This window comes from Fluviispira vulneris, assembly GCF_014281055.1.
Lineage (GTDB): Bacteria > Bdellovibrionota_B > Oligoflexia > Silvanigrellales > Silvanigrellaceae > Silvanigrella > Silvanigrella vulneris.
On the sequence record NZ_JACRSE010000004.1, the window covers coordinates 115,343 to 230,685 of the forward strand.

The 115,343-nt window shown below is 32.2% G+C and carries 97 protein-coding genes, 1 tRNA gene and 2 pseudogenes (2 of these 100 running past the window's edge); 48 read left to right on the forward strand and 52 right to left on the reverse strand.

Features of this window, described 5'->3' with window-relative positions:
* Window positions 1-442, reverse strand: the 5' portion of a protein-coding gene (locus tag H7355_RS09800; protein ID WP_186646999.1) for a heterodisulfide reductase-related iron-sulfur binding cluster. 1,640 nt of this gene lie to the left of the window's left edge; 442 of the gene's 2,082 nt are visible here — the first part of the coding sequence; the start codon lies at window positions 440-442; its stop codon lies beyond the left edge, outside the window.
* 109 nt (window positions 443-551) lie between these two features.
* Complete coding sequence (rfaD, locus tag H7355_RS09805) at window positions 552-1,634, reverse strand: ADP-glyceromanno-heptose 6-epimerase (RefSeq protein ID WP_186647001.1); 1,083 nt, start codon at window positions 1,632-1,634, stop codon at window positions 552-554.
* A 170-nt stretch (window positions 1,635-1,804) separates the two neighbouring features.
* On the opposite strand from rfaD, the gene trmFO reads away from it, so the two are divergent.
* A complete protein-coding gene (gene trmFO, locus H7355_RS09810; protein WP_186647003.1) occupies window positions 1,805-3,271 on the forward strand; it encodes a methylenetetrahydrofolate--tRNA-(uracil(54)-C(5))-methyltransferase (FADH(2)-oxidizing) TrmFO in 1,467 nt (488 codons plus the stop codon).
* A gap of 69 nt (window positions 3,272-3,340) precedes the next feature.
* Here the strand turns inward: trmFO and H7355_RS09815 are convergent, their stop codons facing one another.
* On the reverse strand, window positions 3,341-4,084 hold the full coding sequence (locus H7355_RS09815) for a TerC family protein (protein WP_186647005.1): 744 nt from the start codon (window positions 4,082-4,084) through the stop codon (window positions 3,341-3,343).
* A 146-nt stretch (window positions 4,085-4,230) separates the two neighbouring features.
* Between H7355_RS09815 and H7355_RS09820 the strand changes: the two genes are divergently transcribed.
* Window positions 4,231-5,379, forward strand: coding sequence for a 3,4-dihydroxy-2-butanone-4-phosphate synthase (locus H7355_RS09820; protein WP_186647007.1), 1,149 nt, complete (start codon window positions 4,231-4,233; stop codon window positions 5,377-5,379).
* 9 nt (window positions 5,380-5,388) lie between these two features.
* Here H7355_RS09820 and H7355_RS09825 read toward each other — a convergent pair whose 3' ends face one another.
* The 7 genes from H7355_RS09825 to H7355_RS09855 all read right to left on the reverse strand — a co-directional run bounded on the left by H7355_RS09825 (window position 5,389) and on the right by H7355_RS09855 (window position 11,994).
* The gene (locus H7355_RS09825; RefSeq protein ID WP_186647008.1) at window positions 5,389-6,285 is read right to left on the reverse strand and encodes a transporter substrate-binding domain-containing protein; all 897 of its coding nucleotides are present in this window, start codon (window positions 6,283-6,285) and stop codon (window positions 5,389-5,391) included.
* 22 nt (window positions 6,286-6,307) lie between these two features.
* Window positions 6,308-8,059: a DUF2079 domain-containing protein gene (locus tag H7355_RS09830; RefSeq protein WP_186647010.1), complete on the reverse strand. Its 1,752-nt coding sequence runs from the start codon at window positions 8,057-8,059 to the stop codon at window positions 6,308-6,310.
* A gap of 173 nt (window positions 8,060-8,232) precedes the next feature.
* Window positions 8,233-9,438, reverse strand: a complete 1,206-nt coding sequence (gene ftsY / locus H7355_RS09835) for a signal recognition particle-docking protein FtsY (RefSeq protein ID WP_222435694.1) — start codon at window positions 9,436-9,438, stop codon at window positions 8,233-8,235.
* Entirely contained in the window at window positions 9,431-9,847 is a 417-nt protein-coding gene (locus tag H7355_RS09840) for a VOC family protein (RefSeq protein WP_186647012.1), read from the reverse strand. The genes ftsY and H7355_RS09840 overlap by 8 nt, the downstream gene beginning before the upstream one ends.
* Before the next feature lie 2 nt (window positions 9,848-9,849).
* Window positions 9,850-10,509, reverse strand: coding sequence for a hypothetical protein (locus tag H7355_RS09845; protein ID WP_186647014.1), 660 nt, complete (start codon window positions 10,507-10,509; stop codon window positions 9,850-9,852).
* Window positions 10,510-10,519: 10 nt separating this feature from the next.
* A complete protein-coding gene (locus H7355_RS09850; RefSeq protein ID WP_186647016.1) occupies window positions 10,520-10,657 on the reverse strand; it encodes a hypothetical protein in 138 nt (45 codons plus the stop codon).
* Window positions 10,654-11,994 carry a DUF1573 domain-containing protein gene (locus H7355_RS09855; RefSeq protein WP_186647018.1) on the reverse strand — a complete coding sequence of 447 codons (1,341 nt, stop codon included), beginning with the start codon at window positions 11,992-11,994 and terminating at the stop codon, window positions 10,654-10,656. Before H7355_RS09855 ends, H7355_RS09850 begins: the two co-directional genes overlap by 4 nt.
* Before the next feature lie 28 nt (window positions 11,995-12,022).
* Here H7355_RS09855 and lnt point away from each other — a divergent pair, with 28 nt between their 5' ends.
* Window positions 12,023-13,726, forward strand: coding sequence for an apolipoprotein N-acyltransferase (lnt, locus tag H7355_RS09860; protein WP_186647020.1), 1,704 nt, complete (start codon window positions 12,023-12,025; stop codon window positions 13,724-13,726).
* Window positions 13,713-14,996 carry an AAA family ATPase gene (locus H7355_RS09865; RefSeq protein WP_186647022.1) on the forward strand — a complete coding sequence of 428 codons (1,284 nt, stop codon included), beginning with the start codon at window positions 13,713-13,715 and terminating at the stop codon, window positions 14,994-14,996. The genes lnt and H7355_RS09865 overlap by 14 nt, the downstream gene beginning before the upstream one ends.
* A 45-nt stretch (window positions 14,997-15,041) precedes the next feature.
* Here the strand turns inward: H7355_RS09865 and H7355_RS09870 are convergent, their stop codons facing one another.
* From H7355_RS09870 to rpsF, 4 genes are all read right to left on the reverse strand, one after another.
* Window positions 15,042-15,833, reverse strand: a complete 792-nt coding sequence (locus H7355_RS09870; RefSeq protein ID WP_186647024.1) for a tetratricopeptide repeat protein — start codon at window positions 15,831-15,833, stop codon at window positions 15,042-15,044.
* Window positions 15,834-15,953: 120 nt separating this feature from the next.
* Window positions 15,954-16,400, reverse strand: a complete 447-nt coding sequence (gene rplI / locus H7355_RS09875) for a 50S ribosomal protein L9 (RefSeq protein ID WP_130610100.1) — start codon at window positions 16,398-16,400, stop codon at window positions 15,954-15,956.
* Window positions 16,401-16,458: 58 nt separating this feature from the next.
* Window positions 16,459-17,814, reverse strand: a complete 1,356-nt coding sequence (locus H7355_RS09880; RefSeq protein WP_186647026.1) for a hypothetical protein — start codon at window positions 17,812-17,814, stop codon at window positions 16,459-16,461.
* A 56-nt stretch (window positions 17,815-17,870) separates the two neighbouring features.
* Window positions 17,871-18,290: a 30S ribosomal protein S6 gene (gene rpsF / locus H7355_RS09885; protein WP_186647028.1), complete on the reverse strand. Its 420-nt coding sequence runs from the start codon at window positions 18,288-18,290 to the stop codon at window positions 17,871-17,873.
* Window positions 18,291-19,193: 903 nt separating this feature from the next.
* Here rpsF and H7355_RS09890 point away from each other — a divergent pair.
* Complete coding sequence (locus H7355_RS09890; protein WP_186647030.1) at window positions 19,194-19,658, forward strand: hypothetical protein; 465 nt, start codon at window positions 19,194-19,196, stop codon at window positions 19,656-19,658.
* Window positions 19,659-19,761: 103 nt separating this feature from the next.
* Here the strand turns inward: H7355_RS09890 and H7355_RS09895 are convergent, their stop codons facing one another.
* Genes H7355_RS09895 through nuoD form a run of 5 tightly spaced genes read right to left on the reverse strand, consistent with a single transcriptional unit; the run spans window position 19,762 to window position 25,386 of the window.
* A complete protein-coding gene (locus tag H7355_RS09895; RefSeq protein ID WP_186647032.1) occupies window positions 19,762-20,352 on the reverse strand; it encodes a NuoI/complex I 23 kDa subunit family protein in 591 nt (196 codons plus the stop codon).
* Between the two features lie 10 nt (window positions 20,353-20,362).
* Window positions 20,363-21,832, reverse strand: coding sequence for a 2Fe-2S iron-sulfur cluster-binding protein (locus H7355_RS09900; protein WP_186647034.1), 1,470 nt, complete (start codon window positions 21,830-21,832; stop codon window positions 20,363-20,365).
* Between the two features lie 5 nt (window positions 21,833-21,837).
* Entirely contained in the window at window positions 21,838-23,130 is a 1,293-nt protein-coding gene (gene nuoF, locus H7355_RS09905; protein WP_186647036.1) for an NADH-quinone oxidoreductase subunit NuoF, read from the reverse strand.
* A gap of 9 nt (window positions 23,131-23,139) precedes the next feature.
* Window positions 23,140-23,670: an NADH-quinone oxidoreductase subunit NuoE family protein gene (locus H7355_RS09910; protein ID WP_186647038.1), complete on the reverse strand. Its 531-nt coding sequence runs from the start codon at window positions 23,668-23,670 to the stop codon at window positions 23,140-23,142.
* A 12-nt stretch (window positions 23,671-23,682) separates the two neighbouring features.
* Window positions 23,683-25,386, reverse strand: a complete 1,704-nt coding sequence (gene nuoD, locus H7355_RS09915; protein ID WP_186647040.1) for an NADH dehydrogenase (quinone) subunit D — start codon at window positions 25,384-25,386, stop codon at window positions 23,683-23,685.
* A gap of 180 nt (window positions 25,387-25,566) precedes the next feature.
* On the opposite strand from nuoD, the gene H7355_RS09920 reads away from it, so the two are divergent.
* From H7355_RS09920 to H7355_RS09945, 6 genes are all read left to right on the forward strand, one after another.
* Window positions 25,567-26,241, forward strand: a complete 675-nt coding sequence (locus H7355_RS09920; protein WP_186647042.1) for an L-threonylcarbamoyladenylate synthase — start codon at window positions 25,567-25,569, stop codon at window positions 26,239-26,241.
* A 253-nt stretch (window positions 26,242-26,494) separates the two neighbouring features.
* On the forward strand, window positions 26,495-27,874 hold the full coding sequence (locus H7355_RS09925) for an ethanolamine ammonia-lyase subunit EutB (RefSeq protein WP_186647044.1): 1,380 nt from the start codon (window positions 26,495-26,497) through the stop codon (window positions 27,872-27,874).
* A gap of 10 nt (window positions 27,875-27,884) precedes the next feature.
* On the forward strand, window positions 27,885-28,646 hold the full coding sequence (eutC, locus tag H7355_RS09930; RefSeq protein ID WP_186647047.1) for an ethanolamine ammonia-lyase subunit EutC: 762 nt from the start codon (window positions 27,885-27,887) through the stop codon (window positions 28,644-28,646).
* Window positions 28,643-29,434: a serine hydrolase domain-containing protein gene (locus H7355_RS09935; RefSeq protein ID WP_186647050.1), complete on the forward strand. Its 792-nt coding sequence runs from the start codon at window positions 28,643-28,645 to the stop codon at window positions 29,432-29,434. Before eutC ends, H7355_RS09935 begins: the two co-directional genes overlap by 4 nt.
* On the forward strand, window positions 29,412-29,861 hold the full coding sequence (locus tag H7355_RS09940) for a hypothetical protein (protein ID WP_186647053.1): 450 nt from the start codon (window positions 29,412-29,414) through the stop codon (window positions 29,859-29,861). The genes H7355_RS09935 and H7355_RS09940 overlap by 23 nt, the downstream gene beginning before the upstream one ends.
* A gap of 158 nt (window positions 29,862-30,019) precedes the next feature.
* Window positions 30,020-31,285, forward strand: a complete 1,266-nt coding sequence (locus tag H7355_RS09945; protein WP_186647056.1) for a serine hydrolase domain-containing protein — start codon at window positions 30,020-30,022, stop codon at window positions 31,283-31,285.
* A 1-nt stretch (window position 31,286) separates the two neighbouring features.
* Here H7355_RS09945 and H7355_RS09950 read toward each other — a convergent pair whose 3' ends face one another.
* The 4 genes from H7355_RS09950 to icmF form a co-directional block, all read right to left on the reverse strand.
* Window positions 31,287-32,270 (reverse strand): hypothetical protein, encoded by a 984-nt coding sequence (locus tag H7355_RS09950; RefSeq protein WP_186647057.1) that lies wholly within the window; start codon window positions 32,268-32,270, stop codon window positions 31,287-31,289.
* Between the two features lie 140 nt (window positions 32,271-32,410).
* Window positions 32,411-33,754, reverse strand: a complete 1,344-nt coding sequence (locus tag H7355_RS09955) for a class-III pyridoxal-phosphate-dependent aminotransferase (protein ID WP_186647058.1) — start codon at window positions 33,752-33,754, stop codon at window positions 32,411-32,413.
* Window positions 33,723-35,009 (reverse strand): hypothetical protein, encoded by a 1,287-nt coding sequence (locus tag H7355_RS09960; RefSeq protein WP_186647059.1) that lies wholly within the window; start codon window positions 35,007-35,009, stop codon window positions 33,723-33,725. Before H7355_RS09960 ends, H7355_RS09955 begins: the two co-directional genes overlap by 32 nt.
* A 19-nt stretch (window positions 35,010-35,028) precedes the next feature.
* The gene (icmF, locus tag H7355_RS09965; RefSeq protein ID WP_186647060.1) at window positions 35,029-38,307 is read right to left on the reverse strand and encodes a fused isobutyryl-CoA mutase/GTPase IcmF; all 3,279 of its coding nucleotides are present in this window, start codon (window positions 38,305-38,307) and stop codon (window positions 35,029-35,031) included.
* A 108-nt stretch (window positions 38,308-38,415) separates the two neighbouring features.
* Between icmF and H7355_RS09970 the strand changes: the two genes are divergently transcribed.
* The 4 genes from H7355_RS09970 (at window position 38,416) to H7355_RS09985 (ending at window position 42,517) form a co-directional block, all read left to right on the forward strand.
* Window positions 38,416-39,978, forward strand: coding sequence for a Mur ligase family protein (locus H7355_RS09970; RefSeq protein ID WP_186647062.1), 1,563 nt, complete (start codon window positions 38,416-38,418; stop codon window positions 39,976-39,978).
* Between the two features lie 55 nt (window positions 39,979-40,033).
* The gene (locus H7355_RS09975; RefSeq protein ID WP_130610157.1) at window positions 40,034-40,318 is read left to right on the forward strand and encodes a hypothetical protein; all 285 of its coding nucleotides are present in this window, start codon (window positions 40,034-40,036) and stop codon (window positions 40,316-40,318) included.
* Between the two features lie 231 nt (window positions 40,319-40,549).
* On the forward strand, window positions 40,550-42,358 hold the full coding sequence (locus H7355_RS09980; RefSeq protein WP_186647064.1) for a peptidoglycan D,D-transpeptidase FtsI family protein: 1,809 nt from the start codon (window positions 40,550-40,552) through the stop codon (window positions 42,356-42,358).
* An 84-nt stretch (window positions 42,359-42,442) separates the two neighbouring features.
* Window positions 42,443-42,517: transfer RNA gene (locus H7355_RS09985), tRNA-Arg, on the forward strand.
* Window positions 42,518-42,790: 273 nt separating this feature from the next.
* On the opposite strand, the gene H7355_RS09990 is transcribed toward H7355_RS09985, so the two are convergent.
* The 3 genes from H7355_RS09990 to H7355_RS10000 form a co-directional block, all read right to left on the reverse strand.
* Window positions 42,791-43,084: a hypothetical protein gene (locus tag H7355_RS09990; protein ID WP_186647066.1), complete on the reverse strand. Its 294-nt coding sequence runs from the start codon at window positions 43,082-43,084 to the stop codon at window positions 42,791-42,793.
* 164 nt (window positions 43,085-43,248) lie between these two features.
* Window positions 43,249-43,917 carry a tyrosine-type recombinase/integrase gene (locus H7355_RS09995; protein WP_286190798.1) on the reverse strand — a complete coding sequence of 223 codons (669 nt, stop codon included), beginning with the start codon at window positions 43,915-43,917 and terminating at the stop codon, window positions 43,249-43,251.
* 240 nt (window positions 43,918-44,157) lie between these two features.
* Entirely contained in the window at window positions 44,158-44,406 is a 249-nt protein-coding gene (locus tag H7355_RS10000) for a hypothetical protein (RefSeq protein ID WP_186647070.1), read from the reverse strand.
* A 144-nt stretch (window positions 44,407-44,550) separates the two neighbouring features.
* On the opposite strand from H7355_RS10000, the gene H7355_RS10005 reads away from it, so the two are divergent.
* From H7355_RS10005 to H7355_RS10020, 4 genes are read left to right on the forward strand one after another with little or no spacing between them, the layout of a single operon-like run.
* Window positions 44,551-45,597, forward strand: a complete 1,047-nt coding sequence (locus H7355_RS10005; RefSeq protein WP_186647072.1) for an AlbA family DNA-binding domain-containing protein — start codon at window positions 44,551-44,553, stop codon at window positions 45,595-45,597.
* Between the two features lie 4 nt (window positions 45,598-45,601).
* Window positions 45,602-46,708 (forward strand): hypothetical protein, encoded by a 1,107-nt coding sequence (locus H7355_RS10010; protein WP_186647074.1) that lies wholly within the window; start codon window positions 45,602-45,604, stop codon window positions 46,706-46,708.
* Window positions 46,701-47,168, forward strand: coding sequence for a three component ABC system middle component (locus H7355_RS10015; RefSeq protein ID WP_186647076.1), 468 nt, complete (start codon window positions 46,701-46,703; stop codon window positions 47,166-47,168). Before H7355_RS10010 ends, H7355_RS10015 begins: the two co-directional genes overlap by 8 nt.
* Complete coding sequence (locus tag H7355_RS10020) at window positions 47,165-49,162, forward strand: DUF3732 domain-containing protein (protein WP_186647078.1); 1,998 nt, start codon at window positions 47,165-47,167, stop codon at window positions 49,160-49,162. Before H7355_RS10015 ends, H7355_RS10020 begins: the two co-directional genes overlap by 4 nt.
* Before the next feature lie 512 nt (window positions 49,163-49,674).
* Here H7355_RS10020 and H7355_RS10025 read toward each other — a convergent pair.
* Both H7355_RS10025 and H7355_RS10030 read right to left on the reverse strand, forming a co-directional pair.
* Complete coding sequence (locus H7355_RS10025; protein WP_186647080.1) at window positions 49,675-50,589, reverse strand: nucleotidyl transferase AbiEii/AbiGii toxin family protein; 915 nt, start codon at window positions 50,587-50,589, stop codon at window positions 49,675-49,677.
* Entirely contained in the window at window positions 50,582-51,388 is an 807-nt protein-coding gene (locus H7355_RS10030) for a type IV toxin-antitoxin system AbiEi family antitoxin (protein ID WP_186647082.1), read from the reverse strand. Before H7355_RS10030 ends, H7355_RS10025 begins: the two co-directional genes overlap by 8 nt.
* A 628-nt stretch (window positions 51,389-52,016) precedes the next feature.
* Here H7355_RS10030 and H7355_RS10035 point away from each other — a divergent pair.
* On the forward strand, window positions 52,017-52,496 hold the full coding sequence (locus H7355_RS10035) for a VOC family protein (RefSeq protein WP_186647084.1): 480 nt from the start codon (window positions 52,017-52,019) through the stop codon (window positions 52,494-52,496).
* A 363-nt stretch (window positions 52,497-52,859) separates the two neighbouring features.
* On the opposite strand, the pseudogene tnpA reads toward H7355_RS10035, so the two are convergent.
* A pseudogene (gene tnpA / locus H7355_RS10040) lies at window positions 52,860-53,336 on the reverse strand (IS200/IS605 family transposase).
* Window positions 53,337-53,356: 20 nt separating this feature from the next.
* Between tnpA and H7355_RS10045 the strand changes: the two are divergent.
* Window positions 53,357-54,748 carry an RNA-guided endonuclease InsQ/TnpB family protein gene (locus tag H7355_RS10045; protein ID WP_186647086.1) on the forward strand — a complete coding sequence of 464 codons (1,392 nt, stop codon included), beginning with the start codon at window positions 53,357-53,359 and terminating at the stop codon, window positions 54,746-54,748.
* 319 nt (window positions 54,749-55,067) lie between these two features.
* Window positions 55,068-55,862 (forward strand): substrate-binding periplasmic protein, encoded by a 795-nt coding sequence (locus H7355_RS10050; RefSeq protein WP_186647089.1) that lies wholly within the window; start codon window positions 55,068-55,070, stop codon window positions 55,860-55,862.
* Window positions 55,863-55,980: 118 nt separating this feature from the next.
* Here the strand turns inward: H7355_RS10050 and H7355_RS10055 are convergent, their stop codons facing one another.
* Both H7355_RS10055 and H7355_RS10060 read right to left on the reverse strand, forming a co-directional pair.
* On the reverse strand, window positions 55,981-56,910 hold the full coding sequence (locus tag H7355_RS10055; RefSeq protein WP_186647091.1) for a beta-propeller fold lactonase family protein: 930 nt from the start codon (window positions 56,908-56,910) through the stop codon (window positions 55,981-55,983).
* A gap of 245 nt (window positions 56,911-57,155) precedes the next feature.
* Window positions 57,156-57,449 (reverse strand): hypothetical protein, encoded by a 294-nt coding sequence (locus H7355_RS10060; RefSeq protein ID WP_186647092.1) that lies wholly within the window; start codon window positions 57,447-57,449, stop codon window positions 57,156-57,158.
* Window positions 57,450-57,958: 509 nt separating this feature from the next.
* Between H7355_RS10060 and H7355_RS10065 the strand changes: the two genes are divergently transcribed.
* Genes H7355_RS10065 through H7355_RS10080 form a run of 4 tightly spaced genes read left to right on the forward strand, consistent with a single transcriptional unit; the run spans window position 57,959 to window position 64,235 of the window.
* Window positions 57,959-62,326: an AAA domain-containing protein gene (locus H7355_RS10065; RefSeq protein ID WP_186647094.1), complete on the forward strand. Its 4,368-nt coding sequence runs from the start codon at window positions 57,959-57,961 to the stop codon at window positions 62,324-62,326.
* Window positions 62,326-63,045 (forward strand): hypothetical protein, encoded by a 720-nt coding sequence (locus H7355_RS10070; protein WP_186647096.1) that lies wholly within the window; start codon window positions 62,326-62,328, stop codon window positions 63,043-63,045. The genes H7355_RS10065 and H7355_RS10070 overlap by 1 nt, the downstream gene beginning before the upstream one ends.
* Window positions 63,046-63,048: 3 nt before the next feature.
* A complete protein-coding gene (locus H7355_RS10075; protein WP_186647098.1) occupies window positions 63,049-63,468 on the forward strand; it encodes a hypothetical protein in 420 nt (139 codons plus the stop codon).
* A gap of 8 nt (window positions 63,469-63,476) precedes the next feature.
* Window positions 63,477-64,235, forward strand: coding sequence for a DNA topoisomerase (locus H7355_RS10080; protein WP_186647100.1), 759 nt, complete (start codon window positions 63,477-63,479; stop codon window positions 64,233-64,235).
* Window positions 64,236-64,615: 380 nt separating this feature from the next.
* Here the strand turns inward: H7355_RS10080 and H7355_RS10085 are convergent, their stop codons facing one another.
* Window positions 64,616-64,918, reverse strand: coding sequence for a hypothetical protein (locus H7355_RS10085; RefSeq protein ID WP_186647102.1), 303 nt, complete (start codon window positions 64,916-64,918; stop codon window positions 64,616-64,618).
* 309 nt (window positions 64,919-65,227) lie between these two features.
* Here H7355_RS10085 and H7355_RS10090 point away from each other — a divergent pair, with 309 nt between their 5' ends.
* Window positions 65,228-65,488: a hypothetical protein gene (locus H7355_RS10090; protein WP_186647104.1), complete on the forward strand. Its 261-nt coding sequence runs from the start codon at window positions 65,228-65,230 to the stop codon at window positions 65,486-65,488.
* The gene (locus H7355_RS10095) at window positions 65,485-65,892 is read left to right on the forward strand and encodes a type II toxin-antitoxin system death-on-curing family toxin (RefSeq protein ID WP_186647106.1); all 408 of its coding nucleotides are present in this window, start codon (window positions 65,485-65,487) and stop codon (window positions 65,890-65,892) included. Before H7355_RS10090 ends, H7355_RS10095 begins: the two co-directional genes overlap by 4 nt.
* A gap of 48 nt (window positions 65,893-65,940) precedes the next feature.
* On the opposite strand, the gene H7355_RS10100 is transcribed toward H7355_RS10095, so the two are convergent.
* The 4 genes from H7355_RS10100 to H7355_RS10115 are packed head-to-tail and all read right to left on the reverse strand — an operon-like array spanning window position 65,941 to window position 73,055.
* Window positions 65,941-68,991 carry a type I restriction endonuclease subunit R gene (locus H7355_RS10100; protein ID WP_186647107.1) on the reverse strand — a complete coding sequence of 1,017 codons (3,051 nt, stop codon included), beginning with the start codon at window positions 68,989-68,991 and terminating at the stop codon, window positions 65,941-65,943.
* A 42-nt stretch (window positions 68,992-69,033) separates the two neighbouring features.
* Window positions 69,034-70,206, reverse strand: a complete 1,173-nt coding sequence (locus H7355_RS10105; protein ID WP_186647109.1) for an AbiJ-related protein — start codon at window positions 70,204-70,206, stop codon at window positions 69,034-69,036.
* Window positions 70,199-71,455 carry a restriction endonuclease subunit S gene (locus tag H7355_RS10110; protein ID WP_186647111.1) on the reverse strand — a complete coding sequence of 419 codons (1,257 nt, stop codon included), beginning with the start codon at window positions 71,453-71,455 and terminating at the stop codon, window positions 70,199-70,201. Before H7355_RS10110 ends, H7355_RS10105 begins: the two co-directional genes overlap by 8 nt.
* Window positions 71,445-73,055 carry a type I restriction-modification system subunit M gene (locus H7355_RS10115; protein ID WP_186647113.1) on the reverse strand — a complete coding sequence of 537 codons (1,611 nt, stop codon included), beginning with the start codon at window positions 73,053-73,055 and terminating at the stop codon, window positions 71,445-71,447. The genes H7355_RS10110 and H7355_RS10115 overlap by 11 nt, the downstream gene beginning before the upstream one ends.
* A gap of 404 nt (window positions 73,056-73,459) precedes the next feature.
* Here H7355_RS10115 and H7355_RS10120 point away from each other — a divergent pair, with 404 nt between their 5' ends.
* Window positions 73,460-73,984 (forward strand): peroxiredoxin, encoded by a 525-nt coding sequence (locus H7355_RS10120; RefSeq protein WP_186647115.1) that lies wholly within the window; start codon window positions 73,460-73,462, stop codon window positions 73,982-73,984.
* 560 nt (window positions 73,985-74,544) lie between these two features.
* Window positions 74,545-74,652: a type II toxin-antitoxin system Phd/YefM family antitoxin gene (locus tag H7355_RS10125; protein ID WP_186647117.1), complete on the forward strand. Its 108-nt coding sequence runs from the start codon at window positions 74,545-74,547 to the stop codon at window positions 74,650-74,652.
* A gap of 825 nt (window positions 74,653-75,477) precedes the next feature.
* Here the strand turns inward: H7355_RS10125 and H7355_RS10130 are convergent.
* Window positions 75,478-76,683, reverse strand: a complete 1,206-nt coding sequence (locus H7355_RS10130; RefSeq protein ID WP_186647119.1) for a Fic family protein — start codon at window positions 76,681-76,683, stop codon at window positions 75,478-75,480.
* Window positions 76,684-77,074: 391 nt separating this feature from the next.
* Window positions 77,075-77,509: an SRPBCC domain-containing protein gene (locus H7355_RS10135; protein WP_186647122.1), complete on the reverse strand. Its 435-nt coding sequence runs from the start codon at window positions 77,507-77,509 to the stop codon at window positions 77,075-77,077.
* A gap of 323 nt (window positions 77,510-77,832) precedes the next feature.
* On the opposite strand from H7355_RS10135, the gene H7355_RS10140 reads away from it, so the two are divergent.
* On the forward strand, window positions 77,833-78,936 hold the full coding sequence (locus H7355_RS10140) for an alkene reductase (RefSeq protein ID WP_186647124.1): 1,104 nt from the start codon (window positions 77,833-77,835) through the stop codon (window positions 78,934-78,936).
* A gap of 23 nt (window positions 78,937-78,959) precedes the next feature.
* On the opposite strand, the gene H7355_RS10145 is transcribed toward H7355_RS10140, so the two are convergent.
* The 3 genes from H7355_RS10145 to H7355_RS10155 all read right to left on the reverse strand — a co-directional run bounded on the left by H7355_RS10145 (window position 78,960) and on the right by H7355_RS10155 (window position 80,807).
* Window positions 78,960-79,511, reverse strand: coding sequence for a hypothetical protein (locus H7355_RS10145; RefSeq protein ID WP_186647126.1), 552 nt, complete (start codon window positions 79,509-79,511; stop codon window positions 78,960-78,962).
* Between the two features lie 414 nt (window positions 79,512-79,925).
* A complete protein-coding gene (locus tag H7355_RS10150) occupies window positions 79,926-80,258 on the reverse strand; it encodes a hypothetical protein (protein WP_186647128.1) in 333 nt (110 codons plus the stop codon).
* Between the two features lie 156 nt (window positions 80,259-80,414).
* The gene (locus H7355_RS10155; protein WP_186647129.1) at window positions 80,415-80,807 is read right to left on the reverse strand and encodes a DUF805 domain-containing protein; all 393 of its coding nucleotides are present in this window, start codon (window positions 80,805-80,807) and stop codon (window positions 80,415-80,417) included.
* 467 nt (window positions 80,808-81,274) lie between these two features.
* Here H7355_RS10155 and H7355_RS10160 point away from each other — a divergent pair, with 467 nt between their 5' ends.
* The 3 genes from H7355_RS10160 to H7355_RS10170 all read left to right on the forward strand — a co-directional run bounded on the left by H7355_RS10160 (window position 81,275) and on the right by H7355_RS10170 (window position 84,898).
* Window positions 81,275-81,721 carry a GNAT family N-acetyltransferase gene (locus tag H7355_RS10160; protein WP_186647131.1) on the forward strand — a complete coding sequence of 149 codons (447 nt, stop codon included), beginning with the start codon at window positions 81,275-81,277 and terminating at the stop codon, window positions 81,719-81,721.
* Window positions 81,722-82,146: 425 nt separating this feature from the next.
* On the forward strand, window positions 82,147-83,238 hold the full coding sequence (locus tag H7355_RS10165) for an alkene reductase (protein ID WP_186647133.1): 1,092 nt from the start codon (window positions 82,147-82,149) through the stop codon (window positions 83,236-83,238).
* Between the two features lie 259 nt (window positions 83,239-83,497).
* Window positions 83,498-84,898, forward strand: coding sequence for a hypothetical protein (locus H7355_RS10170; RefSeq protein ID WP_186647135.1), 1,401 nt, complete (start codon window positions 83,498-83,500; stop codon window positions 84,896-84,898).
* Window positions 84,899-84,968: 70 nt separating this feature from the next.
* Here the strand turns inward: H7355_RS10170 and H7355_RS10175 are convergent, their stop codons facing one another.
* Window positions 84,969-85,604: a glutathione S-transferase family protein gene (locus H7355_RS10175; RefSeq protein ID WP_186647137.1), complete on the reverse strand. Its 636-nt coding sequence runs from the start codon at window positions 85,602-85,604 to the stop codon at window positions 84,969-84,971.
* Between the two features lie 192 nt (window positions 85,605-85,796).
* Between H7355_RS10175 and H7355_RS10180 the strand changes: the two genes are divergently transcribed.
* Window positions 85,797-86,984: a serine hydrolase domain-containing protein gene (locus tag H7355_RS10180; RefSeq protein ID WP_186647139.1), complete on the forward strand. Its 1,188-nt coding sequence runs from the start codon at window positions 85,797-85,799 to the stop codon at window positions 86,982-86,984.
* 647 nt (window positions 86,985-87,631) lie between these two features.
* Here H7355_RS10180 and H7355_RS10185 read toward each other — a convergent pair.
* Window positions 87,632-89,077, reverse strand: a complete 1,446-nt coding sequence (locus H7355_RS10185) for a hypothetical protein (RefSeq protein WP_186647141.1) — start codon at window positions 89,075-89,077, stop codon at window positions 87,632-87,634.
* Between the two features lie 104 nt (window positions 89,078-89,181).
* A complete protein-coding gene (locus H7355_RS10190) occupies window positions 89,182-91,254 on the reverse strand; it encodes an extracellular solute-binding protein (RefSeq protein WP_186647151.1) in 2,073 nt (690 codons plus the stop codon).
* Window positions 91,255-91,564: 310 nt separating this feature from the next.
* Between H7355_RS10190 and H7355_RS10195 the strand changes: the two genes are divergently transcribed.
* From H7355_RS10195 to H7355_RS10210, 4 genes are all read left to right on the forward strand, one after another.
* Complete coding sequence (locus H7355_RS10195; RefSeq protein ID WP_186647153.1) at window positions 91,565-92,554, forward strand: ABC transporter substrate binding protein; 990 nt, start codon at window positions 91,565-91,567, stop codon at window positions 92,552-92,554.
* Window positions 92,555-92,675: 121 nt separating this feature from the next.
* Window positions 92,676-92,960 carry a GIY-YIG nuclease family protein gene (locus tag H7355_RS10200; protein WP_186647155.1) on the forward strand — a complete coding sequence of 95 codons (285 nt, stop codon included), beginning with the start codon at window positions 92,676-92,678 and terminating at the stop codon, window positions 92,958-92,960.
* Between the two features lie 59 nt (window positions 92,961-93,019).
* Window positions 93,020-94,054, forward strand: a complete 1,035-nt coding sequence (locus H7355_RS10205) for a hypothetical protein (RefSeq protein ID WP_186647157.1) — start codon at window positions 93,020-93,022, stop codon at window positions 94,052-94,054.
* Between the two features lie 232 nt (window positions 94,055-94,286).
* Complete coding sequence (locus H7355_RS10210; RefSeq protein WP_186647159.1) at window positions 94,287-94,832, forward strand: SRPBCC family protein; 546 nt, start codon at window positions 94,287-94,289, stop codon at window positions 94,830-94,832.
* Window positions 94,833-94,840: 8 nt separating this feature from the next.
* On the opposite strand, the gene H7355_RS10215 is transcribed toward H7355_RS10210, so the two are convergent.
* Window positions 94,841-95,476 (reverse strand): hypothetical protein, encoded by a 636-nt coding sequence (locus H7355_RS10215; protein WP_186647161.1) that lies wholly within the window; start codon window positions 95,474-95,476, stop codon window positions 94,841-94,843.
* A gap of 251 nt (window positions 95,477-95,727) precedes the next feature.
* Between H7355_RS10215 and H7355_RS10220 the strand changes: the two genes are divergently transcribed.
* Both H7355_RS10220 and H7355_RS10225 read left to right on the forward strand, forming a co-directional pair.
* On the forward strand, window positions 95,728-95,940 hold the full coding sequence (locus tag H7355_RS10220; RefSeq protein ID WP_186647163.1) for an alkylphosphonate utilization protein: 213 nt from the start codon (window positions 95,728-95,730) through the stop codon (window positions 95,938-95,940).
* A 139-nt stretch (window positions 95,941-96,079) separates the two neighbouring features.
* Window positions 96,080-96,937, forward strand: coding sequence for a glycosyl hydrolase family 18 protein (locus tag H7355_RS10225; RefSeq protein ID WP_186647165.1), 858 nt, complete (start codon window positions 96,080-96,082; stop codon window positions 96,935-96,937).
* 5 nt (window positions 96,938-96,942) lie between these two features.
* Here the strand turns inward: H7355_RS10225 and H7355_RS10230 are convergent, their stop codons facing one another.
* On the reverse strand, window positions 96,943-97,872 hold the full coding sequence (locus H7355_RS10230) for an FkbM family methyltransferase (RefSeq protein ID WP_186647167.1): 930 nt from the start codon (window positions 97,870-97,872) through the stop codon (window positions 96,943-96,945).
* A gap of 115 nt (window positions 97,873-97,987) precedes the next feature.
* On the reverse strand, window positions 97,988-98,557 hold the full coding sequence (locus H7355_RS10235) for a VOC family protein (RefSeq protein ID WP_186647169.1): 570 nt from the start codon (window positions 98,555-98,557) through the stop codon (window positions 97,988-97,990).
* A 144-nt stretch (window positions 98,558-98,701) separates the two neighbouring features.
* Between H7355_RS10235 and H7355_RS10240 the strand changes: the two genes are divergently transcribed.
* On the forward strand, window positions 98,702-99,259 hold the full coding sequence (locus H7355_RS10240) for a YceI family protein (RefSeq protein WP_186647171.1): 558 nt from the start codon (window positions 98,702-98,704) through the stop codon (window positions 99,257-99,259).
* 6 nt (window positions 99,260-99,265) lie between these two features.
* On the opposite strand, the gene H7355_RS10245 is transcribed toward H7355_RS10240, so the two are convergent.
* Both H7355_RS10245 and fliW read right to left on the reverse strand, forming a co-directional pair.
* A complete protein-coding gene (locus H7355_RS10245; RefSeq protein WP_186647173.1) occupies window positions 99,266-100,042 on the reverse strand; it encodes a substrate-binding periplasmic protein in 777 nt (258 codons plus the stop codon).
* A gap of 49 nt (window positions 100,043-100,091) precedes the next feature.
* Entirely contained in the window at window positions 100,092-100,616 is a 525-nt protein-coding gene (gene fliW / locus H7355_RS10250) for a flagellar assembly protein FliW (RefSeq protein ID WP_186647175.1), read from the reverse strand.
* Between the two features lie 680 nt (window positions 100,617-101,296).
* On the opposite strand from fliW, the gene H7355_RS10255 reads away from it, so the two are divergent.
* The 3 genes from H7355_RS10255 (at window position 101,297) to H7355_RS10265 (ending at window position 109,583) form a co-directional block, all read left to right on the forward strand.
* Window positions 101,297-101,710 (forward strand): hypothetical protein, encoded by a 414-nt coding sequence (locus H7355_RS10255; protein WP_186647177.1) that lies wholly within the window; start codon window positions 101,297-101,299, stop codon window positions 101,708-101,710.
* Window positions 101,711-102,089: 379 nt separating this feature from the next.
* Window positions 102,090-108,356 carry a calcium-binding protein gene (locus H7355_RS10260; RefSeq protein WP_186647179.1) on the forward strand — a complete coding sequence of 2,089 codons (6,267 nt, stop codon included), beginning with the start codon at window positions 102,090-102,092 and terminating at the stop codon, window positions 108,354-108,356.
* A 138-nt stretch (window positions 108,357-108,494) separates the two neighbouring features.
* Entirely contained in the window at window positions 108,495-109,583 is a 1,089-nt protein-coding gene (locus tag H7355_RS10265) for a S1 family peptidase (protein ID WP_186647181.1), read from the forward strand.
* Between the two features lie 8 nt (window positions 109,584-109,591).
* Here H7355_RS10265 and H7355_RS10270 read toward each other — a convergent pair whose 3' ends face one another.
* Complete coding sequence (locus H7355_RS10270) at window positions 109,592-110,179, reverse strand: substrate-binding periplasmic protein (RefSeq protein ID WP_186647182.1); 588 nt, start codon at window positions 110,177-110,179, stop codon at window positions 109,592-109,594.
* 451 nt (window positions 110,180-110,630) lie between these two features.
* The gene (locus tag H7355_RS10275; protein WP_186647184.1) at window positions 110,631-110,966 is read right to left on the reverse strand and encodes a hypothetical protein; all 336 of its coding nucleotides are present in this window, start codon (window positions 110,964-110,966) and stop codon (window positions 110,631-110,633) included.
* A 251-nt stretch (window positions 110,967-111,217) separates the two neighbouring features.
* Between H7355_RS10275 and H7355_RS16210 the strand changes: the two are divergent.
* A pseudogene (locus H7355_RS16210) lies at window positions 111,218-111,400 on the forward strand (Tn3 family transposase); the annotation flags it as partial.
* Window positions 111,401-111,550: 150 nt separating this feature from the next.
* A complete protein-coding gene (locus tag H7355_RS10285; RefSeq protein WP_186647555.1) occupies window positions 111,551-111,844 on the forward strand; it encodes a Tn3 family transposase in 294 nt (97 codons plus the stop codon).
* 951 nt (window positions 111,845-112,795) lie between these two features.
* Here H7355_RS10285 and H7355_RS10290 read toward each other — a convergent pair.
* Window positions 112,796-114,079 carry a serine hydrolase domain-containing protein gene (locus H7355_RS10290; protein WP_186647186.1) on the reverse strand — a complete coding sequence of 428 codons (1,284 nt, stop codon included), beginning with the start codon at window positions 114,077-114,079 and terminating at the stop codon, window positions 112,796-112,798.
* A gap of 666 nt (window positions 114,080-114,745) precedes the next feature.
* On the opposite strand from H7355_RS10290, the gene H7355_RS10295 reads away from it, so the two are divergent.
* Window positions 114,746-115,343: the 5' portion of a hypothetical protein gene (locus tag H7355_RS10295; protein ID WP_186647188.1), read on the forward strand. The gene runs 623 nt beyond the window's last position; the window shows 598 of its 1,221 coding nt (coding positions 1-598); its start codon is at window positions 114,746-114,748; the stop codon falls past the right edge of the window.

The window sequence follows — 115,343 nt, forward strand, 5'->3', positions numbered from 1 at the left end:
GTCCAATAGCCAAGCCTATACCTGCTACTTGACAGGAAACCTTTATGAATGCGTAAAACCAGCCATAATAAACATCAAGAATATGATAATCTTTTAATGCAACAATTGTTGTTGCAAATAATAATGTTAAAAATCCATAAAAAATAAGGCCATGCATCCATGCTGCATAAACAGATTTGGGTTTTGGATCTCTCTGCCTTCTTGCTCGCAGAACTTTAGCTTGGGCAATGACATTGCGAAATAATAAAAGGAAACGATCAAGTGGGCGATCAAATGCAACCTCTGCTTTGCCCATGCGCCAAAGCTTTATATGTTTCCATACTCCATAAACAAAAATAACCATTGCTATTAAAAGCCAAACATATGTCGTCATATGAAGAATTTCGTTTAATCCACCAGAAGGCGACCAATAAATCTGTCGTGTGAGTTGTTGAGCATCCATGCAAAAAAACCTTATATAAACAGAAAAAAACAATTCCAATATGAATTATTTATAATCTACATGCGCAGCAATGTAAACATTCTCAATTTTTATTTTGAGGAAGCTTGTTTTATTGACCTCGCATTAAATGCTTTTGTACGTATTTCGTTACACCTGTTTTTAAACTTCTAAACTCATGCTGAATTCCTAAAGACCGCAAAGTTGAAAGATCTGCGCAAGTGTAGTTCTGATACTGTCTTATGATATTATCAGGCATAGGAATATATTCAATGGATTCTTGAAGTGAAAGGGCTGAAAAAACTTCCCGTGCAAGATTGTTCCAACTTTCAGCAACGCCACGCCCGATATTTAAAAATAATCCATTCTCAGAAATGACATGCGATGATTTATTTTCTTTTCTAGCCATGCAAATACGAATAAGATCCATTGTGATATCTACTAAATCATCGATATAAACAAAATCTCTGAGTTGTTCTCCATGCGCATACTCTCGAGAATTGCTTTCAAATAATTTTATTTTTCCAGTTCTCACAGCTTGATTATAACCATGATAAACCATGCTTGCCTGACCCGCTTTGTGTGATTCAAATTGACCAAAGACGTTAAAGTAACGAAGTCCAAACCAAGTTTGTGGAGTTGTTTTTTGTTTTAATGCCCAAAGATCAAAATCAAGTTTTGACTTTCCATATAAATTTAAAGAAGCATATTTTTCGCAATCTTCTTTTTTGTCGGAAAAACCATATCTCCCATCGCCATAGGTTGCAGCGCTTGAGGCATAAATAAATGGAATGTCATTTTTAGCACAATATTCCCACAAAATTTGCGAGTAACCTAAGTTCAGTTTTTGAAATATATCTGGATTTGTTTCTGTGGTAGAAGAACAAGCACCATTATGAATAACCATATCTGGTTTGCGATCCAGTTTATTTAAATGGGAAATAAGATTTTCATAGTCAACATATTGATAGCGGACTGACCCTAAAAACCGACGTGCATTGAGCCTATTCATTGAATCTGACATATCGGTTGCGATCACAGAACAGCCTTTTTCTTGCACTTTATTATCAAAGTTTGAAAAGCGGACAGTGTGCTCTTTGGCAAAACCAAGTTCTTCGGGAGCTGCCGTCAGTAATCTTTCCACAACATTTGTTCCAATAAATCCATTTGCGCCCGTAACAACAAAAAGTGGCATATTTGCTCCAATAAGGGTAAAGAGAATTGGCAATTGAGCTTAACATATGCTCATTGAAAAAGCAGTCAAGCTTTTCCCTCTGCAGAGGGGTTTAGCATAAATAGGGTGCTTTTAGAAAATAAAAATCCTACTGAAAAAGAGTTAAAACTAAAAAGAAAAGGAATTTTTACATGAAAGTTGCTGTGATTGGAGCTGGTTTAGCTGGAAGCGAGTGCGCTTGGGTTCTGGCAGAGAAATATGGAATTCAAGTCACTTTATTCGAAATGAAAGCTAAAAAAACAACTCCTGCACAAATATCTCCGCATTTATTTGCAGAACTTGTCTGTTCTAATAGTTTAAAGTCAAAAAGTCGCTTGAACCCAGCTGGCACCTTAAAATGCGAAATCGAGCAATTGGGCAGCATTGTCATCCCATCAGCAAAAAATGCTGAGGTACCTGCTGGAGAAACTCTTGCCGTTGATAGAGAGCTTTTTTCTCAGACAATAACTGATAAACTCAAACAGCATAAAAATCTCAAGATTGTTGATTGCATTGTGGAAAAAGCGAGTGATGTTTTCGAACACTCCGATTTTGCAGCTGTTGTGATAGCAACTGGCCCTTTGACGGATGATAGTTTAGCAAATGATCTGCGAAACATGACAGGCACGGAGGAACTCTATTTTTACGATGCAATAGCACCCATCCTAGATGGCGATACCATCGATCACTCCATCGCCTTTCTCGCAAATAGACAAACACGGACGCATGCCTTTGAAAAGAAACAGGCGCAGGAAAAAGCTCTGACCGATGGTCTTCCTCCTATCGAAGATGAGGAAGAAGAAGGACATTATTTAAATATTCCGTTAAACAAAGAAGAGTATTATTCATTTGTTGAAAAAGTCTGTGCAGGCGCAAAGGTTCCACACAAAGAGTTTGAAGAACCAAAATACTTTAATGGCTGCCAACCCATTGAAGTTCTTGCAGAAAGAGGACCTCGTACGCTTGCCTTTGGCCCTATGAAACCTCGGGGTTTAGACGATCCTCGCACGGGTCGCATGCCTTATGCTGTGGTGCAATTGCGCAAAGAAAAAATGGGTGACTCCGCTTGGAATATGGTTGGTTTTCAAACGCGCTTGACCTGGGGCGCACAAAAAGAAATTTTGCGCACATTACCTGGTCTTGCAAACGTTGAATTCTTTCGCATGGGCAGCATGCACCGCAACACTTATTTGGTATCACCAAATATTTTAAACGAAGATTTTACCTTAAAAGCAGACAATCGATTCTACTTAGCAGGGCAAATAATGGGAGTCGAGGGCTATTTAGAAAGCTCAGCAATGGGTGTTTACATAGCACATGTGATTGGACAAAAATTAAAACACAACCGTGCTCTTACCTGCCCTCCCGCAAATACTTCGCTCGGCTGTCTTGCACGGTATTGCATATATGGTGAAACAAAAAGATTTTCCCCAATGAATATTCACTGGGGATTATATAATGACTTAAGCAAAGAAGACATAAACAAATATTCAACAAATCCACAAAATATTATAAAATTAAAGAAACTTGATAAATCTGTAAAAAGAGAATTAATGGCTTGCCGTTCAGAAGATCTTTTTAGCGCCTGGCTTAAAGAAACAGAATTAAACTGTTTGTAATAATCTATTTAAAATATTTAACTGTTTCCATTAAAATAAAACGAATTAACATACATAATAAAATGTAAGTTAATTCGTTTTATGAGAAAACTTTTTAGGAAATAATTTATTTAAAATCATTGCTCCTATAAGTATTCCTACCATCATTGATAAAAATATATTTTCAGGGATATGTTTATCTATAGTCAAATACATGAAACCTAAATTTAGATCTTTTAATTTAAGCAGTACATTGACTCCGGCAAAACCAACCAATACAAATGCTGTTTTTTCGAGGATTGGAAATTTATCGATGAGTTTAATAAAGAATTGAGCAGCAATACGCATCATCAAAACACCGAGCACGGCTCCGGTAATTAAGACCCATTTAACATCAGAAATAGCTAATGCAACGGCAATTGAGTCGATCGAAAACATCAAATCCATAAGTTCAACTTGAAGAATTGTCATAACGAAAACACGCGAAGAGGATTTGAGTGCAGTATTTTTAATATCACTTAAATCGGTTTCATGGGTTTCCACTCCTTTTTTATGAAAAAAGAGTTCATGAATCGCTAAATAAACAAGATAAATACCTGCTAAGGCTTTTACCCATTCATATTGCATAAGCCAAACACCTACAAAAATAATTCCCACACGCATTGTGTAGGCACCCCATAGTCCCCAAACAAGTGCTTTTTTTTGTAGTTTAACATCTTTCAACTTTTTCCTGACAAGAGCTGCGAGCGCTAAAGCGTTGTCAAAGCTTAAAAGTCCTTCTAATATTACTAGGTTAATAATTATTACGACTTGTGCCCAATTAAATTCAAACAAGGAAGCCTCCTCTTTCATAAAAAATATAGCATTTAATACACTCACATTTAACGAAATAGCTCTGATAAAGCAAGGCTTGACCAAAAACCTTTGAAATGCGATTACTATCACTCTTTTCAACTGATCTGTAAAGGGAGGGCTGAAAGATGCTTGTTGATAATCAATATTCATCGGAGCTAGTTGCAATAAAAAACAAATTAAAAAAAGCCTTACTCGCATTCCAAGAAGGCCAACTTATATTAGTGGGCGATGATGGTCTCCGTGAAAATGAAGCCGATCTCGTCTTTCATGCAAAGGGAGCAACACCCCAAAATGTTAACTTTGCAATAAAATATGCCCGTGGTTTATTGTGTGTTTCATTAGGACATGAATTGGCTGACAATTTGGGTTTTAGCACTTCACCCAAACTCCCTGGCGGAATTGCAAATACAAATTTCACTGTGTCTGTTGATGCCAAAGAGGGAATTACAAATGGAATTTCCGCAAAAGATAGAGCATTGACCATTTCACTTATGGCTAAGCCTAATAGCAAAATGTCTGACTTTATCTCACCTGGCCATGTTTTTCCTGTCCGTGCAATGTCGGGTGGGCTTTTAGCGCGCGCTGGACACACAGAGGCTCTGTATGAGCTTTGCCAAATGACAAAGCTTCCTTACGCGGCTGCAATGTGTGAAGTGCTTGGCGATGACGGCGACGCTATTGATCCACACACTCTTGCACACAAAGAAAATCGAGAATGCGTTTTTCACAATCTTCCCTTTATTTCAACAGTAGATATCCTTTGGAGTAAAATTTTATTTCACGAAAACGATGAAAGCAAATTCCTAAAAAGCGAGCAATTTGATTGCAAAGATAAAAATTTGAAACCAATATCAGTTTATATTTTACAAGCAGGTCTAGAAGAAAATATAACTCTGCCAACGACTTTAAGTATTTATAAAAAAGAATTATCCATAGAAAACATTAGAATATCGATCACAAACTCCGTTTATACTTGGGACAATGGAATTCCAAGAGAGTCTTGTTCAGCTGAAATTTCACTCTTTTCTCATGAAAATTGTTTAGAAATTGTTCCGCACTCTGTAAAAGAATTTTCTGATATGAGCGGTAAAGAAGGATTGAAAAAAACAAAATGTTCTGTTCGTCGCTCAGTAAGTATACTCAGATCTATGCAATTTTTAAATAAAAGCTTCAACTTAAATACTTTGGATGAGAAAAAATTAAGCAAATTAAAATATATTGTGCCTGAAGATTATATGTTTTTGAACGCTATTATTTCCTTGCAAAATATTTAAAAATTACATTTAATTTATAGATCTTATACCTTGCCAAATTAATGGATACCATAATTTCTCATTTTCAATCGGTGTTTTCTTTGGCAATAAAGGATTTTTTAAGAAAATCAACTTTCGATTGTTCAAGTTTGCTGTCTGCAAATATTGAGCGTTAAATTTATTAAAAATATTTTCAAATGAACCATCTTGCAAAATTTTCTCAAACCCATATTTTAATCTTTGTTGTAGTTTTTTATTCAGTTTACTAACAAAAAAATAATAGCCAGTGGGATATACCATAGCCCATTTTTTAATCACGGTTAACCCAAACTCTTTTGCATGACTCTCTGCAATTGGAAATACTTCGAGTGCTCCCAAAGGAAAAAGATCAAAACGACGAGATTTTAGCATAGGATAAAGCACTGGATATGAAGTTGCTTTAATTACATTCATATTATTCTTCAGAAGAATTTCTGTATCTGGCCAATCAAAAACCTGTCCTATTGAAACTTTTTGCAGTTCTTTTGCAGTTTTAATATTTTCAAATTTTTCATTATTTTCTGTTAATACCATTGGAATTCTAACCCCTAATAATCCTTTAAAAATGCAGATTCTAATAGGTTCAGCATCTTCTTCTCTTGATATTGACGTCATAGTTGCAATGACATCAATATTTTGTGAATTATTTTTCAACTCTAAAAAGGCTCTTGACTGCGAAGAAGCCTCGGCTTTTATAAGTTGAAAACTTCCATATTTATCTGTCGATTTTTCTAATAAAAGAGTTAGCAATGCCAGTTCATAACTTAAACTTGAATCATTTTGCGAAGCTGATAAATTATGATGAATAAGCATTTGTGCATTTGAATAATTATTCAAATAAAACATAAAAAAAATAACAGATATCTTATATAATAATCTTAAAAACATAAAAAATCCTTATATTTAATTATTATATTTTTTTCCAAATTGTATAGTAATATGTAGTCTTACGTGAAGAGTATAACAAATCAGCTTGCTTGTAATCTCCAACTTTTTCCCATCCAACTGTATTTGGTTCTTGAGTGATCAATGCTTTTATTATTTTTCCATTTTCCATTTCTTTAAAATGCTCTGAAAAAGATTCATAAGTACTTTTTAAGCTATCTTTATTTGCTACGACAACATCGAGAGGCATTTTTGTTAATACACTTTCTACTAAACCTTCGCATAACAACCACTTCCGTTCATTTGCCGCCAATGGGCAAAGCCACTCAGTGCCATTGAGCATAACTCCCTTTTCTCTTGGTATAGTTGTTAAGAAGTTCCGAACTTCTTTATTTACCTTTTCTCTTTCAATTAAGCCTCTAATTGGATAGAGCAAACTTTTTCTCCACTCAGATGTATTTAGAAAAAATAAAATCATAAAAAATGGAATAATTTTTTTATTGCTGAAAACAAAGTTTACGCTTTTATTTAGTAAAATATTTTTAGAGCTAAATTCAATGCTTAAATAATAAATTCCAAGCACAGTTAAGATCCACCACTGAGTTCCTAGACTTGAAATATAATGAGTATTTGTCGAAACCATCATTCCACCACTGAGTCCAGCTTGAATAAAATAAGCAAGACATCCAAATGAAACACAAATGGCAATAAGTCGATATTTTTTCGAAAAAACTGCTAGAAAAGCAAATGGCCCACAATAGAAAAAGATTTTTAAAAAAGTTTTTATTTTTTCAACAGAAAATAATTGTGAAATTACCAAGATTGGATCTCGAAAAAAAGTTTGCAATATACCTATTCCATCCCCTCCTACATTGGCAAATCTATCACCAAAGCGAAACGTCTCTCCTGTGAGCCATGGGCCAAAATATCTTTGAAATGAACCAATGAGAAGAAAGCCAGCTATGTATAAAAATACTGAAACTAATACTCGTATATTTGAAACTTTATCTTTTAAAATGTAGTAAATGAAATACACTGGTGCAATAGAAAAAAATATTTCGCTACACTGTAGAAGAAAAAATAGCAAAATAAAAGAAATATATTTGCTTTTATCCGATATAATACAATAAAAAATCCACGGTATAAAAAGAAGCGTACCAAACACTGGCGGATGCGCATCAAACTGGATTGGATTTACATTAATCCAGGAAACAATAAATAAAATTGTTGTTAAGTAACGCAAAACTGGTAATCGAGAATTCAAAAATAAAAACGAAGAAATTTTCCAAGCAGCCAATGCTCCAAGAAGTAAAGCAATGGCTTGCCATAAAACAATGGATACTGCTCCTGAAAAAACATAAGTCAAAGGCACGGCTGTGAATAAAATAGGTTCCCAATGTGTAAGCAAGTAATGATTACGAAGTTCAGAAGTCGTTCTTAATAACTCACCAAACTTAACATTCGATATGGCTTGCGCGAACCAAGAAAGATCGAATCCTGGCGAGTGCATTCTAGCATATGCATGCAAACAAGCGGCGATAGCAACAAGAGTTGCAAATCCAAAAAATGCAATTAAAAATCTTTTATCTCCAAATTCAGCGAATATGTTCCGTTCAGATTTCCTAAAGATCAACCATAACAAACTAAAAATTGCTCCTACAAGCGAAATAGCAAAAGAGTTTGGAACAATTGCAAAGATCACAAGAAGCGAAACAATGACAACTCCAATCAGGGAAAATCTTTCTTTATTCAGAAAAACACGGAACTCTATATTCATTTAAACCTTCTAAAAAATTTTGTAAATTTTTATACACTACAACTCTCATAATCTTTTTAAGATAATTAAATCTATAATAAGGCAAAAAAAAAATCAAATTTTGATTTTTTCATTTTTATTTAAATTATTTAAAATATATATTTTATAATTTTTATTAAAAAGTAGAGGATTTGTTACTCAGTAAACAATGCACTGACAAATTCATGGGCTTCAAATATTTCAAGATCCTCAACAGATTCACCAACACCAACATAGCGTATAGGCAATCCCAATTCAGCTGCAATTGCGATAGCAATCCCACCTTTGGCTGTGCCATCAAGTTTTGTCAGCACGAGACCTGTAATATTTACGACATCACGGAAGACTTTTGCTTGTTGCAAAGCATTTTGTCCGGTTGTGGCATCGAGAACGAGAAGAACTTCATGAGGAGCATCTGGATTTTCTTTTGCGACGACTCTACCTATTTTAGCAAGTTCTTGCATGAGATCCTGTCTATTTTGCAATCTGCCAGCTGTGTCAATTAGACATACATCGGCATTCGTTTCAGATGCCTTTTTAACCGTTTCAAATGCTACAGAAGCGGGATCTGCTCCTTCTTTTAAACGAATCATATGAGCCTTAGAACGCTCAGCCCAGACAGATAACTGTTCAATGGCAGCAGCACGAAATGTATCGGCAGCACCAATAACAACTTTTTGTCCTCTTAAATGTGCTTTATACGCAAGTTTTCCAGTTGTTGTCGTCTTTCCAACGCCATTCACCCCTACCATCAAAACAATATGTGGTAATTTATTTTCCGAAAGACTGAGCATAGGTTTTTCAATTTCACCTTTAGGATTAGCTTTCGTAGATGATAAAATATTAAATATTTCTTCCTTTAAAATACTTTTAAACTTACTTGGGTCAGAATAATCTTCTTTAGTTAATCTACTTTTAACTTTTTCAACTAAAAGATCGGAAGTTTTTACACCAATATCTGCCTGTATAAGAATTTCAAAAAGATGTTCAAGAGTTTGATCTCGTGTTACCTTATCACTTTTCGAAGTAAAAAATTCATCTAGACCATTTACAATTTGAGAATGAGTTTTTCTTAATCCACCCTTTAAACGATCAAACCATTTCTTTTCATCAACAACAACTTTAATAGGTTGTTCAGGCACGACTGCCTGAGTTTGTTCTTGAGATTTTTGGGCTAAGGGAACTTCTTGCTTTTTCCGTTCTGTTAGCTCAATTAGACTTTCCCGAATAGATTCTTTCGGAAGTGATTTTGGTGAAGATTTTTTACGATTTAAAATTAAATTTGTAATAAATAAAATAGCAAGTATAGTGACAACTACACTTGCAGCAATCATAAAATGATCGCCTGACATATCATTCATGTTCTTTTTTCCTATTATACCAAAAATACTCTACAAGATTCCCAAAAGGATCTCGGAAATAAAATGCACGACCATCAAAACGATCGTGTGGTTCTCGAACTATTTCCAATTGAAAACTTTGTATTCTCTGACAAAATGCATCGACTTGTAATGGTGAATCTGCTTGGAAACCATAGTGATCGAGAACTTGTTTTCCAAATTGCCCCACTTGTCTTGTCTTGTCTACCGCATCTTTTGCAAGTTTAGCAACGAAAACAGATGATCCCATTTCAACCATAATCTGTTCACCTTTATACATATAGAAGCTCGATTGCAAAACCTCACCAAAAAACCACTTACCTTTCTCAAGGTCATCTATAATGATAGCGAGATGACCAATTCCTTTTATCCACGGAGTATTAACTGACATATTTAAGACCACTTATGTGTTTGAATAATAGAGTTAACTACTCCAATAAATCTAGAATTTTCATCCGTAATGGCTTGATGAGATAAATTTAAAATTATTTCTTTTGCTTTTTCATTTTGTTTAGCTTGTTCCTCTAAACATTCAAGAGCCGCCATTTTTAAATTTTCATCCCGGCTATTTAAGAATTCAGTTACTTTATTAACGATTAATTCTTCTTTACCTTTTACTTCTTTAAGTGCAAGCATAATTTCTTCATTTCGTTCAAGAACAGATTCATCAAAAACCGCTATATCTGTTGCTAAATTTTTAATTAAAAGATCTACATATTCATCATGTGAGAAAATTTTCTCAGCAATTTTAATCGGCCATGAGATCCTTCTTTGAGTCTCTATAGTTTTTTTAACGAATTCCTTTGCTTTTTCTCCATGACTTACAATGATATTTAGACATTTTTCTTTTTCACGATTGTCTATAATGCCAGAATCAACAGAAAGTTCAAACCGCTTTAACAGTTGCGGAACGGATTGTTCAGGAGCAATATTTTCGAGAGCTTCTATTGCCTCTAAACGTTGCTCTTTTGTTGTCATTGCTTTTTTAAGGACATCACCATATTTATCATATGATTTTGGTTGTGAAGAAAAAAACTTGTCAAAAATACCCACTTTAAACCTCTTAATTTATCTTCTTGGAGCTATAGATTATAAACACCAAACCTAAAATAGTAAAAAATAAACCTGCAATAATTCCTCCATCAATATAAATAGATGGAATTTGTGCAGCATTATGTATCTTGATCATTTGCTCTGTCATGGCTCTTTCCTTAGCACGCCAAAAAACGGCACAGTAATCTCTTTGTAATCGGGATCATTGGTTTTGACAACAAAAAATCCAGAAACATTGACCCCAGGAGACCCATCGACTTCATTAAATTCATCGCGCTTTTTTGGATAATGAAGCTTAAATGAAACGACGAAAGACGAGTGATTGCTCCCATCACTCGCTGCACTTGTTGGTGAGAGTTTGTCTTTTCTTATTTCAAATAACTCTGAATCTTTTAAACTTTTCAATTCTGGGAGTTTTTTTAACTCCACCTTGACACCTGTGACTGTAAAGTTTTTATCTAAAGATTTAAAGGTAATAACACGCTCTGAGGGTCTCAATTCATTTACAACTCCAAATTCAACATATTTTGCTGAAACTTGTACATGGCCTACAGATTCGCCAATAACTGGAATTTCATAATCTTTATAATAGAACGAATTATTCCAAACTTTTATTTTTGCACTTATGGGGCCAATTGGGATTGATTTGTCATCAATTTGCACTGAAATTTGCGCAGTGTGTGCAGATGTTTGAGGCAGTAATTTAACCTTTATAAAAGGAGCACTGGATTCAACAGCAATGATTTTGAATGGTTCATTATCGGCTAAAATATTTTCTTTTACTTGACTCGAAAAAGATGTTGCTTCTACATCTGATTTTGCTGTGTCTATATAATTCATACCTTCTTTTGCAGTATAAGGTTTTCCACGTGATATTAAATTCATATTTAATAAAAATGATTTAGGAATATCTCCTTGAATTTTTCCGACATATAAAAGTGTTGGAACAGCGGTTAATTCTTGTAAAACATTTGCAGTAATGGTTAAAGTAACTGTGGGAGAAGATGATCCCATATTCGTTTCCAGAGTTATCGTTCTCACTATATTACCTGAAAAATCTCTTGAGTTAAATTCAGCATTAACGTAACCGCTCTCACCAGATTTAAAAACATTTTTTATTGTGCTTCCATCTTTTGAATATATTTTAGTATTTATACAACCGCATGCTGCATGTACACTGCTAAAAACAAGCGTTCCATTTCCTGTGTTTTGAAAACGATACATATGACTCACTTTTTGCCCTCGATAAATTTCACCGAAGTCAAAGCGTGTCGAGTCGAACTCAACGCGAGGAACTTGTCCTTGTAAGTTGAGGTCGATCGTTGGTTCTATTGCATTTGCAGAAAAGGAAACTTGATAAAAAATAAAGACACAAAAAATTCTCAATAAGAAAAATCTGACTCTTTTAGAAAAACACATGTTGTGATCCCTATTTTCACATGTTATCTTGCCACCCGCTTTGGTATAATCTTTTTTACAGCTCAAGTCCAAACCCCTAAAATAAGAAGTGTTCATGGTATCAATAAAATCAAGTTTTCTAAAGTATTTTGCCCTCATTTTAAGCGCAATTCTCGTTTCTATGGGATTTCCTGGTTATGACTTCCCAGTGCTCGGAATTGGAGCAATTATTCCTTTTGCACTGATTCCACTCATACTTTCTATAAAAACACTCCCAAGAAAATATTCAGAACACTCAAATTTAAAAAAACATTTTGCCCAAATCAGTCCAAGAAAACGTGCTTTCAGCGCATTTTTTGCCATTTGGTTTTTTGGCTTTGTTTTACAGCTTATTGCATTTTTCTGGATTTCACAGCCCATAATATATTTTAGCACTTTAAAACCTTATTTTGCATACCCGCTCTATATTGCCATTTCTGTATTCACTTCACTTTATTTTCCATTTTTATTTTCACCACTTATTTTGCAAACATGGCTTGAATCCAAATATAGTAATAAAAAACTTCCAATTATTGCAATCGCGATGACGATGACACTTTTTGAAATCATAGCACCTAGATTCTTTAATTGGACTTTTGGCAGTTTAATGCACTCTGAAACACAAATAAATCAAATATCCAGCGTCTTCGGATTTAATATTATTTCATTTTTTATTTTTTATACAAGCCTTACCTTATCCGATGCGCTGCTAAAGTTTTCTAAAAATAAAAGTTTACTTATCTCTACAACATGTATTAATTTATTGATATGGGGAATTATTTTTACTTTTGGATATTTCCGCATAAATAATATAAACGAGTCGTTAGTAAATGCAAAATCAACCCGTATTGCTTTTGTTCAACCAAATTTTACATTTAACTCTATTGCTTCTGCTCCACTTCCCTCTTTAACTTCACAACAGCAAAGCTTATCAAGATTACTTGAAATGAGCCGTGAAGCAGTGCAAAAATCAATTGCAAAAGATGGAAGAAAACCCGACCTTATTATTTGGCCTGAGAGTGGAACACATAGTTTCTATACTTTAGATAATGCTGAAATTACAGCAACAAAACAATTTTCAGCATCAGTTCAAGTGCCAATTTTAGTGCAAGCTACAAAGTGGGATAAAGCGGATCTTAAAAAAGTTGGTTATGAAAAAGCTCGGGTTTGGTCTTCATCTTTTCTTATTCGTCCTGATGGTTCAAAGAGCAAAGACTTTGACAAATGGGTACCCATGCCTTTTGGCGAGTCAGTTCCTTTCGAAAAATATTTTCCAAAACTTGGTATTTATTATAGAAATATTTTTGAAAATGCGAGTAAAGTTGAAATTGGGACAAGCTATGATGCATTAGCTTATACAGAAAAAGATTTCGTAGCACCTCTCATTTGCTTTGACTCTATTGATCCAAATCTTCCTCGCCTCGAAACCTTAAAAGGCAAGGCAAGCATTTTTGTCAATCAAGCCAATTTTGTTTGGATGGTAAAAAGCAATGCAGGGCTTGAATTTAGTATACTCAATAAGTTTAGATCCATTGAAAATGCACGCAGTCTTGTGATGGTTTCAAACACAGGACCTACAATGGCTTTCGATCCTTTAGGTCGAGTTATCTTACAGCCAACTCCACTTTTAACACAAGAAACTGGATTTGTAGATGTTCCTATTTCAAATGAAATGACAGTTTATACAATGTTTTCTAATTGGCCACTCATTATATTAGGACTTATATCACTTATTTGGCTTTTTATAGCAGCAAACAAGAGCGCATATGATAATCGCTGATAAAAAAGAAAAAGGACTTTTGTCTGAAAGATTAAGACCATCATTAGCAAAACAAAATTATTTATTAGGTTCTGCAAAAAAAATTTGGGAGCGAGATCTTCAGCAATGGCGTAATTCACACAAATTCCATATTATATTATGGGGACCTCCTGGCTCTGGAAAGACCACTTTAGCTCGTATGCTTGGTGAAGATTCTGGCATTCCCTTTGTTACCTTATCAGCCGTGCGTGATGGGGTAAAAGAGATAAAAAATGCTGTTGAAAAACACCCAGGTGCTCTTATTTTTATAGATGAAATACATCGCCTCAGTCGAAATCAACAAGATATTCTTCTCCCTATTCTTGAATATTCTGAAGCTTGGATCATCGGAGCGACTACAGAATCCCCTACAACGGAACTTTCTCCGCCTATTTTAAGCCGGGTAAGAAGTATTTATATCTCACCATTAAACGAACAAGAAATCTCTCAAGGTTTATTGCATGGATACGATTTCCTAAAAAATAATGATAACGATTTTCAGAATAAATTTGTTGATGAAATTAAAGTAAAGGAACAATTTATCCCAAAAATTTCGCAAATGAGCGGGGGTGATTTGCGCTTTGCCTTAAACTTATTTGAGAATATTATATATTGTAATAATGAAGAAGAAGAAAATGATATATTTAAAAACTCTTTAAAAGCATTTACGAATAAAAATCATTACGATTTTATCAGCGCTATGATTAAAAGTATGCGCGGAAGTGATCCTGACGCAGCTCTATTTTATGCTATTACAGCACTTGATAAAGGAGAAGATCCTATTTTTATCGCCAGACGCTGTGTGATTTTTGCCAGTGAAGATGTTGGCAATGCAGATCCACAGGCACTTTCTTTAGCAGTAAATGCATACAAAGCTATTGAATGTGTAGGCATGCCTGAAGGCAGAATTCCTTTGGCTCAAGTTGTTACTTATTTAGCAAGTACAATGAAAAGTAACAAAGCATATCTTGCAATCGAAAGAGTGAGAAAATGGCGTATTCAAGCAGAAGAAAATGGTTATTCATTGCAACCACCCAATGAAATAACAATAAAAGGTAAAAATCAATACAAATACCCTCACAATTTCGAAAATTCTTTTGTTTACTTCGATTATTTGCCAAAAGAAATTTCTAGGATAAAACAAAAGGAGAGAGTTGCTGCATATTTACCTTCTGATTATGGAACAGAATTAAGGCTTAAAAATCGCTTGGCAGAGCTCTGGAAAAAACCAAGTAAAATAGACAATTTTTAAAACAAATAAAATCTAAAGTAATTATATGGACAAAATACAAAATAATTAAGCAGCAGTATTTGTTTTATTATTGCTGCGATCAAAATCAGTAGCTTTTCCTCTTGGAACATAACTCACAGTATCGATATAACTTAGAACAAGTCTAACAAAATGTCTTCTTGCCCGTATCACACTATTTCCCCTAGAAATATCGAAATTAAGAAGAGCCTCTCGTGTTGATTTCGAATAAACAATCATACGTAAATAGTCCGTATTTAAGTTTGTATCATATTCAATAACGACTGAACCCATTTGCTCCCATGTGTAGGATATTTTCTTAACCCCATAAAAAACATGAATTCCAGCTAGGCCTACCAATATTTTCTTTACACCTTTAAAATTCAAAGACAATAAAACTATCCAAGGTAACAATACCAACGTAACAAAAGATAGAGCAAGTCCTAGTGAAGATCCTGGACTATCAAAATATGTTGGACTTGTAATTAGAAATAAAAAACACCCCATCAATCCAAATAAGGAAACAAGCATTTGCAGGGGTGAGAATTGAAAATACCATCTGCCCTCAGGCGTAAGGCGACTGTAAATAAGAGATTCACGCTCTTCTTCCATTCGTCTATCTAAATCTTCAAAAGGTTCATCCTCAGAAGCCATTTTTCCTAAAGAATGCAGGATAGCTAAGGACTCATCAAACCTCCCCCAAGAATCAAGAATAAAAGATTTCATTCTCAACGCTTCCATGTTCCTAGGAGAAAGAGCAAGAAGATTTTCAATAATCTCCATCGCCGCTCCTGAATCACCTTGCTCCAATAGATTTCGTGCATCTTTTAAATGTTTCATAAAAGGAAAATCGGAAACTATTCATCAGAACTTAAAAATAAAAACTGACAAAAAAAAACAGATGAGAGATTCTCACCTGTCTTTAAAAAAAATAACCAATTGATAACAAAAGGATAAATTTTAGTTTTGCGCAACAACCCAAATATTGAATTGAGCAGAAACTTCTGGATGAAGCTTAACAGAGCCTTTATAAACACCTACAAGCTTGATTTCATCGATGATTGTAATCATACGGCGATCAATTTCATGGCCCGCAGCGCGGAATGCATCTGCAAGTTCTTGAGTTGTAACTGTTCCAAAGATTTTATCTTCTTCACCAACTGGTTTTTGAATAGTTAAAGAAAGAGCACTGATTGTTGCAGCAAGTTCAGTTGCAGCAGCAAGTTCTTTTTGCTTCTTCATTTCAGCTTGGCGACGTTGGTGCTCAAGCAATTTTTTATTTCTTTCATCCGCTAAAACAGCGAGTTCACGTGGAAAAAGAAAATTTCTAGCATATCCTGACTTTACTTTAACAAGGTCACCAATATGACCTAAGTTTGGTACATTTGCTTGCAAAAGTACGAGCATAATAATAACCCTCTTGTATATTAAAAACCAAATTCATTTAGAAAAACACAGAATGAACTTAAGATTTAAGCTTTCTTCCGCGCCAATCATACACATAATCAAACAATCCAACAGCACCAAATACTGCTAGAATTGCATAAGGTCCAAAAAATATTTTTGAACTCAGAATAAAAAACACAGACACTAAAATGAGAATCAACAGAGTTGATAATCTTTTGTAGACTGTAAACATCCCTTGCAATGCTACAATAGTCAAAATGACAAATGATAAAGCACTGAGGACTGCGAGCACGGGGGCATAGCTCCCTTGCCCAAAGGATGCAATGATAGAATCAAGGTTTCCATACCAAAACGCTATAGTTCCAATAAAAGCGACAGCAAAAAGTGCAAGTGGCAGTGGTAAAGAAAAGTTTCTTAGATCCCACGCGCTTTTGCCCTCATATTGAAAGGCATATCCTTGCCATAGAATTGTGTTTTTTGGCTTCAAAGGTTTCCAAAGTGTTCGCAGAAACGAATTTTTTTGCCCATCCGTTTCCATCTGCACACTTTGTGAAGAATGATGATTGATATAAATTGGTGTTTCCAGTCTATTTGCTCTAACCATAGGCATAGAAAAAAGGACAGAAACGATTTGAGACGAAAAAGATGATGGATTTCTACGGATATAATTTACCACAGATCGCAATCTTTCTATTTGCTCATAACCAAAATCAACAAAAACAACATTAGCAAAGGAAGTCAACAATCCAATTAAGAAAGTGGACGCCATTGCTCCATAAACAAAATAAGCTATTCTTTGCCAAGAGTTATATTCAATAAATTTTTTCACTTCTGGCATAGAAATGATTTGAGTGATTTGTTCTGAGAGTTGATCGTATTTTGCACTCAGTTGAATCTCACCAGCAGTTGGTTTTCTACCAGCGATCTCCGCTTGCAGCTCTTCTTTCTTTTGCTCGATACTCATCTGCAATTCGCTTTTTATTTCTCCATTTTGTTCAATCAGCTTGACAGGTGTAAAACAAATACAGCCAAAGAACAGAACTGCTGGGAGAAATAAAACAGAGGCCGCATAGAGCCAATGTTTTCTTTTTTCACGAAAACAGATGGCTGCCATGAAAAAAGGTATCGCAAGAATAACAAAAAACCCCATAGCTATTATATTTATATTTGAAAATAAATAACCAAAGAGAAAAAAAGAACCAGCAACAGCTGTCATTAAGAAAAGAGCAATTCTTTTGCCTAACATGGCTGCTACCTGTGCAACATTAAAGAGAGCAAGAGGAATCAGCATAACGATAAAGCTAATAGCTACAAAGATCCCAGAAAAAAACAAAGCTGGCGTAATTTTTTTTACAGGAGCATTGTTGTTTTGACTTGAACTTGACCCTTGTGGGTTGCTAAACTTTTGCGCCATGAAAACCTCTCATTTCGGCTAAAAAAGCCTTGAAAACGAAACATATCTCGCAATAATTATTCGTCGTCACGGCCTCTACGAGCACCTAATGATTCAGATTCAGCTTTTTCACGAGCAGCTTCTGCAGCTCTTTGTGCAGCAGCTTCTGCTTGTTGCTGAAGCTCTAAACGACGATTTTCAACATTTACATTGTCTGCAAGTTTGATAACCATGGAACGAAGAACATTTTCTTCGAGTTTTAAAACACGTTCAAGCTCGTGGATATTTGCTTGATTGGTCGCTACGTCATAAACGAAGTAGTTTCCACGATTTTGCTTATTAATTGGATAAGCAAGGCGGCGTACACCCCAAGTGTCTTTTTTGACAACTTGTCCACCGTCAGTTCCAATAATAGCCTCCCATTTGGAAACCATCTTGGATAGTTCAGCTTCAGGCAAATCAGCCTTTGCAATGATCATTGCTTCATATTCACGCATAGAATTCTCCTTATGGATCGCGCAACTAAAACTTGAGCCCCAGACATGAGGAGCAAGGAGTTTGGTCGAAGTATCTCCCCTAACTTTATTTCTTACTTTTTTCAAGTCTATTTTGAATAGAGCATTATGTTTTGGATTTATTTCGACTTGATTTTATTTTAGCAATCTGGAAGTAGAAGCAAGTATTCGTGATATCATATCGTATCTAACTGAAGATATTCGTATTTTTCCTGATTTTGCTCAACGAACGAAAACGCTCCGTCTTGGACTCATTGAAAGTAAAATTAATTTTAAAAATTGCGCCATGCTTTTTATATAGAAGAAAATTTACTAAATATATCAATATATTAAACAAATGAATAGCTGCGCTCTTGAACAAAACGAGGACACACTCTCGCTCCTTTTGGGACGAGTATTCATCACTCTAAACACCTACATTAAAAATCGTGTTCAACAACAGCATCTAGTGTATAGAGACAAAAATCGGTCTTGGCTTTTGGAAACTGAATGACTCTCGCAAACCTAATTCTCCCCCTTGAATACAAACTTCAATGTTTAGATATATGAAATGTAAGGATTATATTTCTCAATCATAAGCTTTCATTTTTCATTTCCACGATTTGATTTTTGTTTTGTTACTTTTTAAACTCAATGAGCCTCTATAAGCTCAAATTAATGAAAGGATTTCCGAATGGTAACTATAAAATCAGAATTTATTAGAAAGCCAGTGGAAGAAAGAAAATTGGTATTAGAAAAAAATAACAAAATTACATGTTGTGGTATCGACTTATGCCTTCATATGAAATGATATAGTATTCTTTTCTTAATATAACTCATCACAAGTAATATATAAATCATATATTCTATTATCTTGACACGTTTATTATTTATTTAGAGATTAAAATGTTAAAAAATATTAATTACAAAAGGAAAAGCCTTTCTGAAGTTTTAAAATATTATAATAAAAAAATAATTGAAAGATTCATCCAAGAAAATCCAAGCATAAGCTTTAAAGAATCTGAAGAAATTTTTACTGAAACATTAAAATGGCTTTCGCTTTACAATGAATCTATTATTGATGAGAAAATAAATTTTAATCTATTTATATACTCAGACTCAATTATAATAGACGAAAAGTGGCATAATTTTATTTTATTTACTAAATATTATCATTCCTTTTGTGAGGAATATTTTGGAAGATACATTCATCATATCCCCGTAATAGATAATGATAACAAAGATTCTGATATTGAAACAAAACTTTCTGAATTATATGGCTATATATATGATAAACTAGGAGAAGAAACTCTAAACCTTTGGTTTAGAGAATTCCCAGAAAAATATAATCATAAAATCATCACTCATTAAAAAAGATATTAAAATTTAGAAGTCTATTTTTTGAAGGTAAATTATTTAAAATAAGTATAATTAAACACAGAATGAATTACAGTATTTAATTATACTTTAAATATTAATGACCATCGCCAGAATGACGATGAATATTCGGCAGAGAACTTATAACAGAAGCATCTTTGGTATTTTCTTCTTTTTTCGAAACCTGTTTAGCTCCTACTTGTTTTTTTATTTCATCTCTATTTAATAAATAATCTTTGGTGTAAACCCACTTTTGTTCAGGTAAACCTGCCATAGAATATTCTGGTCCAAGTCGAATTGCATCAACAGGACATGCTTCTTCGCAAAAACCACAAAATACACAGCGCAAAATATCTATTTCAAAACGTACTGGATATTTTTCAATACCATTGTCTTTTGCTTGTCCCGCAACAATATTTATACATTGTGCAGGGCAATTGGTGGCACATAAAAAACAAGCTGTACAACGAACTTGTCCGTCTGGCCTTTTTGTTAAAAAATGCGCACCTTTAAAACGCTCAGAATACTTATATTCGACTTCTGGCCATTGAATCGTGACAGACTCTTCTAACTTAAAAAGCTGTTTTGCAAAAACGGAAATTGTCTGTCCAAGACCAAGCAAAGTTGTAGACAAATAACCATTTTTTAGGCTTTTTTCTGGGTCTTTTGAAACGTTAATATATCCCATTGTCAATGCCTCACGCTTTCATTTCTGCAAAAATGTCTTCAATTCCCTTCATAGCAGGGAAAACAAGTGGATTCGCTTTTAGCTTTTGCGGAATTCCTTTAAAGTTGACAAAGGTTCCATTTTTTTCGGCAAAAACTTTTGTAGGAATCGTCAGTGAAAACTTTTTAGCGATTGGATTTAAGGTCGTACCAAAATAAACAACATTTGCCATTTCAGCAAAGCGCGAAACTTCTGTTGCAAATTGTGAATACGCTTTTTCGATTTCCGGTCCAAAAACGATAACCAATTCTGCGCTCGCAGAGGCAAGAGGAGAAAAATCCCCACTTAAATGAACAGCTTGAGCAGCTTTCTTTTCTAGAATTTGTGCAAGACCTTTTGAATTCGCATTGCGATCACCACGCATTAATATTCCATCAAAATCGTCAACTCGTTCATTGCTATCACGCCAAACAAAAATATTTGGTAAACCACCTAAAATAGAACTGAGTGACGACAAAATATTTTCATATTCTTCATTGGTGTACTGAGGAGTTAATACCAATGCCACTTTTGCTGCATTACCTTTAACTTTCTCAAGCTTTTGTTTTAATTCTTTACTGATTAAATTCCAAGATAAATGCTTCCCTTGCATGATAGGTGCTGCAAGACGATTTGTGGCATTTAAATGTTCATACATTGTTCTGCCTTCATCACACATCCAATGGCCATTTACTTCTAAATTTTTTCTTGGTTTTAAGCGATAATATTGTCTTTGGTTTTTATGCTCATATAAAGTAACGTTACAACCAGTAGAGCAGCCAGGACAAATTGTTTTTGTTTCGTTAAGAAACCAAACACGACATTTAAAGCGAAAATCTTTTGCAGTAAATGCGCCCACAGGACAGATATCAACAATATTATAACTATAATTGTGTTGGATTTTTCTATTTGGAAATGTACCAATCACTGAGTGATCACCACGGTTGAAAATACCGAGAGCGCTTGTTTTGGTGACTTCATCTTCAAAGCGCACACAACGTGAGCATAAAATACAACGTTCTGTATCAAGAACAAGATTGTCCCCAACATCGAGAGCTTTGGGTTTAAGTACTTTATCTTCATCCATTTGAGAAGAATAGCGCCCAACTTTCATATAATAATTTTGTAACTCACACTCACCGGCTTGATCACAGATAGGGCAATCGAGTGGGTGATTGATAAGATGGAATTCAAGTGCCCATTTATGCGCATCTTTGACTTCATCGCTCACTGTGATGACTTTCATGCCTTCTGTGCATGCTGTATTGCACGCAATCTGTAGCTTGGGCATACCTTCAATTTTGACCATACAAAAGCGACAAACCCCTGCCACAGAAAGGCCGGGATGCCAACAAAATCTTGGAATTTCAACTCCTAAAATTTCTGTTGCTTCAATGATAGAAGTCCCTTTTGGAACAGTGACTTCCTTGCCATCAATTGTTAGCGTAACAGTTTCTGACATTTTTTTTACCCTTTAAGATATGGTTCGAATTCATGTGCAAATTTAGTAACAATGGCACGAGCAGGATCGGCAGCAGCGTCGGAAAGAACACAAATTGTTTTCCCACGCATGTTATTTGCAATTGAATACATTCGATCCATATCCGTCTTTGTCCCTTTGCCCTTTAAAATATGTTTTGAAATTTTATACAGCCAACCCGTTCCTTCACGACAAGGTGTGCATTGCCCACAGGATTCATGCGCATAAAAATCCATTAAATTCTCAAGAACAGATACCATGCTGACATCTTCAGGTATGACAATGATAGCTCCGGAGCCAAGCATGGAGCCCGCTCCTGCAATGGCTTCATAGTCAAGAGTTAAGTTTTCACATTCTTTTGCTGTCAAAGCAGGAGCTGAGGAGCCCCCCGGAATAATTGCTTTTAGTTTTTTACCGCCAATGAGCCCCCCGCAGTCTTCGTTGATAAAGCGCATAAGAGGATAGCCTAAAGGAAGTTCATAGCAACCAGGTCTTGCGATAGGTCCACTGACATTAAATAACTTTGTCCCTGGTGATTTTTCTGTACCAAACTTTTTATACGCATCTGGGCCGTTGTTAATAATCCATGGCACTACTGCTAAAGATTCAACGTTATTCACAACAGTCGGCTTGCCAAGATAACCTTTGATAGCTGGAAAAGGAGGCTTTAATTTGGGCTGGCCTTTTTTTCCTTCTAAAGAAGAAATAAGACCCGTTTCTTCACCACAGATATAAGCTCCTGCCCCTGAATAAACATCCATATGATGGGTGAAACCCGATCCCATGATGTTTTCTCCTAAGTAGCCTGCTGCGTAAGCTTCTTTAATAGCTTCTTGGCACCAACGGATTTCATTGTGGAATTCTCCACGAATATATATGTAACTTTTCTGTGCACCAATTGCATAAGATGCAATTATTTTTCCTTCAACAAGAGAATGAGGTGTGACTTCAGAAATATAACAATCCTTATAAGTCCCAGGCTCACCTTCATCGAAGTTTGTAATCAGATATTTTTCCCCTGGTCCTTTTGGCACAAAACTCCACTTAAGACCCGTAGGGAATCCTGCTCCACCGCGGCCCCGTAAACCCGATGCTTTCACAGTGTTTATAACATCTTCTGAGCTCATTCCGCCTTTGAGAACTTTCTCGAGTGCTTTATAGCCATTGCTTTTTTCAATATATGTTTTGATATTTCTTGAATCAGGATGCCCTTCAAGACCAAGCAAAATACGAAATTCATCAGGTTTACGCCCTTGATATTCGTTCTTAATAACTGGCATGGAGTCTCCTTATTTTTGCGCTTTTGCAGCTAAATTAGCAGCACAAAGAACTGCTGCTTTTGGCAATTCTTTTGCACTGTACTCTTTTAAAAGTTGCAAAGCTTTCTCAGGTGTAACGTTGTTATGGCGATCTTTATTTATTAAAGTAGACGGTGCATATCCACACTGCCCTAAACACTCTACACCATGAATTTCAAATGGCAGCGGACGTCCTTCCTTTTCTGCTTTTTCTATTTCATGGCGTAAAGTTTTAATCGTATCGTTTGCGCCCATCAGCCAGCAAGAAATACTCTTACAAACTTCAAATCGGTAAGGCTTAGGCGGAGATTTTCTATACATAGTATAGAAGGTCAGAACTTCTCTGACATCGACGGCAGAAAGGCCAAAGTTCTTTTCAAGCGCATCGATATCTTCATCTGAAATCCAGTCTTTTTCATCTTGAATCGCATGCAAAATAGGTAAAATACTCGAACGTTTTGTTTCGTAACGAGTTAGAAAACCTTCAATGGTTTTAGTAAGTTCTGGTGAAAAAATTGGCATATAGAGTGCCCCTTATCTATCGAGTTCGCCTGCAATGATATTGATACTTCCTAAAGCAGCAACAGCATCGGCGAGGAAATTTCCGCGCACCATTTCTGGAAAACCACTTAACAGCGCAAAGCAAGGTGGACGGCATTTCACTCGATAAGGAGTGCCAGAGCCATCAGATATGACATAAAATCCAAGCTCACCATTGGCAGCTTCACTGCGGTGATAAACTTCACCTTTTGGTGGCTGAACACCTTTTATAATCAGCATAAAGTGATTCATTAATCCTTCAATATTCCCGTAAACATCCTTCTTACTTGGTAGAACTATGTTTTTATCGGGAACATTGATTGGTCCTCCAGGCATATTTGCAAGACACCAACGGAGAATTTTTATACTTTGACGCACTTCTTCCATGCGTACGAGGTAACGATCGTAGGTATCCCCATGCACACCGACAGGAACATCAAATTTGACCTGATCATAAAACCAGTAAGGTTCCTCTTTTCTAATATCATATTCATAGCCTGTTGCGCGCAAACAAGGTCCTGTATAGCCATATTGAACAGCAAGATCTTTCGGTAAAATACCTGAGCCCTTTGTCCGCTGTACAAATATTCTATTTGTCGTAACAAGACTTTCTATTTCGGCATGTCGTTTTTCAATTTTATCAATTACGCGGCTGCACTCTTCAAGCCAACCTTCTGGAACTTCAAATCCCATTCCACCGATACGCATTAAAGAAACAGTTAATCTTGCACCACATAATTTTTCAAATAATGCATAAATTAATTCACGTTCTTCAAATAAATAAAAGAAACCTGTGATAGCGCCTAAGTCAACAAGATTTGCACCAATACAGACATAATGATCCATTATGCGTGAAAGTTCATCGATAATCATGCGCATCATTTGTGCACGTTCTGGTACTTTAATTCCGATTAATTTTTCAACAGTTTCGCAAAAAGCACTGTTATTCATAGGTGCAGAACAGTAATTTAATCGATCTGTATATGGAATAATTTGATTATAATTATGATTTTCACACATTTTTTCAAAACAACGGTGCAAATATCCAATTTCAACATCCATTTCTTTAATACGTTCGCCACCGTCAATAACGGACATAAAACGTAAAGTACCATGTGTTGCTGGATGGGCAGGACCAATATTAATCCACATGAGATCTTCATGATTGTATTTTTTCATAAGACGTTCACGGTCTTTTTCAAAAATATTCTCAAGACCTTCGCCTTGCATTGCTTGATTGTGATCCGCAGCGTAATCCTTCCGCAGTGGATGACCTTTAAATTCATTATGAGTTAAAATACGGCGTAAATCAGGATGTCCTGCGAATTCAATTCCGTACATATCCCATGCTTCACGCTCAAACCAATCCGCAGTTTTCCAAACTCTCATGATAGATGGAATAGATTCTTTTTCACCTACTTCACATTTTACTCTCAAGCGTCTGTTAGATTTAGGACATAATAAATGATAAACGACATCAAATCGTTTCTCACGTTCTGGCCAATCGACACCACAGAGGTCCATCATAAATTCAAATTTATGTTTGTCACGAAGACAAAGCATGACTTCAACAATTTTATCTTTCGCAACCATTAATGTTTGTTCGTGCTGCATATGTGCACGTTCTTCAAACTTAAATTCATTTGCTGAAACGATATTCTTCACATCTTCAATAATCGTAGCGTAAAAAGCATCCATCGCGGATATATCCTCCCCTGACGTGCTACATTTTCGGTGCCATAAGAATGCATCCCGAACAAGATGTCAACTTGCAAAACCCAGAATGTGAAATGCCTTGCTCAAATATAAAGATCAAATGACAAATCGGTTTCTGCAATATACAAATAAATTCTCTAAATGAGAAAGAAGGCGATCCTTATGACCCAATTTTTAAGCATACATCAAAAAAATCCCGAAAAAAGACATATAAAAACTGCAACCGAAATTCTTGACAGCGGAGGAATTATACTTGCTCCGAGCGAAACGGGTTATTGTTTTATCGGCGATGCATCACGTGAATCAACTCATACCCGATTTTTGCAACTCCGTCCTGGACATCCTAAAAATAAACCTTTTAGTTTATTGTGTAGAAATATTTCACAAGTCAGTCAAATGGCTAATTTAAGCACACAAATTTTTCGGATTGCCACTCGTGTCTGGCCTGGACCTTATACCTTTATATTACAGTGTAATAAAAATACTCCAAAAATTGCAGCAGGTCCCAAACGAAAAACTGTCGGAATTCGCATATCAAGCCATCCTGTTCTCATAAATATTCTTGAGGAATTTAAAAATCCTTTACTCATCACTAGCGTTACAGATGAAGACGAACTGATAGCTCAAGATTATTTTTCTGAAGAGAATCAGCATGACTCTTGGTGGATTAATGTAATAGAAATATGCAAGCAAATGACTCATGGGAAAGTGGATCTTGCTCTCGAAAATGATGAAGTTGTTCCTATACATGTGTCAGCAGTCATCGATTTTTCAGGAAATGAACCCGTGGTTGTGCGTGATGGAGGATGGGATCTTGAAATATTGGGAATTGGTTAAAAAATTTATTCCTAATTAATTATAGAGTCAATTTTTTCTCACTTTATTGAGAACAATTCTCAATAAAGTTTTCTCCCCTCTAATATCTGTTCAATTGTAAAAAGCGTAACTTAAAAATTAAATAATAAATCAATCTCTTTCCTGAGTCAGCTCAAGAGCAATTGCAACATCCGAAAACATATTCAGAAAAACAATCGCATTTTGCGCTAAAATGCATTATTTTAAAATACATTTTACAATAAGGAAAGTATAAATGTCTTTTAAAACAGCAATTCAAAATAAAATATATCATTTTCTAAATTTAAAAGAACTATTAGCAAAAGCATCGCCCGAACGATCGGGTGACGTACTTGCAGGGCTCAGTGCAAAAAATGCTGTGGAAAGAGTAGCTGCCAAAATAGCTCTTGCAGATGTTCCCTTAAAATGTTTTTTGCAAGAAGAGTTCGTCCCCTATGAAACCGATGAAATAACAAGACTTATTATTGATACACATGATAAAGAAGCTTTTAAATATATTTCACATTTGACCGTTGGAGAGTTCAGAAATTGGCTTCTATCATATGAAGTTGACACAGAGATTCTTAACAAAGTTTCGGCAGGAATCACTCCAGAAATGGCTTCAGCCGTTTCGAAGTTAATGCGCAATCAAGATCTCATCCAAGTCGCGCGCAAATGTAATGTCGTCACACGTTTCAGAAATACCATAGGACTCAAAGGACATCTCTCAGTAAGGTTACAACCGAACCATCCAACCGATGATCCCGAAGGGATTGCTGCATCACTGCTTGATGGTCTTTTTTATGGCAGTGGCGATGCTGTAATTGGCATAAATCCTGCAAGTGATAATATTTCAACTCTTTCTAATTTAAATAATATGCTTGCAGAAATAATAAATCGCTATGAAATTCCAACACAGTCATGTATTTTAACCCACGTAACAAACACAATTAAAATGATCGAAAAAAATATTCCCATCGATCTTGTTTTTCAATCTATCGCAGGAACTGAAAAAGCAAATCAGCATTTTGGCGTAAATTTAAATATTATTAAAGAAGCACAAGAAGCTGCACTTTCGTTAAATCGTGGAACATTGGGTAACAACGTTATGTATTTTGAGACTGGACAGGGAAGTGCGCTCTCAGCAAATGCACATTTTAATTTAGATCAACAAACATGTGAAGTGCGATCTTATGCAGTAGCGCGCCATTTTTCTCCATTATTGATTAATACAGTTGTTGGTTTTATTGGACCAGAATATTTATATGATGGAAAACAAATTATTCGTGCGGGACTTGAAGATCATTTTTGCGGAAAAATTCTTGGTCTGCCTATTGGGTGTGATATCTGCTACACCAATCACGCCGAAGCCTGCCAAGATGATATGGATGTCTTGTTAACTTTGCTTGGAAATTCAGGTGTTACATTTATTATGGGCGTTCCCGGTGCAGATGACATCATGTTGAATTATCAGAGCACTTCCTTTCACGATGCTCTTTATATTAGAGATTTACTTGGTTTAAAAAGAGCGCCTGAATTTGATGCCTGGCTCAATAAAATAGGTTTACAAAATACGAAACAGCAAATGATCAATCCAACCCAAGATCATCCACTATTACTTGGAAATTTTTTATAAAGAGATAAAGATGAATAATATAAGCAAAAAAGATGTTTGGCATTATTTAAAAAAGCACACCAACGCAAGAATCGCCCAAGGTCGAATAGGAAATAGTTTACCAACAAATGCCTTACTCAATTTTAATCTATCCCACGCTCTTGCACGCGATGCTATTTATGAAAATTTTCAAGTTGAAACTTTACAAAATCAATTAAAAAAATTAAATTTAGAGACTCAAATTGTTCATAGCAAAGCAAAAGACAAAGCAACTTATTTGTTAAATCCAAACTTTGGTCGAGAATTGAGTGAAGAATGTAAAATAAAAATTCATGCATCAAACGAGAATGAAATAGATATCTGTATTATTATTTCTGATGGATTATCCGCCACAGCAGCGAACAATCATTCTCTTTCAGTCATTCAAGCAATACAAAATGAATTTCTCAATACAGCCTATACATTTTCTAATATCGTTATTGTTAGACAAGGACGAGTTGCAATAAGCGATGAAATAGGTGAATTGATGAAATGTCGCTTTTCCGTTTTACTTATTGGTGAAAGGCCAGGTCTTTCCTCACCCGATAGTTTGGGAATTTATTTAACGTATAATCCAAGAGTCGGACGGACAGATGCTGAGCGCAATTGTATTTCAAATATCAGACCGCAAGGCTTATCTTATAAGGAAGCGGCATACAAACTTAAGTGGCTTATACTTGAGGCTGATAAAATAAAAGCAACTGGTGTCCTTTTAAAGGATGAAAGTGCGCAAAAAAAAGAAATCCAAGAATGAAAATGCTATTTAAAAGTAATTTACGAATTGTAATATCAATAGTTTTTATTATCAGTGCAAAAAATATTTGTGCGCACAATTTAAATCAAGATTTAGAGAAATTAACACACTCAATTCAAAGAAAATACTCATTCTCTTCTGTTACTTTAAGTCTCTCCATTCCAAATCAAAATAAAGAACTGAATTTTTTCAGCGGATCTAAATCCTTATCAGATAAAGAAAAATCAAATAAAAAATCGCTCTACAAGATAGGAAGTATTACAAAAACCTATACGGCAGCACTGATATATAATCTGATTCAGCAAAATAAATTGAGTTTAAACGATAAGATCAGCACAATTCTCCCTGAGTATTCTTTGTGGAAAAACGTGAGGATTAAAAATCTTTTAGACAATACAAGTGGAATAGAAGATTATATCAATTCAAAAAATTGGTGGGATAATTTTTTTGATAATCCAAGCAAAGTTTGGCAAAAAGAAGAGCTCATTCAGATTGCTTATCAAGAACCCTTGTTGTTTCATCCAGGAGAAAAGTGGGGCTATGCAAATACCAATTATGTCTTACTTGGAAGTATAATTGAAAAAGTAAACAATGAGAAAAATGAAGCTTCATTCACTCAATTATTCAGCGAAAACAATCTTAAAAATTCTTATTTTATTCCTAGCATTAAAGATCCTCTTATAGTTAAGAATGCAGTTCACGGATATGATGGTCAAAAAGATCTGAGCGAATTAAATTCTTCGTGGGGACAAACTGTCCGCAGGAATGTACGCCAATCCTATCGATAATGTAAAATGGTTTCGTGCTCTTTTAAAAAATAATTTTGCACAAGGTAACAGACAGATTACTCCTCAATTTTTTAGCTCCATTGATAATGCTGCGCAACTAAAAAGTTTTGCATTCATCGGATACAACGCAGGATTATTTACCATGCCAACACCTTTGGGTGTTTTGTGGTTCACACCAGGTATGACACCCGGTTTTGTTTCGTTAGTGGGTATGTTTCCTTGCAATGGTATTTTTTTTTCATATTCCGCTTCAAACTTTCCACAAAAAAAAGGATTCCATCCATTTTTTCTTGACGAAATTTTCAAGATTTTGAAAACGGATTTGTCTGTATTGACGATTGTTAAAAAGTATAAATCCCAAACGATACTCCCACAATTTTGCCAAAGTGACGCTACAGTTTCTAAGACAGAATTTCCAAAATTTTAAAATTGTATATAAGCATATAAATTATTCAAATATCTGCCAGTGTTATTTGTTTTAGAAAAATGCCTATATTAAAATCAAAATGCTTATCAGCTGAAAATTAAATTGCCACAAGCGTTTTTTAAGAAATGAAAACACTCTCTTAATCATAAAGGTGAGTTATGCTAAAAATTCTCTACACTGCTCTGTGTCTATTTTTATTTTATATATATTCATTTTCATTTGCATTTTCTGCGAAGTTTTCTAAAGAAACAAATGACTCCATTCGTTGGGCAAGCGAAACATATCAAATCCCAACCATATGGCTCAGTGTTTCCATGGCTGGACAAGATGACTATTATAATTATATTACTGGTGGATACAATAAAGGTGATGACAAAAAGTTAAGAGATGATGCCCTTTTTAAAATTGGTGGTTTAACAAAGACTTTTACAGCAGAAATAGTTTTAAATTTAATAAATGAAAAGAAAATAAAGTATGCGGATAAACTTGAAAAATGGTTCCCAGAATATCCAGTCTGGAAAAACATAACGATTCGCGATCTTCTTTATAATACAAGCGGTATCCTTGATTATACAAAATCTTTTCGTTGGGTCGATAAATTACTTAAAAACCAAACAAAAATATGGAAAAATAAGGAACTTTTAGATATCCCCTACGATGGATCTGTTGCATTTCCAGGAGGGACACAACTTGAAAATAGTAATACTAATTATCTATTACTCGGGATAATTGCTGAAAAGGTAACAAATCAAAATCTTTCTGATCTTTATAATACATTATTTGCAAAAAATAATTTGAAAAAGACTTTCTATAACACAGAAGAAATTCCAGAAAATATTTTAAACAATCTAGTGCATGGATATTCTCGCGAACAAATTGATGCCGTTAAGCTTAATGCATCATGGGCACAAGGAATGGGAGGAATATATTCAAATCCAAATGATCTCGTCGTTTGGTTTGAAAATTTAATGCGGAATAAAATTGAAATTTTTAATAAAGGTCAATTGCCACCCGATCCTAAATTACCCAAAGCCCCTCCTTTTCAAAGTCCATTTCTCGAACTCGTAACTTTGACTCCTTTAAAAAATTTTTCTTTCACAGGCTTTACTCCTGCATTATATTCAATGACAACAAGCAATGGCATCTTGTGGCTCAGTGCAGGATATTTTCCAGGATATTTATCCTTTGCCGGGATGTTCCCCTGCAGTGGTGTTGTTTTCGCATACTCCACTTCAAAACTACCTAGAAAAGTGAAATTTCAAGAAGTCATGCTGCAGAAATTTTTAAAATCGTTAGAAGATGATGAAATAATAAATGATAAAATGAATAAATATAAATCAACGCAGAAACTGCCTAAGTTCTGTAAAAATGAAGACAAATACCCTAACTTATTATTTCCAGATGAAATCAAAGGATTGTATTAAATCAAAACAAAAAACTCCCTGCGATATCTTTTCTTCCACAAGAAAGAGCGGCATTCAAGGCCATTTTATTCTTATAATAAATATTGCCTGTTAAAAGAGAATGATCTTTCAAATCCCTTCTTTTGTCTATTTCTCTTGCAAATAAAATATAGATATATTTTCCGAGATTGGTTCCTCTATAATCGTGATCCAAAATAATTTCGACCACTGAAATAGCTTTAGAACCAAACATAGAGTCTTTTTTACCAGCTATAATTCCAACCCAATCACCCATAAATTGAACATCAAACAAAAGACCATGGGAAAAACATTCTTTTATTTTTTCTTCACTTTCAGCACGTGGCCAATTTTTACTGGGATCATTTAAATCTTCAATATTTTTAGTATAGATATTTGTATAATTTTTATACCAATTTAAATTTTGCGATATATTCAGACAGAGTGAAGAAATCATTTTTCCTTGATTCTGTTCAATGATATTATGAATATCACCAACGACTATGCGCTCATTTTGAAGAATTTTTAGACTTTCTATTTCAGCAGAAGGAACACTTGTATCCAAAATAATTTCTATATGCTTGGGATTAAATTTTGCATATGCATTTAAAGCTGATTCCTTTAATTTATTTAAAAATTTTTCGTTTAACTTTAGAGAATTTACAAGTAATACTTTGACAAAAGCATTATTTAAATCTCCTCTTCTAAAAAAGATCCCACAAATAGCTTTTACATCTTCAGAAGGATAAATTAACTTATATAGATAGTCATCGGGCGTTGATCCTACTAAATAATTTTCGCTTCTTAGTTTTTCCGCATTATCGTAATCATACATTTTATTTAAAATAGACTTTACATAGCTCTTAGAATCAAAATTACAAACTTCATTGAAATTATATTTTAGAAATTCGTTTTCAAACTCAATCTTCAAACTTTCAATATGCACACCATATTTAACATCATAATGTTCCGTTTGCTGATTTATCATAAATATTTCCTCAATTGTATTATTTCAATTCTTATTATTTATAAATAAAGTTAGAGAGACAATCAAGGTCTAATTTAAATAATGTCTTTAATTATGATTTGCTATGAAATTTTTCAATTTTACAATTTACTTCATTTATTTTATATTTTTTTCAATTCCTGCACGAGCGCATTTAATATTTTCTCAAAGTGCTCTGCTTTAGCTATAAGAGGTGGAGTTAATGAAAGAACGTCTGCACGCGGTCCTTCAGGTAATATCAGATAACCAGCTTCAAGCAATTGCTCCATTAACGGAACAGCAAAACCTTCATTTTGCTTATAAAACCAGATACCACGCATAAATCCTTTGCCACGAATTTCAAATGGAAATTTATTCATTAATTTATTTTCATTCATTGCATGTATAAATTTAGTAAAAACAGCGTCAATTTTTACTAATTCCTTTTGAAAAAGAGGAAGATTTTTCTTTATCGTTTTCACAGTTTCATAAGCGACTGCGCAAGCCATTGGGTTACCTAAAAAAGTTTGAGTCTGGCGAGCTTCCCCTTTTGACTTACCCCAAACATCAAGCACTTCGCCGATACATGCACTGATGGGCAAGCCTCCACCCATTGCTTTTCCAACGCAGAGAAGATCAGGAATCACATTGTAATGTTCGTAAGCAAACATTTTTCCTGTTCGTCCAAAACCCGTGTAAATTTCATCAAAAACCAACAGCGTACCATATTTTGTACAAAGCTCTTTGCACCGCTTCACAAATTCACTAGAAAATCCGCGCTTACCGCCACGTCCTTGATAAGGCTCCATGACCAATGCTGCATATTCTTTTTTCTTAAGTTGGTCTTCTAAAATCTGTAAAACTTTATCAGGATTTTCTAATTTATGCTCTTTCAGTAAAAAATCATCTGTTAAGTTATTATCAAAACAAATATCCCCTTTAAAATAAGGAAAAGGTAATGTAAAAGTTTTACCAGAAATCCACGACTCAAAACCCTGCGTAAAGTCTGTGCGATCATTTAACACAAGCGGAGCAAATTGAAGTCCATGATAGCCCCCTGAAAAACTTAAAAAGCGACTTCTCCCTGTGACAAGCATAGATGTCTTCATAGCTGATTCAATGGCATCTCCACCGCTTTGCCCTAAAAGGGATTTCGCATTTGCATAAGGTGACAATTTAGCTAACAGTTCTAATAATTTTATTTTAGGTAGAGTGGGATGCACATCTCCCATACCATGCAATAAAGATGCGGCCTGTTTACGCATAGCATGAATTGAAGTTTTAGGCCGGTGTCCCAGCGCAAGAACAGCAAAACAAGCGGTAAAATCGAGATAGCGATTGTCATCTACATCACGCACCCACATTCCACTTCCGCGCTTCATCACAATTGGAAAACGTTCAGCAAAAAAAGTTGTGTCAGGACATTCCACTTTTTGAAGGCGTGATAAAAGTTTATCAGTCTGTTTTCTCGGATGCATTTTCATCATTCTTATTCCAATTATTTAAATTTTCATCAAAAAATTTGAGCATTTGCTCTTCACTCTCAAGAAAGATCTGCTTTCTTATTGCGAGGCTTGTCTCCTCTTGCTCACTGTTGAATACATCATTAAACAAAAAAGTCTCAATAGATTGATAAAAAATTTTAATTATTTTTGGTGTAGTAGCATCTTCTTTGGTAATAAAATATAATTTTAGTTTATCATCAATATTTAATAGACAATGCTTATCCATATAAGAATATAAGAAAGTTCTTATCAATACACAGTTAAAAAAAACAGCTCCTGTTTCGCCATATTTTTTGAATTTATATTGATCAAAATCATATTTAAATCTTTCAATCGTACAGATGAGTTCTCGAGGTGTAAAATTCTCCAACCATACAGGCTGATAAAAAGGATTTTTGAAATCATCATTTAATAGGAATAAAGAAGTCAAATATTCACTCATAATCTTTTCATTTAAGTGCCATGATAGATGAAATTCAATTATCTTTCCTTCAAGTTTTTCACATTTTTTTAAGAGATTAAAACGCATACTATCTAAGCTACAGTCTAAATTCATATAATTTAATAAAACTATATATGAAGTCTTTAAATTCCATAGATTGCTTAAGAAAGCCCATTTGTCATTTTCCCTTAATGTACTGCAATCTAGATCTTCGATAATAATAACTCTATGCTTATTTAAATAACTTATATTTCTTTTTTCGAGAATTTGATAAGATAAATTCAAAATAGGCAAACCTTTTAATGCCATCACTTTGCTAAAATAACTCATATATTCTGAACATGCATAAGTTATATTAAATTTATTAACAGCAAAAATATAAAACAACAAAATACTCAGAGAAATAAATTCAAAATCGTAATATTCAATAATATTTGAAATAATAAAAATAAAAAAAATCAAACTGAAAAAAATAATTGATCCCTTCAAATATCCTGATAAATGAAGGTAGGCTTCATTTAATCTCGATATACCTATGAAATTTTTTGTTTTAAAATAATACTCTTTATTATCACGATTTTTATAGTTTTCAATAAAGTGGGATTTACCACAGCCAGAAGGGCCAATTAAAAAAATTAATTTTTCTCTATTTGATAAATATAATTCAAGCATATTCTTGCTCTTTATATTGCTATCAATATAAATCTGATTGCTTTTCATCAAGGGAGGATCATTTAAAACTAGCCTAAAGAAGTTCTTGCGACATTCGTGCATATTAAGATCATCACTTGACATAATAACCTCGTTTTAAAATTCACATTGCTCTTCGATATTGCCCTCCAACAGCATAAAGTGCTTGAGTGATTTCGCCAAGCGATGCGTAACGCGTTGTGTGTAGAAGTTCCTCAAAAACATTTTCACCCGCAAGAACTTTTTTCTGCAACCTCAAAAGAGCCTCTTCTAAGCCATTTTTATTTTTATTTTTAAAGCTTTGTAATCTCTCCAACTGTTCATCCTTTTCTTCATATGTTGCACGTGAAAGTTGGATTTCAAAGGGAATATTATAACTTTCAGAATTATTTTTTAAATACGTATTGACACCAATAATAGGCAACTTTCCAGTGTGCTTTAACGTTTCATAATATAAACTTTCTTCTTGAATTTTCCCTCTTTGATACTGCGTTTCCATTGCTCCGAGCACTCCACCACGGGTTGAAATACGTTCAAATTCGAGTAAAACAGCTTCTTCTACTGCATTTGTTAGGGCTTCTATAAAGTAACTACCTTGCTGAGGATTTTCATTTTTAAGCATACCGAATTCACGTGCCAAAATAAGTTGAATGGCCATACTGCGCCGCACACTTTCTTCAGTTGGTGTCGTAATTGCCTCATCATAAGCATTGGTGTGTAAAGAATTGCAATTATCAGACATAGCAAGCAGTGCTTGTAACGTTGTCCGAATATCATTAAAATCAATTTCCTGCGCATGCAATGAACGCCCACTTGTTTGAATATGATATTTTAATTTTTGTGATCTCTCATTTGCTTTATATTTATCACGCATTGCTATGGCCCAAATTCTGCGTGCGACCCTTCCTATTACAGAGTATTCGGGATCCATTCCGTTACTAAAAAAGAATGCAAGGTTTGGCGCGAAATCATCGATATGCATGCCACGACTTAAATAATATTCAACATAGGTAAAGCCATTTGCAAGGGTAAATGCCAACTGAGTGATTGGATTTGCCCCAGCTTCAGCTATATGATAGCCAGAAATGCTTACAGAATAATAATTTTTTACTTTTTCTCGCACAAAAAATTCTTGAATGTCTCCCATCATTTTTAGGGCAAAATCAATGGAAAATATGCAAGTATTCTGCGCTTGATCTTCTTTTAAAATATCTGCTTGTACAGTACCTCGCACAGTTTCGAGAGTAAATTTTCTAACTGCAATTATTTCATCCTCTGTTAATTTATGTCCTTTTTTCTTTTCTGCCATTTCTAATTGTTGATCGATGGCCGTATTAAAAAAATAAGCTAGAATAATGGGAGCAGGTCCGTTGATAGTCATACTCACGCTTGTATTCGGATCACATAAATCAAATCCATTGTATAAGAGTTTCATATCCTCAAGGGTTGCTATGCTCACCCCACTTTCACCTACTTTCCCATAAATATCTGGTCTTTTTGCAGGCTCATCGCCATACAAAGTCACACTGTCAAAAGCAGTTGAAAGCCTTTTCGCATTGTCATTTTTAGTTAAAAAATGACATCGATTATTTGTTCTTGCCGGTCCACCTTCTCCGGCAAATTGTCTTTTCGGATCTTCATCTGCGCGCTTAAATGGAAATACTCCTGCAGTGTATGGGAAGGCCCCAGGTACGTTTTCATTTCGTAAATATTTAATTATTTCACCAAAACTTTCACATTGAGGTAAATATATTTTTTTAATTTTTAAACCAGATAAAGAAACAGTATTTGTATCTACAGAATATTGTTTACCTCTCACTTCATATTTAAATGCATCACCCAAATAATTCGCTTTTAGATATTCAAAATTCTGCAAATCATTTTTTAAATTTTTAGGGAAATTTTCCCATGATTTTTTTATTTCATTATCAATTTTTTCATGTAATTCATGATCTTTTATAATATTTTTAGTTCTTTCAAGAGAAAAAATATCGTTTGCAATTTTTGCAAAACTAATTGTTTCTTTATGATAAGTACGTATTGTACTAGCAATTTCACTTAAATAATTTGTCCTATTTTGCGCAATTATTGGTGCAACATTTGATGATTTCCTCGAGGCCTTAAGATCGAGTCTTGTCTGCCAAGAAACCTGTTGCGATTTCTCTTCCATAATTTTTAATAGTTCACGATAGAGTGCGTTGACCCCATCGTCATTAAATTTAGAGGCAATTGTACCAAAGACAGGATATCTTTCTTCTTTAATATTTTTATTACCTGCATAGCGACTGCGTCGAATGGTTGTTTTTACATCACGATAGGCATCTTCTGAACCTCTCCGATCAAATTTATTGATCGCAATAAGATCGGCAAAATCAAGCATATCTATTTTTTCAAGCTGTGTCGCTGCCCCAAATTCACTCGTCATCACATAAAGTGATAAATCAGACACATCGAGAATTCCTGTGTCACCCTGACCAATTCCACTTGTTTCGACGATAATAAGATCAAAACCTGCACTGCGCGCTAAACAAATTGCTTCCCGAGTAATTGATGATAATTCACTTTTACTTCCACGCGTAGCAAAACTATGCATAAAAACATTTGCATGATTGATTGCATTCATGCGAATGCGATCCCCTAACAGAGCTCCACCTGTTTTGCGTTTAGAAGGATCCACACTAAAAATACAGATTTTTCTCTCTGGAAATTCTAAAATAAAGCGTCGGATGAGCTCATCTGTCAAACTGCTTTTACCTGCTCCGCCCGTTCCTGTAACCCCTAAAACAAGTGGTGGTGTTTTATTATGACTGTCTTCTTTTTTTCTTTTGCCGTTCTCAATTTGCGCTAAAATTTTTGATGGCAATCCGTGAAAATTATTTTCAATAACACTTAATGCACGCGCCAACCGTAAATGATCACCCTCAGTAATATCACGATTCTCCATTTCTTCAGGCCAACTCTCTAGAGAATAATCCGATTTTTCAAGCATATCGCAAATCATGCCCTCAAGACCCATTTTCAAACCATCGTCGGGTGAATAGATGCGCGTGATTCCGAATTTATGCAGTTCTTCGATTTCTTTTGCGATGATAACCCCACCACCACCACCAAAAATTTTCATATCGGGACGCCCCATTTTGTCGAGCATTTCTCGCATATATTTAAAATATTCGACGTGGCCACCTTGATAAGAGCTGACTGAAATCGAGTGAGCATCTTCTTCAATTGCAGCATTGACCACCTCGCTGACACTGCGGTTGTGGCCCAAATGAATCACTTCTGCTCCACCTTGTTGCAAAAGTCTCCGAATGATATTGATACTGGCATCATGTCCATCAAATAGGGCTGTTGCAGTCACGAATCTTACTTTGTTCTTAAGTCGATAGCTAAAGCTTGTTTCCATCGCTTTTATTCCTCTATGATAACGCGATATCGCATCGCTGCTTTGGGGATTGAATCTGAAGTCGGTCGTTTGAGATTATATCTATTATAAAATTGGAGAATATACAAAATGTGGCCGTTGACAGGAAAAGAAATATACCAGGCTATTTTAGAAGAACCTTGTCCGTTTGAATCTTTAGAAAAGATTTCATTGACAGGAGTTTGTACAGACAGCCGTAAATTGAAACCGCAACAGTTTTTTGTTGCCTTGCAGGGAGAAAATTTTGATGGACATTCATATTTACAAGAATGTTTTGAGAAAGAATTACCTTTGGCATTGGTCAGTAAAGATTCTAAGTTTTTAAATGAATTAAAACCAGAATTTCGAGAAAAATGTATAGAAGTAGAAAATGTATTAAATTCCTTTCGTCAATTTGCTCAATTTATGCGCCATCGCTTTCCATTTCCGGTGATAGGAATTGGTGGGAGCAATGGAAAAACCACAACAAAAGAAATGTTGGCAAGTTTATTGAGTGGACCAAATTATAAAGTAACTAAAACACAAAAAAGTGAAAATGGATTTTTAGGTATCGCTATTACTTTGTGTCAAGAAGAGCATAATATAAAAGAACAACCCCATGCGCTTGTGCTTGAAATTGGGATCGATGAAATGGGAGCTATGCAGCAGCATGTCGATTTAAGCGAACCTGATATTTCTGTTTTAACTGCTCTTGGCCCTGAGCACTTAGAAAGATTAAAAAATTGGGAAAGTGCTGCGAATGAAGAATTATTTTTATTTAGAAATCCTTATACAACAAGAATTTGGCAGCTTGCAGATGAAAGAATTTTATCTGGATTTACCCATGATATTAATATTCAATACCGTGGTAAAGTAACGCATCATAAATATCCTTTGTCGATTGAAAAAGATTTTCTAGTCATCGAAAAATGTGAATTTGATCAAGAATACACACAAAGGGATTTTATATTTGAAAATACGGAGCGGACTATCGTTTGGGAAATTATTAATGAAACACCGATTAAATCTGAAATTAAATTAGAAATTTTTTCAAAAGAAGGAAAATTATTTACAGAAAGTAATCACATTTATGAAATTCCGCTTCCCGGCAAACACAACGCTGCAAATTTTGCCTTAGCTTTTGCTACTGCCATCAAAATGAAACGGACTCCTAGAGAAATATTGGAAGGCTGGAAAAATTTTGTCCCTCCACCTATGCGATCTAAAATATCTACGTTAAATAATGGAACCATTTTATTTGATGACACTTATAATGCAAGCCCAATGAGTATTGAAGCTGCATTAAATACAATTGAAAATAAAGAGTGGGCAAATAAACCTAAATTAATTATTTTAGGAGACATGCTTGATCTAGGGAGCGAGTCAAAATACTGGCATGAACTGCTTTTTCATCCTCTGAAAAATTTACAGAGCACCTACTTGTGCCTTTACGGTTCTGCGATGTATGATTGCTTTAAGCTACTAAAAGAAACTGAAGAGACCTTGATTAAAGAAAACAACACACGGATTTTCTGGCTTGCTACAGAAGAAGATCCGGTTGCATTTCTTAATATTGAGGGCGTGGATCTTTCTCAGTTTGTAATACTTATTAAAGGCAGTCGAGGAATGAAACTCGACCGGTTGGTGAAAGTCATTGAAGAAAAATGCTGTTGATTTATTAAGATCACAGTTAGAATTGATAAATTTTGAAATTCGGGAGGTGTATTCTATGCGACCTGAAGTTCTTCAAAATGAATTGCTAAAAATTCTCGAAAGTTCTTTTGTCGGAAAACCTTGTGAAGGGAGAGATGATGTCGTTTTATCATTAAATGAAGATCAAATGTTCAAATTGTGGAACATTCTTGGTGAAGAACTGGGAATTGATCTTTCTTTAGCCACAGATGATCAAAGAAAATTATTATTTGATGCCTGTGATAATGGTAAGCATATTGCCGCCCGAGATTTTAGTTCATTATTATGGCTTGTTTACTATAGTGATGCCGCCTACCAATAGTTTATTTTTATTTAAAAAAAGCAATAATTCAATATAAGTTTTATAATCTCAATTCTTTATTTTACATTTAAAATTTTGTATGCGATCCATAATTAATATGTTATGGGTCATTCGTATTTTAAGAATACGATCTCCTTATTTGTTTACAAAGTTTATTCCTTGAAAAAAACTAATAATGGATCATTTTTAACTTGTTTATTAACGAGATAGATTTCTAGAGCAGGTCAAGTTATGTTGAAGAAAAGTACTTTTAGAAAATCACTTTTTCAAAAAGTTAAAGATTACTTTAATCCGCATAAAATCCATACAGTGCCAAATTTTTTGAAGCGTGCTCATACTATGGGTATAATATTTTTTGTGCTTCTAAGTTTAATACTTATTCGCTATGCTTGGATTACCATACTACCGACCCAATTAAGAGAAAAGCTAGTAAGCACAGGGACACGTCAATTTGAAACCACTGTGACATATTCGCAGCCACGTGCAACAATCACCGATCGCAACGGCAAAGTTTTAGGTGTAAGTGTTCCAAGACCAAGTCTATTTATTTTAACCAAAAGAATGCCAGAGGATAATGAAACACTTAAAAAAGTTTCTAAACAACTCAATATTCCATTCAATGAATTGTTGAACTATAAAAGCGATAAACGAAATTTTATCTGGCTAAAAAGGCAGATGTCACAAAAAGAATTTAACACATTAGGATCTCTAAAAAAATGGCAAAACTTTATCGGTGTAGTCGATGAACCAAAAAGAATCTACCCAGAGGGAGAAACTGCGGCACAGTTGATTGGCTTTGTCGGCGCTGATGGCAATGGCTTAGAGGGAATTGAACAAGTCTATAACTCACGCCTTAAAATTAAAAAAACAAGAGTAGATGTTCTCCGTGATGCTAGAGGACGTTTAGTGATAGTAACTCCAAATGATGCTTCTAAACCTGCACAAAATGTGCCGAATTTAAAATTATCCATCGATCTCTCTATTCAACAATTTACAGAACAAGCTTTAAAAGTGGGCGCTATCAATGCAAAAGCTAAAGGTGGTAGCGCCATTGTGATGGATGTCACCACAGGTGAAGTCCTTGCTATCGCAAGTTATCCGACATACGACTTAAATAATCCTCCCAATAATAACCCTGCTGCAAGACGCTTTCGTCCTGTCATGGATGCCATTGAACTCGGTTCTGTTGCTAAACCCATGTGGATTGCTAAAGCACTTGATCTCAAACTTATCACTAAAAATACTTTATTCGACGTTCGGGGAGGACGCTTAGCCTTGCCTGGCGGAAGAATCCGTGACGATCACCCTATGACTACTTTAGACACTCAAGGAGTGCTAAGATACAGCAGTAATATTGGTATGTATAAAATTGTGCAGAAAATGGGACGAGAAACATTTTATAATGCACTTATGCAAGTTGGTTTTGGCCGTTCTCCCAGCACCGGATTTCCAGGCGAATGGAAAGGTAGAATTCACAAACCCGAATCTTGGAGTGAAATGCGTTTTGCCAATATGTCTTTTGGCCAAGGCTTTGCAATTTCTCCTCTCCAACTCATTCATGGACTCTCCATAATGGTTGGCGGAGGAGTTGACAGGGGTGTTAACTTACTAGCAACTGATCCTAAAAAAGAATCTGACTTTGTTGGCCCCCCCCTAGAATATATTTCTAAAGATACAAGTCGACTCATAAGTAAAATGATGGGTAACGTAACAGAGGAAAGCAATGCTGGCAGAATTCCTGGAGTGCTCGTGGGTGGAAAAACAGGTACTGCCCAGATATGGTCTACCAAAACCAACTCCTACTCGGAACGCACAGCTGTATTTGAAGGCATTATTCCTGCAAACAATCCGAAACTCGCAATCGTTGTCGTACTTGATGAAGTTAAAGTTCGCCCCGCTTACGGAGCAAAACTTGCCGGACCTGTCTTTTCAGAAATTGGTCGCAAGACAGTGCACTATCTTAATTCCCAAGGAGTTTTTAGTGTTGAACCCTATGACAATGCTTATGCTGACAAAAAGACAGCGCATATTGCACAGTAAAAATCTAAGAACTTGACTTTGACATACTTATAGTCGCAAGTTAGTCTTTCATCAATCAGCTCCCCGCTGATTGATTCTCTCTATGGACCCATGGTGAAGTGGATATCACGTAGGCCTCCGAAGCCTGAAGCGCAAGTTCGATTCTTGCTGGGTCCGCCATAGAGTTATTCTTATTTTTCAAGTGTTTTTATCACCCAGTAAGATAGTCCCAAGGGTCTAGTCCCAATTTTTGCTTGGGACAGTCCAAATTTCTTAAATTTGAAAAAATTTGTGCATATCGAGTTCGGTTTTTTCTCGGCTTCATCGGCAAATGGCACTTTGTCTTACTCTCCGTAAGAAAAATGTGTGCCGAGAAGGTCTAAAATTTTCATCGGCACTCGCCGGCACGCCGGCAAAACCTCCTCCTGACTAAGTCTGTTTTTTGAGCGTTATTTAATTACATTTAAAAGTATATTGATATCTTCTAATTGGAATGGATTGTAAGTTTGCTGTTCCTGAGCCTGAATTATAAATATAAGCATATAAACCTTCAGCTGTTTCATTCATGTTAAGTAATTTAGCTTCTTTACCGCAATAATTATTTGCCTCCTTTTGATAATCATCTATTGCCGCCCATTTTCCGCCTTGAACTGTTACTGTGTCAGCATCTTTATTAAATCCTACAATTCTTAAATGAGTACATGCTGAAAATAAAATAAAAGTACTTAAACACAATAGAATCCTCATACAAAATGCCTTTCTTTCTCAGTTTTTGTGTACAAATTTATTTTTTAAAATTAAAATTCTTAAAGAAAGATATTTTGAATTAAAAACTCATCTTGAGAATTTTGGGAAATTTTTAAATTAATATTTATCTTAAAGAATAGAGTTGGAAATTTTAAGCCGTTTTTTTAAACAAGCAATTTATCAATACTAGAAGTGACTCCTGTTACAGGCAATTGCGTTGCATCAAAATAGACCGTCATCATATCTGCGGTTTTATGTCTTGCTATTTTTTGGACTACTTGTAACGAATGCCCCGAACTCGCTAAAAATGTAATGGTTGTATGCCTTAAGCCATGCATACTGACATGGCGAATGCCTGCCTTCATAGATAAATTTGAAATTAACTTAGAAAACTCCAGTGGGTTTTTACTTGCTAAAGGAAATAAAGCAGCCGTTTTTTCAATGCTGTAACTTAAACTTTTCGATATGCTATGCAACTCAACTATTTTATTTCCAATGACATTCGACAATTCCACATGCCCATTAGAACCACATTTGGCATTGAGTTTTACCTCAAGGGTGCGATGGTTCATTGTTTTTTGGATGACAACAAATAAAGAAGCACTTCCTTGTGGATTGGTTTCTAAATACTCCAAATCACCCCATGTTAATGCGGCAACTTCTCCCATTCTCAACCCAGTGTAAATTAAAAATTCAATAATGAACCCTGTCTGAAAGCTGGGCTCATATCCTTGCAATATGAGTTTTTTAGCTTCCTCTTTGGTTAATGCTTTCTTTTTTATGTTGGTTGAAAACTTTTGCTCTAAACGCTGGTGCTTAAAAAAACGAGCCATGTTCTGTACGACACGAGGTTCTTTGGCTGGGTTGGTTTGCAAATAATTTTTCAAACAACACCATTCAAAAAAAGTACTTAACGTACCAATGATGTTTCGGACCGTTTTAAGGGAACAAGCTTTTCCTCGGACCGTTTTTGTTTCAGCAAGCTTTATGGCAAAAGATAAAATTAAATTTTCATCAATTTCGGTAGGCTTTAAACTTCAAAACTCAGGTAATAAATATAACCTTACATTTTGTCAATAAATAAATATGGTTTGTAGAGAATAAAACCCAAATGAATTATTCAACCAACTATCAAATAACAATTCACACGTTGCAACTACAACCGAAGTTGGTTGTAACAACTGCGTTCGCCAAAAAATAGCATCGTCTTTATTTAAAAATGTTTTGGAATAATGTGAACCTTTAACAGCAGCTCTTGCTTCCCAATTGTTAATACGAGGGATAAAACGAATTCCAATTAAATTTGCTTGTTGTTTTGTCATAATTAAAATGTCCTTTTGTTGAAAAAAAGACACCTCATTTTGAAAACAAACCTGTAAGTAAGCTTGTAATCTTGCTTACTTTATGTATTATTTAATTATCAAATAACGGCAAGTAATTTGATTTTAAGGGGAAGCACGAGCTATGTGTCTTCCTCTTTTTTTGTATCAAACCTGACGTTATTTTACATACAGGTCGGGGAAGATCAAATGGGGGAAGGAGATGGAATGGAGAACTTTGTTACACCTAAAATATTATATGATAGTATTTCAGATAAAAAATATTTAGAAAAAATTATTCAAAAAAATCAAAAAGAAGATCTTTATATAGAATATAAAGAAGCAAGTATATCAAGTGATTTAGAAAAATTAGGAAAAGCTCTAAGTGGTTTTGCAAATTCTGCGGGTGGAGTTTTAATTTTTAGAGTAAAAGAAGATAAGAAAAATAAATCATATATTCTTGATCCTATTTCAGACATCAATACATTTCATCAAAAAATACTAGAGAATTTGAGTAGATTAGTAGCAAGCAATGTTCCTAATGTAGAGACAAAAAAAATTGATAAAGATAATGGATATATTATTGTATTAATTCTAAAATCAGATAACTCGCCTCATCAAAGATTAGAAGATAAAAAATATTATAGAAGATCGGGTGAGTCTTTTGTCCCTATGGAGCATTATGAATTAGAAAATATGTTTGGAAGAGCCCCAAAACCAATTTTAGAGGTAGATTTTAAAATCATAGAAAATGGTTGTGCTCCAGGTATTGAGCAAAGTTATAAAATAATAGTTGGCATTAGAAATAAAGGTAGAATAGCAGCGACTTTTCCTTATATTGGATTAAATATAAATTCAAATTATAAAATTAATTCTTATGAACTAAATGGAAACGGAACTCCAGGTCTACCTAAATTAGCTTCATCTACACGCGGTATTAGTAACAATATTGAATATAGAGGAGACGGTAATTATATAATTTATCCTGATCTTTTTTTAGAAGTAACCGCATTTGATTTGAAAAAGAATTTAAAGAGCAATTTGTATTATCAAAATTCTGATCTGAATGTTGATATCAAAATTGCTTCAAAAGAATCAAGATTGATATTAAATAATTTTAACTTGTCACATTCAGACTTTGAGAAAATGTTACATGAAAATAAGTTTTATAGTAAAGCTCTTAATTTAGGATGATAAAATGAATAAAATTATTAATGATGCTTCGGCTTCAATGAAGGGAACAATATATCAATTTTATGTCGCATTAGAAAGATGTTTTTTGCTAGAAAGTGGACAAAAATTGTGGATAGAAAAATTTGGTGATGTTACTGTTTCAGGGGAAATTCAAATTGAAACCAAGCATTACAAAGGTTATCTTAACGATCTTCATAGAAATTTTTGGAATACACTAGCAAATTGGATGGATAAATCGTTCAATCACATACCATATAAAGAATTAGTGTTGTACACTACACAAGATATAAATAAAAAAAGTAAATTATATAATTGGAATAAATCAAGCGCTGAAGAAAAATTATGTATAATAAAAGAAATAATTAATACTTTTCAAAAAAATGATTTAGAAATTACCAAAAGTAATGAAGAGAGACAAAAAATTTTACTACATGGAGATGACTTTCTTTTAAATATTTTAAAAAAAGTATATATATCATATAATTCACCTGATATTATTAAAATTGAGAAAAAAATAATAGAGGTTCATGCTAAATTTATTTCTGAATCAAAAAAAATAGATTTTATTCATGGATTGATAGGTTTTATTATAAATTCATGTAGATATGATAATAACTGGGAAATTACATTTGATAAATTTGAAGAAAAAGTAAGATCATTAGCAAACCATTTTAGCAAAAATATAATCAAGATACCAGAAATTAAAAGTTATATTCCTAAAGATGTAGAATACTGTGAGGATAAATTATTTATAAAAAAAATAACTGAAATTAAGTATGAGGATGTTAAAGCAGAAGCTTTCAGAGATTATTCATGTCTTAAAAATTTTATATACATTGAATTTAAAAATTGTGAAATTGAAATGGAAGAATTTAAAATTTATTATAATAATTTGAAACGTATTTTTATATCAAAGCATCGTGGGTGTGCCTTGGATCTTAGTAATGATGTGATAAAAGATTCACAAAGATTTTTTAATAAAATTACTGAGTCGGAACCAGAAAGATTAAGTAATTTTGGTATAGTACCAATCGAAATTAGAAATGGTATTTTTCATGATTTGCTAGATATTGAAAAAAATAATTTAAAATGGAAGTTAAAAGATGAATGATTTTTTACTATTAAAAAATTTAGATATTTTATCAAAAAATCCAATATTATTATCACTCGTTATAGATAATTTCTATAAATTTTCTATAAGGAAAGAAAAAAATATTTTATTAGTATATCTAATTATTCCCTTGGTATTAAGTGAAAATACAAGATTATCTCTTTGTAATTCAAAAGCAACTAGTTCTTTATTTACTTTTTGTGGAAATAATAATAATATAAGTATGCTTCAAAATAAAATATTAAATCAAAAAAATTTATCAATTAAATCTTTGTATGTATCTTTGAGTTCAAAAAGATTAAAACTAAATGATGACTTATCTATTGATTTCATAAAAGAAAATGAACAAATTAATAATATATATTTGGAAGAAAAAAAAGCTGCTAAAAAATTAGCTTTTTTACTTAATTCTTTTGATGTTAATACTATATATAGAATATTTGGAGTCAAATTTATATGATATGTTTTATAAAATATATTGGTATATTAGATAATAATGATAAAAAGCATTATGTAGAATTAAAGCAAGGTTTAAATATTATAACAGGCAAGTCATCTACAGGAAAAAGTGCGATTTTAGAAATTTTTGATTACTGTTTTGGAAGTAATTCGTTTACGATCCCTGAAGGAATTATTAGAGAAAAAGCAAACTATTACTTTTTAATATTGCAATTTTCTTCATTTTATCTTGTGATAGGAAGAAATGAGTATGAAAAAAGCTGTTATATCATAGAATTCAATATTAAGTCATGCGATAATATAATTCATATGATAAGTAAAAATTTATTTGATAAAAAAAATAAATTATCAATTGATAATTTTAAAAAAGAACTTGGTAAATATTTTGGAATTAATTATACTATTGTTGAAGAAGATTATGCTGATTATTTATTTAGAAAACGTAAAAAACCCACACCTTCTGTAAGAAGTTTTTCGTCATTTATTTTACAACATCAAAATTTAGTAGCAAATAAACACGCTCTTTTTTTTCGTTTCGATGAAAAAGAAAAAAAAGAGCAAGTGATAGATCACTTTAAAATATTTTTAGGAATAGTAGATCAAGAATATTTTATTTATTTAATGAAAATTGAAGAAATAAAAAAGGATATTAAATCAATTAATTATGAAATGAATAAAAATAAGTTAATCTTTGAAAAGAATAAGATGAAGCTTAAAGAACTAACTGATAATTATACATCAATAACAGGAACGAAACTATTTAATGCTTCTAACGATGAAATTGCAAATAATCCAAATAAATATCTAGAAAATATTGACATAATTAGTATTACTTTAAAACCATCAGAAACTAATTATGCTAAGGAAGTTGAACAATTAGAACAGGAAATTACATCCTTGCATTTTAGAATTAGAAAATTAGGAAATCAGAAAATTAAAATAGAATCTTCTGTAAGAAATTCAAAGAATTTTACAGAAAATATATATAATTCACCTATAAATCAACCATTAGAGCATGAATCGAGTTCGTATGCATGTCCATTTTGTTTTAAGGAATCAAACATTATAGAAAATGAAAGTAATAAATTAATAGATGCTATTAATTGGCTAAATAATGATCTAAAATATTCATATTATATGCAAACTGCTTTTAATGAGGAAATATATAAAATAGAAAATCAAATCAAAGAATTAAAAAAAAATTTAATAGTTAAAGAAAATTGTTTGGATGAAATTAAAAAACAAGATGAAAAATTAGAAAAGAATGTATCAATTTCAAATATTGCTTTAAAATATAAGCTAAAAATAGAAATTATTTTAGAAAGTTTTATGATAAATGATAATATATATCTTTTAACTAAAAAAGAAAAATTAGAAAATAATTTAAAAACATTAGAAAATAATTTAAAAAAATATAGTATTGATAAAGAAGTTTATGAAATAACAAGAAATATTGAGAATTATATGAAAGAAATTGGAGAAAATTTTGAGTTTGAATCATATTTTAAACCAATTAATCTTAAGTTTTCTTTAGATAATTTTGATCTTTATCATGAAGGAAAAAATGGGCGAACTTATCTTAGGTCAATGGGTAGCGGTGCAAATTGGTTGTACTGTCATCTTACTTTATTTTTAGCTTTACAACGTTTGTTCTGTGAAAGAAGTAATAGAGGATGTTTAATTCCTCCTATTCTTTTTTTAGATCAGCCTACTCAAGTTTATTTTCCTACAACAATTGAAGATCAAAATTCTGAATTTAATCCAAATATTATAGCTGAAAAAATTGGAAGAAAAGATAGATTAGATGAAGACATAAAATCTGTTACTAATTTATTTAAACAATTAATTTATTTTTGCAAAAAAACTGAAAAAATAACAAAAGTTATGCCTCAAATTATTGTAACAGATCATGCTGATAATTTAGATTTGGGAGAATCTTTGGATTTTAATTCATACGTTCGAGCTAGATGGAGGTCAAACGGGTTTATTAATTAAATTATAAGATCAGGTTAAATGCAAAATTCTGATAGACTAAAAATTTTAAAAATTGAATATAATGCTAGTTATGATTTGATAAAAGTAAAGCGAGGTTTGAAGAAATAGCTTCAATTTGTTAAATAATTTTTGCGAAAAAAAGTAACAAAGGAGATACCAATGTATTGTCAGAACCAACTTATAACCGCTTGCATTACTTCCTGAAATTTCTTTTCTCAACTTTCTCCCTATATTTTTTTAAAATATGTCCAAACTCAAATCCCTCGTTTACTGATAAAGAAACTTTCACAATTTACTTCTTTGGAAATTTAAATGTAAGCGCAACAATCAAACCATCTAATCAAAAAAATAAGATTGAGTTAAAACTTCTTTTTTAAATTGATCATAACCCCCATTTCAAGTTGACACTTTTTCACTAAGAAAAAGGGGGTTTATGATCAAATACTTGTAATTATGAATTTAAAATAAAATTATTTTAAATATTTAAATTCTAAAATTTTAGGATTACTCTCTTATTTTTCAAGCTCGCTTTTTAATTTTAGTAAATATTTACTATATTTCTCTTTTTTCATTGCTTGTATATTTTTTAATTTCCATTTGATAGCAGGAAAATTTTCTAAATTTTTGAAAGGTAATAAATTCCAATTAGGCTCTAAAGTGTAAAATGAATAAATAAAATCCCTATGGATATTGCTTAAATTATTATTTATTTCTTTTATTAATTTTTCCCTTGTTTCATTTAATTGATTCCAAGTTATGTTTTCTTCCGAAATTCCCGAAAATTCATTTGCAAATAATTGTTCCTGATTTAGTTTGGTAGGGTTTAAAAGTTCATCAGGAGGTCTATTGTGTTGCATTAATATAACTACAAAGCAATCTATTAGTAATTTCGAAATCTTTTCATTTTCTAAAAAAATTTTAACATCAAAAAGGTCCCTAGGGTGTTGTCTATCAAGAGCTGCGCAAAATTTTCCAGCATATATTTCTTCTAAAGATAACAATCTCATTTCTGCGTCCATTCCAAAATTTTCACTAGCTTTTTTACATATTCTATGATCTTGATATGGCAATAAATTTCCACGTATAATTTCATTCGGTTCTATTTTTATGGCTGCTTTATTTGAATAGACATTTAGCTTTCTGTATCTGTTATCTTTAGAAATAATTGGATTAACTCTTATAACATCAGCATTATTTAATAATCTATTCTCTATATTTTTTAAACTATTGCTTATCCCTTCTAATGATGATTCTCTATCGCCTATTTGTAGCCAGGTTAAATCAATATCTACTGACAATCTTGGTAAGTTTCTAATAAAGAGATTTATTGCAGTTCCTCCTTTTAGAGCAAAATTATTTTCTTTATAAATAATTGGAAGACATTTAATTAGAAGTTTAACCTGCTCTTCAAAAATGAAACTATTCATAGTTAACCTCTTGATCAATTAATTCCTTAGGCACTGTAATTAGATATTTAGAATTAAAAATTCCATTTTTTTCGATTACTCTTTTTCCTTTTCCAAGTTCTACTTTGCTAGTATTAATTTTAGAAAACCATTTATGATTATTGAGTTCTGCTAAAAAAAGGAAAATTCTTTTTGCTTTAATTGAAGTACAATTTTCTAAAAGATTTTGTACTAATTCAGGCCTTAGAGTTGTTAAAGATGTAAATATTTCTGCGGTTTCTTGGAATGAATATTGCGAAGGTATTCTATACATCATTTCAATAATTGCTCTTTCTGGTGTAGATAAAATGAGTTCTAAGTTGTTAATTTTAATTTTGGTAAGGCTACTTACCTCAGTTTTTTTAAAAATATTTGTAGAATAAGTTTTTATTGTCGAGTTAAATTTAAGTTTAAATATCCATTTAGGTAAAAAATTATTCTCTGGGACTATAATTGATATTGTCTGTTTATTTAAAGGCAAATAATGAGCGTATCCAAGCAACTCAAGAGCGCTTTTGCTGCCAACATGGATCATTAAATTTAGTTGAGATTGTAAAGCCCAAGTAGCCCCTTGCCATGTAATTTCATCTTGATAGCGTAAAAATATCCCTTTTGCAGGTGATTTTAGCCATTTAGAATTTATATACTTTTGAATAAGTTCATACGGATAACCATTTTCAGTAAGCCATGATGAAACATATAGAGCATTTGCTGGCCAGTTTAAAAGAAGCTTTTGCAATGAGCTTTTGTTTTCCTCTGTTTCTAAGGATTTTGAAGTCATAAAGTCCCTCAAAGTAGGTAAGTTAAGTTTAACTTTTAAGCTATAACTATACTTATGGTATAGTTATAGCTTAAAAGTTAAACTATTGATAGAAAGTTCTCTAATTTTTAGCTATTTAATATAATACTCTGAGATAATTGATTAGTTAAAGACTGGAAGGAAAATTAGGTTTAAGTTTTTAGCTATATCTATACCATGAGTATAGATATAGCTAAAAACTTAAACCAGTATAAACGCATAATGATTTATACAAATACCCCTCTTCTCCCCCCCAACCATCTACCGATCATGCCGAGAAGAATTGCTATACTCACAAAAAAATTTTTTTTCCAGTCCCAATTCCATTGCTTTACGTTTGTGCAGATCTGTTACAAGTAAGAGGTGTTGTTGTTGATAATAAAAGATATTTATTTTTAAGGTTTTTTACCATCTTAAGGAACGCTTAAGCTAAGGCCAGTTCGATTCTTGCTGAATTAACTTTTTCATTATTGTTGTTTTTTTATTTGGGAACGTTACTGCAACAGAATTTACGAACAGGGAATAATGAAGAATTTTGGTAGAATTTTATAGCATCTAGACAAAGCATCTTCACGCCCGTAAACTTTAAGAAAATAGGAGGCACGTAACCATGTCCAAAATATATGCTTGCATCTGGTCAAATGACAAAGCTGCGGAAATGGCCAAATTCTACAAGTCTGTCTTCAAAGGAACAAAGATCGGTAAGACTTCTTACTGGGGCAGCAACCCCATGGGAGTCAAAGAGGGTTCCGTACTGACCATACATCTCACCCTTCTAGGCCAAAAAATTATGCTCCTGAACGGATACACCGAGATGAATTTCAACGAGTCCATTTCGTTCGTCGTGCCCTGCAAGACTCAGCGGGAGATCGACACGTACTGGAAAAAGCTGACAAGTGATGGAGGCCAACCTGTGCAATGCGGTTGGCTGATCGACAAGTACGGAATTCGGTGGCAGATCACACCAGCAGAATTCGACAAGTGGAACACAAGCAAGAACAAGAAGAAGAAGGAAGCAGTCATGCACGCGATGTGGAAGATGGTCAAACTAGACAGAAATAAACTGAAGGAAGCTTTTGATCGCACTTAACTTAGGCATGCAAAGTAACTATCTTATACTTAGAAATGTTTCTTGATTCATTTTTAAATTAAGCATCGTGAGCAAGGACATGAATTATAAAGTAATTTTACACAAAATAGAAAAAAATGTAATGAATTATTCTTAAAAGATTTCATGAAAAGAGTTTAAGGGTAGGCATTAGAAGAAAGTCATATAACAGACTCTATTGGTATTTAACAGATCACAAGATATCCATAAAAACTTTTTAATTTTCTTTGAACAGAGCAAGGCCGCATTCTCGCTCCTTTAGGGGCGAGAATGCGGCCGATTGATCCATTGTCGGCGAAGAGGACGAGGAATTAAAAAAACACGTGAGTGGCTTTTTTAATTCTATTAGTCCGCTCGCAACCGTACTTTTCTTTCACGAATAGATTGAGCAACGCCTTTTTCAGTAAATGGTTTTCTTTGGTCATCAATATATTTTTTTATAATTTCTAGCGGTGCTCCTCCACAAGTTACAGAACAATAACTTGGACTCCAAAAATTGTCACCCCATAATTTTTTCTTAATAAGTTCCCAAAATTCTCTTCTTATAAAATAAGAAGATTTTCCTTTTAATTTACTGGCAACAATTGCAACAGAGTGTTTTGGGGGAATGCTAACAAGTATGAGCACGTGATCATCTTCGCCATTAAATTCGATTAATTCGCAGTCTATTTGCTCGCAATTTTCTTTAAAAATAAGTCTAGTACATTCAAGAATTTCCTTTGTAAAAATTCCCCGTATATATTAAGTAACGAATACTAAATGATAATAATGTTTATATAGTTGACTTCTTCCTGTTCTCCACTCATATTTATTATGATCCATATTGATTCCAAAATAAACAAATGCTAGAGAAACATGATGAAGAATTTATGGCAAGTTGTGTTGTAAAATTTAGAGCATATCCAACTATTGAGCAAGCAAATATACTTTCTCGATGGATAGGTTGTGCTCGAGTTATTTATAATTGCAAAGTGTCAGAAGATAATCAAAATTATAGCGTATTTAAAAGCACAGGCGAAAAATCCTCGGTTCATCAGGCTTATTCACATTTTAAAACTGAAGAAAGAGATTGGCTAAATCAATGCCCGTCGCAAATTCTGCGCAATGCATCTTCAATTTGGTATACGGCAAAACAACGTTTCTTTAAAGGTATAGCTAAAAACCCTCGTAAAAAGAAAAAAGGAATAAAAGATACCGTCTTGCTTACGAATGAATTATTTAAATTCAATGATGAAATAAGCAAAGAAGGAGTTGTTTTAAAAAAACTAATAATTGGCACTAAATCAAAAGAATTAGGTGTTTTAAAATTCAAGGCTCATAGAGAGTTTGGAATTCCGCAACAAATTGTTATTGGAAAAAAGAATAATAAGTGGTTTGTCTCGTTTTGCTATGAAGTAGAAGATATTGGAAAATCAGAACAAGATCTGTTGGATGAATATTCTCTTTTGGATGCAGAATCATTAAATGAACTCACCGTAGGGATTGATCGTGGCATTGTAATTCCATTTCAAACAAGCAATAAACTAAGTTATGATTTTGATGATAAATCAAAAAATAAAATCAAGCTTAAACAAAGAAAGTTCAAAAAATATCAAAGAAAGTTATCACGGCAAAAAAAAGGTTCAAATTGTAGAAATAAAACTAAAATTAAAATTGCAAAAATTCATTCTAAAATAAGTAACATCAGGCATGATTTTTGCCACAAATTTTCTCATTCAATTGTTAATTCAGACGCAAAAATATTTGCAGTAGAAGATTTAAAACTAAAAAATATGACTAAATCTCCTAAGCCAAAGCAAGATGTAAATGGCAAATATTTGCCAAACATGCGAAAAGCCAAAGCAGGTTTAAATAGAGAACTGCTATCAAAAGGATTAGCAAAAACAATAGAGTTTTTAGAATATAAAGCTAAAAAATATGGTAAATTAGTCGTTAAAGTTTCACCTCATTATTCTAGTCAGGAATGTGCCAATTGTGGCCACACTCACGCCGAAAATAGAAAAACACAAGATAATTTCTTATGTTTATTATGCGGAAATCATGACAATGCTGATATAAATGCAGCAAAAATAATTGCTAAAAGAGGTGTGCAATTTCTTTTGTCAAAGCCAAAAGCTAAGACAAGAACTAGGCTAGGGACTAGCCGAAGTAAAGCTGGACGAGGAATAAGTAAGACGAAATTAGAGCAATCTAATCCGCTGATTCCTATAACTTCAGAAGCTTGCTCCCTTTAGGGGCGAGAAGTTCACATTCTAAAATCAACACATATAATGATTCAATCATAATCCACAGTGCCCGAAACTTTGCCAATGATGCTGAAAAATCAGATGTATTAAAAATCTTCATCGGCACAAAAACTTTCCTCTTCCTGTCACTAAATCTCTTAAAACAAAAATGTATCGTTAAAATGTATCATAAGCGAATCAATTCATAAACTATTGACCACCCTTCCTTAATGGGAAATTGCATCGAGAGGGATACTCCATTATTCTAAAGTGACATATTCTACATCACTTTTCACGTCTTGCGACAAGACCTTCAGGAGCAGGTATTATGAATCAAATAAAATATATTAAATTATGCATATATTTTATTTGTTTAATTATTTGTCTAGTTACTCACTCCAAAGATTTAAAAAATATTGAAATAGTGACAGAAGAGTATCCTCCATATAATTATTCTGATAAAAATGGAAGAGTTATTGGTATAAATACTGAAATTATTCAGGCTGTTCTAAAAGAAATTCAGATTTCAGGAAAAATATCTGTTTACCCATGGAAAAGAGCACAAAAAATAGCACAGAATAATCCAAATATATTAATATACTCAATTGTTCGAAATCCAGCTCGGGAAAAATATTATAAATGGGTTGGAAAAATAAATAAACAAAGATTTAATATTTATTCAAAAGATAAGCAAATCAAACTTTCAAGCATAGAAGATGCTAAAAAATATATAGTTGGGGTTTATAATGGAGATATATTAGAGATTTTATTTTTACGCCATGGATTTCGTGATGGAGATAACTTGTATATCGCTCAGAAAAATGAAAATCTTTATAAAATGCTTACGAGTGACCGCATCCAGCTTTGGCCAATCGATGAAGCAGCAGCCAAATTTTTGCTTAGAAAAAATAATGAAAAGATAGACGATCTTGGCATTGCATTTAAAATACCCGCAAAAGAATTAAGCGATACAGACCTATATATGGCTTTTGGTACAAAAACGTCTGATGAAGTGGTGAATATATTCAAAAAGGGTCTTGAAAAAATAATAAAAAATGGAACACATAAAAAAATTCTAGAGAATCAGTCATCAAGTACAACAGACGAGAAAGTAGAAAATTGACTCAAAGATTCTATAAGTTTAAAGTATTTAAATTAAAATATTTTTTTTTCAAAAATTATGCGCTTGAACTCTATTTAATGATGCATTCATACCATAATTGTTCACTGATTGATGAACATCATGGAGTATAAATAGCGATAGACATTGGGTATGAAAAACCGTATCCAGTCAAATCGCAATTATCTAATGATCCATCGCTTAGAATGTTACATTTACTAACTGAGTTATCGCTACTGTTTACAATATAAGCAAAATTATTAAATATTGCTATGTCGCTAGCACTATTAAATCCATACGCAGTTATAGCGCAGTTTGCAAGGCTTCCATCTGAAGCTACGCTACAATTACTCACAGAATTATTACCCATATTTACTATGTAAGCATTGTTTTTATTAAATGCAATTCTTCGTGGATTATTAAATCCAGCACCGGTATAAGCACAATTGCTCAATACGCCATTATTAATTGAGCAAACTGTGACATTATTATTTCCAAGATTTGTTATATATGCTAACTTATTGCGGATAGTAATACGCCAAGGATTAGAAAGAAATAAATTTAAAACAGAACGACATCCTCTTAATGTTCCATCCATATTTTGTGCACACGATGATACTGAATTGTTTGCATAGTTTGTAAAAAATGCATATCCTTTAGTAAAAGCAATCCCCATAGGATTTGGGCTTATGCCAAATTGATTACAGAGTGGCAGCATGCCATTATACGTTACTGGACAAATGCTAATTGTACTTGAATTATAATTCGATAAATATGCGTTATTATTATTGTCAAAATCTATGGTATATGGGTTATTTGCACTATTTGCTGTTTGGATACAGCTGCCAAACGTACCATCGCTATTTACAACACACGATGTAACCCCGCTACCTGAATTATAGTTTGATATAAACGCATACGTTATATTTTGACTTACAGTAAACGTCTGTGTTTCTCTCAATGTATTTACATCAACACTGTATGCGCTCATACTAAATATTGATAATAATGTAGAATAAGCCAAGATTTTTTTAGACAATGAAAAAATCATAGTACCTCCATAATAAAAATTTTTCTAAAGAACAATAAATGGTATTAAATGAATATTTAAATTTCAATTTGACAAAATATTGACTTCGATTAAGAAAATTTGGAAAAATATTTCTGAATGTTTTTAATGACTCTTTTTTAAAATTGTAAAATATTTATTTTTTCAAGAACAGCGCATCTAAATAAAGTTCGTATTTTCATGGTCTATAAAAAAATATTTATTTAATAAACTGAGATTATCATTACTTAACTACACTTAAAAGTATATTGAGCTTTTTTTATCGGTTTTGTTTGCGCATTTGTCAAACCATATTTTGAATTATCAACTTTAGTTTCAGACCCTTCAACAACTTCATTCATTTTAACTAAATTTGCCTTCTTTCCACAATATTTATCTGCCTCTTCTTGAAATTTATCTTTCGATACCCACGTTTCACCTTGCAGAGTCACTGTATTTGCTTCTTTATCAAATCCCACTGTTTGTACAAAAACGCAACCAGTAAGCATAATAGCAGCCATTGAACATACTAAAATTTTCATAAAAAAATTCTCCTTTCAGAATATTTTAAAATAATTACTTTATATTTTAACTACTAAATACTAAATATTAATACTTGATTTATCTAAAACAAATCCTTTCATTTTTTTAATAACCGATTATTAACATAAAAGAACAATTTAATAGAAACCATCTTTTACGACATTGCTTTTTGCTATTTTACTTACAAAAAAATATTATTCAATTCCTTAGATAAATTTTTTTAAAATTCAATATGATTCGCTGATTGAAATCTTTGCTAAAAAAAGTATTTACTTAAAATTAGGGGGTTTTTATTAAATAGAAACTCCCTCTACAACATCAATCTTTTTTAAAAAATTTTCCTCAACAAGCCAAAGCGTTCTCTATAACAATATTTGATAACCTTTAAAAGGAATCAAACTTGATTCAATATTTTTTCATTTCATAACTAAGTATTGCTTTACTTTTTTCTTATACACATATTAAATGCGAATATTAATATTTTATTCATTTTTTAAGAAAGTGTCCCATGAACACAAGATCTCCTTCGGTACTAGCCTTACAATACTGGCATCAAGCGTTGATTTTTTCAAATATGACTAAACTAGCAAATGAAAACGAAGCAATTCCATTCAAAAATACTATTCACTTGAATTCTGGAAAATTTGAAAAAAAGATAATCGAGAGTGATAAATTCATGAATTTTTTCAAAGATAAATCCAAAGGAATTGTAAAATTTATTCATCAAGATGGAAAAAGCAGCTCCTATGCTGAAACCTGGATATGCGCAGGATATAAAACTCAGAAAAAAAAGATGAATGTCATCCTTTCTGTACCCATCTTTGTAGATATCCAAGGAAATATTATTTCAAACACAAACTACCGACCTTTTCTAAACTCAAACTATTTAGAACCAGTTGACGAGATCTACGCTACAAGTATTAAAATTGGCACACTAGCTCGATATGAGAAATTTTTAAGCAAGTATCCCTTATCTGATAATGAAAATGAATTGCAAAGCAATGAAAAATTATCCAATGATTCTGAGACGCATGGCAAAAAACTACCAAATATCAATTGGTCGCAATGGTGGGAATATGCATATACTATGTTTTTGGAAACTTATAATTCACCCGAAATTGAAAATTATAAAAGAATTCCATTATCAGATTTTTTAAGATCTAAAAGTTCAGATAAAGAGTGCTGGTATACACTCGTTTCTGTTCAATTAGGTGAGAAAATGAATAAGTTACTTAGAGAGTCGTATTCCATAATTGAAAGAAAAATTCAAAACAAAAATGAAAATTTTAAGAATCAATATCCACTTTTACATCATATATCTCAAGATCAATTTACACAAAATATTTTAGTTAGTGATGCAATAGAAGCAAACACTCTACACCACACGGGCCACATAGATTCTTTTGACGAACAAGAGAGAATAAGAAAAAATTTCCCATTGGATCCTTCGCAGCGTGAAGCTCTTTTAACATTTTTAAGCACTCCAGATGGTTTTCCTTTAGCAATCAGTGGACCTCCGGGTACTGGAAAGACAAGTATGTTAAAAGCAGCAATTGCAACATTATGGGTAAATAAAACAATTGCAAATAATAATCCAGAGTGCCCCATTGTGATTGCATCTTCATTTACAAATAATGCAACAAAAAATATAATTGGCAACTTTTCTGAAATTCCTGGCCGCATAGAAGAGCATTTACTTCTCCAAAGATGGGTGTCAGGAATTTTAAGTTATGGTTGGTATTTCCCTTCTGAAGCCAAAAAAGAGGAATCACAACATTTAAATCTTTTGCATCAAAACTATTATAACTACAATTCCATATATCTTTACCAAGCAGGAGGAGCCGCTGAGGAATTAAATCTATCAAAAAGAGAGCAGGCCAACCGGGAAAAGCGAAAATTCTTGACAAATATAAATAATATATTTAATAAAGATTTTATATATATGGATCAATGCGTAAGATTTTTACATGACTCTTTAAAAAATCAATGTCAGAATATTCTTCCAAAATTATATCACAGCTATAAAAACACTGTCAAAATTCTTATCAATAATGACATGAATCAACTCGAAGCCAGTTTACATAATATTGAGTTGCTGAAAAACGAGATAGAACTTGAAGCTAAAAATAAAAATTTTTTAGAAAACTCATATATTTCTGAAATAACTGATTTAAAATACAAAAAAAATTATCTCCTCGGATTTTTTGAAAAATATATAAATAAAATTAATTACACAATAAATAGTAAATATTACAAATTTGTATTAACAAAACAATTTGTACAGTTTTATTTAAAAATAATTAAAACTGTGTTTTTTATTCTACTAATGAATAATAAAAAATTCAAGAAACTCTTATCAAATGAAAAAATCCCTTATAAATCAAGCTTTAAATTACAAGAAATCTTTACTCAATTTGAGAATATTTTATTATTAGTGAATCTAAAAAGACTAGAATATGAAAGAGAAATTGTGAGTTTCAATTCCGAAATTACAAATATTAACAATAATTACATACAATTTTTGGAAGAAAGACAAGATAAAATAAATGATGAAATTAGAAATTTCAAAATTCTTGAAGAATTTAACAATTCAATATTGTATATATTAGCTCAGTCTAAATTCTTTCTTCTCATTAATAAATTACCAGACCAATTTCGACTGTTTGATAACAAAATACAATCAATATATAAAATGAAAGATTCATTAGAAAAAGAAACAGCAGTGAAAAGAATCCAATTGTTTGAATCTTTTCAAGCATTACTTGATTGCACAATTAGAACCTATAATTTTCACATGACTGCACGATACTGGGAAGGCCGTTGGCTCTGTACTAAATTTCCTGAGCAAAAAAATAGTTATAAGAAATCAAAAGACACACAGATAGACCAATTAAGATCATTTTGTATGTTAGCACCTTGTATTGTCTCTACATTTCACATCATGCCAAAACTTTTTCATGATAAAAACAACAATGTCAATTTTGGCAATGAAGCCGACCTTTTAATTATTGATGAAGCTGGACAATGCTGTTTAGAAAATTCAATGGTGGCATTTTCATTTGCAAAAAGAGCTTTAATAGTTGGAGATGTCAAACAATTAGAACCCGTATTCAATCTAGACAATGAAGCAGAACATTGCATAGCTAAAACTCTAAAGTTAACTGATAAAGAAAAAGAGGATATTTCTGATAGAGAAATTATGGCATCAAAAAATAATCTTATGTCGGTTCTACAAGAAAAATCATATTTTACAAAACCGTATTCAAACGGTCTGATGTTGACTAGACACTATCGCTGTGTACAAAACATCATAGAATTCTGTAATGAATTAGTTTATGATGGTGATTTAATCCCTGTTATTAAGAATAAAAATTCCCTTTTTCCTTCTATGGGCTATGTATGCCATTCTTTCAAAGCAAGTCAAAAAAACGGAAGTTGGTACAATGAAGATGAATGTCTTGAAATTTTGGAATGGCTAAAAGAAAATGAAGATAAAATAACAAACGCATATAATCCAGATGGCGTTATAAAAATTCCATTTTATAAATTAGTTGCTGTGATTACACCTTTTAAATACCAAGAAAAAATTTTAAAAGATAAAATTCATGCAGAGTGGTCTTTGCGAATAAAAAATCCTGATCAATTAGAATTATTTAAAAGACAATTTGTCATTGGAACCGTCCATTCCTTACAAGGAGCTGAATGTCCAATTGTAATATTTTCCTTAGTGAGCGATCGAGAAGATGGAAAAACAGTTTTTTGGGACAATAAAACTAATTTATTAAATGTAGCCGTTTCGCGTGCAAAGGATAGTTTTCTCGTCTTTTGCCACAGAGAATTTTTATTTCCAGAAAAAGTTTTATCAGAAAAAAGCAATATTCCAAGTGTAAAACTTGCAAAATATTTACTTAATAATGGAAAACCTGTTTACCCCACTATTGCATTCGTTGTCGAGTCACCAAATAAAATCGAAACTATACAAAAATTGCTACCTAAAGATTATAAAGTATTTGCCACAGGTGGCTTTTTTAGAGAATTAGATCTTGATGCACATGATACGATGGAAAAATCAATTTCATACCCTGTTTGGAAAATAAGAGAAGAAAGACGGTTTCTCATAAATGAAATTAAAATTTTTTCCAGAGATTTTGACGAGATCATTTTAGCAACCGACAATGATAGAGAGGGAGAACTTATTGCATGGCACTTGAAAGAATATATAAGAAGTGAGTTTCCACAAAAAAGATTTATCTTTAAAAGGGTTCGATTCAATTCAATAGATAAAGTAAGTATTTTAACTGCAATTAAAAATTTTGAAGTAAAATTAAATAAAAACTTAATACAATCTGCTTTAATAAGGAATATCTATGACATTATTTATTCACAATTTATAAAATATAAGGCACTTAAATTAAAAAATTATAGCCATGAACTTCCATTTTTATCAAGAAATCATTTGTCTGTATTCAAAATCTTACAAGTGCAAAAGGAAAAAAGCAAACTCAGTGGCTACACTCTGCGAGTTAAATTCTCAATAAAATCGAGAAATAAATTTTTATTTGGAAAATCTGTAAGCTCAAATAGTCTTTTAAGTCAACAGAAGATTTTTCAAACTTTAGAAGCAGCAGAAGAATATGCTCATGCTTTAACTCAGCAAGAGTGGACACCATCACCGCTTTATTCATTAACAAAAACATTGCGCCCAAAATCAGGAATGACAACAGCAGAAACACTAAAACGTGTTGCCCGCATGCATAAATTATCACCAGAAAAAACAATGGAAATTCTTCAAGCACTGTATGATGGCTCCGCAATGATCCAATCTTCTACCCATAATCCCAACAGTCATCGCTTTAATTTTGGAGGGGAATTTTAATGCAAAATATTGAAAATGAAGTGCCACCGAATTCAGTAATTAAATACCCAAGAACCGATGGACATCACACACCAAGTGACATTCAAGAAAGTGCAAATCCTTTTTTAAAAAGAGATCCTTTTGAAAGCATTGATGACAATGATGTTCCAAGTTTTTTAAAATTTGCTGCACCAGAAGCTAATCCCAATTGTTTGGGTGCTGAGATTGAAACTGATGAATTTGATGAAATAAAATCAAGAATAATAAAAGAAGCTCCATATCAAAAAGGTTGGCCCAAATTTGGCAATGATCCGAAGCATACTATGTATTTATTGAGTTACTTTTTAGGTATTCCTAAACCTGTCACCTTATCTCATGGCACAAAATTATATCGCCTCGTTGGAGCATTAGCAAATAAATTCAAAACCAATGATTACTGTGGTGAGTGGTGGGCATTGGAACCGCCACCTGCCACTGAAGAAGAATGGCGTTCTGGTTATGCAGTTTGGAATCATTGGAATGGGGATGGAGGTTATATAGAATACACAGTCGGGAAAGAAGGTTTAAATGTTTGGTTGGGCATTACTGGACCACAATCTCTAGAAAATTATGAAGTATTTTTGCGAGGTGGAAAAACTCAAATATGGGTTCCACAAAATACCATCAACCCATTAAAAAATGGTCTGTCGAAAAAAATTATTACGAAACGCTCCCCTTGGAATTTAGAAGAGGATAATTAAAAAATGAATGCAATTGAATGGGTGAAGGAGTGCTTTGTTATTGCTTCAGAATTAGAAAAATTGGTGAATTTATTAACTCAAATGGAAAAAGAAGGAGAGAAAAGAGAAGAAGAAGGGTTTCAAGATATTTGTACAGGTTTTCTCCAAGTTGCAAAAAGAAATATGCATTCAGAGAAAGATGCTCTTTTAGAAGCAATAAATTTAAAAAATCCTCGAAAAGTATTTTGCTCTCTTTGCTCTATCCAAGGGACTTATAAATATTTTAGTGATGAAAATCTCTCTTGGTCACAACTGTGGAATGGAGCGACTTTATATCACAGCATTTTAGATAAAATTATATTACTTATTCAATATGAAAAAGTAGGACTACATAAAAAAGAATTCGCAGAAGCCCTGTTAACTTATGATCCACTCGAAAAATAGGAGTTCGTATGAAGCAAACTCAATCGGCCCATCCACAAATAACACCGGTGAATTTTAAATACACCCCAGAATTAATGGATCAATTTCTGATCTCCCCAAGTAAAGAAGTCTATAAAATAATCTATCAAGGTTCTTTTGCAACGTTAAAAGAGCCAGCAGTACTGAATATAAATGGTTTCATTCTAAGCGCACAAAATAAAGATGAAATTAAGTTATTATTTACGTCTGCAGATCTCGTTTCAGAAGGTTGGCTAGAAGTCGATGAATACAAGCGGCAAGAAAATATGAGAGAATTTCCAAACCCAGATAAAATTTTGAAAGAAATATATTCAGAGGCAGTTTCTCTTGAGTTTGATGGTTGCCGCATCTATTCTGTCGAAGAACCATATATAAAACTCGATGATTTTATCACTCAACTTGAAAAATATCATATTGGAAAACCATCAACTTATGCTTCTCTATTTGCAAAGATAGAAAAAAATGTGCTTGATGGATTTATTGAAAAGAAAATGATCAAAGAAGGATCTGAACAAAAGGAATGTATAACATATGAAATCACTTCAAAAGGTGAAGATTTTTTACAATACTTTAGCCAATTAGATGATCCCTTTTTAAATCTAGATAATGCTCAGCTGTTTGAAACTTATCTGCAGAAAATTGCAAATGACGAAATATCTAGACAGGATTTTGAGCGTAAATTTTTTTCAATTTTTCGACAAAACTTTTTAAGTAAGATAAACATAGAATGGATTGATTCTTGTGAATAGAGCAATATTTTGTTAATAAAAGAAATTAACAAGTTAGCATAGGTTAAGAAAGTTTAAATGAGATAATACTATGGTACAAATTAGACTGTCAAGAAAATAAACTCGACATTGACAAAACCAATTTCAATTCTCTTTTCCAAGATATTTATTATTGTAAAAACACTGAAAGTAAATCTGTTCTTGCAAATATGAACGATTTAAAAAAATGTTTTTTGCTTATGCATATTATTATCAATTTGATAAAATTCCTTGGTATGAACTTAACAAAAAAGTCAATGACACTCTCATAAGTTTTTAATCTGCAAAGGAAAAATATTTGTCACCAAGAAAAAGGATGATTAAATTATTTGAAGCTAGGAATTAAATACTTTCTCTATAATTTAATCCCAAGGCATAGATTCCCAACGAATAAATTCCTCTAAACTGTTTTCGATAATACAGAATTTTTCCCCTTTATAGTTTTTCCGAGTGTATTCTACTTTTGCTTTCTTAAAAAGCAATTTAATGGCACTAAATAATTCCTCATGGGGTTCATCATTTTCATAACTTTTTTGTAAGATTTTGCCAAAAGGATTGCTTTCCTGTTTCTTTAAGTACGTTTGATCCAAAGCATAATGTAGCATTCCAGCTACAACCACTGAAATTCGATGCGTTCGCCCATAAGGCACCAACGTTTTAATCATGTTAATCCAAACGGTGTAGACTTCATAACCAATAAGTCTATCTAAATCGTTTACTTTTTTTTTATGAATTCCTAGTTATTAATTATTTAATCAATTCTGCATTTAATATGCATTCCATTAAAAGTGATTCACACAATACTATCTTGACTATAAAGATTTATTGGATTTGATATTTTTATCAGTCAAAAAGTAAATCGTCATTTTGCCCTAAACGTAACCATTTGTAATAATGAAATTAAAATATTTTATCCTAAAATAGGCTTGAAAATTGTGATTATTTGGGTTACATTGGGTTAGGAGGTATATTTTATGACTACTCCCAGAAAACGTCTTCCATCGCAATCTAGTGTTCGTTGGGATGAGGATTTGCAGCCATTAGTGGCAGAGTGGTTTGAGAAAAATCCAGGTTGGACTGTTTCTCAACTTGCAAATCAAGCAATACGCAAATTTGTTTTATCCCCTTATTCCACAACTCCTGTTGAACTGGTTCCTCTTGATAAGGGAGAAGCTATTAAATTAGCTGATAAAATTATGCTTGATCATTCAGATGCTTTAGAGCGTCTGAAATGAAAATTAAAATGATTGATACTGAGATTGTTCTTAAAGTAAACAAAAAAATAACTTTTTCTTTTGGACAAAAGCACGTTTGCGCTCATCCTGAAAAGATAGAAAGTGCTTTGTATGCAGCAATTTATCCAGGTCAGTTTCCTTTTGTTCATGGTGGAACAGTCGATATTGCAGCAGCAATGTTTTATTATGTTATAAAAACACATGCTTTTTTTGATGGCAATAAAAGAACAGCTCTTATATGTTCTCTTATTTTTTTAGAAAGTAACGGTTGGACTTTAAAATATCCCGTCTCTGAAAAAAGTAATAAGTTTGCAGAATTAGCTGAAGACTGCGCCTCAAATGCTAAAAATTTAGACGAAATAAAAAAATGGTTTAATAATCATAAAATGAAAATTACTTTCTAATTCCAAAATTTATTTGAACAACTTTAAAATTATGAAATTATAATTTTTTTAAACCTCCCATTCCTTACAAAGATGTTCTGCTTGTTCTAGGATAAGATGAGTGGCTTGCTCGGAAAGATCAGGTGGGTATCCATGGAGTTTTAAAAGTCTTTTAATTGCCATTCTTACTTTTGCACGAGACGTTTCTTTCACAGCCCAATCGGTGTCTAAATTTTCTTTGATAATTTTCACAAGTTCTGTCGCAATATGTTTTAAAATATTATCTCCTAAAACTTTAACTGCGGAATCATTGATCTCAAGCGCATCATAAAAAGCCATTTCATCTTCATTCAGCCCCAGATTTTCACCACGTTGATGTGCTTTGCGAATATCTTTGGCCATATCAATTAAATCTTCAATCACTTTTGCAGTTTCAATCGCTCTATTTCTATATTTTTGTAAAGAATTGTCGAGCATTTCTGAAAACTGACGCTCTTGCACTTTATTGCGTCTCAGCTTTGTTTTTACCTGATCACGGATGAGACGTTCTAATAATTCAATTGCCAAGTTTCTTTGTGGGAGGCCACGAACTTCAGCTAAAAAATCGTCCGATAAAATTGAAATATTCGGTTTTTTAAGTCCTGCTGCGCTAAAGATATCAATCACACCATCAGAAAAAACGGATTTTGATAAGAGTTGTCTAATAGCAAGTTCTTTTTCTTCAATTTTTAAAACACTACCAGGTTCTGTTTTATTTAAGGCTGCATTTAAATTTTGAAAAAAGACAAGTTCATCTCTTATTTCTTCTGTTACTTTATCTGGCACTGCTAAGGCAAATGCTTTTGACAATTGGTAAACAGCATTGGTAAAGCGCTTCTTTCCATCATCTTGAACTAAAATATGCTCAAGAGCTGAGGGAATTATTTTCAAAGCTTCAGATGGGTTTTTTAAAGATTTTTGATAAGAGAAACCATGCATAATTCCAAGACAGATTTCATATTTTTCTATCATTATAGCAACGGCATCTTCTTTGTTTAATGTTGGCCGACCGGAACCACCACTTTCTGTATATGTGTGCATGGTTTTCTTTAAGGCGTCAGCGATACCAATATAGTCAACGACAACTCCACCGGGTTTGTCTTTAAAGACTCGATTTACCCGTGCAATAGCTTGCATTAAACCATGCCCATGCATGGGTTTATCGATATACATAGTGTGCATGGAAGGAGCATCAAAACCAGTCAGCCACATATCACGCACAATAACAATTTTAACTGAAGAAGAATTGTCTTTAACGATATTTGCCATTTCTTCGCGACGTGCTTTACTGCGGACATGTTTTTGCCACTCTTCAAGATCGGAGGCCGAGCCCGTCATAATAACTTTTATTGTTCCTTTATCGTCTTCATCAGAATGCCAATCTGGTCTTAATTTTATAATTTCATTATATAGACTCACACAAATTCTTCTCGACATACAGACGATCATGGCCTTGCCATTGATTGAGACTTGCCGTGTTTCAAAATGATCGACAAAATCCTTAGCAACTTCTGCAAGACGTGATTGAACACCAACTAAAGTTTCTAGGGAAGCCCATTTTGATCGTCTTTTTTGTGCTTCAGTGGTGTCTTCTGCTTCTGTCAATTCTTCCATTTCTTCATCGAGATTCACTTGCGTATCCCTAGAAAGTCGAATCAAGCGACTTTCATAATACAAAGGAACAGTTGCACCATCTGCAATCGAGCGTTCAATATCGTAAATGGAAATATAATCACCAAATACTGCTCGTGTGTCCGCATCCGTTTTTGCTATGGGTGTTCCTGTGAATCCAACAAAACTCGCATTGGGTAACGCTGCGCGCATATTGCGAGCAAAACCATCAAGGAAGTCGTATTGACTGCGGTGTGCTTCGTCGGCAATCACAATAATATTTTTTCTCTCTGAGAGAAGTGGAAAATCATCTCCCTTACTTTCAGGCATAAATTTTTGTATTGTCGTAAAAAAAATACCGCCAGAAGCCACAATTAATTTTTCCTGCAATTCCTTGCGGCTCTCAATTTGCACAGGTGTTTGCCTTAATATTTGTATACAACGGCTAAATTGGCCAAAGAGCTGATCATCGAGATCATTTCTATCTGTAAGTACAATGATGGTTGGGTTTTCCAATTCTTTTTTTTGCGCTGCATATCCAGCATAGAAAACCATACTAAATGATTTTCCAGAACCAGTCGAATGCCAAACAGTCCCTATGCGCTTGTCATTTTTAATTGCAGTGATTGTTTTTTGAATGGTATTTCTCACTGCATTAAATTGATGATAGCCTGCTATAATTTTAATTGTTTTATCATCTTTTGCTTCAAACGCTACAAAGTGTTTGATAAAATCGATAAATCTTTCTTTGGCAAAGAGTCCTTTGATTAAAACTTCTAAAGAAAGCATCGAATTTGGCGCAAGCTCTTCGGAATCTATGGTCCGCCACACTTGATAGCGTTCTCGATCGGCTGTGAACGAGCCGACTTTTGTATATAAGCCATCGGAAATAACATTCAAAGCTGTGTAGTTAAATATACTTGGAATTTCTTTTTTATAAGTTTGAATTTGATTATATGCTTCCCAAATATCTGTTTTTGTATCCGCAATCGTTTTTAATTCTATTAAGGCAAGTGGTAAGCCGTTAACATAAACAAGAATATCGGGACGCCGATTGTTTTTATTCTCGATAATTGTCATTTGGTTGATGACAAGAAATTCATTATTTTCTAAATTGTCAAAATCAATTAATTTGATATTGTCGGACTTTGTTCCATTGTTACTTTGATACTGGATATCCACACCATCCGTTAAAAATTTATGACAGTGTTTATTTTGTAAAATAGGGTTTGTTATATCAAATAGACAAACTTGTCTCAGTGTTTCTTCAAGAGCATCTGAGGAAAGACCTGGATTTATTCTTTCAATTGCAGAACGGATTCGATTGACTAAAATCACATCTGAATACGTACTACGCTCTTCATACTGTGCTTCAGGGGCAATATCAGGGCCAAAAACTGTTTCATAACCAATTTCTTCAAACCATACTTTTGCTTCTTTCTCTAGGGTATCTTCCGTGATTAATGTCATTTTGAGTCCCTTTTCTGCAATCATCCTTGATTGGTGGTAGAGTTAACTTTTGTTCTTTTTGACTATCTCTTTTCCTTCTATACAATAAGAATGCTTTGTGTGCTTAGTTAATATATCATTTTCAAGAAATTCTCTATAGTAAGAATAGTTTTTCAATTTAGGGTGATCTTTATGCTCTGGCTTTATGGGTGCTGAAATAATAATACTTAATTGGTTCAAATATTTTGCTTCTGCAGAAAATGCAAAAACAACTTGCTCGATTTCTTCATCATTTAAATTAATATCGATAAGTTCATAAAACATATTTTTAGCATTTTCAAAAGAACCATTGATAGCTTTTACAAAATTATCAATAAAATAATTCTTAAACTTGTTATTTTTTTCAAAATCTTTTTTTATACAATTTATAAGATCTGGAAATCCAGCTTTAATTGCTTGAGTATCAATTTTAAATCCTTTTGGATCAGTTTTATCTACACTGAAAAGGTAAATAGGAATTCCACGCGCTAATGCAAAACCAACTTCTTGGTTTGTCCATTCACTTTTATAAAAATCATCTTTAATGTAACAAATACAGGCATCCATTGTTAGCAATGCCTTCATAATTTCATGCTTCCAAGTACTCATAGGTTGGATAGAATCATGCGCTACAAAGCAAGAAATTCCAAAATTTTTTAATTTTTCTCCTAGTCCCTTAGCTTCACCCTTATGAATATCTCTATGAGAAATAAAAAACTTTAAGCTGTTCGGAAACCAAATATTTGCAACTTCCTCGTCTTTAGGTACTTGAACTCTATTTGTTTCTTTAAAGGAAAATATAAAACCGCTAGCGACTTCCTTTTCAGGATATAATTCCCATCCTTCAGCTTTGAGCCAATCATTTGCAATAGAAATTATTTTACTTGCTTTCTCTTGATCAGGTCTAACAAGTGGATGCGTCATTTCGCAAATAAATCGTAAAAATGTTTCATCATCCCCTTCTAAGAGATTAAAGCGCGAATCTGTAAAAACCCAATTGAATTCGTAATCACAATTATTCTCTGTATGATTGTATATATCTCCATAAGCATCTTCAAATCTATGATCAAGGGATGGTAATTTTTTAAGATCGTATATACGTGTTAGGAAATTGAGGTCACTCATTCGTCCCGAAAATTGAATTTCCGCCATCTCAAAGTGGTCAATGATATTTCTTCTTGTTCCTTTATCAATCAACAGTCACCTCATTCAATTCAATTTCTCCTGATATAAGTTTAGGTAGGAGAAGATCGCGTGTATTTTTAAGCGAAAGTATTTCTTTATAGTTTGATAAATATAGTTGATCTAGAGGTAGAGTTAAGTTTAAAAATTTGTATATTATTTCGTCAGGCGGAAAAACAGATTTAATTTCAGACAAAGTATCTTTGTTTATAGATCCAAAGACGGTCCCTTCACCGTTGTACATATCAAATTTTTCTTTAAGACACTGTAGTAAGTAGTATGTATAAGTTGTACTTCCTGTTTTGTGAAGTATTCCTGCTAATCCTCGCCCGATACAGGTTTGATTTTCTGTCGAGATATTGAGGTCACCAACTGGTGCACGAACAGAAAGAAGAACGGTTCCCTGCTTTACTATCCTAGAGGGTTCCGAACAAAATAGTCTAGGTGAGGGAAAACGACTTCCAAATTCAGCTCGTCCTTGAAAAAAGACCATTCCGATACCATTTTCATTGTAAGTGCTTCCAGGGGGTGACTGCCCCATAAGTATTTCACATGAACCCTTGAGTGTCTTTATAGTCCACCCCTTAGGAATCAAGCCAAGCTCAGACTCTTCAAAACTATCAGGAAAAAGCGCAGCCGTTTCGTCATCCATACCGAACGGTTTTTTGCCTTCAGATTTCGCTTTAACAGGGCCAAAATCAATAAACCATTCTTTGAAAATGGCTTTTGCCATGGATTCGAGGGTTTCATTCATTTTTTGGTTTAATTCGATTTTTGAATCCAGTGTATCGAGAATATTGATAATTTTTGACTGAACATAAATATCTGGTAATTTAATTTCTAAATTTTCTAATGCAACTTGCTGTATTCTCTGTCGTCCAGAACTTCCAGTCATGCTACGGATTGCCTCGTTTCTAAAATTCTCAGAAATTGCTAAGTAATAAATATATTTTGCAAGTGTCATATTTTCTTTGGCAGAAAGCACAATATATTCAGTTGAACCAAATCCAACTTCATTATTCGATAAATCACTTATAAAAGCAGTTTTACCATTCTCCAAACATGGAGTAATTCTGGCTACTAATGTATCTCCATTAGCAAATTTAGCTCCACCGTTATATTCTTTTTTATAAATTGAATTTGGTCTTCGTGTAAAAGGAGTTATCGCTTCCATAGGTATAAAGGGAGCTATTTTCCCTTTTTGTAAAGCTCTATTTGGATTAAATACAATTGCTTCAGAAAGCTTTATTTTTTTAAAAGCCATTTAAAACCTCTGTGATTTTATTCTGTAAAATAATGCTTTCTTTAAACTGAATAAATAATTTTGATTTTAGTGCAGAAATCTTCTCCTCAAAACTCTCCCCATCATCTTCAACTTCTTCTGCTCCAACGTAACGACCTGGTGTTAAAACCCAACCATTTTTCTCAATTTCATCAATATGAACTGCTTTACAAAAGCCTGCTTTATCTTCGTATTTACCGGCATTTTTTTCACCACGCCATGCATGATATGTTTTGGCAATGACATTTTTAATTTCATCATCAGTCAGTTCTCGTTGCACACGGGAGAGCATGACACCCATTTTTCGACAATCGATAAACAAAAATTCTTTTTGCCGATCGCGAAAACCATTTTTCTTTTTATAGCGTGCTAAAAACCAAAGGGACGCAGGAATTTGTGTGGTATAAAATAATTGCCCTGGTAAGGAAACAATACAATCGACGATATCGCCTTCAATTAACTTTCTTCTAATCTCTCCTTCACTGGATTGATTGGAACTTAAACTCCCATTAGCGAGAACAATACCTGCATAGCCATGCGGTGAAAGGTGATGAACCATATGCTGTAACCAAGCATAGTTTGCGTTTCCTTCTGAGGGAACACCAAATTTCCAACGGATATCGTCTTTTAAGCGTTCTCCGCCCCAATCGCTTATATTAAAAGGCGGATTGGCTAAAATATAATCAGCTTTTAAATCTTTATGTTGATCATTGTGAAAAGAATCCGCGTTCATTTCACCTAAGTTTCCTTCCAGCCCGCGGATTGCTAAGTTCATTTTTGCCAATTTCCATGTGGTTGGATTTGATTCCTGCCCAAAAATAGAAAGCTGACCCCGCTTGCCGCCGTGTGCTTCTAAGAATTTTTCCGATTGAACAAACATACCGCCAGAACCGCAGCATGGGTCATATATTCGACCTTTAGTGGGTTCAATCATTTCGACTAAAAGTTTTACAATACAGCCTGGAGTATAAAATTGCCCCCCAAGTTTTCCTTCTGCAGATGCAAACTTACCCAGAAAGTATTCGTAAACTCGACCTAAAATATCTTTCTGTTTACTTGCTTTATCGCCAAGACCAATTTTAGAGATCAAGTCGACAAGTTCACCAAGCATTTTTTTATCGAGATCTGGGCGTGCATAGTCCTTTTGCAGAACTCCTTTTAAAGATTTATTTTCTTTTTCTATGCTTTCCATCGCTGTATCAATAATTTTTCCTATTTCTGGTTTTCGTGCATTATTTCTAATTTGTTCCCAGCGCGCGATTTTAGGTACCCAGAAAACATTTTTTTCTGCATATGCATCTCTTTCTTCTTCAAAACCTTCGTCTTCTGCTACAAGATCATTGAAACGATCCATAAAGGAATCAGAAACGTATTTTAAAAAGACCAAACCAAGCACAACATGTTTGTAAACTGCGGCATCCATATGCGTGCGTAGTTTGTCTGCGGCTAGCCAAAGTTGTTCTTCAAAACCTAGGGCCGTTGTATGCTCGTTTATTTTTTTGGTTTTAGTAGCTTTTTCAGTAGATGTTTTCTTAATTTTTACAGCTTTTTCTTTAGGTACTTTTTTAGGTATTTTTGGCATAATCATTTCCTTATGAGCAATTGAATTGTTTTTTACTCAAAAACTTCATTTGCACCTCAATTTTTCACTAAAACATTTACTTTGCTTAAATAAAATTTTCAATCTTTTATTATTTTATGAGTATAGATTTTAGCTTTATGGAGTTTTCGATAATTAATTTTTTTTAGAATTGCCTAAATGTTTTGCTAATCCGAATATGGATTGCTATATTACTGTTAAAATCATTCACACTTTTAAAAATATTATTAAGTTTTAGATGTAAAATAAAAGAGTAGATTATGGCAATCTATGATTTTTTCGTTAAATTCAAAATCAATAGCTTTTCAAAATAAATAAAGTACCATTATGAAAAGTGAATTGTAGACAAGAGAGATTTGAGTTCTTAAAAAAACAGGAGAGTCATTATGAATCGATTTTTAAAAACTTTTATAACAATATTTTTCGGATTCTTAATTGTAAATACCCTCTATGCTTTAGAAGTAGGCAAGCCTGCTCCTTTATTTTCTTTAAAGAATCAAGAAGGAAAAATGATTTCATTACAAGATAACAAAGATAAACTTTGGACGGTTGTGTATTTTTATCCAAAAGCAGGAACTCCTGGATGCACGACACAGGCTTGCGCTTTTCGCGACTCAATTAAGGTTATAAAAAACAAAGGAGCTGTCGTATATGGAGTGAGCACAGACAGCGTTGCATCTTTGAAAGAGTTTCACGAAAAACATAAACTCACCTTCGATTTATTAAGTGATGAAGATGCACAAATTGCTAAAGCCTATGGAACAAAGATGGCCGTTTTAACTATGTCTAAAAGAATAACTTTTATTATTGATGATAAATTGGTCGTGCGAAGCATAGATGAAAATGTTGACCCTGCCCTAGATGCAAAAAAAGTGGCAGAGAAAATTTCAGAAATGCGTTCTAAAAAATAATGCTTAGATATTACATACATTTGAAATATTATAAATTGATAGCAACCCCTATTTTATTAAGAATGACTCTAAATAAGTCTCAAAGCAAAAGACTCCGATATCTAGTCTTTTAGTTAAATATATATTATTTATTTCGCGAAATATTTTAGTATTCAAGCTTCTTTTATGAGCCGAAATTTAAAATATTTTTGCCAATTTAAATTATTTGAAGTTTTGAATTTGATCGTAACCCCCATTACAAAAATTTGAAATAAGTTTACTTTCATAAAAAAAGTTGAGCATACTCAGTTTCAAATTTTTGTGAAAAGTGGTTGTAAGAGGTCGATGAAAAATTAAAAAGCTTCCTGATTTCAATTATGATCTCAACCCAATTTGAGATTTAAGGGCGTTACTTGATGGGAAATCAACGAAAATGAATTGACTAACAATAAATGGGTATAGGTAAATTAATAGTATAAAAATTTTCTATCCTTTTTTGTCAAAACTATAAAGATATCTTTCTTATTACCATAATTTAAACTAAGATTAGTTTCGTCAATAGGTTTTTGGAGATACTAAATATGCGTTTCGTTAATATGGAAGAAGCTAAAACAAATTTACCTAGACTGATTGCGCAGGCTATAAATGATGGTACTGGCTTCCTTATAACTAAAGTTGGAAGACCATAAGTTAACGTGGTACCAATTAAAGAAAAAAAGCGCAAAATTTTTTCTGTTTTAATGAAGGGAAAGATAAGAATTTCTGATGATTTCGATTTGCCAACTGAAGAAATAAATAACATGTTTTATGGTCATCATAAATGAAGATTCTTCTTGATACACACATAATAATTTTGATTTTAGAAGACTCTGAAAAACCATCAAAAAAAGCGCTCAAAATTATTGAAAATACTATTGAGATCTTTTATTAACGCGGTTTCTATTTATGAAATGATAATAAAAATGAATTTGGGAAAATTAGATATAGAAATTTACGATTTCAAAAGCATTTTTAAGAAAACTAATTTTATTGAATTACAGCTAAAATTTGATCATATTCTGTCATTAAACGGATTGCCTTATATTCACAGAGATCCAATTGATCGAATATTCATTTCTCAAGCGCTGTCTGAACCGCTTAAGTTAATTACAGCTAATGCGTTAGTTAAAAAATACTCTGATTTAATAGAGTTCGTTTGATATTTAATCGTAACTCTTAATTAATACTGATATTTATAAGTTTTTCATAATATAACACTTCATAGAGCTCATGTTTGAGGGGCATGATTCAATCAATATCAGCATTTTGATACTTAGAGACTCGCTTACAATTATATTTGCTGAAAAGTGATTGTAAAGAAAATCCTTACGATCAAAATCCTGTGAATTTGATTGTAAGGATTTTCTTTACCCTCTAACTCAAGTAAACACTTCCCGTATTAGAAATGTTAGGAACTTTAACATCATTTTTTCTTATTAATTTCAATCACTAATAGATATTTCAATGAAAAATATTTAACCTATTCTTGTTGTAGTGTCTTTCTTTAAAATATTTAGATATTCGAGATAAGCATATTTTCTGTTTCTTTGTAGCCCTGTAATTTCTGTTATTATTCCAATTTCTTTCAATCTAACCAAAGCACGTTGAATTGTTGCTTGCGAAGAACCATTAATATGTCTTTCTAAGATGGGTACGCTCACTATTGGATAGCAACATAATTGATGAAAAATTTGATTCATCATCGGAGTTGGTTTGTTAGCGCTTATTTTTGCTAAATCTCGATTATGAATTTTATGAATTTCTATCGCTGTAAAATTTGCCATTTCAGCTGTCTCAGCGACCCCTCTTAAGAAAAATTTAATCCACCCTTCCCAATCACCTTTATTACGAATGTCCATGAGTTTTGAATAATATTCTGTTCTATGCGCTTTAAAGAAATAACTTAAGTATAAAAGAGGTTTTTCCATTACATCCCAGCTACACAAAACAAATGTTATTAATAGACGCCCCAATCTTCCATTACCATCGAGAAATGGATGAATGGTTTCAAATTGAGCATGTATCAACGCAGCTTTAACTAAATAAGGTAAGTCATTTTGTGAATGAATAAATTTTTCTAATTCACTCATATGTTTATTGACTTCATCAGGTGGAGGAGGAATAAAATCAGCATTATTTAGCTTTGCATTAATATTGCCAATCCAATTTTGATTAGTTCTGAATTCCCCTGGAGTTTTCTTGGAGCCCCTTACACCTTTTAAAAGAATATTATGAATTTCTTTAATGAGACGAGTAGATATTGGAAGATCTTTAAGTCTGCTTAGACCTTGATTCATTGCATATACATAATTCGAAACTTCTTCTACATCTGCATTATTTTCTTCCATAGTTTCATTTACACTTAAAATATCTTCTAAGGAACACTGCGTTCCTTCAATTTGAGAGCTTAGCAAAGCTTCTTTTCTTACATAAAGATATACGAAAATATCTGGATCAGCGATAATTGATGCAAGCCCATTTAGACGACCAAGCGCTAGATCAGCTTTTGAAAGAAGTGAAATCATTTCCAAGTCATAATTTAATGGGGGTGATGGTGGGAGAGGTTTAGGGATAAACGCTTTATACTTAGCACCATTTATAGTCGTAATTTGTGAAACATATTTTCCAGCTCTATTTTTAAAATCATTTTCTTCATTATTTTCAATATCTAAAACCTTCATAAATTAATTTACCCAATTATTACATATTGTTAAGTGTTTACTTTTAAAAGTGACTTAAGAATCTTCCTTTTGTTGCTTAGAGACTCCCTTACTATCAGATTTGGTGAAAAGTGGTTGTAAAGAAAATCCTTACAATCAAAATTGTATGATTTTGATTGTAAGGAGTCAATGAAGAATCAAAAGTCAGCTTTTGACTGAGTGTCCTTGGCAGACGTAACTCAAAACACAGTTTCTTAAAAGAGCATTTTAACTGTGAGCATTTTCTCAAAAAAATTCAGTTTCATTGCGCCTAACATTACTGTAAAAACAACCTCATCTCAAGCTTTTGCTAAGCGCATAGAACCAAAGGCGAACTCAATTAAAAATACAGACATTTATTATTATTTAATTATTACTCTCTTTTCTCAAGAATATCTTTCAAATTGCTATTCATTAAATTAAATCCAGTCGCTGTTTTTTTAGCAGCAAAAAAACTAAATAAAGGAACTAAGCATCCTGTAAAATTTTCACCTTGGGTAAAATCAGTTGATCCATCACCGTTGTCTTTTAACAGAAAATAATGTTCACCACGAAATAGCCAACGATATACAAAGGTACCCACCCAACGCAATTCTTTATTAGGAACATATTTGTTAATAACAGGTTTAAACGTAGCGGGACTTCCACCTGGAGGAGCAATTGCAACAGTCAATCTTTCACCTTCCTTTTGCTCCCCCTCTATTTTACTTATAAAAAGATTCCATTTTGGATAATTCTTAAAATCGATAAGCATATTCCAAACTTGTTCAACGGGTGCATGTATTTTAATATTTGTATCTATTTTCATTTATTCTCCTATTTTCATTCAGGATATATACAATTAACATATAATTAAAAAATTCAATTACTAATATTTATTTATAATAATAGTTAAGACTAATCAATGAAAATTTTGAAAATTCTCCCCTAAAAAGATCAAATTACAAATTTTATATATTTATTTACAAAAAATTTCACTCTTACGATTTAAAAAAGCTTTGCTCAACCATATAGCGTACTCATATAATTATTTTCAAGATACTCAAACAACATTTTAATATGATATATAAAAAGCGTAACTCGATCTGATTATTTAGATGTAAAAATTTAATGCGAAATAAGGAGAACTCTATGTCTGTTCTATTTGAGCCTATCAAAATGGGTGATTTATCATTAAACAATCGAATTATTTTAGCGCCCCTCACCCGCTGCCGTGCAAACTATCAAAGAGTACCTAATGACTTGATGAAAAAATATTATTGTCAAAGGGCGTCATTTGGCATGATTATCACAGAAGCGACTTCAGTTGATCCTCTCGGCGTTGGTTATCCCAGAACACCCGGAATATGGAATGAAGATCAAGTAAGTGCTTGGAGAAATATAACAGATGCCGTGCATGAAAAAGGCGGAACAATAGTCATGCAATTATGGCATGTGGGAAGAATTTCCGATCCCATTTATACAGGTCAAACTCCAATTGCCCCAAGCGCTATCGCTGCAAATCTAAAAGTTTCTATTATCCGCCCAGAAAAAAAATTTGACACTCCGCGCGCAGTTACTTTAGAAGAGATAAAACAATTGGTCGAGATCTACAGAAATGCTGCAAAAAATGCGAAAAGAGCTGGCTTTGACGGCGTAGAATTGCATGGTGCAAATGGATATTTATTGGATCAATTTTTGCAATCGAAATCAAATATACGCACAGATCAATATGGGGGATCAATAGAAAATAGAGCGAAATTTCCTTTAGAAGTCGTAGATGCCGTCATTGATGTCTGGGGAGCAGGTCGAGTCGGTTATCACATTGCACCGAGATGTGATTCTCATGATGTGGGTGATGAAAACCCACTTGCAACTTTTAGTTACCTTGTTTCACAGTTATCAATGCGAAATATTGCTTTTATATGTGCACGTGAATATGAAGCACAAGATAGCTTAGTTCCAAAATTAAAAAATCTTTTCTCTGGCAAGTTTATTTTAAATGAAAGATTTACTAAAGAATCTGGAGAAAATGCAATACAAAATGGTCATGCCGATGCAATCGCTTTTGGTAAATTAACTATTCCAAACCCGGATTTAGTGCAAAAATTTAAAATGGTTGAAAAATTAAATCAACCGAACCCAAAACATTTTTATAATGAGCATAAATATTTATTTGATTTAGCTGAGCCTTTGCCAAAAGAAGGATATTATGAAGCGGATAAAATGGGATATACTGAATATCTTAAAGTTTGAAAATATGCTCTCATATATTCTCACTATTTAAGATCATATTGAGTGCCAAGGTTACTTGCAACACAGTCCGCATTGTTCTGTCGCCAATCCATACGATTCAATTGTCCAGGTCCATAAGCAGATATTACAAATATACAAGCATATTTATGGTTAGGAACTCTAGTTAAAGCTCCATCGTTTCTAACCGCAGTGAAAGAATAAATAGAATTAAAAGATTTTTCTATTGTAACTTCCATACCTACTTTTCTTGTTCTATTTGGAAGTATTTCAAATTTATTATTAATATCAATTTGATTACAAGATTCATCTAAAAAATTTACATTATCTTCATATAGTCTCGATATCTGAACAAACCAACTGTAATTCAAGTCTTTATTATTTAATGTATACCAAACATGAACACTTGGACAGTTTGGTTCCTGTGTGACTTCATTTGATTCGTTGATAGGATATTTTGGCCTCTCTATTAAATAATTTCTAGAACTATTGGGAGGATTTAATCTCGAATATGAATGAGCATTTATTGTAGGTAATAATAATGCAATAAAAATCGATTTTATATATATATTTTTCATTAGAAACCTTTCTATATATTCAAATATTTATTTATAATAATTATAAAAAATGAGGTATATAATTTTAAATAATAAAAAAATTAATATTATAAAATTTAAAATAAAAATTTAATCGCACATTTTTTACAAAACTTTGATCGCTTGTAAAGAACAAGATTTAAATAATTTATAAAATAAGACTTGTCAATATGATAAATAAATAAAATTTTAGCAATATTAATCTATATTTTATTTTTTTCCTTGCTATTTTATAATCTGATTTTTTTTTGAATTTTTTATTGATGGATAACAAAATATTTATATAAATAGCCCAAAGTCATTCTAAAAATCTCTCAGTGGGGCTACTTTTCGAATTTCTAATAGATTCGTTTGAGAATATTCTAATATCATTTGTAATATAAATTTTAATTTTATTTAACCATTGCCTCCATTACCACCGTCTCCCCCATTCCCAAATAAACTCCATCCACCGTTACTACCATTTCCACCATCACAGTCACTTTTAGAATTGCCACCATCACCACCAACTTTACCATCGGTGAAAATTTGAGATTCACCGTTTTTTCCATCTTGACCATTGAGAGAGTTATCGTTTCCATTTTCTCCCTTTTGAGCTTTTTTGTCTTCAAATTGTTTTTCACAAAAATTATTTTCATTTGCTAGAGAGGCTTCTGTTGAATAATTAAACAGCGCAAACAAAAAAAATAATTGGTAGAATTTCTTAAGACTTAATTTTCTGAGTTTCATTTGAGTTCTCACTTTGCATATAAAATTTATTTATCTATAACAGTAAAAATTACAGAAAGATTAAAATTAGTCCACAATATCTATTTTATCTAATGAGAGTTCTTTTAATTATTTCACAATTTCACAAGGTCATAAGTATTATTATATATAATTGTATCACTGAACTTCTATCGAAGACTTATCTTCAATAGGATCATACCTGTTCTTACCTTTTGTGCCTGGAAGGGAGCTCATGATAATAAAAATGAAAAAACCAATATAAGGAATTAAATAAACAAAGTACCACCAACCACTTTTATTCATATCATGCAATCTTCGCACTGATACAGAAATATATGGAGGAAGTAAGCCAAAAGCTCCTACAACTGAAAAAATAAGAATAAGTAAAATATCTCGTTCATTTTTACCTATTATCAGAACTAACAAAATTGGAATAAGAGTAATTGCATAATAAAATAAGATAAAATACCAAAATTCAGAGACACTTGCCCTGCCTTTAAAACTAGCATATTTGCCTAGACAAATTTTAATCGATTTAATAAAATTCATATTATCTCCTAATGAAAAATATTAATTTGATTTTTATAAATAAATATTTTATTTATGTCTACTTTTTGAATATTTTTTTAAAAGAGCGATCTTTTATGGATAGATTTTCAATTTTCCAATCTATTAAAAATACCAATCTAAATTAAGGTCACTTTGCCAATCATATCTCTATCCATGACACATATATATGGTTGAAATTATATATAATAATATTCTCATATTACGAATATGAAAAATATAAATCTTTAATTTCAAACAATAATCTTGGGATAAATTTACCCATAACCATTCTTATATAATCAGCTTTGAAATATACTTGTTTATGTTTTAAAATGCTTACAATGTCAATATGAGTATTTTTCATTTTTTTATAATCATCACTTTACATTTAGATTTTTTTTTTGCTACATTCAAAATGCAATAGTTAAGAAAAGACCATCTGACAAAAATAATGACAGGACTATAATATGCAGAATAATATACTATGGACTCGGGATGATTATTTAATTTCAACTGACAAAAAAAAATTGGATATTGCATTTATTCATTCTTTCCTCAAAACAACAATCTGGGCAGAAGGAATTTCGTTCGAGACTGTCAGAGAATCAATAGAGAACAGTCTCTGTTTCGGTTTATATAAGAAAAATCAGTCTGTGGGTTTTTCTCGCTTTGTAACAGATTATACAACCTTTGCTTATTTATGTGATGTATTTATTTCTCCCGATTTCCAAGGGCAAGGACTTGGAAAGTGGTTAATGGAATGCTGCTTAGAGCATTCTACCTTAAAAAAGTTGAGACGAATTATGCTTGTAACATCTGATGCCTCTTGGCTTTATGAAAAGACAGGATATTTACCAGTTAATAAAGAAAACTTTGTCTGGCATATTGTAAGGCCTCATATTTATAAATCGTAAATGCTTAATTAAAATATGTTAAATGGAAAAAAAATATTAATATTACCAAAAATTATTTCAGAATTCATTTTGACTTAACTTGGCAGGGATCTCAAATGCAGTCATTATGAATAATAAATAAGTTGAAGAACAAATTTTAATCTACACCAACAAATAATCACATTAGTATAAATAATATTATCCTGTATTTTTGATAAAATATAGATTATTTATAAACAAATTTAATTCCAGCAAAAAAACAATTATATAATAAGCGCTTAATAAAGAATAAAATTCCTCATCCATTATTTATAAAATCTGCATTATTCATAGGGAAGTCTATTTAAATAACAATCGAAATTTAAAAAAATATGATATACAAATGTTCTTCGCACGATAAGATTATTATTCGCTGCTGAAATTCAAAGTCAAAAAAGGAAATTTATATGTCAATTTTATTTGAACCTATTAAAATAGGTGAATTATCTCTAAAAAATCGAATTGTTTTAGCGCCACTTACACGCTGTCGAGCGAATTATCAAAGAGTGCCAAATGATTTGATTGAAAAATATTATTGTCAAAGAGCATCATTTGGCTTGCTAATTACAGAAGCAACCTCAATCGATATGTCTGGCGTTGGCTTTCCAAGAACCCCCGGTATTTGGAACGAAGATCAAGTGAAGGCTTGGAGAAAAATAACAGATGCTGTCCATGAAAAAGGTGGAACAATTGTCATGCAATTATGGCACGTAGGAAGGGTTTCCGATCCTATTTTTAATGGGCAGCCTCCTATTGCGCCAAGTGCAATAGCACCAAAGCAAAAAGTTTCTCTAGTCCGCCCAGAAAAATTCTATGAGACACCACACGCATTGAGTGTTGCAGAAATAAAACAAGTGATCAAAAGCTTCAGAACAGCGGCAGAAAACGCTAAAAGAGCTGGTTTTGATGGAGTAGAGTTGCATGGAGCAAATGGATATCTATTAGATCAATTCTTGCAATCAAACTCTAATATACGAAAAGATCAATACGGTGGTTCAATAGCAAATAGAGCGCGATTTCCATTAGAAGCAGTCGATGCCGTGATTGATGTCTGGGGTGCAGGTCGTGTTGGATATCATATTTCACCGAGGGGCGATTTGCTCGATGTGAGCGATGAACATCCTCTGGAAACATTTAGTTACCTTGTTTCTGAATTATCAAAGCGCAGTCTTGCTTTTATATGTGCGCGTGAATATGCGGCTAAAGATAGTATTTCTCCTATATTAAAAAGACTTTTCTCAGGTACATATATTTTAAATGAAGGTTTTTCAAAAGAAACAGGAGAAATTGCAATTCAAAATGGAGATGCAGATGCGATTGCCTTTGGCACGTCATCAATTGCGAATCCTGATTTAGTGCATAAATTTAAAATGAATGAAAAACTAAATCCATTCGATCCAAAATATTTTTACAATGAACATAAATATTTATTTGATTTGGCAGAGCCTTTACCTAAAGAGGGTTATTATGAAGTAGATAAAATTGGTTATACTGATTAAACAAAGCGGTTTAATTGGAATTCATAATTTATTCTCCACCGAGAAATATATTTATGGATTTTTATTCTAAAATTGCAGGATATTTTATTAATAGTTAAGCACCATTTTGAAATAACTTTTTGTATTTTTTGTTTTTTTATAATTTATTATCATATTTGACAAATAATTTATTCTGCTGGTAATAGTAATTGCTGTTCTTTGTTTGCTAAATATTTATTTTCTAAATAAAAATTAAATAATATTACAGAAAGATTATTAAATGAAATACTTTAAAAAAAAATTTCCTGTTTATACAAGTTTACTTGCAGTTACAACTTGGAATATCAATGCATTTTCTGATGAACTGAAAACTACAAATGTTTTGCCGCTAGCAGAAATATCTATAGAAAATTTATCAGGAAATTTTGGCGAGATTTTAATTGAAAATGGTTTTACGAGAACTTTTCATTTAAGAAATAAAAACTCAGTGCCTATAAATATATCATCATTAAAAATAATAAATGATATTTATAATAGTTTTAGCATAGCTGAGAACACAAACGAATCAAATTGTAAAAACTTAATTAATCCTGAATCTTATTGTGGTATACCCATATTCTTTAAACCAAAATCAACTCATAATGAATCAGCTTTACTCATTGTGAATTACAGCATAGATTCAAGAGATGAAACATATATTTTTAATTTAACCGGCTGGGGTAAGGAATCATCTGAAAGTAGAATTTCACTATCGAAATTAGGTAAAGATTTTCTCGAAATGACACTCGATACAGATGCTCGATTGGATGAAAACTTTCCAGAAGATATTATTCCAAGCTCATTTGCAAAAAATCATTCAGGCAACTTCAATTATCCAAATCACTCTTTTGAAAAGCCCGAAGTTCTTGACTGGAAAACAAATGAAGAACATGATTATTCACGAACAAGCGGATATACGTTTAGAGTCGATGAACGCGCACCACATGTCCCTTATAAAAATAAACTATGTAGAAAGTTTAATAAAAGAAGAGATAAAATGGATTGTGGTGTTCGAGATCTTGGGGGATTTTGGCCATATGGAACGATGAAAGTTAAGCCTAATGTTGAAAAAATAGAACTTTTAATGAATAGATATAGAAGCCTTACAGGGAGTGACTATGATCTTGAAAAAGTTTCCCTTGAACTCAATTCTTATAGCAATATTTTGCCATTTATCCCCCAATTAGATGATCTTAGCAAAGATGAAATTGAAAAAATGGATGTAAATGATATAAAATATCATCTTTACAAATATTTAAAAAATCAATTAAATCTAAAACATCATGTGCGAGGTGATTATTCGTACACAGGGTTTATTTCAACAACAGTATCGCCCAGATTTTTGCTAAATTATCATGAATCTGTCACTAGAAACTGGTTTTATGTAATGTATGTTGAAGGAGGTGTTAGATATTATGGCTTTAATGAGTCTGAATTCGCTGTACCAGGAGGGATAGATTGGTCAGATGTCATGGGCTATTATGATAGAAAAAAAGGTAAAGCTTTTATAAGACAAGGATTTGAATCGCTTGACAAAGAAGCTTATGATAAAATTAAAAATGTATTTTCTATTTTAAATAATGAATTTAATAAAGATGATTATGTTCACTCACCTTTTTCATTATATGTTAAACCCTATTAAAATGATGCATTAAGATAGGCACACTTTTTTGAATAATAATTTAGTGACAGATTTAAAATAAGAAGAAATTTTACTGCAGATAATCCAACATATTTTCTTTTTTCAATACGCTCTGCACAGCAGGTCTCTCATAAACCCGCTTCATATAATTTGTTATATTTTTAAAATTAAGAGTACTGATTTGAACCCACTTAGTCCAACCAATAATAGTAAATAAATATGCATCAGCAATGGTAAATTGATTTCCCATTATATAATCTTTTCCAGCAAGATTCTTTTCAATATGTTCCAAAAGTGAATTTATTTTTTTTGCAGCAAAATCTTTTATTTCCTTTTGAGCAGTTTCCGATTGTGAAATATCTTTTGCTTGAAAAAAAGGAGTGAAAGCCTTCTGCAGGTCAGAAGCCACAAAAGCCACCCAACTCATGGTTTCAGAGCGCTCCCAAGTTCCGTGAGCTGCTAGCAATTGCGCAGTAGGATTTTGATCGGCAAGATATTCAAGAATAGCTGTATTCTGTGTCAAAGTTTTTCCTTGGCTTGAAATTAATACAGGCACTGCTCCTAATGGATTTAGTTTATTTAATTCAGCCACATTCTGATCTCTTTTCCAACTAACCTCAATGGGTGTGTACTCGAGAGAAAGCTCTTCTAAAGCTATATGGCAGGAGGTTGAACACGTTGAGGTAGAAAAATAAAACTTCATCATTTTACAATCCTTTCTGAGAAAATAGAACTATTATGGATAGAAATCATTAATTAAGCTCATTTTTACTATACTACACCATAAAAATCAAATGTTACCTTGCCACACTCCAATTCCTTCCTTATATTTCGTTCACAGAAAAGTTCTGTTCGATACCCGAGCTAAATTATAACTTAATTTTTACCAGGAGAACATGTGAAATTTAAAATTTTAATTACTTTTTTAATATTATTTTTTACAAAAAATACTTTAAGCAAAGAGGCAGAGAAAATTGTAGAAAAAAATATTACATTAGTCGTTGATAATAAAAAGATGAATATAGATCGTGCTAGAAAATATTATAAAGTGCCAGCAGTTAGCATAGCTCTTATCAATAAAAATAAAATTGAATGGACATATGCAAGTGGAAATAAATCTGCAAGTAAAAATGAAAAAATTGATGAAAATACAATATTTAATTTTGCATCAATGGCAAAATCCATATCTGCTTTAGTTGCTCTTAAATTGGTTGATAAAGGAGTTTTAAAATTAGATACAGATGTTAATAATGAATTATTGAGCTGGAAAATAAGCATTCCAGAAAAATTTAAAGGAAATTTTGTAACTTTAAGATCGCTCTTAAATATGACTTCGGGATTGGGTGTAAGCGGTTTTTACGGTTATGCACCTGAAGAAAAAACTCCCACTTTACTAGAAACTTTAAACGGAAAATTTCCCGCCAACAACAATGCTGTGCTTTTAGAAAAAAAACCAGGAAGTGAATTCAGCTACTCGGGGGGCGGGTATGAAGTTCTAGAGCTATTAATCGAAAGTGTTACAAAAAAATCATTTAGAGAAGTTGCAAAAAATGAAGTACTTCAACCTTTAAATTTAAAAAATACCTCATTTTCTTTTTCGCTCGAGAAGAATTTTAATATAGCTGAATCAACTGATAAAGAAGGAAATTCATTTTCATATCCTTGGAGGAAATCTCCAGAATTGGCTGCAGCAGGTTTATGGACTACCCCCACGGATTTTGCAAAAGTATTAATCGAATTGATGCGCTCATACAATAATGAAAAAAGTTTATTTTCTAAAAGCTTAACTAAAGAGGCATTTAAAAAAAATAAACATACTCCTTATGGTTTCGGCTTTGTGCTTATGGGCAAAGATAAAAATTTTCATATTATGAAATTGGGTCAAAATGCAGGTTATCAAGGATGGTTTATAGCTTATCCAGAAACAGGACAAGGTGCTGTTGTCATAACGAATTCAGACAATGGCCGAGAACTCGCTCAAGATATTATATATTCTTTGGCAAAAAAATATGCATGGCCGACTGATGGAAAATTATTGGATGTCTGGATGCTGACTCAAAATTTATCAAAAGTATCTGACAATTAGTATTTATTCTACACATAATTTTTATCGATTTATCCTGATATCCCATCAATAATACCTTTGTCTGTGTATTGCCACCAAAACCAATCATTATTTTGCCCTGTTGTTGGAGTAGTTGGTTTGGCCACATTCTAGTTTGCAACCAAAGAGGTGAAAGTCTGAAGTTGTACTTTTCCCAGCGCACATTTTTTTTCCAATATGTTGGACTCGTATAAATAATTGGATATATATTCAACAAAATTTCTGCTTTTAATATCACGATAAGTTCATATAAATGATCTGCAATTCTATCAGGAATTGCGTCTTGATTGTGTTTATGTTCAACATCAATGGCAATTAAATGTTGCTTTTGCCATAGCGTACTGAATATCTGCAGCTTTTACTTTTTCCCCGTTTATTTGTCCTTGAAAATGTGAGACATCGATCGCATTCTGTAATTTATCAATAGATTTTATTGAAATATGAATCCTCCAATAGTTTAATTTTAGAATTTTTTTTAAATTGATAAATAAAATAGTAGTTAAATTATTATATAAAGTTAATAATAACTTAAATGCATCGAACAATTCATTATAAATTTATAATAAAAACAATTCAATATTAATGATATTTAGGAATGTAATTTAACAATTATAGAATAATTATATAATTCACTTTCCATTGTAATTCATATTAATAAGACCTTTTCCACTGCGATCAACGCCCATGAGAAAATGTTTCTTGTTCGTTTTTGCAGAAAGCCAAAATGGAAAGGATTTAAATGTAAATACCATATCATAATCAAATGCAATACTACCTGCATCCATTGGAACATAACCAGGATTACTTTGGAACCACTTCATCCAAGCCATCGAACCTGATGCTGGTGAAACAAGAAAATTTTTATCCCTCTTTGCCGGCATTTCTGTTGCTGGTAGGAGAAAAGATCTCATTTCATATTTTGCTTTTGAATCCCATTGTGCAGTGCTGTGACAACTCATACAACCTGAGTTTTGTGCATTTTTAACATAAACATTTTTGCCATTTTTATCTTGATAAACAATATCATTTACAGCTCCATCATTCGGTCCAGAGAGTCTCCCCCCCCAGCCTAAAGTCATTTTTGCATATTTGGGCGCTTTGGGATTGATCCAATTTTCAAGTAGTTTTGCTTTGGGGTTGTTTAAAGAATTAATGTCGGGATCATTTCCCCATTGTGCTCCAAGTGGTACCATTTTATCCCACACATCTTTTCCAGAAGCATTTACATCATAAACGAGTGTAGTAAAAACCCAACCCGTTTTAGGGGATGATTTAGAATCTTTTACTATGATATCAAATTGCATAAAATACAGCTGCGTTACTTTAGGAGGAAGAACAGCATTGTCATTCTTATTTTTAGTTGCATCCACTGAAATAAAAAGAGGCCAAGCTTGAGAGCCTTTCATAGCTGTCCAATTTTCAGGTCCAGCTGTTGTAAACGCTGCTTTTACAATGAGAGAACCTTCAAGAAATTGAGAAGAGACTTTATCGATATTTGGATTTTGTGCATCTTTTCCCCAGACTTTATGTAAAGTTTGAGCAGCAACTTCATCATAATAAGTTAAAACATAAGTAGTAAAATTTTTTTTAAGACCTGTTCCTTTAAATAAATTTTTATCTAATAAACTATTTCCCACATACATTCCGTGAATAGCCTCACGCAATGATGGATTTGGATCTTTATCACCTGGTTTTAAATTATCCTTACTGGCCCTGCCTAACCAAGGTTCATTATACCAACCTCTTTCTTCAGCATTCCATTCAGCATAGTTCTGAATTAAAACACGCATATCTTTACTAACTGCTTCTTTTAAAGCTTCTGTATATATTCCGGCATTATTTATTGTTATATGTTCATTTTTTATACTTGAACGCCAAGGCATATTTTCAGCTGGTTTATAACTATTGGGATAATTATGGCTTAACTTAAATTTAGGACCATCATATTCTTGTTTACTAGGTTCATAACCATTATTACTTTCGAACGGCTTTACTTTATCATCTGCATGTGAGATCGAGCTGTAAAAAATAGTAAACAAAACAGGAAATAATATTCGACAAAATAGTCTAAACATGCCTCCCCCCAATAAATAAAACTTTTTAGTTACTTTATTTTACTGGTTAATCTAAGAAAAGACAAAATATTTAAACTATTCAAAATATTTAAAATTGACACTTTCTATTTAATATATCCTGAAGCTTTCATCACTTCGACAGCAAAACTCTGCTCTTCCTTTAAGGCTTTATCAATTGTGATTTTATTAGAAATTATATCTATCAAAAGCTCACTCCATTTCGTTGCTAAGGCTGGAAATTCCGGAATATAAATTAATTGAATTCCTCCATAGGGGACAGGTTTTAAAGTTTGTTCATATTGATTTGCGGATTCAATCGTTTGTAAAGTAATAGGCGCAAATGGTGCCACCTTTAAGTATTCTTTGTTCTTATAGGTTGAAGTTCTTGTTCCAGGAGAAACAGAAAGCCAGCCATTTGTCTTAACCACAAGTTCATTATATTCTGGCGATGTAGCCCAAGTGATAAATTTAACAGCTTCTGCTTGATATTTTGAAGAAACGGGCATAGCCAAAGACCATATCCAAAGCCAATACGAACCCTTTGGTGTCACATCATAAGGGGCATTTACATAACCAACATCTTTATACACTTTCGAAGTTTTCGGATTGGCAACTCGTTCTGCCTGCGAAGTGGCTTCTATCCAAATAGCACATTTTCCATTTTCGAAGAGATCAAATGCTTCATTAAAACTGTATTTCCACGGATCAGGAGGGCCATATTTTGTAATTAAATCTTTATACAACTGAACTGCTCTCTGCCATTCGGGTGTGTCAATTGTTGGATTCCACTTTTCATCAAACCAACGCCCACCAGCAGAATTTAACATTGTATTAAAAGGAGCAACATTTGCGCCCCATCCTAATGCTCCTCTAAAACAAACTCCATAAACTCCATTTTTTGCATCATGTAAATGGGGTAAAAACTTTAGAATATCATTATAGGTTGGGTTATTTGGCATCGTAAGTCCTGCTTTTTGGAATAAATCTTTTCGATAAAATGTAATTGAACTCTCTCCATAAAATGGAAGGGCATATAATTTATTTTTATAAGTTAGAGCACTGCGAATAGTTTTCAACATGTCATCGATTTTATAACTTGCAGGCAAATTTGTTATTGGCACTAACCAACCTGCTTTAGGCCAGAGTGAACTCTCAAAAATACCAATCGTAAAGGCATCAAATTGTCCATCGCCAATTAAAAAGTCACTTAAAATTCTCTGCCGAAAGGTCACTTCATCCATTATTCGCCATTCAAGTTCGACGTGTGGATTTTGTTTTTCATACTCCTTTGATAATTCTTTCATCAACAGCATTTGATAATTTGACACAGCTCCAATTGTTATTTTTATTTTACCATCTTTACTTTTTTTGTTCGTGAAAAAACCAAAATCCTGCATTATTTTTTCTAAAGTTCCATCATTTGCTATAAGCTTTAGTCCTCTATTAAAATCTATCTGTAATTTCTTATAGCCTGGATTTTTTTTAGAAAAAGCAATATGAAATGGATTTTTTGCAATTTCAGGCTTTAAAACGTCAATTTTACCGATATAGTTTGGTCTTTCTTTTGCAATAAGATCAGCTACAGTAAATTTATCTAAAACAGCAAAATCAATTCTATCATGCATAAGCTTATCGATTAATTGAATTTCATTCACTGACTCTTGTTTATTTATAAAATTTGCCGAATCAAATTCAGGTGAAATAGAAGTTCCTCTTATCACACCAAAACTATATTTATTCAATTTTTTAAGCGTTTCTTTTAAAGAATTCGGATTTATATTAACATCTATTTTAAAAGATTTTTTCTTTAAAATTACCAATTTATTTCCTGGAAATGGATCTGAAAATGAAAAATTTTTTTCTGATGTTTTATCACAATTAGACGGAATTAAGCCATCGACCTTACCATTCTCAGCTAAAAACTTTGCCCTAACAAATGGATAAATTTCAAATTTAACTTTATATCCCATACGTCTATAAGCTTCACTTACTATGCTCGCAGCATAACCATTGTTTTCCAATTTGCTACCGATGTAGGGTTCTTGTTCTGAAGTTGAAAACGTAACTGCCTTATTCACAGAAAAGGCAAAATCTTCGTTTATTAGCAAGGATGATACTATTAAAATAAGAATAATATTTATTTCATAAATTCTTTTTATAATTATTTTATGAATCATTGTAAACCTTTTTTAAAGGATAAATATTTTAAATATAAGTACATTTATATATTAAATTAATATATTTTTCTCTTCAACCTGCTTTCCAATTCATCTGTCAACCATCTGGATTGGATTTTTATTAAATTATATTGCTAAAAATTTTTTTTATTTTTTGGAAAAATGAATCTAAATTCATAATATTAAAAGATACTACACTCATACTTTATAAAATCTAAAATATATTTAATATTCGTCAAAAAAATACAGCTAGTAATATTCGAAAAAAGAAAGTATTCTTTAACAATAGATCACACTTATAGGAGTAAAAATGCACAAATATATTTGGAAAACGATAATTCTATTCTTTCTCTTATCCGAATGCGTTTTTGCTGGAGAAAAAGACATCGTTGTTATAGAAAGTTACAGTAAGAATTACAAATGGGATTTAGACTACACCAATGAAATAATTAAAAGACTGGGTTCGCATTATAAAATTCATTTATTTGAAATGAATACAAAGGTTTTACCAAAGTCTCAGCATGAAGGAGAGGCACTCAAAGGCTGGGATTTTATTTTAAAAATAAATCCCACTCTTGTTATTCTAGGAGATGATGCTGCTTTAAAATACTTGGGGCCTAAAGTTGAAGAAAAGAAAATTCGCACAGTATATCTAGGTATAAATAACAACCCAAGAGTTTATTTTAAATCCACACCAAAATATGTGACAGGAATACTTGAACGACCATTGATAAGGCGCTCAGCTTTATTTATAAAAGATATTATTCCAAAAGCAAAAAATGTACTTATATTATTTGACAAAGATCGAACTTCTGAAATTGTTTTTGAGGATTTCTTTTTAAGTAAACCAAGTGTGGTATTCTCGGACGTTAAATTTGATATTTTTTTAGTTGATAAATTCGCCAAATGGAAAAATATAATTTTACAAAGTCCAAAAAAATATGACGCTATTGTCGTTGGCTTGTACCACACTTTAGTTGATGAAAATTCAAAAAATGTAGATTCTAATGATGTCATAAAATGGACTTCAGAAAATGCAAAAATTCCATTATTTGCTTTTTGGGATTTCGCAGTTGGAAAAAATAAAGCAATGGGAGGACTTGTCCTGCCTGGTGCAGGTCAAGGTAAAGCAGCGGCAGGAATTTCAGAGAAAATTTTAAAAGATAAAAACATTTTACCAGGTAGTATTTTACCTATTTACTTACAAGAAGGTATTTTTATATTCAGCAAATACGAATTAAAAAAAGCAAATATAAAACTTCCTGAATCTATACAGAATAATTCGACTTTTATTGACTAGATTTGTATTTTTTAGTTTAAATCAGTCCCATAAACTTGATAAATATTCTATTCTAATATTACTATAAAAAAATAATTTTGCATATTGCAAAATTTAATCATATTCTTTTGGAGAGAATATTTTGAATTGGATTGTTTATATTATTGAATCATCTTCTGGCTATCTATATACAGGCATAACAACAAATATAGAACGTAGGCTTGGAGAGCATGCCAGCGGTAAAAAAGGAGCTAAGTTTTTTCGCTTCTCTGCTCCTAAAGAAATACTTCATATCGAAAACTATCAAACGCGTTCAGAAGCATCTAAACGCGAGTGGGTAATTAAAAAAATGTCGCGTGAGAAGAAGCTCGAATTAATTGCTTTAGAAAAAAAATGTTCAAAAGTTTCGTCCAAAAATATTGACTAATTAATAAAAATTATATAAAAATTTAAAACTATTTTTATATTAATATGAGGATAAACATTATGACAACTCTATTACAATTTAAAGAACTTCTAATTTCCTCTCCTCAAACTTCTTCAATTGATATGATTAAGTACGAACAGGAAATTAAAAATTCGATCCAATATCTTAATTCAGATACAGCGAAAGACAGTTTAAGTATTGATGCTTATTGGCCCAAATGGAACAGTCCATGGTGGCATATGCTTTTATTGCATGAAATGGGTGAAACCCAAAAAATACCAAAAGATATTATTGAAAAACTTGTCAAAGCACTTGATAAATTGCCATTAAAGATTTTTGTGCTTCATCCACATGAAAATCCTGAAGGACTGTATTTACCATTTGCAGCATCATGCCACTGTGCTCTTGGCTGTATATATCAAGTTCTTTCCGCAAGCGAAGTTGATGTTGATAAAGTATTGCCATGGATTCGACCTTGGTTTCTCAAATATCAAATGTCAGATGGAGGATTAAATTGTGATGAAACTGCTTATTTACAAAAAGATGAATGCCCAAGTTCTATGGTAGGAACTATTTCTCCATTCGAATCAATCTTATTATATACTAAGTGCGCATGGACAGACGAAGAAGTTATTTTTCTTGATAAATGTGCGCAGTTTTTAATTAATCGTAAACTTATGCATGGTTCACATACAAAACACAATTTTGAAGAAAAATTAAATGAAGATATCTGGCTTAAACTTTGCTTTCCACGTTTTTATTTATACGACGTTTTACGTGGGCTCAGTGTTTTGGTCAAATGGGCGCTATTAAGGACACAACCTTTGCCAATAAACTCCATTTTTCCAGTTGTGAAATATCTTACAGAAACTTTTCCAGATGGAATTATAAAAAACCTCCGTCTTTCTTATGAAGGAGAAGGAAGCTTATCACCGACAGAAACTGATAAAAAATTGCGTCACCAAGCTGCAATTACATTTCCACTCCTAGAAAAAGTCAGCACTATTGGCGAAATTTCCCCCAATCTCACGAGATATTGGAATGAAACAAAAATAAATTTAGTATCTTTAATAGAGAGAAATCTTATTAATTGAGGATTTTAAAAATTGATCAAAATGACTCTCCACTCTCGTTACCATGCGTGAACGTGAAGATCACAATACGTTTGCAGATAAGAAAAACAGACAGTCAAAAAAATGTTTCTCTAACTTAAAAAAATATTCATTACCTTAAATTCTTAATTAATTCATGCCTTACAATAAGGACATTGCAATGGATGCAACTGCTGTAGAAACAGTTTATAAGTTAAATAAGTGAGAGGTTTTTATGTTTTTTAAAGTTTTAGCTGTATTAGTTATAATTGCGGCTGGGTTTTTCGGATATGTTGCACTCCAACCTTCTGATTTCCGCATTGTCCGAGAAATTAAAGTAAACACTCCTGCACAACTGCCTTTTGCATATACGAATGATCTACGCAAATTTTCGGAATGGGATCCATGGGCTAAAATCGATCCGAATGCCAAAATGTCTTATGAAGGAAATCAAACAGGAGTGGGTTCGATAATGAACTGGGATGGCAATCATAAGGTTGGACAAGGAAAGGCAACAATTACTGAATCTCAACCCTATTCCACTGTTCGTATGAAACTCGAAATGTTTAAACCTTATCCATTCGTCAACGATGTACTCTTTTCTTTTAAAGAAGAAGGGACGCAAACGAATGTAACTTGGGAGATGACTGGAAAAGCAAATTTTATGTATAAACTCGCATGCGTCTTTATGAATAGAGATAAAATTATTGGAGGGGAATTTGAAAAAGGTTTAGCTCAACTTAAGGAATTGGTCGAAACTAAAAATCCTGCAAAAAAATAATTTTATCATTAATATAGTTTATCATCATTGTCCTTCTTTAAATCACTCACAGAGGATTTAATGCTTTGTAAAACGGCATCTTCAAAGGATACAATGAGTAAATTATTTTTAAACTTTCTTTCTGCAATCCATTTCCATGAATGATTATTTGGATTTAAAAGCCCCATTTGAGTTGTTATGTTTCCATTTAAATCATAAAAATCTTTGTCTGCCGATATCATAGCAAAAGCAATTGGATAATTTCCATACTTACTTGATACATCGGCAAGAAAGGATTCTGCAACTGTGCCTTTAATTTTCGATGGTTTATTTTCTTTTATAGATTGATAAATAATATCTAGAGCTGCCCGTGCATTTGCATTTTCTTTTAAAGATAAATATGAGGCGGGTATTACATTTTCCTTCCCAATATTTTTTTCCCAAATTGTTATAAACTGCGCATCGAGCAAAGTGTTATTAAATGTACTATTTGTTTGGCTGGTTATTGGAAAAACGATGACTTTAATTTTATTGAGTGACGCATTTCTATCAATACTCAGAGAAGTCTGCTCTCCTAATTCTGAGATTGTCATACAAGATGCTAATAATAAAGATGAAGATGTTAAAATTATTAATTTGCTTATTGCAGTCATTTTCTTTTTCATATCACTCCCTTTTTCGATTCACAAGAATCCAGTTACTTTATAGTGATAGATTATTATACTTTTTATTGTCAATGAATGCTTGAAAATTCTTTGAAAATGAGAGATAGTCATAAAAATATGACATGATATCTTAAAATATTTTTATGCCTCAATGCTATTAATGATTCACCTTTATACAAATTTTTGTTAGATAATCTCGATCCTAGATTTGCATATTCGTTTTGCAAATTTTATCAATAAAGGAAATCAAAATGGATGTAAAAGACAGCAGTGGGAATATTTTAAGCGATGGAGATTCAGTAAAACCCAACAAAGACTTAAAAGTTAAAGGGTCCTCAATGGTTATCAAACGAGGAACAGTGATTAAAAAAATAAAAATAATTGAAGACAATGAAAAAGAAATAGAGTGCCGTGTAGATGGGGTAGGTCTAAAACTCGAAGTTCGCTGGCTGCAAAAAGTTTAAGCAGTTCTTTATATAAACATTATTAAAATAAATAGACTCAACTCAAATCCCTTGATATCTTATAAGACAACTTAAGAATTATTTTTTATTTAAATTTATTTTTTTATATAAAGATAATAATAGATTCAAAGAGGATTTGATGAAAAAAATTTTAATTTCAAGTTTTGTTTCTTTATCCTTGATAACACATGCCAATGCCCATCTGATAATGTCATATGTCGAAGTGAATTCGAATCAATTGTCCAATGTTGGCTGTTTTGTCCGCTCAGACAATGCCCAGCCTTTTATTCATATGACTTCTATTTTCGCAGCAAATATCAACGGTGATAATCCAAATAATCCCGTAATATATTTCAATCCGCAAGTCAAAAATTTATTAACCAATGAATATAAACAGGTTGAGAACCTACAGAAAATGGGAATAAAAGTTTTAATTACTTTGCTCGGAAACCATCAAAACGCTGGTTGGGCCTGTATGACAAATATGCAAAGTAAGATTAAATTTGCTAAAGACATAGTCCAAATGGTAAATAAATATAAACTTGATGGTGTCGATATTGATGATGAGTATTCCAATTGTTCACCAAATGAAAACTCACTCGCCGACCTTGCTCAGTTGATTAAAGCAGATCCTGCATTCAAAAATAAAATTCTGTCAAAAGCTTTATTTTCAGACTCATTCGAATTTTCAAATCATAAATTGGCAAAATATTTGGACTATGGATGGGAAATGACTTATTCATCGAATAATTTTGCAGGGAGGCTCAACCCTTACTTAAGTTATGGAATGAAAAAAGAAAAATTGCTTTTAGGAAGTTGGACTCAAATAAGCAATTTTCCACCCTCTGAAATCACTCAATATGTAGTAAAGAATAACTTTGCAGGTATCATGATTTATGATATTACGGCCAATTCTCAGAACTTTTTAAATTCTCTTGTTCAAACAAATGCGAATAATTCATTAGCAATAAATGTTTTGCCGAATTGCTTAAAGTAATTCAGTTATACAAACAATAAATCTGTAAATTTATTGTTCAATTTCAATTCATTATATAACAGATCAAGACTTTCAGAACTCACTTTTATTGGCTTCTCAGCATATTCTAAATCATAAAAGTATTCATAGTTAGAGTGTAAAACAACATCTTTTAGATTTTCATATGAAGAACTAAAACCCTCCATTGCTTGTGGCCAAAACTCTAGAACTAATGGCGGTTTTGCCCGCAGAATTTTTTCAGCGCCTTTTAAAATGAAACCTTCAAAACCTTGAGTATCTATCCAAATTAAAGTATTCAATGGCTCATTAAGAGTGATAATATCATCTATTTTCTCAATTTTAATCGAAATATGACTCTCACATTTTTCAATTTGATATTCGTCATTTTTAAAATAATTTATTCGATGATCACCATAATTATTTTCTGATAGAGTGATTAATGCCTCGTCTTTACCGAAAGCCCCTAATGCACAATTATACGTTTTAATTCTTTTACCTAAGCCATTCAGATTTACATTTGCTAATAAAAGAGAATAGTTGAACGGTTCAGGTTCGAAAGCTATTGCATATTGAAATATATTTCGCTTTATTGCTGGTATGCAAATTGAGCCAATATTTGCACCTATATCTATGATAATCTCTGCTTTAAAATTTTTATTTTTAAGTATACTCAATGCAATATGAAACTTCTCTAGCTCAAACTCACCTTTAATAAATATTTCTTTGCCAATAACCTTGTCATTTGAAGATATCAAATAACTCTCATTACCAATATTTGAATACAAAATTTTTCCATTTTTTGTGTTATCAAAAATAATGGATCTTATAAATTTTTGAGAATAAAAAGGTACTTTCATTGCTAATTTTACAACATAAGTAACCAATAATTTTAAGGGCATTTTTATAAATTTTATTATAGTATAATTTACAGACACCAGCACTCCTATCTTACAAACTTTTAAACTACTTCTATGTTATAGAAGTATTTAACAATAGTAAAGGAGTGATTCATAAAAATTAAAATAATTATCTAAATTGCAATTGATAAATTTATTTTTTCTTCGCAGATTTTTTCTTAGCTACTTTTTTTTTCGAAGATTTCTTTTTTGTACTTTTAGCGCTTTTTGTTTTAGGCGTTTTTTTAGCTGACTTTTTCTTCACAGTTTTCTTTGCTGCTTTCTTCTTGGTCGATTTTTTTGCTGAAGCTTTCTTTTTAATTAACTTGCCAAATCCCCAAGCATATCCATCAATATCAACCAAGGCACACATTCTGTCACCCCAATATGTGTCTTCTGGCTCCATGGTACCTCGAGCACCGTTTGCTATTGCATTTTTATAGAATTTATCGACGTTATCTACATATACGTAAAGCATATTGGGTGGAGGATTTAAACTCGAAGCTGGAGATTTTGCTTTATCTCCCATTGCTCCTTCTGGAGCAAACATAAATAAAGTATTATTTTTATAGGTCATCTCTGCATGATGTATCTGTCCATCTTTACCAGGCTTAGTTTTTGATTTAAAGCCAAACGCTTTTTTGTAAAAATCCAATGATTGTTTAGCATCGCGAACAGCTAAATAAGGTAACAACCATGGCGTACGGGGAGGACGAGGATCCATATTTTTCTCCTTTTGTATTACATTTTTCCAAAATGATAATGGCAAAATTTTAAACTGGTTTCAATTCATTTCTTTGTCAAAAAAATTGTTGTTGAGCTTCAAATAGATTATAATTAAATTACAAAATTTTCACTTGAGGAAAAAATGACAAAAATTAGCTGCTTCATCACTATGTCTTTAATTATCTCTCCTTTATTACTTTTAAATGGTATTGCAAATTCACTGCAAGCAGGAAATTACATTATTGATCAAAAGAACTCTAAAGTAGAGTTTAATGTTAAAAATTTTGGCTTTATGAATGTAGTTGGAAAATTTAATATGTTCAAAGGCAATGTTAAATTGACCGAGAATTTTTTAAATACGAAAATTGAAGGCATAGTAGAAACAAGTTCTATTGACACAGACAGCCAATCCAGAGATAAGCATTTGAAAAGTGATGATTTCTTTGATGTTGAAAAATACCCCAATATGAAATTTGTTGGTAAAAGTATAACAGGGGATCAAAATAATTTCAAAGTTACAGGAGATCTCACTATAAAAGGAATCACGAAGACAGTAACTTTTTCTGGTATAAAAAAAGATAATAAAGATAATTTTCAAATCTCTTGTGTCATAAATAGGAAAGAATTTAATATAAAATATGGTTCATTTATTTCTGATGAAGTGCAAATTATTTTAAATTTAAACCCAGATAAAAGCTGAATTAATTTAATTTCCGGTGCGCATTATCTTTTTTATAGAATTATTAATCTTATCTATTTCTTCTTTTTCTACTCTCAAAGTGCACATAAAGTGACGGACAGAACCTGAAATTGCATTAGCAAGAGGTACAATTCTTAGATTTTTTGCATTTTTTTCAAAATAAGTTAAAATAAATTCTGCTTCATTTCCACCCATAAAAAAATAATCTGCTTCTTTATTCGAAATTGTTTCTATCATTTGCAAATTGTTCATTGAGGAAATTAACAAACTTTTAGATTCTTTTTGTGCACCCATAGAAGGCGAATAATTTTTATAATTCAACAATTTTTTATCTATTTCATCGCCATAACTATAGCCAATTTTTAATAGTAATTTTAAATCATTATTATTTAATAATTCTTCAGTATTTGCATTACTTGGAATGCGTTTATCATCTTTTCTTGCAATAATAACAAAATTTTTATCTTTAAAAAAAGGAACACTAAAATTTGCATATTTCTTTCTCTCACTATTATAATTTGCAGCAGGATAACAAATTCTTCTACTATTTTGTTTTATTTCTAACATAGTTCGTGCAAATGACATTTTTTCAAACTCAAAAGGGATTTTTGTATCATTCATTATATTCGTGACCAATTTATATATTACTCCACTGTTAACTAACCCTGTTTTTGGATCTTCGATAAAGAAAGGAGGTCTTATATGATATTGAATTATTATTTTTTCACTTGCCAAAGCGGGAAAAATAAGAAATATAGATGATAAAAATATCAATATTATCATAATTTATTCTTCTTAATTCTACGATAGACATATTATAATTTAAAAGAGTTTAGCCTTTTGAGCTGGCTTCATTTTCAACTTTATTTGCAAGTTGCTGCTGAATTGCTTTTTTGAGATCGTTTTGTGACTCTCTTTGAGAATATCTTTTCATTTCTTCCATTATAAAATGCTTTGTCTGGTATTGAGGATCTTTCAAAATGACTTGTTTGCCAAGTTTGTTACTTAAATTAAACACCAGAGGAGCTTTTAAATTGGCGCTCATTTTCTTAGGATCCATTGGAATCGTGACAATAACTGAAATAACGGCTTCATCTGGATTAGCTAATTTCAATGCTGAAACCTCTTCTTCTGTTACTTCAACCATGTAGTCTGGTCTAAATGAAAGTGGGCTAATCACAATAAATGCCATAGAAGGATCATTAATAGACTGTAACCATTTAAAAGGTGAGTCGGTATCATGATCTAACAAAATGAACTGATTGAGTTCAGGAAAACCAATCAATCCTTCAGGCAGATTGAGCAAATCACTCTCACTTATTTCAATTTCTCCAAAACGCGAAGTGTTTAATTTCAAGGCAGCCCCCTTTACATTCCTTACAATTGCTCAATATCTAAGTTAGTTTATGGAATTGGGAAGTGCAATAAGATTTGCTATGAATATTGACACGTCAAAATATTTTAATTTCTACGATGCACCAATTGCATAGTCAATTATAAAATAAATTTTGTATTAAGGTATGACAGGAGTAGCGCCCAGATTTAAATTTGGAAAAACACCTTTTAAGTATAGAGAAGATTATTGTTAACTTATTCGAATATTGCACACGAAACTCTGTAAAATGATATTCACGACTTATAAGAAAAAAATTAAGAGCAATAAAGGATATTAATTTTTAGAAATAATTGCAACAAAAATAGAATTTTTCTAGCCTAAAAAACAATTATATTCAAAGAAAAAATCTAAAAAATTATTACAAATTGTATTTACATTTCAAAAAAATTTTCTCGATAAAGTGCATTCATGTCATAAATATCTAACTAAACCAGAAGTCAAAAATGAATTGTTTCGTTCGTAATGAAATCCTTGAACTGAACTCTTCCTAAACCTGCTGAAAAAGTTCCTAGCTATATCTGTCTCTACGACAACGCATAGCAGCATTGTTGGCAAAATAAATTTTGCGCAAATAAAGAGATTAAGAAAACAAACCGAAAAAAGAATGTCATTTGAAATATTTGTAGATTTTGGAGTTTCTTATGTCAGAAATGGATGACCTCAAAAAAAGAAAAATTGAATTGGAAACTACGTTAGAATCTTTGCACAGTCTTATAAAATGCCGAAATGCCGTTCTGAGTAGCATTGAAAGACTTTCATTTCATAGAGTTATAACACATCAACGCTCTCTCTTAAATTTGAGTTCTAAAGGCGACAAAAAAAATTTTATGGCCATTTCCAGTCGTGCTATCGAAGTCGATGCAAAGATGAATCGCCGATGTCTTTTTCATTTACGTGCTAAGGAAAAGCATTTAGAAGAATTGTTAAATGAAGTGAAGTTAAAGATTTCAGAAAGTGAATCCCCTGCCGGAGGAAGTAATACAACATCAGAAAATGAAACTCCATCACCTGACGACTCAAATAGCGAAGGTGATGAGACAAAAGTTGCATCATAACCATTTCGAAATAAATATCACCTTGCATAAAAAAAATTATATTTTGCATAATTCAACTCTCAGTTAATCAACTTTAAACTCATCACATTTTGAGATTGCTTATGAATTACTCAAAAAAAATTTTTTATATTTTGTAAATTTTATTGTTTTTTTATAAAATAATCTATAAGACCTTTGTTGTTGATTTTGAATTTCATTATCAATTTTGGCAGTTTTATTCTTATTTGCTTAGACAATAGTTATTTTTAAAAAAAACAAATATTTTAAATTTATTCTTTAAAATAAAGAATTTAAATTGTCACACCCAAAAATCGTCATTTTATGTAAATCTCAATTTTTTTTTAACAGCTTAGATTGACACGCTTTTGAAAGGAATTTTATGCGAAACCAGATTCTCTACCCATTGCCCCTTCTTACAATTATTTCACTCAGCTTGATAAGTGCTGGTTGTAATAAGCCTGCTGATAAAAATAAGCAACTTGGCTCTATAAGTTTCAGCAGCAACACAGCAGAAAATGCATATGATTTTCTCGATGAAATTAATTTGGACTTATTAAAAGATGAAAATGATCAAAAACTGTATGAATTATCTCTAAAATATGAAGATTATGATTTAAAAATAGAAAAAGATGCAGACGATGGCATTCAACCTTGGAAACTTTATGCAACTATTTATATAAATCAAAGGCCACATGAGATTGCATTAAGCGATTCTACTCTCGAAAAACTTGAAGAACAATTAAGTCACGAAATTATTTCACGTAAAAGCGATGATATTATCGAACTTGAAAAAACATTTAACATTTCGATTGAAATCATCGAAAAAAATGGTTCGCAAAAATTTAAAGTAACTGATAATAATTCTGGCGAAAATGATACATTTCAAAATTTAAATGATATAAAAATTGTATACACTGGAATAGAAAATAGTTCTGCTTATATAGCAAAAAAAGCAAAAACAATTAAATATGTCATTCGAAAATTAAGAGGAAAAGATCCTCATAATAAAGTTATTAATTTAAAGACACAAGATGCTGGAAAAGCACTCGTTATAGATGGATTTGATGATCTTGCCTCAGCCCTTGAAAATTCAGGTCTCCCCAAACATTTAGAACTTTCTCTCAAATCTTCAATATATATGATTTTCGGAGGTGCTGTTTTTATTGGTTATGAAGGTGCAAGTGAAGAATTTCAAGAAACAAGAAGCGAATACGCCGAAAGCGTTGAGGAAACAAAAACTCTACGCAAAGAAATCATCGCAAATATGGAAAATGAAATTGCTGCTAAAGAAGTTTTGCTAAGCTCTTTAGAAACATCAGATAATTCTTTAAATTCGCAAGCTAAAATAGCTCGTGAGATTGCAATGGAGAATGCAAAATTTAAAATCGAGTTTGCTAAAGAAATTTTGAAAGCTATAAATTCAAAAAAAATACAAACTAAATTAGATGCAAAAATCTTCACAAAATTACTAGATCTAGTGCAAAATCATAATATGAAAGTGAAGGAAATTAAAACAAATGCTAATGTGCATTTAAAAGTATTAAATAGCGATCATGCTCAATTATTTAATAAATTAAAATCTATTGAAAAAATTAAATCACTCCCAGTTCAAGATCAAGAATATGTTGCCACATCTTTAAACTCACTATTTGAATACCAAAAAGGATTAAATGATTCTTTAAGCAAAAGCATTGAATCAACTTCAATTTTACCAAATATCAGCCGTGGATTGTCATCCATGTTTTATGGGATGGTTGCTTTTGAAGCAAAAACACTTGCAGAGTTAACGACCTTAAACTCAAATACACTTGCTGCTGGCTCAGCAAAAGCTCTTGCGTTTGAAAATTATTTGTTTTCAGTCGAAGCGATTGGCAATACTTTTCTAGCAGCTGGTCAGGCTCAAATGGTCTTAGCTGGCTTATCAAAAATCTCTGACAATAGTAAAGAATTAAAATCTTTAAATACATGGATTGAGGAGATGGTTAAAAGCAGTTTTTGGGATGAAGTCAAGGCATCAAATTTAGATCCACATAGCAAAAAAAATATTTTAAATACCAAAAAAATATTAGAAAATTTTTATAAGAGCAAACGCAATTGGATTCGAATGCGTGCCATGGGCGATACAATGCTAACAGCTGGTCAGGCTGCGATGTTTGTCTCAGGTCCTCTTGTGTTTGGCATGCCTGCTTTGTCTGGCTTTGGTGCAGGATCGACTATTCTTGGAATTGTCACATCACAAATGAGTGATCAATACATAGATAAAAATTTTGAATTTGATGCTCCTGCAGAAGACTCAATGGAAGCAAAAATTGCCAAAGGGGATCTCGACAACCCAAATGATCCACTTATTGTTAAGTTACTTGATCGTAGCACAAAACTCGTAGATCTTTCACATCAAAAAGCACAAGTGCGCATTTGGCAAAAAATATATGACACATTGATCATAAACCCAAATGTGGATAGTAAAGAACTTATTCGTTCATTAAAACACGATTGGCAAAATAAAAATTCGAAAATAAATTCTGCTAAAAAAGCATATTATTCAGAGGTATATTTAAAAAATCTCAAAAAAATGTTCCCTGAAAATAATCCACAATTATTTAATAAAAACTTAGAATTTATTGACCAAGCTAAACTTTTATTAAATAGCAATACAAACGAAAATAGTTCACTTAAATCTCTAAATTTTATCAAATTTATCTCTACACATCTAAGACTCTTAAATATAAATAAAGAAGTATCTAATAATGTTTATTCCCCAGTACTTATAGAAAAAGTAAAGACGTCATCGTTATCTAATCATAAAATAGGTGAAACTATAACGAGTATATTTACATTTTTCGATGAATTTGGACTTGCTGGTGAATTTGATCGCAGAATTGTTAAAAAAATTGTTTTACAAAATGGCTTTCCTTTCTCGACTGAAAAATCTGCTTTAGATAAGAAAAAAATAGCACATCGCTATCTAAAAGAAGTTGTTGTAAAGACAAATAAACAACCTTGGAATATTCCAAATCCTTTGCCTGGCTTTTTTGTCTATTATTTTCCACAATTGTCAGGGAATAGCGACAAACCAAGCAAACCTCTTATTTTTTCTAAAAAAGACAAATCTGTATATATTTTTGATAGAAAACTATATTTGGAAGATTTAAATAACTATGAAAGCATAACACAATCTGAAAAAATTGCTGTCGATGAATTTACAAAACTAGCTTTTGAAGCAAGTGATTATGCTAACTCTATCGATCAAACTTTCTTTGCTAAATTAAAAAAAATGAAAGGAATTTTTGGTAAAGAATTGCGCAGTGTATTTGTGTTAACTTATGAAGCTGCTGCAAAGAGTATTTTTAAAGCAAATACAATTCGACCTATTACTGATGGTGTGGTCGAGCAACTGGACAAATACAATAATATTAATAATATTGCCCCTATAAAAAGCAAAAAATTCTCAAAAGCAAATATTGCCAAGTATTCCTATGCAGGAATAGAGAAGTTTTCTCATGCAGCCAATAAATATAACGTAGGTATGAATTTTTTACTCATGCCTCAATCTCTCTCCAATATTCATCAATCCGTTCAAAATGGTGAGATAGCAGATGCAACCCGTGGAGCATTGAGTTTCTCTTTTAATAATGCTGATTTGGCATTTGACTTAGCTCGCACAGCTGGAGGTCAGAAATTTTGGGTAAAGCACCCAAAATCTTTCCAAGGAATAGGTTCCATTCAAGTAGCTCTCAATGTCGCTTCCGCAGGTCTTGATATTTGGCAAGCCGTCGAACTTTTTAAAGCAGGTCATGCTACTGAAAATAAATCTTTAAAAACAGACCTTTATGTGAATGCGTCCTTAACAACAGCAACAGCTGCAACGTCTCTTGGAACCGCTTTGTTGTTACCTTTGACAGCCAAAGCAGGACCTATTGGCACAGCAATTGGTTTTACCATTATGTTCTCGCAAGGAACCTATAATGCTGTGCGCACGTCAGAACAGCTGAGGGAACTTGGATTTTCTGAAGAATATGTGGTCATGAATTCTATTGCAAATTTCTTTGGCCAATATAGCACAGGTGAAGATCCAAAGTTCATTGTAAAAAAGACTGCAAAAGAAATGGAAGAAACAACTATTCCAGATATCATAACGCTTAATAATAAAGAATTTTTAGAAAATATTGGGAAAAATAAACTTAACAACTCCTATTATTTCAATAAAATTGTTTTCCCAAAAATAAATTTATACGTTCCATATACACATGCTGAAATTTCTACATTTTGCGCATATGGAATTTGTAACAGTCAAAAAACTCAAATTCCCAGACCGATCGAAGAAGATAAGCACATGTGTTTAACAAACAATTCTTATTTTTCTAATGAACGTGATAGCAAAGATACTCAGATGCTGCTTGGAGAGCATTTGAAATTCATAAATTTGCATCACACACGCTTGGCCAAAAAAGCAACAACAATACCAGCTGCACCTCCCAGTATTTCCTATGGTGCATTTGGCTCAAGAAATAACTATAACTCCACAATGCCATGCCCCAAAGTCTATAACAATTATCCTATGATTGAAAAATATGACAATCCTACGCCAGAAAATTTGGAAAAGATAAAAAACATCTCTGAAAGTCAAAAAGCAGATTTATATTTAGTAGGAATAGGAGATCAAGGTAAACATGGCAATATGATCAGCTCCATAATGGCTAATAAAAACAATAAAAATTTATTTAATATTCATCCTGCGAGTTATATTTTACAACTCGTTGGGGGAGATAAAGAAGATATTTTTGAATTTTATAATTATTTGCAAGGAAAAACAGAAGGCTCATCGACAAATGGATTTATTGATGGTGGAGACGGAATTGATACAATAAACCTTCAAGGACTTAACGGTAAAAATGAAAAAGTCTATATCTCTCTAAATGGCTCTACAAATAATCAATTTTTAGAAATTAGAAATGTTGAAAATGTTATTGGCTCAAAAAATGACGATGTTATTGATGGTAATGAATCCAATAATGTTATTTTTGGCAGAGATGGCAATGATATTATCAAAACATATGCTGGAAATGATATTTTGTATCCTGGCACTGGTAATGATGAGTTACACGGCGGAATTGGCAGTGATGTCTATGTCATATTGAAAAAAGACGTTGCAAAAGGAACTGAAAAAATAATCAACAATTTTGATCATAGAACAAATAATAATTTTAATGATTATTATGATGCAATCATGACAGATATCGAAAATTTATCCACTTTAAGAGATGGTCATGATCTTCTCCTTGGAGTCTATGAAGAAGATGATTTCGTTAAATACATTCGAATTAAATATTATTTTGTAAGTGATAAATACAAACATATTGGAATATCAGATCTCAATGGCAATGTTTATACAACTTTAAATGGAAGTCTAGATAATTCAAATAGTAATTCTCCTGATTATTTAAGCGGACAAAATATAAATACAATCAATTTAAAAGGGAATTATCCTATAGTCAGAATGGACGAAAAACTCCAATATTCTGCGCGAGAAAACTCAAATATAAATACTTTTAAAGCACTTTATTTGTCGGGAAATCCCGAAAATACAAATAAACTGAAAAAAGACACATTCAATTTAGAATTTAAAAATGTCATAGGAACAAATGGAAATGATGTTATTTTTGGCGATAACCAAGATAACTTTATCAATGGGCAAAAGGGAATAGATTATTTAAAAGGCAATGATGGTGATGACACTCTTTCGGTCTTGCTTGAAACAAAAAAACTTGAAAATGAATCGCAAAATATAAATAATGTGCTACTTAATTATGTTAATGGACAGCAAGATGAATTCATCCAATTAGCCGGTGATAAAGGGCATGACAACTATATTCTCAATCTATCTAATCTTTCACGAGTCGAAAATACTAAACCGATTTTCGTTGAAATAAACAATAAAGACAAAGAAGAAAAAATAGATTCTCTTATTATTACTGACACAAGAAATACAATTTCAAATATTTATTTTACAAAAATATCTAGCTCTGAAGATTCTAACCAACATTTAAAAATTAATTTCTTTGATAATGTTGAAGAGAAAAACTATGTTGTAATTCTTAAAAACTGGTTTAATCATTCTGAGTATCAACATTTGCAAATTCAGGTTGGAAATAAACTATCAATTCCTCTCTCGATCATGAATTTAGTAACGAAATCTTTAATTGACAGTGCTATGACAAAAATAACAGGAAATCTACTCGAATCGGAGAAATTTGAATTCTCAATCAATGATTTATTTTTAGCAATAAATCAATATCATTTTAACATTTTTAAAAATACATACCATATTATAGAATATAAAGCATTGCGTCAAAAAGAAAATATTCTAGATTTTAAATTTGAAATAAACAACGATCCAAATGTAAGTAAAATAAAAAATAAAATTAAATTTGCTCATCTTGAAAACGATCTTGTTATTCAGTTTGAAGCAAATTCAATCCAAGAAAACTCTTCATTTATTGTTCTAAAAGATTATTTTAAATCTCATGAGTTCAATTCCAAGAGTTTTATAATAAAAGCAAATGATGTTCTTCAGGTAAATTCTGAAGATTTTCAAGATTTAGTTACAAATCTCGTTGAAAACGATTTGATAAGTCTTGAGCTTTAAAAAATCAGAATACGCATTGCAATAATTTATTGCAATGCTTCGAATTTCAATCTTTTGACAGAGTCTCCGCCAGATTTAAAAAAAATTTCAAAAAAATATTATATTTAGAATATGCGATTCTTTATTCAGAGGAATTCAATGAATATAAGAAATATTTTATTCAGTTTAATTTTTATTATGAGCTTCATGCTTAACTCATGTGGATCAAATGGCTCTTCTAACAAAATAAAACCCAGCAATCCAGGGCCAGCGAGTTGCCTTGCAAGCTCTAAGTCAGCTAGCCCTGCTATTGAATTTAAAATAGATATAGCGCAACCAACTTTAAATTTCAGCACTCCTCTGGGGCAATTGACACCCAAACAAAATAATCCATTTTCAATTGTGGGTGGAACCGATGCAACGATAAATAACTCCTTTGCTCCTGCCCAAACAAATACTGTTGCAATAACGATAGGTAATTCCGTGTGCACTGGGACAGTGGTCGCAAGCAATTTAATCCTTACAGCAGCTCATTGTTTCGACAATGCAGATTTTAACTCAACATCCCCTGGAAATGTTATTTTCTCAAATGATTTAAATTTAGGAACGACTGTTCCAATTTCGTGTTGGCAGAGAAATTCAAACTATATTTCATGCGCAGAATATTCAATTTACAGTTGTGTCTTAAACGATATTGCTTGGGTAAAAATAAATGGGAATGTGAGCACATATAACTACTCACCTGTATCAATCCTTACAAACCCACAAAATATTTCTACGACTGAAACGAAATGGATGGCTGGTTTTGGTAAACTTAATGACACACTTAATAATTCTTCTGGTCATAAATTTTTTGTCAATACACCATTAAGGGGAACCCACGATCAGATCCTAAGTGATCGAGTCGCTCTCTTTAATTCTGGAAGCTCAAGCAATGCTTTTCAAAATTATTTAACAGTTATTGGTCCCTATACTGGACTTGGCTCCTGTGAAGGAGATTCCGGTGGCCCCGTTTACATTGCTAGAACAAATGTTTCAAATGGAAGCACTCAATATGTACTTGCAGCTTTAACCCAAGGAAACAATAATATTTTAACACCAAAACCATCTGGTTCCTATCCATCATTCACTTATGACTACTCAACTCTTGCGAATTGCAACGATGGGTTTGGGGTCTACACAACTGTTGGGAATTTTGTCAACTGGATTACAAGTACGAGTGGCGTGAGTGTTACGACATATCCATAAATAGCTCATTATTCATGAATGTTTTGACCATATTCTCTCAGAGTTTTTTGCCATTCTTTATTATTATTAAGCTCTTCTATTTTTGTGTTTAAATATTGAAAAAGCTTTTTATTATTCTTAGATACCATTAGATATCTTCCATATGGAGGTGAAAAAGGTTCTTTTGCAATATAAATATTTTTGTTAGAAAATAAAATATTATTTTGCTTTTTTAAATACTGAAGAAAAGAGTTTTCCTTACCGATAACTTTAGTTAGTGCTTCATCAAAACGATAAGAGTCAACTCGAATTATTTTTCCTTTACTGATGTATTGCTCTAAGTTTTTGTATCGTGTGCCATATACAGCTGAAAACTTCTTTCCAAAAAGCGATTCTAGATTGTGGTATTCTACAATTTTATTTATATTTGAAACTACTAACTGAAAATCTTCTAAAATACTATTTGTCCAATAAAATTTATTCACAAAATCATTTGGAAAGAATTTCTGATTTACCCATGCAATAACCAATCTATCTTCTTTTTTTTCTAATAAAAAATCTACTCTTTTTCTTGGATAAAACTCTGGTTTAAAAATATATGGACTTTTTTTGTCCATATTTAAAATCCTTGCCAATTCAACATGATCTGACCCAGTATGCCAGTTAAGAGTTGAAAATGTTAAATTAAAATACAAATATGTATTTATGCGGAAAATCGTCCGAAAACATGGATCATGAGTCCCTTAGCAGATAGTACTTTTAATGCAATTTGAATTCCGCTCGATTTTATTAACCTGTTGAAAAGGATGTCAATTGACTGTCGAAAGGAACTAACAATTTTTGAGTATACTTCTTCATCGTGGGAGAGTTCTTTTTTTGAATTTGAGAGTTTAATCGGAGTGAGGGTTTCAGACCCTATAAGTTCTAAATTGTGTTTTGTATTTTTATCTATATAAGCTTTATCAGCTTTAATTTTAGTATTTTTTGAGTTAAAAGATCCTGTTTAATGGCAGTTAAATCGTGTATACTTGCTTTTGTAATTTTTACGAATTTGGGTGCAGCAAGTTTTTAATTTCTATATGTTGCAATGAAATGGAGCTTTAATCCATAGTTATAAGTATCCTTTGAGGAGAAGTAACCGACAGAAGAGATATCGCTGGCAATCTTGCATTTATAAGCATGAGAAGCTTTTGTAAGCATAATTGGCAAAGAGTCAACGAAGGTAATATTTATTGATGATTGTAAATCGGGATTAAATTTATTGTTTTTAAGTAAAAAGTTTGAGAGTTCAGGAAAAAGCATATTTAAAGCGTTTAGTCTGGATAAATATCCTTCATATGATGGCAAGAATGGAAACCAAGGGGGAAAGTATTTTTTTGTAAAGTTAAAAATGGATTTTATCATTCAAGATTCCAAAAATGTAAATTGTGATGGTTTCTTCATCGGTAAACAAGGGGTTTGAATTTGGACTTATTTTTAAGAAAGTTGAGAAAAGAAATTGCAAGTAGTAAGATAAACAGTGATGAGTAGGCACTGCCAGTCCATTGATAGCTCTTTTGTTACTTTTTTTTAGCAACAATTAACTAACAAATCGGAGCTATTTATTCTTCCATGCTAATGATTTTCTCAACTCTTAATTCGCATATAAATCTAGTAAAGAATATTCCTATAAACATATTGAAGATCTTTTAACAAATGACAAAATTAATTGGGAAATAATTCAAAAGAATCTTCCTGATATTCTACAAGTTGCTCAATCTATTATGGCTGGAGTGATTAAACCGTTCACAATATTACGTAGGCTTGGGTCAACAAATCAAAAGAGTAAACTTTTTTAAGCTTTTAAGTTGCTTGGTCGAATAATTCGAACAATAACTTTGCTAGAATAAGTTTCAGATAATGAACTTCGTCATATTGTCCAAGGTGCGACAAGCAAGTTTTAGTAATATAATAAATTCGCTAAATAACTTCATTTTGCACAAGATTTTATTAAGCAAAATAAACGAGATGAACAGCAAAAAATAATAAAATACAATCACCTTATAGCAGATCTTTTAACATTTCATAACGCTTATTCAATAATAGAAGCTCTAGTCGAAATGGAAAAAGAAGGAATCAAAATACTGGCAGAAACAATTTCTTCATTGAGTCCTTACAGAACTAGACATGTTCGTCGTTTCGGAGAATTCCAATTTTCAGAAGTAGATACAAAAATAATTGATTTAGACTTAAAGCCATTTGTTACTGATGAGCTATTGAAGAAAGCAACTATACGTAAATAAGATGAAAAATGATTATTATAAAGGCTTTATAAGTGCAATAGATAACACTGATTGTGGGCTTGAGCCATAGATTTCAGTTTAGGGTAAAAAATATTAGAAAGAATTTTTCTAATACGCCGTCCTAAATGTTCTTGCATCCTCAAAAAAAGCATTAATGAAATACCAATTGATTTCACAATTTTTTGATATCACTTTTTCCATGCATCTACTCCTGACTGCATAAATTCATCAATGTCTTTGTATCTTTAAAAAATTAAATAATTTCTTTTAACGAAACTCCATAATCTCTCTATTGGATTTAATTGCGTTGAATATAATGGTAAAAAATATAAAATTATATTATTAGGTAACAATATAATTTTATATTTGAATAAGCCTTTGCTCCGTCAAGTACCATTACAACGTGTTCGTTTTTAGAGATTGTTGAAAATTGATCTAAAAAAATTTGCATATTTAATGAATCTAGTTTTGGCAGAATAAGTCCAAAATGGTTGCCATCTTGTGTTTTTATTGCTCTATAAATCCATGCATTTAAGAAAATATATTGATTCAAAAATTCTGGCCTTTCTCCTGCTATTGACCATATTCCTAATTAAATGGTCATTTGTCCATAACGGGGTTCATCTTGGTAATAAATACGTACATTTATTCAAACGCAGCATTCTTTTTTTACTATTAAAAATCAAATACTTCTATATTAAGTTAAAATTTTATAAAAAAACGTTAATCTATTTCGTACAAAAACATTTAGGACGGCGTATAATTTAAAGTGTATAAGACTTAAAACTAATATAACTCTACATTTATTTTTCGCTATTACATTTGAAGGTCATGCACGTTAAATTATGAACTGCATGACCTCATTTTTATATAAAGAATACATACTGAGTTTAATAATAAAGTGTTTTTTATTAAAGAGGGTAAATTAAATTTTCAATAATTATTACCTAATCAATTTTTTAATTTGTCAATAATGGCATTAAATCCAGCACTGGTATATACGTCTACAACTTCACTATCGGCTTGGGGCAAGCTTGATTGTTTAATAATCACAACTTTCTCTGTAGGATCAACATAAACCCATTGGCCACTTATCCCTAAAGCGCTAAAGGCTTTATTTTTATTTCCTACAATCCAGAATTGATTTTTATAGCTTTTAAAAACAGAAGTGCTATTTAGTTTTTTATATGCGTTTTTATCGCCACCATCCATTAATTTTTCAATCACCGATTTTGGCAATATTTGAGCACCGTTAAACTCTCCTTTATTAGAAAGCATAACGCCTATTTTTGCTAAATCCAATGCGGTAACATTAAATCCTCCACCGCAAGATATTGTTCCTTTAGCATCATTTACTACAAATGCGTCTCTGGTCATTCCCATTGTAGACCAAATGCGTTGTTCCATTATTTTTTCAACAGGTGTGTTTGTTGCTTTTTCTGCGAGCCAACACATAACGTCAGTGGTAGGTGTTGCGTAATGAAATTCTTTACCAATGTTTACTTTTTGTAAAGTAGCAAGGAATCCTCTTATGCTTTTTTCGCCTTTATAATTAGGAGAGTATTCTCCTGAACCTAACGTTGCTCCATAGTTATTAATTTCAGCATTTGGATTCGCATATTCTTCTGAATACTTCATATGTATTAGCATGTCTAATATTTGTTGAACTGTAGCATCGGCGTAACCTGATTTTTTTAATTCAGGAATATATTCTGAAACCTTAGCGTTTGGATTTAATTTGCCTTCATCTATTAATGAAGCAACAAGCAAGCCTGTTAACGATTTACTAACCGACATAATAATATGCCGCGTTCTGTCGTTTTGGCCATCAAAATAATTTTCATAAACAATAACACCATCTTTTACAACGATAAAAGAGTCTGTTCTGGTATTAAAAAGCATGTCTTTAATTTTACTTTTTTCTTTTTTATTTGTTTCTAAATTTAAAAACTCAAAATCTAATTCGTCTATCTCCTCAGTTTTTAAATTCTTTTTAAAAATAAATTCTTCTTTTGTTCCTTTATCAATGGTTTTAGTAGGAAAAAATTCTGATATGTTTTTAAACAAAAATCTATTATTTTCTTTAGATAAAGCATTAATATCAGTAATATTTAGTTGGGTTCGTGTTTTGCCAGCTGTAGATACATTTGCATCAAGTCCTATGACAGAGTTTTTAGCATAGGAATAAGTAGAAAATGTAGTAATAACAGATAACGCTATTAATTTTAGAGTCATAAATCACCTTATTAAAAAACAAATATAAAAAGTTCACTCAAAAACAAATGTAAAAAGTTCACTCAAAAACAAATGTAAATGAATTTTTTGAGAGAGTCAAATTGGATATAAAAGATAAAATATTTTAGTACTCTGTAAGTAACGTTGTCAAATGGGGCTAGATAGGTTATTAATTTTATATAATATTAGATTAATTTGAGAAATTTTTATTAAAATCAACGATAATTAAAAATCGACCTTATTATTAACCTGTAAAGAAAATTTATATTTTCAAGCATAACTTGAAGTTAATTCTTTAATTAAATCTTCTACTTGATTAGCAAGGATATCCATAAATCGTAAAGCTACACCTTGAGGTTGATTTCCACTTAGTTCGCACTTTGCAACTGATTCATGAGAAACAGCTAAACAATTTGCAAATTCCTTTTGGCTCAATCCAAGTGAAAGTGAAGTTTTTTTATTTGGTTTGGTTTCATAATAAGTTCAGGAAAAAGCATATTTAAAGAGTTTAGTATCGATAAATATCCTTCATATGAAGGCAAGAATGGAAACCAAGTGGACAAGTATTTTTTTGTAAACTAGGTCAGATCAATTTATTTTTTTTATTAAAATTTAATAATTTTAAACCGATACTCTAAAATAAGTATATATTTGAGGACAAAACAAATGTGTATAATAAAGTCAAAATTTTTATTAATAACTTTTCTTTTATCGATATCTTTAAGCATTTTTGCTGATGAAAATTCTGAAGCCACCAATCGTTTTACCCTAACAAATGGTTATTGGGATACAAAATACAATTCTAACGAAGGAATTGTCTATTTTCCTCTGTCAGTCATTGATACTTATAGTTGGGGATTTAGAAAGCTTTCGTTGGATAGTAATATTTTTGGGAGATCATTTTCGTTTATATTATCTCTCTATCTAGTAAACTATATTAATACTACATATTTAAATACTCCATTTCATGAGTTCGGCCATGCAACAAGATTTCAAAGCTATGGTTACAATATTACTCGATATAATGTGGGTGAAGATAATTCTGTAACCGCTAACTCTTATTTCGAAATGGTTTTTAAAAGAGCTAAAACAGGACCAGTTGGAGCTTCGACATCTGGAAATTTTTCTATTTTAAGCACAAGCCAAGATCTCATAGTAACAGCTGGCGGTATGAATAATGAAACTCTTTTAAGTGAAAGGCTATCTGATAGAATATATGAGAGAGGAGGATCCGTGCCTGATTTATTTTATCATTATTACAATA

Bases quoted from the DNA above. Each gene is read 5' to 3' on its own strand.
- rfaD (WP_186647001.1), bottom strand. From the start codon at position 1,634: ATGCCACTTTTTGTTGTTACGGGCGCAAATGGATTTATTGGAACAAAT.
- trmFO (WP_186647003.1), top strand. From the start codon at position 1,805: ATGAAAGTTGCTGTGATTGGAGCTGGTTTAGCTGGAAGCGAGTGCGCT.
- H7355_RS09820 (WP_186647007.1), top strand. From the start codon at position 4,231: ATGCTTGTTGATAATCAATATTCATCGGAGCTAGTTGCAATAAAAAAC.
- H7355_RS09825 (WP_186647008.1), bottom strand. From the start codon at position 6,285: ATGTTTTTAAGATTATTATATAAGATATCTGTTATTTTTTTTATGTTT.
- H7355_RS09830 (WP_186647010.1), bottom strand. From the start codon at position 8,059: ATGAATATAGAGTTCCGTGTTTTTCTGAATAAAGAAAGATTTTCCCTG.
- ftsY (WP_222435694.1), bottom strand. From the start codon at position 9,438: ATGAATGATATGTCAGGCGATCATTTTATGATTGCTGCAAGTGTAGTT.
- H7355_RS09840 (WP_186647012.1), bottom strand. From the start codon at position 9,847: ATGTCAGTTAATACTCCGTGGATAAAAGGAATTGGTCATCTCGCTATC.
- H7355_RS09850 (WP_186647016.1), bottom strand. From the start codon at position 10,657: ATGACAGAGCAAATGATCAAGATACATAATGCTGCACAAATTCCATCT.
- lnt (WP_186647020.1), top strand. From the start codon at position 12,023: ATGGTATCAATAAAATCAAGTTTTCTAAAGTATTTTGCCCTCATTTTA.
- H7355_RS09865 (WP_186647022.1), top strand. From the start codon at position 13,713: ATGATAATCGCTGATAAAAAAGAAAAAGGACTTTTGTCTGAAAGATTA.
- H7355_RS09870 (WP_186647024.1), bottom strand. From the start codon at position 15,833: ATGAAACATTTAAAAGATGCACGAAATCTATTGGAGCAAGGTGATTCA.
- rplI (WP_130610100.1), bottom strand. From the start codon at position 16,400: ATGCTCGTACTTTTGCAAGCAAATGTACCAAACTTAGGTCATATTGGT.
- H7355_RS09880 (WP_186647026.1), bottom strand. From the start codon at position 17,814: ATGGCGCAAAAGTTTAGCAACCCACAAGGGTCAAGTTCAAGTCAAAAC.
- rpsF (WP_186647028.1), bottom strand. From the start codon at position 18,290: ATGCGTGAATATGAAGCAATGATCATTGCAAAGGCTGATTTGCCTGAA.
- H7355_RS09890 (WP_186647030.1), top strand. From the start codon at position 19,194: ATGTTAAAAAATATTAATTACAAAAGGAAAAGCCTTTCTGAAGTTTTA.
- H7355_RS09895 (WP_186647032.1), bottom strand. From the start codon at position 20,352: ATGGGATATATTAACGTTTCAAAAGACCCAGAAAAAAGCCTAAAAAAT.
- H7355_RS09900 (WP_186647034.1), bottom strand. From the start codon at position 21,832: ATGTCAGAAACTGTTACGCTAACAATTGATGGCAAGGAAGTCACTGTT.
- nuoF (WP_186647036.1), bottom strand. From the start codon at position 23,130: ATGCCAGTTATTAAGAACGAATATCAAGGGCGTAAACCTGATGAATTT.
- H7355_RS09910 (WP_186647038.1), bottom strand. From the start codon at position 23,670: ATGCCAATTTTTTCACCAGAACTTACTAAAACCATTGAAGGTTTTCTA.
- nuoD (WP_186647040.1), bottom strand. From the start codon at position 25,386: ATGGATGCTTTTTACGCTACGATTATTGAAGATGTGAAGAATATCGTT.
- H7355_RS09920 (WP_186647042.1), top strand. From the start codon at position 25,567: ATGACCCAATTTTTAAGCATACATCAAAAAAATCCCGAAAAAAGACAT.
- H7355_RS09925 (WP_186647044.1), top strand. From the start codon at position 26,495: ATGTCTTTTAAAACAGCAATTCAAAATAAAATATATCATTTTCTAAAT.
- eutC (WP_186647047.1), top strand. From the start codon at position 27,885: ATGAATAATATAAGCAAAAAAGATGTTTGGCATTATTTAAAAAAGCAC.
- H7355_RS09935 (WP_186647050.1), top strand. From the start codon at position 28,643: ATGAAAATGCTATTTAAAAGTAATTTACGAATTGTAATATCAATAGTT.
- H7355_RS09940 (WP_186647053.1), top strand. From the start codon at position 29,412: ATGTACGCCAATCCTATCGATAATGTAAAATGGTTTCGTGCTCTTTTA.
- H7355_RS09945 (WP_186647056.1), top strand. From the start codon at position 30,020: ATGCTAAAAATTCTCTACACTGCTCTGTGTCTATTTTTATTTTATATA.
- H7355_RS09950 (WP_186647057.1), bottom strand. From the start codon at position 32,270: ATGATAAATCAGCAAACGGAACATTATGATGTTAAATATGGTGTGCAT.
- H7355_RS09955 (WP_186647058.1), bottom strand. From the start codon at position 33,754: ATGATGAAAATGCATCCGAGAAAACAGACTGATAAACTTTTATCACGC.
- H7355_RS09960 (WP_186647059.1), bottom strand. From the start codon at position 35,009: ATGTCAAGTGATGATCTTAATATGCACGAATGTCGCAAGAACTTCTTT.
- icmF (WP_186647060.1), bottom strand. From the start codon at position 38,307: ATGGAAACAAGCTTTAGCTATCGACTTAAGAACAAAGTAAGATTCGTG.
- H7355_RS09970 (WP_186647062.1), top strand. From the start codon at position 38,416: ATGTGGCCGTTGACAGGAAAAGAAATATACCAGGCTATTTTAGAAGAA.
- H7355_RS09975 (WP_130610157.1), top strand. From the start codon at position 40,034: ATGCGACCTGAAGTTCTTCAAAATGAATTGCTAAAAATTCTCGAAAGT.
- H7355_RS09980 (WP_186647064.1), top strand. From the start codon at position 40,550: ATGTTGAAGAAAAGTACTTTTAGAAAATCACTTTTTCAAAAAGTTAAA.
- H7355_RS09990 (WP_186647066.1), bottom strand. From the start codon at position 43,084: ATGAGGATTCTATTGTGTTTAAGTACTTTTATTTTATTTTCAGCATGT.
- H7355_RS09995 (WP_286190798.1), bottom strand. From the start codon at position 43,917: ATGGCTCGTTTTTTTAAGCACCAGCGTTTAGAGCAAAAGTTTTCAACC.
- H7355_RS10000 (WP_186647070.1), bottom strand. From the start codon at position 44,406: ATGACAAAACAACAAGCAAATTTAATTGGAATTCGTTTTATCCCTCGT.
- H7355_RS10010 (WP_186647074.1), top strand. From the start codon at position 45,602: ATGAATAAAATTATTAATGATGCTTCGGCTTCAATGAAGGGAACAATA.
- H7355_RS10015 (WP_186647076.1), top strand. From the start codon at position 46,701: ATGAATGATTTTTTACTATTAAAAAATTTAGATATTTTATCAAAAAAT.
- H7355_RS10020 (WP_186647078.1), top strand. From the start codon at position 47,165: ATGATATGTTTTATAAAATATATTGGTATATTAGATAATAATGATAAA.
- H7355_RS10025 (WP_186647080.1), bottom strand. From the start codon at position 50,589: ATGAATAGTTTCATTTTTGAAGAGCAGGTTAAACTTCTAATTAAATGT.
- H7355_RS10030 (WP_186647082.1), bottom strand. From the start codon at position 51,388: ATGACTTCAAAATCCTTAGAAACAGAGGAAAACAAAAGCTCATTGCAA.
- H7355_RS10035 (WP_186647084.1), top strand. From the start codon at position 52,017: ATGTCCAAAATATATGCTTGCATCTGGTCAAATGACAAAGCTGCGGAA.
- H7355_RS10045 (WP_186647086.1), top strand. From the start codon at position 53,357: ATGCTAGAGAAACATGATGAAGAATTTATGGCAAGTTGTGTTGTAAAA.
- H7355_RS10050 (WP_186647089.1), top strand. From the start codon at position 55,068: ATGAATCAAATAAAATATATTAAATTATGCATATATTTTATTTGTTTA.
- H7355_RS10055 (WP_186647091.1), bottom strand. From the start codon at position 56,910: ATGATTTTTTCATTGTCTAAAAAAATCTTGGCTTATTCTACATTATTA.
- H7355_RS10060 (WP_186647092.1), bottom strand. From the start codon at position 57,449: ATGAAAATTTTAGTATGTTCAATGGCTGCTATTATGCTTACTGGTTGC.
- H7355_RS10065 (WP_186647094.1), top strand. From the start codon at position 57,959: ATGAACACAAGATCTCCTTCGGTACTAGCCTTACAATACTGGCATCAA.
- H7355_RS10070 (WP_186647096.1), top strand. From the start codon at position 62,326: ATGCAAAATATTGAAAATGAAGTGCCACCGAATTCAGTAATTAAATAC.
- H7355_RS10075 (WP_186647098.1), top strand. From the start codon at position 63,049: ATGAATGCAATTGAATGGGTGAAGGAGTGCTTTGTTATTGCTTCAGAA.
- H7355_RS10080 (WP_186647100.1), top strand. From the start codon at position 63,477: ATGAAGCAAACTCAATCGGCCCATCCACAAATAACACCGGTGAATTTT.
- H7355_RS10085 (WP_186647102.1), bottom strand. From the start codon at position 64,918: ATGATTAAAACGTTGGTGCCTTATGGGCGAACGCATCGAATTTCAGTG.
- H7355_RS10090 (WP_186647104.1), top strand. From the start codon at position 65,228: ATGACTACTCCCAGAAAACGTCTTCCATCGCAATCTAGTGTTCGTTGG.
- H7355_RS10095 (WP_186647106.1), top strand. From the start codon at position 65,485: ATGAAAATTAAAATGATTGATACTGAGATTGTTCTTAAAGTAAACAAA.
- H7355_RS10100 (WP_186647107.1), bottom strand. From the start codon at position 68,991: ATGACATTAATCACGGAAGATACCCTAGAGAAAGAAGCAAAAGTATGG.
- H7355_RS10110 (WP_186647111.1), bottom strand. From the start codon at position 71,455: ATGGCTTTTAAAAAAATAAAGCTTTCTGAAGCAATTGTATTTAATCCA.
- H7355_RS10115 (WP_186647113.1), bottom strand. From the start codon at position 73,055: ATGCCAAAAATACCTAAAAAAGTACCTAAAGAAAAAGCTGTAAAAATT.
- H7355_RS10120 (WP_186647115.1), top strand. From the start codon at position 73,460: ATGAATCGATTTTTAAAAACTTTTATAACAATATTTTTCGGATTCTTA.
- H7355_RS10125 (WP_186647117.1), top strand. From the start codon at position 74,545: ATGCGTTTCGTTAATATGGAAGAAGCTAAAACAAATTTACCTAGACTG.
- H7355_RS10130 (WP_186647119.1), bottom strand. From the start codon at position 76,683: ATGAAGGTTTTAGATATTGAAAATAATGAAGAAAATGATTTTAAAAAT.
- H7355_RS10135 (WP_186647122.1), bottom strand. From the start codon at position 77,509: ATGAAAATAGATACAAATATTAAAATACATGCACCCGTTGAACAAGTT.
- H7355_RS10140 (WP_186647124.1), top strand. From the start codon at position 77,833: ATGTCTGTTCTATTTGAGCCTATCAAAATGGGTGATTTATCATTAAAC.
- H7355_RS10145 (WP_186647126.1), bottom strand. From the start codon at position 79,511: ATGAAAAATATATATATAAAATCGATTTTTATTGCATTATTATTACCT.
- H7355_RS10150 (WP_186647128.1), bottom strand. From the start codon at position 80,258: ATGAAACTCAGAAAATTAAGTCTTAAGAAATTCTACCAATTATTTTTT.
- H7355_RS10155 (WP_186647129.1), bottom strand. From the start codon at position 80,807: ATGAATTTTATTAAATCGATTAAAATTTGTCTAGGCAAATATGCTAGT.
- H7355_RS10160 (WP_186647131.1), top strand. From the start codon at position 81,275: ATGCAGAATAATATACTATGGACTCGGGATGATTATTTAATTTCAACT.
- H7355_RS10165 (WP_186647133.1), top strand. From the start codon at position 82,147: ATGTCAATTTTATTTGAACCTATTAAAATAGGTGAATTATCTCTAAAA.
- H7355_RS10170 (WP_186647135.1), top strand. From the start codon at position 83,498: ATGAAATACTTTAAAAAAAAATTTCCTGTTTATACAAGTTTACTTGCA.
- H7355_RS10175 (WP_186647137.1), bottom strand. From the start codon at position 85,604: ATGATGAAGTTTTATTTTTCTACCTCAACGTGTTCAACCTCCTGCCAT.
- H7355_RS10185 (WP_186647141.1), bottom strand. From the start codon at position 89,077: ATGTTTAGACTATTTTGTCGAATATTATTTCCTGTTTTGTTTACTATT.
- H7355_RS10190 (WP_186647151.1), bottom strand. From the start codon at position 91,254: ATGATTCATAAAATAATTATAAAAAGAATTTATGAAATAAATATTATT.
- H7355_RS10195 (WP_186647153.1), top strand. From the start codon at position 91,565: ATGCACAAATATATTTGGAAAACGATAATTCTATTCTTTCTCTTATCC.
- H7355_RS10205 (WP_186647157.1), top strand. From the start codon at position 93,020: ATGACAACTCTATTACAATTTAAAGAACTTCTAATTTCCTCTCCTCAA.
- H7355_RS10210 (WP_186647159.1), top strand. From the start codon at position 94,287: ATGTTTTTTAAAGTTTTAGCTGTATTAGTTATAATTGCGGCTGGGTTT.
- H7355_RS10215 (WP_186647161.1), bottom strand. From the start codon at position 95,476: ATGAAAAAGAAAATGACTGCAATAAGCAAATTAATAATTTTAACATCT.
- H7355_RS10220 (WP_186647163.1), top strand. From the start codon at position 95,728: ATGGATGTAAAAGACAGCAGTGGGAATATTTTAAGCGATGGAGATTCA.
- H7355_RS10225 (WP_186647165.1), top strand. From the start codon at position 96,080: ATGAAAAAAATTTTAATTTCAAGTTTTGTTTCTTTATCCTTGATAACA.
- H7355_RS10235 (WP_186647169.1), bottom strand. From the start codon at position 98,557: ATGGATCCTCGTCCTCCCCGTACGCCATGGTTGTTACCTTATTTAGCT.
- H7355_RS10240 (WP_186647171.1), top strand. From the start codon at position 98,702: ATGACAAAAATTAGCTGCTTCATCACTATGTCTTTAATTATCTCTCCT.
- H7355_RS10245 (WP_186647173.1), bottom strand. From the start codon at position 100,042: ATGATAATATTGATATTTTTATCATCTATATTTCTTATTTTTCCCGCT.
- H7355_RS10255 (WP_186647177.1), top strand. From the start codon at position 101,297: ATGTCAGAAATGGATGACCTCAAAAAAAGAAAAATTGAATTGGAAACT.
- H7355_RS10260 (WP_186647179.1), top strand. From the start codon at position 102,090: ATGCGAAACCAGATTCTCTACCCATTGCCCCTTCTTACAATTATTTCA.
- H7355_RS10265 (WP_186647181.1), top strand. From the start codon at position 108,495: ATGAATATAAGAAATATTTTATTCAGTTTAATTTTTATTATGAGCTTC.
- H7355_RS10270 (WP_186647182.1), bottom strand. From the start codon at position 110,179: ATGGACAAAAAAAGTCCATATATTTTTAAACCAGAGTTTTATCCAAGA.
- H7355_RS10275 (WP_186647184.1), bottom strand. From the start codon at position 110,966: ATGATAAAATCCATTTTTAACTTTACAAAAAAATACTTTCCCCCTTGG.
- H7355_RS10290 (WP_186647186.1), bottom strand. From the start codon at position 114,079: ATGACTCTAAAATTAATAGCGTTATCTGTTATTACTACATTTTCTACT.